Origin of the sequence: Amycolatopsis lurida (genome assembly GCF_900105055.1) — a bacterium.
GTDB lineage: Bacteria > Actinomycetota > Actinomycetes > Mycobacteriales > Pseudonocardiaceae > Amycolatopsis > Amycolatopsis lurida.
The window spans coordinates 346,030-457,792 of record NZ_FNTA01000002.1; the positions used below are offsets into that span (position 1 = coordinate 346,030).

General features: G+C 68.4%; 107 protein-coding genes (2 of these 107 running past the window's edge). 57 read left to right on the plus strand and 50 right to left on the minus strand.

Features of this window, described 5'->3' with window-relative positions; translation table 11 throughout:
- From secF to BLW75_RS01740, 3 genes are all read left to right on the plus strand, one after another.
- Nucleotides 1–321 carry the end of a protein translocase subunit SecF gene (gene secF / locus BLW75_RS01730; RefSeq protein ID WP_241783413.1) on the plus strand. Its footprint begins 822 nt before the window's first position, so only the last 321 of its 1,143 coding nucleotides appear in the window; its start codon lies beyond the left edge, outside the window; the stop codon is at nt 319–321.
- Between the two features lie 86 nt (nt 322–407).
- On the plus strand, nt 408–926 hold the full coding sequence (locus BLW75_RS01735) for an adenine phosphoribosyltransferase (RefSeq protein WP_034307775.1): 519 nt from the start codon (nt 408–410) through the stop codon (nt 924–926).
- A 78-nt stretch (nt 927–1,004) separates the two neighbouring features.
- On the plus strand, nt 1,005–3,335 hold the full coding sequence (locus BLW75_RS01740; RefSeq protein ID WP_034307772.1) for a RelA/SpoT family protein: 2,331 nt from the start codon (nt 1,005–1,007) through the stop codon (nt 3,333–3,335).
- On the opposite strand, the gene BLW75_RS01745 is transcribed toward BLW75_RS01740, so the two are convergent.
- Nucleotides 3,332–5,185: a PPC domain-containing protein gene (locus BLW75_RS01745; RefSeq protein WP_034307771.1), complete on the minus strand. Its 1,854-nt coding sequence runs from the start codon at nt 5,183–5,185 to the stop codon at nt 3,332–3,334. The genes BLW75_RS01740 and BLW75_RS01745 overlap by 4 nt on opposite strands.
- A gap of 334 nt (nt 5,186–5,519) precedes the next feature.
- Here BLW75_RS01745 and BLW75_RS01750 point away from each other — a divergent pair, with 334 nt between their 5' ends.
- Nucleotides 5,520–6,299, plus strand: coding sequence for an enoyl-CoA hydratase-related protein (locus BLW75_RS01750; RefSeq protein ID WP_034307768.1), 780 nt, complete (start codon nt 5,520–5,522; stop codon nt 6,297–6,299).
- Between the two features lies 1 nt (nt 6,300).
- Here BLW75_RS01750 and BLW75_RS01755 read toward each other — a convergent pair whose 3' ends face one another.
- Both BLW75_RS01755 and BLW75_RS01760 read right to left on the minus strand, forming a co-directional pair.
- Complete coding sequence (locus BLW75_RS01755; RefSeq protein WP_034307766.1) at nt 6,301–7,086, minus strand: aminotransferase class IV family protein; 786 nt, start codon at nt 7,084–7,086, stop codon at nt 6,301–6,303.
- Nucleotide 7,087: 1 nt separating this feature from the next.
- A complete protein-coding gene (locus BLW75_RS01760; protein ID WP_034307764.1) occupies nt 7,088–7,945 on the minus strand; it encodes a peptidylprolyl isomerase in 858 nt (285 codons plus the stop codon).
- Nucleotides 7,946–8,101: 156 nt separating this feature from the next.
- Between BLW75_RS01760 and BLW75_RS01765 the strand changes: the two genes are divergently transcribed.
- Nucleotides 8,102–8,710: an MBL fold metallo-hydrolase gene (locus BLW75_RS01765; RefSeq protein ID WP_034307762.1), complete on the plus strand. Its 609-nt coding sequence runs from the start codon at nt 8,102–8,104 to the stop codon at nt 8,708–8,710.
- Nucleotides 8,710–9,366: a hypothetical protein gene (locus BLW75_RS01770; RefSeq protein ID WP_034307760.1), complete on the plus strand. Its 657-nt coding sequence runs from the start codon at nt 8,710–8,712 to the stop codon at nt 9,364–9,366. The genes BLW75_RS01765 and BLW75_RS01770 overlap by 1 nt, the downstream gene beginning before the upstream one ends.
- A gap of 60 nt (nt 9,367–9,426) precedes the next feature.
- Here BLW75_RS01770 and BLW75_RS42660 read toward each other — a convergent pair whose 3' ends face one another.
- The 3 genes from BLW75_RS42660 to BLW75_RS01780 form a co-directional block, all read right to left on the minus strand.
- The gene (locus BLW75_RS42660; protein ID WP_158005365.1) at nt 9,427–9,597 is read right to left on the minus strand and encodes a hypothetical protein; all 171 of its coding nucleotides are present in this window, start codon (nt 9,595–9,597) and stop codon (nt 9,427–9,429) included.
- Nucleotides 9,598–9,695: 98 nt separating this feature from the next.
- Nucleotides 9,696–11,105 (minus strand): YibE/F family protein, encoded by a 1,410-nt coding sequence (locus BLW75_RS01775; protein ID WP_034308038.1) that lies wholly within the window; start codon nt 11,103–11,105, stop codon nt 9,696–9,698.
- A gap of 41 nt (nt 11,106–11,146) precedes the next feature.
- The gene (locus BLW75_RS01780) at nt 11,147–12,124 is read right to left on the minus strand and encodes a GlxA family transcriptional regulator (RefSeq protein WP_034307757.1); all 978 of its coding nucleotides are present in this window, start codon (nt 12,122–12,124) and stop codon (nt 11,147–11,149) included.
- Between the two features lie 98 nt (nt 12,125–12,222).
- Between BLW75_RS01780 and BLW75_RS01785 the strand changes: the two genes are divergently transcribed.
- A complete protein-coding gene (locus BLW75_RS01785) occupies nt 12,223–12,933 on the plus strand; it encodes a DJ-1/PfpI family protein (protein ID WP_034307754.1) in 711 nt (236 codons plus the stop codon).
- Nucleotides 12,934–13,019: 86 nt separating this feature from the next.
- Nucleotides 13,020–15,986, plus strand: coding sequence for an AfsR/SARP family transcriptional regulator (locus BLW75_RS01790; protein ID WP_034307752.1), 2,967 nt, complete (start codon nt 13,020–13,022; stop codon nt 15,984–15,986).
- Between the two features lie 250 nt (nt 15,987–16,236).
- On the opposite strand, the gene BLW75_RS01795 is transcribed toward BLW75_RS01790, so the two are convergent.
- Nucleotides 16,237–17,355 carry an erythromycin esterase family protein gene (locus BLW75_RS01795; protein WP_034307749.1) on the minus strand — a complete coding sequence of 373 codons (1,119 nt, stop codon included), beginning with the start codon at nt 17,353–17,355 and terminating at the stop codon, nt 16,237–16,239.
- A 444-nt stretch (nt 17,356–17,799) separates the two neighbouring features.
- Between BLW75_RS01795 and BLW75_RS01800 the strand changes: the two genes are divergently transcribed.
- The 3 genes from BLW75_RS01800 to BLW75_RS01810 all read left to right on the plus strand — a co-directional run bounded on the left by BLW75_RS01800 (nt 17,800) and on the right by BLW75_RS01810 (nt 20,665).
- Complete coding sequence (locus BLW75_RS01800; RefSeq protein ID WP_034307747.1) at nt 17,800–18,657, plus strand: helix-turn-helix domain-containing protein; 858 nt, start codon at nt 17,800–17,802, stop codon at nt 18,655–18,657.
- Between the two features lie 70 nt (nt 18,658–18,727).
- Nucleotides 18,728–20,236, plus strand: coding sequence for a CYTH and CHAD domain-containing protein (locus BLW75_RS01805; RefSeq protein ID WP_241783381.1), 1,509 nt, complete (start codon nt 18,728–18,730; stop codon nt 20,234–20,236).
- Between the two features lie 75 nt (nt 20,237–20,311).
- Nucleotides 20,312–20,665 (plus strand): STAS domain-containing protein, encoded by a 354-nt coding sequence (locus tag BLW75_RS01810; RefSeq protein WP_034307742.1) that lies wholly within the window; start codon nt 20,312–20,314, stop codon nt 20,663–20,665.
- On the opposite strand, the gene BLW75_RS01815 is transcribed toward BLW75_RS01810, so the two are convergent.
- The 4 genes from BLW75_RS01815 to BLW75_RS01830 all read right to left on the minus strand — a co-directional run bounded on the left by BLW75_RS01815 (nt 20,662) and on the right by BLW75_RS01830 (nt 26,666).
- Nucleotides 20,662–22,104, minus strand: coding sequence for a DNA polymerase ligase N-terminal domain-containing protein (locus tag BLW75_RS01815; protein WP_241783379.1), 1,443 nt, complete (start codon nt 22,102–22,104; stop codon nt 20,662–20,664). The genes BLW75_RS01810 and BLW75_RS01815 overlap by 4 nt on opposite strands.
- A 126-nt stretch (nt 22,105–22,230) precedes the next feature.
- Nucleotides 22,231–24,255, minus strand: coding sequence for an ABC transporter ATP-binding protein (locus tag BLW75_RS01820; protein WP_034307738.1), 2,025 nt, complete (start codon nt 24,253–24,255; stop codon nt 22,231–22,233).
- Entirely contained in the window at nt 24,255–25,988 is a 1,734-nt protein-coding gene (locus BLW75_RS01825; RefSeq protein WP_034307736.1) for an ABC transporter ATP-binding protein, read from the minus strand. Before BLW75_RS01825 ends, BLW75_RS01820 begins: the two co-directional genes overlap by 1 nt.
- A gap of 30 nt (nt 25,989–26,018) precedes the next feature.
- Nucleotides 26,019–26,666 (minus strand): TetR/AcrR family transcriptional regulator, encoded by a 648-nt coding sequence (locus BLW75_RS01830; protein WP_034307733.1) that lies wholly within the window; start codon nt 26,664–26,666, stop codon nt 26,019–26,021.
- Between the two features lie 271 nt (nt 26,667–26,937).
- On the opposite strand from BLW75_RS01830, the gene BLW75_RS01835 reads away from it, so the two are divergent.
- The 7 genes from BLW75_RS01835 (at nt 26,938) to BLW75_RS01865 (ending at nt 32,177) form a co-directional block, all read left to right on the plus strand.
- A complete protein-coding gene (locus tag BLW75_RS01835; protein WP_034307731.1) occupies nt 26,938–28,164 on the plus strand; it encodes a sensor histidine kinase in 1,227 nt (408 codons plus the stop codon).
- Entirely contained in the window at nt 28,161–28,595 is a 435-nt protein-coding gene (locus BLW75_RS01840) for a roadblock/LC7 domain-containing protein (RefSeq protein WP_005159022.1), read from the plus strand. Before BLW75_RS01835 ends, BLW75_RS01840 begins: the two co-directional genes overlap by 4 nt.
- Nucleotides 28,596–28,614: 19 nt before the next feature.
- Nucleotides 28,615–28,998, plus strand: coding sequence for a DUF742 domain-containing protein (locus tag BLW75_RS01845; RefSeq protein WP_034307728.1), 384 nt, complete (start codon nt 28,615–28,617; stop codon nt 28,996–28,998).
- Nucleotides 28,973–29,590: a GTP-binding protein gene (locus tag BLW75_RS01850; protein ID WP_034307725.1), complete on the plus strand. Its 618-nt coding sequence runs from the start codon at nt 28,973–28,975 to the stop codon at nt 29,588–29,590. The genes BLW75_RS01845 and BLW75_RS01850 overlap by 26 nt, the downstream gene beginning before the upstream one ends.
- Nucleotides 29,591–29,614: 24 nt before the next feature.
- Entirely contained in the window at nt 29,615–30,841 is a 1,227-nt protein-coding gene (locus tag BLW75_RS01855; protein ID WP_034307723.1) for a styrene monooxygenase/indole monooxygenase family protein, read from the plus strand.
- 118 nt (nt 30,842–30,959) lie between these two features.
- On the plus strand, nt 30,960–31,814 hold the full coding sequence (gene ku, locus BLW75_RS01860) for a non-homologous end joining protein Ku (protein ID WP_034307720.1): 855 nt from the start codon (nt 30,960–30,962) through the stop codon (nt 31,812–31,814).
- Between the two features lie 150 nt (nt 31,815–31,964).
- Nucleotides 31,965–32,177, plus strand: coding sequence for a hypothetical protein (locus tag BLW75_RS01865; RefSeq protein ID WP_091596517.1), 213 nt, complete (start codon nt 31,965–31,967; stop codon nt 32,175–32,177).
- 157 nt (nt 32,178–32,334) lie between these two features.
- Here BLW75_RS01865 and BLW75_RS01870 read toward each other — a convergent pair whose 3' ends face one another.
- The 6 genes from BLW75_RS01870 to BLW75_RS01895 form a co-directional block, all read right to left on the minus strand.
- Nucleotides 32,335–32,556, minus strand: a complete 222-nt coding sequence (locus BLW75_RS01870; protein WP_034307719.1) for a DUF2795 domain-containing protein — start codon at nt 32,554–32,556, stop codon at nt 32,335–32,337.
- A 148-nt stretch (nt 32,557–32,704) separates the two neighbouring features.
- Complete coding sequence (locus BLW75_RS42665) at nt 32,705–32,860, minus strand: DUF6131 family protein (RefSeq protein WP_007034891.1); 156 nt, start codon at nt 32,858–32,860, stop codon at nt 32,705–32,707.
- 195 nt (nt 32,861–33,055) lie between these two features.
- Nucleotides 33,056–34,531, minus strand: coding sequence for an adenosylhomocysteinase (ahcY, locus tag BLW75_RS01880; RefSeq protein ID WP_034307717.1), 1,476 nt, complete (start codon nt 34,529–34,531; stop codon nt 33,056–33,058).
- A gap of 245 nt (nt 34,532–34,776) precedes the next feature.
- A complete protein-coding gene (locus tag BLW75_RS01885; RefSeq protein WP_034307714.1) occupies nt 34,777–35,829 on the minus strand; it encodes a DNA polymerase IV in 1,053 nt (350 codons plus the stop codon).
- A gap of 10 nt (nt 35,830–35,839) precedes the next feature.
- Nucleotides 35,840–36,265, minus strand: coding sequence for a YciI family protein (locus BLW75_RS01890; protein WP_034307712.1), 426 nt, complete (start codon nt 36,263–36,265; stop codon nt 35,840–35,842).
- 61 nt (nt 36,266–36,326) lie between these two features.
- Nucleotides 36,327–36,593, minus strand: a complete 267-nt coding sequence (locus BLW75_RS01895; protein WP_034308033.1) for a DUF3040 domain-containing protein — start codon at nt 36,591–36,593, stop codon at nt 36,327–36,329.
- Between the two features lie 255 nt (nt 36,594–36,848).
- On the opposite strand from BLW75_RS01895, the gene BLW75_RS01900 reads away from it, so the two are divergent.
- On the plus strand, nt 36,849–37,907 hold the full coding sequence (locus BLW75_RS01900) for a cobalamin-independent methionine synthase II family protein (protein ID WP_034307709.1): 1,059 nt from the start codon (nt 36,849–36,851) through the stop codon (nt 37,905–37,907).
- Nucleotides 37,908–37,931: 24 nt separating this feature from the next.
- Here BLW75_RS01900 and BLW75_RS01905 read toward each other — a convergent pair whose 3' ends face one another.
- Both BLW75_RS01905 and BLW75_RS01910 read right to left on the minus strand, forming a co-directional pair.
- Nucleotides 37,932–38,558, minus strand: coding sequence for a LysE family translocator (locus BLW75_RS01905; protein ID WP_034307705.1), 627 nt, complete (start codon nt 38,556–38,558; stop codon nt 37,932–37,934).
- Nucleotides 38,555–39,121: a GNAT family N-acetyltransferase gene (locus BLW75_RS01910; RefSeq protein ID WP_034307702.1), complete on the minus strand. Its 567-nt coding sequence runs from the start codon at nt 39,119–39,121 to the stop codon at nt 38,555–38,557. Before BLW75_RS01910 ends, BLW75_RS01905 begins: the two co-directional genes overlap by 4 nt.
- Nucleotides 39,122–39,172: 51 nt before the next feature.
- Here BLW75_RS01910 and BLW75_RS01915 point away from each other — a divergent pair, with 51 nt between their 5' ends.
- Complete coding sequence (locus tag BLW75_RS01915; protein WP_034307699.1) at nt 39,173–39,958, plus strand: alpha/beta fold hydrolase; 786 nt, start codon at nt 39,173–39,175, stop codon at nt 39,956–39,958.
- 209 nt (nt 39,959–40,167) lie between these two features.
- Here BLW75_RS01915 and BLW75_RS01920 read toward each other — a convergent pair whose 3' ends face one another.
- On the minus strand, nt 40,168–40,983 hold the full coding sequence (locus BLW75_RS01920) for a MerR family transcriptional regulator (RefSeq protein WP_034307697.1): 816 nt from the start codon (nt 40,981–40,983) through the stop codon (nt 40,168–40,170).
- 45 nt (nt 40,984–41,028) lie between these two features.
- Nucleotides 41,029–42,183: an epoxide hydrolase family protein gene (locus BLW75_RS01925; protein WP_034307695.1), complete on the minus strand. Its 1,155-nt coding sequence runs from the start codon at nt 42,181–42,183 to the stop codon at nt 41,029–41,031.
- 134 nt (nt 42,184–42,317) lie between these two features.
- On the opposite strand from BLW75_RS01925, the gene BLW75_RS01930 reads away from it, so the two are divergent.
- The 3 genes from BLW75_RS01930 to gcl are packed head-to-tail and all read left to right on the plus strand — an operon-like array spanning nt 42,318 to nt 45,724.
- On the plus strand, nt 42,318–43,145 hold the full coding sequence (locus tag BLW75_RS01930) for a hydroxypyruvate isomerase family protein (RefSeq protein ID WP_034308031.1): 828 nt from the start codon (nt 42,318–42,320) through the stop codon (nt 43,143–43,145).
- Nucleotides 43,142–44,026 carry a 2-hydroxy-3-oxopropionate reductase gene (locus BLW75_RS01935; RefSeq protein ID WP_034307692.1) on the plus strand — a complete coding sequence of 295 codons (885 nt, stop codon included), beginning with the start codon at nt 43,142–43,144 and terminating at the stop codon, nt 44,024–44,026. Before BLW75_RS01930 ends, BLW75_RS01935 begins: the two co-directional genes overlap by 4 nt.
- Before the next feature lie 3 nt (nt 44,027–44,029).
- The gene (gene gcl / locus BLW75_RS01940; protein WP_091596520.1) at nt 44,030–45,724 is read left to right on the plus strand and encodes a glyoxylate carboligase; all 1,695 of its coding nucleotides are present in this window, start codon (nt 44,030–44,032) and stop codon (nt 45,722–45,724) included.
- A 44-nt stretch (nt 45,725–45,768) separates the two neighbouring features.
- Here gcl and BLW75_RS01945 read toward each other — a convergent pair whose 3' ends face one another.
- Nucleotides 45,769–46,197 carry a pyridoxamine 5'-phosphate oxidase family protein gene (locus BLW75_RS01945; RefSeq protein WP_034307686.1) on the minus strand — a complete coding sequence of 143 codons (429 nt, stop codon included), beginning with the start codon at nt 46,195–46,197 and terminating at the stop codon, nt 45,769–45,771.
- 128 nt (nt 46,198–46,325) lie between these two features.
- Nucleotides 46,326–47,519 carry a lytic transglycosylase domain-containing protein gene (locus BLW75_RS01950; RefSeq protein ID WP_034307684.1) on the minus strand — a complete coding sequence of 398 codons (1,194 nt, stop codon included), beginning with the start codon at nt 47,517–47,519 and terminating at the stop codon, nt 46,326–46,328.
- A gap of 250 nt (nt 47,520–47,769) precedes the next feature.
- On the opposite strand from BLW75_RS01950, the gene BLW75_RS01955 reads away from it, so the two are divergent.
- The 3 genes from BLW75_RS01955 (at nt 47,770) to BLW75_RS01965 (ending at nt 52,089) form a co-directional block, all read left to right on the plus strand.
- On the plus strand, nt 47,770–48,348 hold the full coding sequence (locus tag BLW75_RS01955) for an ArsR/SmtB family transcription factor (protein WP_034307682.1): 579 nt from the start codon (nt 47,770–47,772) through the stop codon (nt 48,346–48,348).
- A 97-nt stretch (nt 48,349–48,445) separates the two neighbouring features.
- Nucleotides 48,446–50,767, plus strand: a complete 2,322-nt coding sequence (locus BLW75_RS01960) for a penicillin acylase family protein (RefSeq protein ID WP_034307680.1) — start codon at nt 48,446–48,448, stop codon at nt 50,765–50,767.
- Entirely contained in the window at nt 50,764–52,089 is a 1,326-nt protein-coding gene (locus BLW75_RS01965; protein WP_091596524.1) for an alpha/beta hydrolase family protein, read from the plus strand. The genes BLW75_RS01960 and BLW75_RS01965 overlap by 4 nt, the downstream gene beginning before the upstream one ends.
- Before the next feature lie 106 nt (nt 52,090–52,195).
- On the opposite strand, the gene BLW75_RS01970 is transcribed toward BLW75_RS01965, so the two are convergent.
- Entirely contained in the window at nt 52,196–52,996 is an 801-nt protein-coding gene (locus tag BLW75_RS01970; protein ID WP_034307677.1) for a carbon-nitrogen hydrolase family protein, read from the minus strand.
- A 103-nt stretch (nt 52,997–53,099) separates the two neighbouring features.
- Between BLW75_RS01970 and BLW75_RS01975 the strand changes: the two genes are divergently transcribed.
- Nucleotides 53,100–53,759 carry a GntR family transcriptional regulator gene (locus BLW75_RS01975; protein WP_198935684.1) on the plus strand — a complete coding sequence of 220 codons (660 nt, stop codon included), beginning with the start codon at nt 53,100–53,102 and terminating at the stop codon, nt 53,757–53,759.
- On the opposite strand, the gene BLW75_RS01980 is transcribed toward BLW75_RS01975, so the two are convergent.
- Nucleotides 53,747–54,865, minus strand: a complete 1,119-nt coding sequence (locus tag BLW75_RS01980; protein WP_034307671.1) for an agmatine deiminase family protein — start codon at nt 54,863–54,865, stop codon at nt 53,747–53,749. The two genes, BLW75_RS01975 and BLW75_RS01980, sit on opposite strands and share 13 nt — an antisense overlap.
- A gap of 86 nt (nt 54,866–54,951) precedes the next feature.
- Between BLW75_RS01980 and BLW75_RS01985 the strand changes: the two genes are divergently transcribed.
- On the plus strand, nt 54,952–55,518 hold the full coding sequence (locus BLW75_RS01985; RefSeq protein ID WP_034307668.1) for a TetR/AcrR family transcriptional regulator: 567 nt from the start codon (nt 54,952–54,954) through the stop codon (nt 55,516–55,518).
- Complete coding sequence (locus tag BLW75_RS01990; protein ID WP_034307666.1) at nt 55,518–55,853, plus strand: sporulation protein; 336 nt, start codon at nt 55,518–55,520, stop codon at nt 55,851–55,853. Before BLW75_RS01985 ends, BLW75_RS01990 begins: the two co-directional genes overlap by 1 nt.
- Here BLW75_RS01990 and BLW75_RS01995 read toward each other — a convergent pair.
- Nucleotides 55,792–56,472: a TetR/AcrR family transcriptional regulator gene (locus BLW75_RS01995; protein ID WP_034307664.1), complete on the minus strand. Its 681-nt coding sequence runs from the start codon at nt 56,470–56,472 to the stop codon at nt 55,792–55,794. The two genes, BLW75_RS01990 and BLW75_RS01995, sit on opposite strands and share 62 nt — an antisense overlap.
- A 74-nt stretch (nt 56,473–56,546) precedes the next feature.
- Here BLW75_RS01995 and ligD point away from each other — a divergent pair, with 74 nt between their 5' ends.
- Nucleotides 56,547–57,497: a non-homologous end-joining DNA ligase gene (gene ligD / locus BLW75_RS02000; protein ID WP_198935683.1), complete on the plus strand. Its 951-nt coding sequence runs from the start codon at nt 56,547–56,549 to the stop codon at nt 57,495–57,497.
- Nucleotides 57,498–57,675: 178 nt separating this feature from the next.
- Here the strand turns inward: ligD and BLW75_RS02005 are convergent, their stop codons facing one another.
- A complete protein-coding gene (locus tag BLW75_RS02005) occupies nt 57,676–60,060 on the minus strand; it encodes an ATP-binding cassette domain-containing protein (protein WP_034307662.1) in 2,385 nt (794 codons plus the stop codon).
- 147 nt (nt 60,061–60,207) lie between these two features.
- A complete protein-coding gene (locus tag BLW75_RS02010) occupies nt 60,208–60,711 on the minus strand; it encodes an Lrp/AsnC family transcriptional regulator (RefSeq protein WP_034307659.1) in 504 nt (167 codons plus the stop codon).
- Between the two features lie 93 nt (nt 60,712–60,804).
- On the opposite strand from BLW75_RS02010, the gene BLW75_RS02015 reads away from it, so the two are divergent.
- From BLW75_RS02015 to pspAB, 7 genes are all read left to right on the plus strand, one after another.
- On the plus strand, nt 60,805–61,935 hold the full coding sequence (locus BLW75_RS02015) for an MFS transporter (RefSeq protein WP_241783377.1): 1,131 nt from the start codon (nt 60,805–60,807) through the stop codon (nt 61,933–61,935).
- A gap of 190 nt (nt 61,936–62,125) precedes the next feature.
- A complete protein-coding gene (locus BLW75_RS02020) occupies nt 62,126–62,314 on the plus strand; it encodes a hypothetical protein (protein WP_034307657.1) in 189 nt (62 codons plus the stop codon).
- A gap of 44 nt (nt 62,315–62,358) precedes the next feature.
- Nucleotides 62,359–63,501, plus strand: coding sequence for a type III PLP-dependent enzyme (locus BLW75_RS02025; protein WP_034307654.1), 1,143 nt, complete (start codon nt 62,359–62,361; stop codon nt 63,499–63,501).
- Nucleotides 63,491–63,862, plus strand: a complete 372-nt coding sequence (gene speD / locus BLW75_RS02030) for an adenosylmethionine decarboxylase (RefSeq protein WP_034307652.1) — start codon at nt 63,491–63,493, stop codon at nt 63,860–63,862. Before BLW75_RS02025 ends, speD begins: the two co-directional genes overlap by 11 nt.
- On the plus strand, nt 63,862–64,722 hold the full coding sequence (locus BLW75_RS02035; RefSeq protein ID WP_034307649.1) for a spermidine synthase: 861 nt from the start codon (nt 63,862–63,864) through the stop codon (nt 64,720–64,722). Before speD ends, BLW75_RS02035 begins: the two co-directional genes overlap by 1 nt.
- A gap of 118 nt (nt 64,723–64,840) precedes the next feature.
- Nucleotides 64,841–65,539 carry a GAF and ANTAR domain-containing protein gene (locus BLW75_RS02040; RefSeq protein ID WP_241783375.1) on the plus strand — a complete coding sequence of 233 codons (699 nt, stop codon included), beginning with the start codon at nt 64,841–64,843 and terminating at the stop codon, nt 65,537–65,539.
- 146 nt (nt 65,540–65,685) lie between these two features.
- Nucleotides 65,686–66,243 carry a PspA-associated protein PspAB gene (pspAB, locus tag BLW75_RS02045; protein ID WP_034307643.1) on the plus strand — a complete coding sequence of 186 codons (558 nt, stop codon included), beginning with the start codon at nt 65,686–65,688 and terminating at the stop codon, nt 66,241–66,243.
- A gap of 15 nt (nt 66,244–66,258) precedes the next feature.
- On the opposite strand, the gene BLW75_RS02050 is transcribed toward pspAB, so the two are convergent.
- The gene (locus BLW75_RS02050; protein ID WP_034307640.1) at nt 66,259–66,528 is read right to left on the minus strand and encodes a hypothetical protein; all 270 of its coding nucleotides are present in this window, start codon (nt 66,526–66,528) and stop codon (nt 66,259–66,261) included.
- A gap of 442 nt (nt 66,529–66,970) precedes the next feature.
- Between BLW75_RS02050 and BLW75_RS02055 the strand changes: the two genes are divergently transcribed.
- From BLW75_RS02055 to BLW75_RS02065, 3 genes are read left to right on the plus strand one after another with little or no spacing between them, the layout of a single operon-like run.
- Complete coding sequence (locus BLW75_RS02055) at nt 66,971–67,639, plus strand: response regulator (protein ID WP_034307638.1); 669 nt, start codon at nt 66,971–66,973, stop codon at nt 67,637–67,639.
- A gap of 32 nt (nt 67,640–67,671) precedes the next feature.
- On the plus strand, nt 67,672–68,742 hold the full coding sequence (locus BLW75_RS02060; protein WP_395766706.1) for a PAS domain-containing sensor histidine kinase: 1,071 nt from the start codon (nt 67,672–67,674) through the stop codon (nt 68,740–68,742).
- A 21-nt stretch (nt 68,743–68,763) separates the two neighbouring features.
- Nucleotides 68,764–73,269, plus strand: coding sequence for a HAMP domain-containing protein (locus BLW75_RS02065; RefSeq protein WP_034307636.1), 4,506 nt, complete (start codon nt 68,764–68,766; stop codon nt 73,267–73,269).
- Nucleotides 73,270–73,277: 8 nt separating this feature from the next.
- On the opposite strand, the gene BLW75_RS02070 is transcribed toward BLW75_RS02065, so the two are convergent.
- Nucleotides 73,278–73,682 carry a response regulator gene (locus BLW75_RS02070; RefSeq protein ID WP_241783371.1) on the minus strand — a complete coding sequence of 135 codons (405 nt, stop codon included), beginning with the start codon at nt 73,680–73,682 and terminating at the stop codon, nt 73,278–73,280.
- A 71-nt stretch (nt 73,683–73,753) separates the two neighbouring features.
- Nucleotides 73,754–74,059 (minus strand): ANTAR domain-containing protein, encoded by a 306-nt coding sequence (locus BLW75_RS02075; RefSeq protein WP_034307631.1) that lies wholly within the window; start codon nt 74,057–74,059, stop codon nt 73,754–73,756.
- A 189-nt stretch (nt 74,060–74,248) separates the two neighbouring features.
- On the opposite strand from BLW75_RS02075, the gene BLW75_RS02080 reads away from it, so the two are divergent.
- Nucleotides 74,249–74,881, plus strand: a complete 633-nt coding sequence (locus BLW75_RS02080) for a response regulator (RefSeq protein ID WP_034308019.1) — start codon at nt 74,249–74,251, stop codon at nt 74,879–74,881.
- Between the two features lie 15 nt (nt 74,882–74,896).
- On the opposite strand, the gene BLW75_RS02085 is transcribed toward BLW75_RS02080, so the two are convergent.
- Nucleotides 74,897–75,871, minus strand: a complete 975-nt coding sequence (locus BLW75_RS02085) for an Acg family FMN-binding oxidoreductase (RefSeq protein ID WP_091596533.1) — start codon at nt 75,869–75,871, stop codon at nt 74,897–74,899.
- Nucleotides 75,872–76,001: 130 nt separating this feature from the next.
- Here BLW75_RS02085 and BLW75_RS02090 point away from each other — a divergent pair, with 130 nt between their 5' ends.
- Complete coding sequence (locus BLW75_RS02090; protein WP_034307626.1) at nt 76,002–77,744, plus strand: GAF domain-containing sensor histidine kinase; 1,743 nt, start codon at nt 76,002–76,004, stop codon at nt 77,742–77,744.
- A gap of 6 nt (nt 77,745–77,750) precedes the next feature.
- Here the strand turns inward: BLW75_RS02090 and BLW75_RS02095 are convergent, their stop codons facing one another.
- Nucleotides 77,751–78,047, minus strand: a complete 297-nt coding sequence (locus BLW75_RS02095; RefSeq protein WP_034308013.1) for a dsRBD fold-containing protein — start codon at nt 78,045–78,047, stop codon at nt 77,751–77,753.
- Nucleotides 78,048–78,216: 169 nt separating this feature from the next.
- Between BLW75_RS02095 and BLW75_RS02100 the strand changes: the two genes are divergently transcribed.
- Entirely contained in the window at nt 78,217–79,161 is a 945-nt protein-coding gene (locus tag BLW75_RS02100) for an Acg family FMN-binding oxidoreductase (RefSeq protein WP_395766703.1), read from the plus strand.
- A gap of 78 nt (nt 79,162–79,239) precedes the next feature.
- Entirely contained in the window at nt 79,240–80,199 is a 960-nt protein-coding gene (locus BLW75_RS02105; RefSeq protein WP_034307620.1) for a DUF6528 family protein, read from the plus strand.
- 168 nt (nt 80,200–80,367) lie between these two features.
- Here the strand turns inward: BLW75_RS02105 and BLW75_RS02110 are convergent, their stop codons facing one another.
- Together BLW75_RS02110 and BLW75_RS02115 are read right to left on the minus strand one after the other, a co-directional pair.
- Nucleotides 80,368–81,357, minus strand: a complete 990-nt coding sequence (locus BLW75_RS02110) for an alpha/beta fold hydrolase (RefSeq protein WP_034307618.1) — start codon at nt 81,355–81,357, stop codon at nt 80,368–80,370.
- A 64-nt stretch (nt 81,358–81,421) separates the two neighbouring features.
- Nucleotides 81,422–82,399: a GlxA family transcriptional regulator gene (locus tag BLW75_RS02115; RefSeq protein WP_034307616.1), complete on the minus strand. Its 978-nt coding sequence runs from the start codon at nt 82,397–82,399 to the stop codon at nt 81,422–81,424.
- Nucleotides 82,400–82,740: 341 nt separating this feature from the next.
- On the opposite strand from BLW75_RS02115, the gene BLW75_RS02120 reads away from it, so the two are divergent.
- On the plus strand, nt 82,741–83,346 hold the full coding sequence (locus BLW75_RS02120; protein ID WP_034307614.1) for a hypothetical protein: 606 nt from the start codon (nt 82,741–82,743) through the stop codon (nt 83,344–83,346).
- A 1-nt stretch (nt 83,347) separates the two neighbouring features.
- Here the strand turns inward: BLW75_RS02120 and BLW75_RS02125 are convergent, their stop codons facing one another.
- Nucleotides 83,348–84,163 (minus strand): helix-turn-helix transcriptional regulator, encoded by an 816-nt coding sequence (locus BLW75_RS02125; protein WP_034307611.1) that lies wholly within the window; start codon nt 84,161–84,163, stop codon nt 83,348–83,350.
- 108 nt (nt 84,164–84,271) lie between these two features.
- Here BLW75_RS02125 and BLW75_RS02130 point away from each other — a divergent pair, with 108 nt between their 5' ends.
- Entirely contained in the window at nt 84,272–85,921 is a 1,650-nt protein-coding gene (locus BLW75_RS02130) for an AMP-binding protein (RefSeq protein WP_034308011.1), read from the plus strand.
- Here BLW75_RS02130 and BLW75_RS02135 read toward each other — a convergent pair.
- Entirely contained in the window at nt 85,878–87,947 is a 2,070-nt protein-coding gene (locus BLW75_RS02135) for an AMP-binding protein (RefSeq protein ID WP_034307609.1), read from the minus strand. The genes BLW75_RS02130 and BLW75_RS02135 overlap by 44 nt on opposite strands.
- A 244-nt stretch (nt 87,948–88,191) precedes the next feature.
- Between BLW75_RS02135 and BLW75_RS02140 the strand changes: the two genes are divergently transcribed.
- Entirely contained in the window at nt 88,192–88,932 is a 741-nt protein-coding gene (locus BLW75_RS02140) for a flavin reductase family protein (RefSeq protein ID WP_198935682.1), read from the plus strand.
- On the opposite strand, the gene BLW75_RS02145 is transcribed toward BLW75_RS02140, so the two are convergent.
- On the minus strand, nt 88,881–89,813 hold the full coding sequence (locus BLW75_RS02145; RefSeq protein ID WP_241783369.1) for a P-loop NTPase fold protein: 933 nt from the start codon (nt 89,811–89,813) through the stop codon (nt 88,881–88,883). The genes BLW75_RS02140 and BLW75_RS02145 overlap by 52 nt on opposite strands.
- A gap of 6 nt (nt 89,814–89,819) precedes the next feature.
- Here BLW75_RS02145 and BLW75_RS43360 point away from each other — a divergent pair, with 6 nt between their 5' ends.
- Nucleotides 89,820–90,044, plus strand: coding sequence for a hypothetical protein (locus BLW75_RS43360; protein WP_241783367.1), 225 nt, complete (start codon nt 89,820–89,822; stop codon nt 90,042–90,044).
- A 165-nt stretch (nt 90,045–90,209) separates the two neighbouring features.
- Nucleotides 90,210–91,460, plus strand: coding sequence for an MFS transporter (locus BLW75_RS02150; protein WP_034308002.1), 1,251 nt, complete (start codon nt 90,210–90,212; stop codon nt 91,458–91,460).
- Here BLW75_RS02150 and folE read toward each other — a convergent pair.
- Nucleotides 91,450–92,046: a GTP cyclohydrolase I FolE gene (gene folE, locus BLW75_RS02155; protein ID WP_034307606.1), complete on the minus strand. Its 597-nt coding sequence runs from the start codon at nt 92,044–92,046 to the stop codon at nt 91,450–91,452. The genes BLW75_RS02150 and folE overlap by 11 nt on opposite strands.
- Nucleotides 92,047–92,180: 134 nt before the next feature.
- Between folE and BLW75_RS02160 the strand changes: the two genes are divergently transcribed.
- Nucleotides 92,181–92,906: a helix-turn-helix transcriptional regulator gene (locus BLW75_RS02160; RefSeq protein ID WP_241783411.1), complete on the plus strand. Its 726-nt coding sequence runs from the start codon at nt 92,181–92,183 to the stop codon at nt 92,904–92,906.
- A 5-nt stretch (nt 92,907–92,911) separates the two neighbouring features.
- Here BLW75_RS02160 and BLW75_RS02165 read toward each other — a convergent pair whose 3' ends face one another.
- A complete protein-coding gene (locus BLW75_RS02165; protein ID WP_034307604.1) occupies nt 92,912–93,364 on the minus strand; it encodes a carboxymuconolactone decarboxylase family protein in 453 nt (150 codons plus the stop codon).
- Nucleotides 93,365–93,461: 97 nt separating this feature from the next.
- Nucleotides 93,462–93,881: a DUF1761 domain-containing protein gene (locus tag BLW75_RS02170; protein ID WP_091596539.1), complete on the minus strand. Its 420-nt coding sequence runs from the start codon at nt 93,879–93,881 to the stop codon at nt 93,462–93,464.
- A gap of 48 nt (nt 93,882–93,929) precedes the next feature.
- On the opposite strand from BLW75_RS02170, the gene BLW75_RS02175 reads away from it, so the two are divergent.
- A complete protein-coding gene (locus BLW75_RS02175; protein WP_034307602.1) occupies nt 93,930–94,604 on the plus strand; it encodes a winged helix-turn-helix transcriptional regulator in 675 nt (224 codons plus the stop codon).
- Between the two features lie 29 nt (nt 94,605–94,633).
- Here the strand turns inward: BLW75_RS02175 and BLW75_RS02180 are convergent, their stop codons facing one another.
- Nucleotides 94,634–96,010 (minus strand): cytochrome P450, encoded by a 1,377-nt coding sequence (locus BLW75_RS02180; protein WP_091596541.1) that lies wholly within the window; start codon nt 96,008–96,010, stop codon nt 94,634–94,636.
- A gap of 99 nt (nt 96,011–96,109) precedes the next feature.
- On the opposite strand from BLW75_RS02180, the gene BLW75_RS02185 reads away from it, so the two are divergent.
- Nucleotides 96,110–96,706: a TetR/AcrR family transcriptional regulator gene (locus BLW75_RS02185; RefSeq protein WP_034307599.1), complete on the plus strand. Its 597-nt coding sequence runs from the start codon at nt 96,110–96,112 to the stop codon at nt 96,704–96,706.
- Here BLW75_RS02185 and BLW75_RS02190 read toward each other — a convergent pair.
- Nucleotides 96,624–97,418, minus strand: a complete 795-nt coding sequence (locus BLW75_RS02190; protein WP_034307597.1) for a glycosyltransferase — start codon at nt 97,416–97,418, stop codon at nt 96,624–96,626. The genes BLW75_RS02185 and BLW75_RS02190 overlap by 83 nt on opposite strands.
- Before the next feature lie 2 nt (nt 97,419–97,420).
- A complete protein-coding gene (locus tag BLW75_RS02195; protein ID WP_034307595.1) occupies nt 97,421–98,050 on the minus strand; it encodes a class I SAM-dependent DNA methyltransferase in 630 nt (209 codons plus the stop codon).
- A gap of 124 nt (nt 98,051–98,174) precedes the next feature.
- Here BLW75_RS02195 and BLW75_RS02200 point away from each other — a divergent pair, with 124 nt between their 5' ends.
- Nucleotides 98,175–98,519, plus strand: coding sequence for an MmcQ/YjbR family DNA-binding protein (locus BLW75_RS02200; RefSeq protein ID WP_034307991.1), 345 nt, complete (start codon nt 98,175–98,177; stop codon nt 98,517–98,519).
- Between the two features lie 1,037 nt (nt 98,520–99,556).
- Here BLW75_RS02200 and BLW75_RS02205 read toward each other — a convergent pair.
- Nucleotides 99,557–100,807: an HNH endonuclease signature motif containing protein gene (locus BLW75_RS02205; RefSeq protein ID WP_091596544.1), complete on the minus strand. Its 1,251-nt coding sequence runs from the start codon at nt 100,805–100,807 to the stop codon at nt 99,557–99,559.
- A gap of 276 nt (nt 100,808–101,083) precedes the next feature.
- Nucleotides 101,084–102,703, minus strand: coding sequence for a ribosomal protection-like ABC-F family protein (gene abc-f / locus BLW75_RS02210; RefSeq protein WP_034323755.1), 1,620 nt, complete (start codon nt 102,701–102,703; stop codon nt 101,084–101,086).
- A 395-nt stretch (nt 102,704–103,098) separates the two neighbouring features.
- Between abc-f and BLW75_RS02215 the strand changes: the two genes are divergently transcribed.
- Nucleotides 103,099–104,400, plus strand: a complete 1,302-nt coding sequence (locus BLW75_RS02215; protein WP_091596548.1) for a hypothetical protein — start codon at nt 103,099–103,101, stop codon at nt 104,398–104,400.
- A gap of 50 nt (nt 104,401–104,450) precedes the next feature.
- On the opposite strand, the gene BLW75_RS02220 is transcribed toward BLW75_RS02215, so the two are convergent.
- From BLW75_RS02220 to BLW75_RS02235, 4 genes are read right to left on the minus strand one after another with little or no spacing between them, the layout of a single operon-like run.
- Nucleotides 104,451–105,854 carry a GH1 family beta-glucosidase gene (locus tag BLW75_RS02220; RefSeq protein ID WP_091596551.1) on the minus strand — a complete coding sequence of 468 codons (1,404 nt, stop codon included), beginning with the start codon at nt 105,852–105,854 and terminating at the stop codon, nt 104,451–104,453.
- A 2-nt stretch (nt 105,855–105,856) separates the two neighbouring features.
- Entirely contained in the window at nt 105,857–106,714 is an 858-nt protein-coding gene (locus BLW75_RS02225) for a carbohydrate ABC transporter permease (RefSeq protein WP_034323760.1), read from the minus strand.
- Nucleotides 106,711–107,691, minus strand: coding sequence for a carbohydrate ABC transporter permease (locus tag BLW75_RS02230; RefSeq protein WP_034323763.1), 981 nt, complete (start codon nt 107,689–107,691; stop codon nt 106,711–106,713). Before BLW75_RS02230 ends, BLW75_RS02225 begins: the two co-directional genes overlap by 4 nt.
- 3 nt (nt 107,692–107,694) lie before the next feature.
- A complete protein-coding gene (locus BLW75_RS02235) occupies nt 107,695–108,996 on the minus strand; it encodes an ABC transporter substrate-binding protein (protein ID WP_034323766.1) in 1,302 nt (433 codons plus the stop codon).
- A 182-nt stretch (nt 108,997–109,178) separates the two neighbouring features.
- On the opposite strand from BLW75_RS02235, the gene BLW75_RS02240 reads away from it, so the two are divergent.
- The 3 genes from BLW75_RS02240 to BLW75_RS02250 all read left to right on the plus strand — a co-directional run.
- The gene (locus tag BLW75_RS02240; RefSeq protein ID WP_034323768.1) at nt 109,179–110,225 is read left to right on the plus strand and encodes a LacI family DNA-binding transcriptional regulator; all 1,047 of its coding nucleotides are present in this window, start codon (nt 109,179–109,181) and stop codon (nt 110,223–110,225) included.
- Between the two features lie 108 nt (nt 110,226–110,333).
- Entirely contained in the window at nt 110,334–111,347 is a 1,014-nt protein-coding gene (locus BLW75_RS02245; protein WP_034323770.1) for a LacI family DNA-binding transcriptional regulator, read from the plus strand.
- Between the two features lie 77 nt (nt 111,348–111,424).
- Nucleotides 111,425–111,763 carry the 5' portion of an ABC transporter substrate-binding protein gene (locus BLW75_RS02250; RefSeq protein WP_034323773.1) on the plus strand. Its footprint extends 633 nt past the window's final position, so the window shows 339 of its 972 coding nt (coding positions 1–339); its start codon is at nt 111,425–111,427; its stop codon lies beyond the right edge, outside the window.

Here is a 111,763-nt window from a genome sequence, read left to right on the forward strand (position 1 = left end):
GGCACCCTGCAGGAACTCGCGCTGGTGCAGCTCACCGGCACCGTCGTCGGTGTGCTGTCGTCGGTCGCGCTGGCGACTCCGCTGCTGGTCGACTTCAAGATGCGTGACCCGAAGTTCCGCCAGCAGGCCGATCGGGTCGCTTCGCGGCGCGCGAACCAGGCCCGCAAGGCCGCCGAGCGCGACGACGACTTCGACCCGAACGACGAGGACGCCTTGGCCGCCGAACTCCGCAAGGAGAAGGCGTACGCCGCCGCGGCGAGCGTTCCCGCCCGGAACCAGAAGGCCCACAAGGGCCGTCCGTCGGGCAAGCGCAAGAGGTAGTCGAGTTCAAACCCCCGGAAAGGTCCTCTCCTTGCGAACTCCGTGAGGGAAGGACCTTTCCTGGTGTTCAGGAGAGCAGGAAGCACATGGAGCTGGACAAGGCACTCGACCTGATCGCCGACGTGCCGGACTTCCCGGAACCCGGCGTGCTGTTCCGGGACTTGAGCCCGTTGTTCGCTGACGCGGCGGGCTTCAAGGCCGTGACCGACGCACTGGCCGCCACCGTCGATCCCGACGTGGACCTGCTGGCGGGCGTGGAGGCACGCGGATTCCTGCTGGCCGCCGCGGTCGGCTACGCCCGTGGCCTCGGTGTCGCGCTGATCCGCAAGCCGGGCAAACTGCCCCGCGTCGCGGGCAGGGTCGGTTACACGCTGGAGTACGGCACCGCGACCGTCGAACTCCCCGAAGGTGTCGTCGAGCCCGGCCAGCGTGTCGCGGTCCTGGACGACGTGCTCGCGACCGGTGGCACGGTCGCGGCGACCTGCAAACTGCTGGAAGACGCGAAGGCGCAGGTCACCGGCGTTTCGGTGGTGATGGAACTCGGCGCGCTCGGTGGTCGTTCCGTGCTTGAAGGGCGCCGTGTGGAGGCCCTCCGGGTGTGTTGACCGGGCGTACCAAGTGAGCCGCGAGGGGGAGCGGTTACCCTTGATGTCCGAAGGCCGCACGAAGCGCAGGAGGTGCGGGTGAGCCAAGAGCTCGATGCCGCGGTGTCCTCGAAGGACGGCACCGAGCAGAACGGTGCGGCGCGACAGGGGGCAGCGCCGACGCCGTCCGCGACACGCCGTGTGCGTGCCCGCCTCGCCCGCCGGATCACCGCGCAGCGCGCCGCGCCGGTCAAGCAGGTTCTCGAACCGCTCGCCGTCATTCACCGCGAGCTGCATCCCAACGCGGATCTCGCGCAGCTCCAGCGCGCCTACGACGTCGCCGAAGAACTCCACCGGGAGCAGCGGCGCAAGTCCGGCGACCCGTACATCACACATCCGCTCGCGGTCGCGACCATCCTCGCCGAACTCGGCATGGACACCACGACGCTGGTGGCGGCGCTGCTGCACGACACCGTCGAAGACACCGGCTACTCGCTGGAGAGCCTGAAGGCCGACTTCGGCGAGAAGGTCGGCGAGCTCGTCGACGGCGTCACCAAACTGGACAAGGTCAAGCTCGGCACGGCCGCCGAGGCCGAGACCATCCGCAAGATGGTCATCGCGATGGCGCGCGACCCGCGCGTGCTGGTCATCAAGCTCGCCGACCGGTTGCACAACATGCGCACGATGCGCTTTCTGCCGCCGGAGAAGCAGGCCAGGAAGGCCCGCGAGACCCTGGAGGTCCTCGCCCCGCTGGCGCACCGGCTCGGCATGGCGACGGTCAAATGGGAGCTGGAGGACTTGGCCTTCGCCATCCTGCAGCCGAAGAAGTACGACGAGATCGTCCGCCTGGTCGCCGATCGCGCGCCTTCGCGCGACACGTACCTGCGCTCGGTGATCACCGAGCTGACCGGCAACCTCGAAGGCTCGCGGATCACCGCCAAGGTCGAGGGCAGGCCGAAGCACTACTACTCGATCCACCAGAAGATGATCGTCCGCGGCCGCGACCTCGACGACATCCACGATCTGGTGGGCGTGCGGATCCTGGTCGAGGATGTCCGAGACTGCTACGCCGCGATGGGCGTCGTCCACGCGCTGTGGCAGCCGGTCCCCGGCCGGTTCAAGGACTACATCGCGCAGCCTCGTTTCGGTGTGTACCAGTCGTTGCACACCACCGTGATCGGGCCGGACGGCAAACCGCTGGAAGTCCAGATCCGGACCTACGAGATGCACCGCACCGCCGAATACGGCATCGCCGCGCACTGGCGGTACAAGGAGACCAAGGGCACCCACAACGGGAACGCCGTGGACGTCGACGAGATGGCGTGGATGCGCCAGCTCCTCGACTGGCAGCGTGAAGCGGCGGACCCGGGAGACTTCCTCGAGTCACTGCGCTACGAACTCGCTTCGCGCGAGATCTTCGTGTTCACGCCCAAGGGTGACGTGATCACGCTGCCGGTCGATTCGACGCCGGTCGACTTCGCCTACGCCGTGCACACCGAGGTCGGGCATCGCTGCATCGGCGCCCGCGTCAACGGCAGGCTCGTCGCGCTCGAGCGCAAGCTGGAGAACGGCGAGGTCATCGAGATCTTCACCTCGAAGGCCGAGACGGCCGGGCCGAGCCGCGACTGGCTGCAGTTCGCCGGTTCGCCGAAGGCCCGCGCGAAGATCCGGCAGTGGTTCGCCAAGGAACGCCGCGACGAGGCGATCGAAGGCGGCAAGGAGGCCATCACCAAGGAGGTCCGCAAGGTCGGCCTCCCGATCCAGCGGCTGGTCTCCGCCGAGTCGATGGGCGCGGTCGCCACCGAACTGCGGCATCCCGACATCAGTTCGCTGTACGCGGCCGTCGGTGAGGGCCACACCAGCGCGAAGCACGTCGTACAGCGGCTGGTCGCGCTCATCGGCGGGGTCGACGAGGCGGAAGAAGAGCTCGCCGAGCGCGCGACACCGTCCACGGTCACTCGCCGGCGCGGCTCGAACGACGTCGGTGTCGTGGTGAAGGGCGCCAGCGACATCTGGGCCAAGCTCGCCCGCTGCTGCACGCCGGTGCCCGGCGACGAGATCCTCGGTTTCGTCACGCGAGGCGGCGGCGTCAGCGTGCACCGGACCGACTGCACCAACGCCGACGACCTGCGGGCCCAGCCCGAACGGCTGGTCGAGGTCGAATGGGCGCCGTCGGCGTCCTCGGTGTTCCTCGTCGCGATCCAGGTCGAAGCGCTGGACCGGCATCGTCTGCTCTCGGACGTCACGAAGGTGCTCGCGGACGAGAAGGTCAACATCCTGTCCGCGTCGGTCACGACGTCGCGCGACAGGGTGGCGGTCAGCCGGTTCTCGTTCGAGATGGGCGACCCGAAGCACCTCGGACACGTGCTGAAGGTGGTCCGTGGTGTGGAGGGCGTTTACGACGTCTATCGGGTGACCTCGGCGTCCTAGCCGGTTCCGCGGACGAAGGCCCACGCACTGCGGTTGAGGGTGTCCTCGATCCCGGTGAAGCCTTCGGCCGGGCTGATCCCCTCCTCGACCAGGTCGAGGTCCGGATCGTCGGCCGTGCCTCCGCGTCCGTCGGGGCCGACGGCGAATATCACCGCCGGATCACCGCCGGGGTCCATGATCCCGGGGACGGCGTTGGACAGGTCGGTGTGCCAGCTGCCCGACATGTGCCCGGCTTCGTGGCTGGTGATGTTGCCGACCGCACGGCCGACGAACGCGATCCTGTCGCCGCCGGTGCCGAGGTAGGTGTTGAGCGACCAGGCCGGTCCGGCGGGCGAGCTGATCTCGTCGAGCAGCACCAGTGCGGTCTCTTCCTTGCCGAAGTTGCCCGCGTCGATCGACTGCGCGATCCCGATGGTGTGGATGCCGGATTCGACCGTGGTGCCGCCGACGACGATCCGGCTCACGTTCGGCTGTCCCCAGGGATCCGCGTGATCCCGGCTGTTGAGGACGCGCAGGGCGAACCTCGGGTTCGTGCCTTTGGCGATGAGGTCGCGTTCGAGGTTCTCCTTGACGGCGGCGATGATCGCGTCGGTCAGCGCGCGTTCGTCTCCGGCGGTGAGACCCCAGCGCGGCAGAAAGGCCGAGAGCGGTGAGAGATCGCGGATACCGCCGCCGGTGCCGAAGATCGAGGTGTTGACCCTGGCGCCGTCGAAGTCCAGGAAGATCGTGTGGACGTTGCCGCGCGGCGCGGTTTCCGTGCCGGGACGGAACGCTTCGAGCTTGATGTCGTACGCGTTTTCGCCCGTCTCGACACCGAGCCGGTAGCGGCCTGCCTTCGGCGCCACGAAGTCCACGACGGCGTTGCCGCCGCCGGGCATCGGTGAGGCCGTCGAGAAGATCGCCGTGGCATCCTGCGAGGAGCCGAAGACCTCGCGCCCGGCGGGGTCGTACACCGCGAGCCGCGTCCCGCCCCCGGCCACCGACGCGCCGAGCACGTCTCCGGCTCGCAGGTCGACCGAGTAGTAGTCGAGGTCGCCACCGCTCTTGCCGCTCGTGATCGCCAGTTCGTACGGCCCCTCGGTCCCGGCGCCGCCGCCGGTGCCGGGCTTCGTGGGATCCGACGGCAGACCGAACGGGCCGGAGCCCACCACGAGGAAGAACTCGCGGCCGGGCGGGATGGTGAACGTGAGCGTCGAGTCGGTGGACCCGCCGACGTTGTTGTTGATCGCCCACAGACCATTTCTGTCGTACAACGCGAGAAGCGTGTCGAGATCGCCGGCCGGGGTCAGGGTCCGCGCGGAGAACGTCACCGGGGTGGCCCCCGCGCTCAAGCGGTAGAAGTCGAAGTCGCCCGTGCCGTCACCCGCACGGCCGTAAGGCCCGTCGCCGATGGTGCCGCTCGTGCGGATTGCCCGGCGCTCGGCGCCGACGCCGGTTTCGGTCGCGAGACCGAAGGCGTCATCGGGCTCGGCGGCCGGGGGAACGGTGGGAACCGAGGAGTCCGGTTTCAGATTGCCGGTCAGGCGGGCCTTGGAGTTTTCGCCGCGCCGGGTGCCGAAGCCGGTGATGTGCTCGGCGTCGGCGGGGGAATCGTTGGCGCCGGATTTCCCTGTCGGTTCCTTTTCCTTGTAGGGCAAGGGGTTCTGGGGCACAGCTCGGCCTCGTGCCGTACTTTTCGCCGCCCGGTCTCGAAGCACGGCCGCCCAGTCCGTCGTCGCCGGACGGTGGGGGAACATCAGCAGGGGATCGGGCTGGATCCGCGCGGGCGCCGCCGTGGCCGTGGACGGCCCGCTCAGCAGGGCGGAGGTGAGCATAGCGATCGTGAGAAGTCCGAGCGCGCGTTTCGCCATCGAGTTCCCCCTTGCTCGTTGGACGACCAGAAAACCACAGAGGGAACGCGCTGCAAGCCGCCTTTCGGAGGCTATGTCGCGGAGGCGGAGCTGGGCCGCGGCGCCTGCCAGGCGTAGAAGACCCGGACGGGTGCCGGGCGGCGAGTTCGTGCCGGAGGCGGGGTGTGGGGCCTCCGGCGAGGTAGAGCACGAGACCTGCCGGGTCGTCACCCACGCCGAGCAGCCACGAGGTGAGCCAGAGCACCGCGGTCGTCCCGGCGACGAGCCACAGCATCGGACCATCTTGCCCACATTCGGCTGGTTGCGGTGGAGGCACGCACTTAGGGTGCGGAACATGACTGACGGGTTCGAATTCACTCGCGACGGCGAAGTCGCGCGGCTGACGTTCACCAGGCCGGAGAAGATGAACGCGATCACCTACGGGATGTGGTCGGCGATCCCGGACGTGGTGGCGCGGGTGGAGGCGGATCCGGCGATCAAGGTCCTCGTGCTGACCGGCGCGGGCGCGCACTTTTCGGCGGGCGCGGACATCAGCGAGTTCCGGGAGCTGCGGTCCACCGCCGACGCGGCCGAGACCTACGACAAGGCCGTCGACGGGGCCGTGGCGGCGCTGACTTCCTCCCGGAAGCCGACGGTCGCGATGATCCAGGGGAACTGCATCGGCGGCGGATGCCAGATCTCGGTCGCGTGCGATTTCCGCTTCGCCGCGGAGGGCTCACGCTTCGGGATCACTCCGGCGAAGCTCGGGATCGTCTACCACTTCGACTCCACCCGGCAGCTGGTCTCACTGGTCGGCCCCGCGAACGCGAAGTACTTCCTGCTCTCGGGTGAACTCGTCGACGCGCGGCGGGCGCGGGAGATCGGGTTGCTGAACGACGTCTTCCCGGCCGATGAGCTGGAGGCAGCGACCGCGAAGTTCGTCGACACGCTGGCTTCGCGTTCGCAGGCATCGGTGCGCGGGATGAACCGGATCATCGAGAAGATCGTGGCGGGACAGCGGGAATCCGATGCCGAGGTCGACGAGATCCGGCTCGGCGCCCTGCACGGCGAGGACTACGCCGAGGGGGTGGCCGCGTTCCTGGCGCGGCGGCCGCCGAAGTTCACCCACCGCTGAGCTAGATCTCGTCCCAGGGATTGCTTTCGTACGCCTCGGTGAGGATCTGGCTCGTCTCCGGAGCGAACGGCAGCACGACGTCGTCGACCGACGCCACCGGCCAGCCGACCGACTCCGAATTGGTCAGGAAAACGGCGTCGTACCCGGGGAGATCGGCGGGGTGGACGTCGCGGATCTCCTGTGGGATCCCGTTGCGTTCGAGGCCGCGTCGCACCAGTTGCTGACTGATGCCATCGAGCACTGGCGCCTGCGGCCAGACCACCGTGCCGCCGTCGAGGAAACCGACGTTCCAGATCGACGCCTCGCTGATCCGGCCCTGGTGGTCGACGAACAGCGCGTCGTCGTATCCCGCCAGCTTCGCCTCGCGCGTGTGGTGGAGCAGGCCGAACGTACCGACGTGCTTGACCTCCGGGAGCACCCGTTCGTAGTGCACGGACCGCAGGCGCAACGGTGTCATCACGGGCTCCCGGGGCGGCCCGGTCCGGACGAGGACGTCCGGTGCCGCCGGTGCGCCGGGGTCGGACCAGTCCAGCGCCCGGGAGAAGATCAGCACTCGCACGGACAGCGCGTCCTCGCCCCGGATGGCCTGCCGTACGTACCCGCGCACCGCCTCGGTGTCGAGGTCGTGGGCGAACATGCGCCGCGTGCTCGTCGCGAGACGGCGGAGGTGGACGTCCAGGCCGCGGACCTTGCCGTCGCGGACCTGCATCGCGGTGAAGTGGCCATAGCCGAACGCGCCCGCCAGGTCTTCCGACCGGGCGGGCGCGCCGTTGACTTCCAGCTTCACGTCAGGCGTTGACCGTGACGCCGGTGAACTTGACCTCGGTGTTGGGCGGGCCGGTGCCGTCGCCGTTGCCGGCCTGCGCGTTCGCGCCGGCCTTGGCGACCTTGTCGAGCACCTTCAGGCCTTCGTCGGAGATGCTGCCGAAGACCGAGTAGTCCGGGGACAGTTCGGCCTCGCCGTAGACCATGAAGAACTGGCTGCCACCGGAGTTCGGCTGCTGCGTCTTCGCCATCGCGAGGATGCCGCGGCCGTACTTGATCTCCTTGAACGCCTCGTCCGGCATCGTGTAGCCGGGGCCGCCCATGCCACTGGCCTCGGGGTCACCGCACTGCAGCATCTGCAGGCCGGTGGTGCCGAGCCGGTGGCACTTGGTGTCGTTGAAGTAGCCCTGCTGCGAAAGGCTGATGAAGCTCTGCACGGCGCACGGCGCGAGCGCCCGGTCGAGCGTCAGCGGGATGTCGCCCGCCGTGCTCTTCAGTACGACGTTCACCGTGCCGTTCGAAGAGACGTCCTTGCCTTCCGGCTTGTTCACCTTCTTCGAAGCCGGCTTGCTGGCGTCGTCCTTGTAGTCACAGGCCACCGGGTTCGCCAGCGGCGTCGGCCGCTTCGGCATCGGAGCGCGCTCCGTGGGGATGGTGACCTCGGGGGTCGGAGGAGCCGAGCTCGGGGAAGCGTCGGAGGCGGCATCGTCACCACTGTTGCTGCTGACGATCCACCACACCGCGCCCGCCACGATGGCGACGACGCCGACGACCGCTACCGAGCCGACGATCCTGCGCCGCTTGGCCTGTTCGGCCCGTCGCACGATCTGTCGCTCGAGCTTGCGCTTCGCGGCTTCGCGGCGCTGCTGGTTGGTCGGCACCCGCCCTCCCGGTTTCCACTCGATGTCACACGTCTGAGGTAGCGGGAGTCTATTGGCACAGCCTGTGAGGCCCCCGTACAGGGGCCGCTAGGCTTACTTGATCGTGATCAGGGCCATCCTGTCACCTGTTCGGCGGAAGAATTGAGGAGGCGTTTCGTGCTGGTTGTCGGTTTTCCGGCAGGCCCCCTCGAAGCCAACTGCTATCTGCTCGCCCCGGAGGGTGGCGGGGAGTGCGTGATCGTCGATCCCGGGGAGGACGTCGTCGAACCGCTCGAGGCCGCGCTTTCCACGCACGGCCTGATGCCGGTCGCGATGCTCGCCACCCACGGCCACCCCGATCACGTCGCTTCGGCGGACGAGATCGGCGCGCGCCACGGAATACCTCTCTATCTGCACGAGGCGGACCGGCCACTCCTCGGCCGGGACGCCGGAGAACGGAAGGACGGGATCGTGCCACTCGCCGATGGCCCGCTCGGGCTGGCCGGACTGGAGATCACGGTGTCCGGTACACCGGGGCACACCGCCGGTTCGGTGGTCTTCGGGCTGACCTCCGCCGAGGGTGGCCGGATCGTGCTCACCGGGGACAGCCTGTTCGCCGGTTCGATCGGCCGGTCCGCCGGGGACGGTGACGAGCTCGTGCGGTCCCTCGGTGCCAAGGTGATGACGATGCCCGACGACACCGTCGTCCTCCCGGGCCACGGCCCGGCCACCACGATCGGGCAGGAGCGGGCGGGAAACCCGTTCCTGGCCGGGACGGGCGCCTGATGACCGAGCCGACCGGAACCCCGGAGACCCCTGAACGTCTCCCGCTGTTCCACGACGACCCCAAGCTGCGCCGCAGGCGTGGCTGCTCCAGCATCGCCGGAGTCGTGATCTTCGCGGCCGCGTTCGGCGGGATCGCCGGACTGATCGGTGGGGAGATCGCCGGGCTGGTGGTCGCCGGCGTGATCGCGGTACCGCTGCTCTACGTCATGTTCTACAACCTGCGCCGCCGCGTCTGGCTCGAAGGCGACACGCTCATCGTGCGGACCTGGGGTGTGCGGCGGATCGACCTGACCGCGGCCGAGCGCATCGACCTGGTGATCAGCGACGTCCGTGGCACCCGGACGGTCAGCCTGCTGGTCAACGCGGGCAAGCGCCGCAAGGTCGCGAAGGTCGATCTGGCCGTCTATTCCGGTGCGGGCGGCCGGGAGCTGGGCATCCTGCAGCTGCGCAAGCTGGCGAACGCGCTGCTGAACAACACCGAGGCGAACGGCCTGGTGTTCTCGGAACTACTGGTGGCCCAGCTGAAATCGGAGGCACGCGGGGACGCGGCGGCGGAGCGGCCGCTCTACCGCCTGGCCTCGGCGGCGCCCGCCGGGAAGTACATCCAGCGGTTCACGATGGAGGCGGTCAGCCGGTTCGTGGCGACCCTGGACTGAGCCGCGCGGACGGCGCTCGGCCTCGTGAGTGGTAAGGACGGTTAGAACCGTCCTTACCACTCACGAGGTTTCGGTCCGGGTCTCCAACTTCTCCAGCCGCTCCGAGTGCTTGAGCGTCGCCCGGACGTCGTCGAGCGCGGCGGCGATCCTGGGTACCGCCTCGACGGCTTCCCATGTCGAGACGAGCACGCGCCGCGCGACGGCGAACGCTGCGTCGAAAACGTCGAACATGGCCCCTCCGATCACGCGGCGAATCTCGGGTGCGGCCTCTTCGTACCCGACTCCGGCGCGTGATCGCGCGGTGGGCTCGCGCTTTGGGGCGCTTGTGGTCACAGGGTCTGTTGGGGCTCCCGCGAGGCGATCAGCGCGGCGAGCACGGTGGTGACCGGGACCGCCGCGACGATGCCGACGCTGCCGGCCAGCGTCCGGACGATCTCCTGCGCGATGTCCTCCGCGCCGAGGATCGAGCCGAGCCCGACTCCGGAAAGCGAGGTGTACAGCAGCACCGGCAGCGCCGCCCCCGCGTACGCCATCACGAGCGTGTTGACGGCCGAGCCGACGTGGTCCCGGCCGATCCGCAGGCCCGCGCCGTACAGCTCACGCCAGCCGAGCGACGGGTTCGCCCGCCGGAGCTCCCACACCGCGCTCGTCTGCGTCACCGTGACGTCGTCCAGCACACCGAGCGCGCCGATCACGACGCCCGCCAGCAGCAGACCGCGCGCGTCGATCCCGTGCCCGAGCGACCCGATCAGCTGGGACGTGCTGTCGTCGAGCCCGGTCAGTGACGCCGCCGCCGAGAAGATCGCGGACAGGATTCCGATCAGGACCAGGCTCACCAAGGTGCCCAGCACCGCCACCGAAGTTCTCGCGGACAACCCGTGTGTCAGGTACAGCGCGACGAACATGATCGCGCCCGCGGCCGCGATCGCCACCAGCAGCGGGTTTTCCCCGGCGAGGATCGACGGCAGCACGAAGAACGCCAGCACCAGGAAGCTCAGCCCCAGCGCGGCCAGCGCGGCGAGCCCCCGCCAGCGGCCCAGGACGATCACCGCGAGCGCGAACAACCCGGCGAGCAGCAGCAACGGCGTACCGCGCTGGAAGTCGACGATCTGGAACGACGCGGGGTTCGCGACATCGCCGCCGTTGTAGGACAGCACCACCTCGTCACCCGCGGCGAACCGCGGCGTGCTCGGCTCGATGGGAAGCGTCAGCTTCAGCGGCTTCCCGGCTCCAGGGCCGTCGGTCATCGTCAGGTCGCTGGTGAGGCACGGCTTCGCGCCCGGCGGCGGCTCGCCGACCTGCACCTGGCCTTCGGCGAGACACGGACCGGTGATCGTCCCGGTGACCGTCGCGTTCACCGGGGTTCCCTGTGGGAAGACGCTTTTCGCCGGATCCTCGCCCCACGGGTAGAGCACGATCATGCCGGCGACGGTGGCGACGGCGAGCGGGATCAGCAGCCACATCAGCAGGAGCCGGACCCGGCGCGACGCGGGTGCCGCCGGTCCGTGGCCGTGCGAGTGCCCGTGACCGACCGGTGGTTCGGGCTTCGGTTCCGGGGCGCGACGTCTCCCCGGTTCGGCCTGCCGTGGCCGCTGGGCCGGGGGACGGGGGCGCCGCGCCCCCTCTGGCTGCGGAGTCCGGCGCGGCGAACGGGACGTTCCGGGCGAACGATCGGACGGGGTGTCCGTTACCCGGCGAATCGGGCCGGTGTCGTCGTCGGAGAGGTCGCGGCGGTTCACCCGCATATCCTCCACAGTCCTCGCCGCGTGGCGCACACGGCCTAGCCGAACGCCTGCCGAAGGTGGACACGGCGATAGGCCGAAGGCGGGGTGTCGAAGTGATCGAGGAAGGCTTGGCGCAGTGTCTCGGTCGAGCCGAAACCGCACCGTCTCGCGATCGAGGTCAGCGGAAGTTCGGTGCCGCACAACAGTTTCGCGGCGTTCTCGGTCCTCGCCGCCCGGACGTACCTGCTGGGCGTGGTGCTCAGGTGCGCGTCGAAGAGCCTGGTCAGCTGCCGGGTGCTGATTCCGGCCCGTTCGGCGAGGACGGCGGTGCCGAGATCGCCTGCCAGGTGCTCCGCCACGTACGCGGTGATGTCGCGGACGAGCCGGTTCTCCGGCGGCGGGCCGGACAGGAACATGCTCACCTGCGCCTGGTTGCCCGGCCGCTGCAGGTAGGTCACCAGCATCCGGGCGACCTCCCTGGCCACACTCGGGCCGTGGTCGGCCTCGACGAACGCGAGGGTCAGGTCGATTCCGCTGGTGACACCCGCCGCCGTGTAGACGTTGCCGTCACGCACGTACAGCGGCACCGGGTCCACGTTCACCTGCGGGTAGCTCGTCGCGAGCCGGTTCGCGAACCGCCAGTGCGTGGTGGCGCGCCGCCCGTTGAGCAACCCGCACGCGGCGAGCACCGTCGCGCCGGTGCACACCGAAGCGACGCGGCGGCTCTGCTGCGCGAGCCTGCGGACGTGGGTGACGACCCTCGGATCGGCGGCGGCCGCCTCGTGCCCGGTGCCGCCCGCGACGATCAGCGTGTCCAGTTCGCCGGTCACCTGGTCGAGCCGGTGCTGTGCCTGCAACGTCAACCCGGACTCGCAGCGGATTCCGCGTCCGTCGACGCTCGCGAGCATGATCTCGTACCCCGGCTTGCCGCCGAGTTTGGTCGCGGCGTCCAGGACGTCCGACGGACCGGCGATGTCGAGCAACTCGGCGTTGCTGTAGCCGACGATCAACACTCGTCTGGGTGAACCCGGCATGATCGAACGCTACCAGTAGTGCCCGGCCGTCGGACGTTGTTCGCAGGAATCCGGACATCCGGACCACCACGGTCGGGCGCCTGCGACACCGTTGTCCTATGACAGACGACAAGAAGACGATCGCGTTCGTGGTGTATCCGGGGATGACCCCGCTGGACATGGTCGGGCCGCTGACCGTGCTGGACGGGATGGCGAGCACGGCGCAGGAGTACCGGACGGTCGTGGTCGGCGAGACGAAGGACCCGGTCACCACCGACAACCCGCTCAAGCTCGTGGCGACCCACACCTACGACGAAGTCCCGTCGCCGTACGCGCTGCTCGTGCCGGGTGGCGCCGCGCCGACGCTGAAGGCGCTCGCCGACGAGAAACTGGTGGGATACCTGCGAACCGCCGGCGCGAACGCGGAACTCGTGACCTCGGTGTGCACGGGTTCGCTGCTGCTGGGGCAGGCCGGACTGCTGAAGGGCCGCAAAGCCGCGACGCACTGGATGTTCCGTGAACTGCTGGGCGCGTTCGGCGCGGAGCCGGTCGCCGAACGGTGGGTGGAGGACGGGAACGTGATCACCGCCGCCGGGGTGTCGGCGGGGATCGACCTCGCGCTGCACCTGGTCGAGCGGCTCGTCGGCGCCGAGATCGCCCGGACGATCCAGTTCGTCATCGAATACGACCCGGAGCCGCCGCAGGGCCCGCTCGATTGGTCGAAGCGGCCGTATGGGGATCTCAAGCCCCTGCTGGAGCACACACTGAACGAGGCACTCGCGGACGAACCCGCGCTGCGGGACAGGTTGCTCGCGCACACCGGGAAGTAAGAGGCGGCCATCCGGGTGAGAAACCGCTGTCACGGGGACGGCACCGGGTTACATTCTGGGTCATCCGTCCAGGTGATAGGTGGTTCGTGGAGTTCAAGGTGCTCGGCCCGCTCGCGGCCTCGGTCCCGCTGCCGTCGGCGGCTCAGCCCCGCCGGGTGCTCGCGGTGCTCCTGGCCCGGCCGAACGAGTACGTCCACCGGGACACCCTCGTGGACGAACTCTGGCCGCAGGGACCGCCGTCGAGTGCGGCCGCGGTCGTGCAGATGACGGTTTCCAAGCTGCGCAAGGCGTTGTCGCCCGGCGTGCCGGTGGACGATGTCCGGCAGCGGCTGCGGTCCGGCCGGAACGGCTACCGGCTGACCGTCTCGGCGGGGGAGCTGGACGTCACGGCCTTCTCCGAACTGACCGCCGCGGCCGCGAAGGCGACCGGTGCCGAGCGCGGGACGTTGCTCGACCAGGCGCTGGGATTGTGGCGTGGCCGGGCGTTCGCCGACGTTCCGGTCGGTCCGCTGGTGGAGGCGCACCGGCTCTGGCTCGAGGACCAGCGGAGTTCGGTACTGGGCAAGCTCGTGGAGCTGGAACTGGCGGCCGGTGACCACCGGGCGGTCGCCGACCGGCTGGGACCCGAACTGGCCGCCCGGCCGGGTGACGAACGCCTGGCCGGGTGGCTGGCCGAGGCGCTGCACGGCATCGGGCGCCGGGACGCGGCACTGGCCGTTCTCGACCGGTGCCGTCAGGCGTTGTGGGAGCACGCAGGTGTCTCGCCGGGGGAGGATCTGCTCGCGGTCCATCGCCGGATCGCGGGCACCGGCTGGTCAGCGGGCGGCGCGCCGTGCCGTCTGCCTCCGGCGACGCCGGATTTCACCGGCAGGGCCGGGGAACTGGCGGAGGTGGGACGCGCGCTGCGCGGTCCGGCCCCGGTCGTGCTCCACGGGGCGGCGGGGTCCGGGAAGAGCGCGCTGGCCGTCCAGGCCGCGTGGCGGGTGCGCAAGCGGTTCCCGGACGGGCAGCTCGTCGCCGATCTGCGGGACAACGGCGACGTACTCGTCGGATTCCTCCGCGCACTCGGCCTGGCGGAAGCGGAGATCCCAGCCGACCGGACCGGGCGGATCTCGTTGTGGCAGAGCCACACCGCGGACCGGCGGGTGCTGGTGATCCTCGAGAACGGCCGGTCCGAGGCCGAGGTACGGCCGTTGCTGCCGAGCGGTCCCGGCTGCGCGGCGATCGTCACGACGCGGCGGCGGCTGGCCGGGCTCGTCGGCGCCAGACCCGTCGAAGTCGGTGCGTTGTCCGACGCGGAGTCACGGGACCTGCTCGGCGCGATCGCCGGAGAGACCCGGTTGGCCGCCGAACCCGATGCCGTCCGCCGGGTGCTGGCCTGTTGCGACGGGCTCGCGCTGGCGGTGCGGGCGGCGGGAATGAAGCTGCTGCAGCGGCCGAGGCTGAGCGTCGCCGAGTTCGCGGCGCGCCTGGAGAACGAGCGCCTGCGTCTCGACGAACTCGCCGCCGGCGACCTCCGCGTCCGACCGGTACTCGCCGATGCCCTCGCCGAGCTGTCGCCACTGCGGCGGAAGTCCCTGAGATTGCTCGGTTTCCCCGGCGTCAGCGAGTTCGCCGGCTGGTTCGCGACGGCCATGCTCGGCCGTGCGCCCGGTGAAGCGACCGAACTGCTCGACGAACTGGTCGACGACCACCTGCTCCACGCCGAGCCGGACCGAACGGGCTTCGTCCGGTACCGATTATCGGGTCTGACCCGGCTCGCGCTCCGGGAACCACCGGATCCCGGAGCCCTTCGACGCGCGCTGACGGCCATGGCGGCGTTGGCCGAACACGCCTCCGCCGCCCTCGGCGCCGAGTATCCGCCGTCTCGGCGAGCAGACGTCCCGGCAGTGGTTTCGGACCGCGTCGCGGCCGACCCGATCGGCTGGCGTGACGTGGAAACCGCGAACCTCGCGCTCGCCGTCCGAACCGCGAAGAACCACGGCTGGACCGAGCTGGCCATGCGGCTGGCCGACGCTTACAGCGATCTCGTCGGCCCGAGGAAGGGCGGATCCCCGGCGTGGCTCGGGTTCGACATCGTGCGTGATCGCGTCGATCTCCCGGCGGAAGCGGGGAAACTGCTCAAGCTCGGGCATGCCCACGCCGACGCGGGGGATCTGGCGCGGGCGCGGACCTGTTTCTCGCTGGCGGAGGGCAGGTTCCGCTCCGTGGGTGACCATCCGGGCACCGGGGCCGCGCTCGTCGCGCTCGCCGACGTCGACGCGGACTCCGGGCGGACCGACGCGGCGGTCCAGGCGCTGAGAGAGGCACTGGACCTGTTGCGGGACTGCGGTGATCTCGGTGGGCAGGCGATGGCGTCGGCCCAGTTCGGCTCGCTGTGGGACGACCTCGGCGACTTCCGCCGGGCGAAGGAATGCTTCGACGCGAGCCTGCTGCTTTCGCTCCATTGCGAGGATGGACGGCAGCACGACAGGTCCGCCAAACGGTATGCCGACGTCCTGCGCCGCAACGGCCGCATGGACGAGGCAGGAGAGCTGCTGACGAGCGCGCTGATCGGCACGCGCGGCTCGCGTGAACGCCATTGGGAGGCGCACGTACTCCGGAGTCTCGGCGATCTCCACGCGAAGACCGGTGACGCGGGGGAGAGCGAACGATGCCTCTCGCGGTCGCTGGAGCTGTTCGAATACGTCGGGCACCGGCATGCCGCCGCCTACACGCACCGGAGCTTCGGCGAATCACTACGCCTGGCGGGTGAACACGGCCGCGCCGCCGAGCACCTGAGCCTGGCGATGAGCACCTTCCGTGACCTCGGAGATCGCCGAGGCGGCGGGTACGCCCTGCTCAGCTTCGGGCGTCTGCGGGCTGACGAAGGCGTCGCGACCGAAGCCGCCGAAGGGCTCCGGACCGCGGCGGGGCTCTTTCGTGAGCTGGGTTTCCCGGTGTGGGAATTGCGCGCGCTCAAGGACCTTTCCGCGGTGGACCAGAGCGGACGCCAGCGGGACCGGGCTCGTGAAGCCTTGACGAAGATCCGCTTCGGAGCGACTCCGGCATAGCCCGGTGGACGACCGCCGGCCGCGGCGTTTGGCGAAGTTATGGCAGCGGCGTGTTGACTCCTGCTCACGTGAGCGGACTTCGCGCCGCCCCGGATCGCGGCACTGGGGGTGGCGGCGCGTACTCGTGGCCGGGTGACGCCTTCCGAGGGCAGGAGGCGTCACCCGGTTCGACGACCAGGCGGTGTCCTGTGAGTCTGTTCGATGGGCTTCGTGGGCGCGAAGACCGCGGACCTGACTCGCAGGACAGTGCCTAGGACCGGACGTGCAGAATCGCGTCCGCGTCGTTCAGGATCCCTTGGTCGAGCGGGAAGTAGCCCTGCCGCGGGATGGGGTCGGTCCGGACGCTCGCGGGTGGGACTTCGGCTGTGGTGAGCAGGCCCCAGTCCGTGGTGACGTGTTTTTGAAGGAACCCTTCGTAGGTATCGGGCTCAGGCTCCTCGAGCGCTATGGCCTCGCTTCGGCCGAGGCTGGTGGCGATGAAGACGTAGCGGTCGCCGAGCAGCGGAGCCACCAGCGCCCCGGCCGGGAACCAGGTGATCTCCGTCCCCGCCACCTGCATCGTGCCCGCCTGGCGGCGCAGGTGGAGATTGTGCGAGAAGACCAGTGTCCTGCCCCGGCAGGCTTCGGCGGCGCGGATGTCCAGCAGATTCCGCGCCATGATGGCGTCCCTGGTCGCGACGAGGGGCGCGTAACGCTCGTGCGGCTCCAGCGGTTCGGCGCATTGCCGGTGATAGCGCAGCAGATCGATGCCCGCCATGAGGTGGATCTCCGCCCGCGACCAGTCCTCCGTGACCGGTTCCGGTTTCCGGGAGCGAAGCGCGGCGAGCAGGTCGGCCGCGATCGCGCGCAGCCGGTAGGCGTCGGCCGTGGCACCAGGCGACGAAGCCGCGTCCAGGACGGCTTCCGTGCGGCCCCAGCGCTCGTCGTCGCCCGCCGGGCCCGCGATGTCCACGTCGGCGCCCAGGAAGTCGCGGGCGTACTCGAGATAAGGCCGCGGGCTGGGCGCGGAGGTGTTCTCGGTCTGGGTGTCGAAGCCGTGGAACGAGAGCCGCTCCTCGGGAGGCCGGTTTTCGTTGAACTCGCGCATCCAGGCGATCAGTCGCCTGTTCGCCTCCACGGTGCCGAAGACGTGTGAGAAGCCTTCGCTCATCGCGAGGTCGAGGGTTCCGATGCCGTCTCGGACGAAGTCGTTCGCGACGAGCGCGGCCACGCGATCCGTTTCGAGGGCGATCGAGCGGAAGCCGCGGTCGACCAGTTGGGCGAACAGGGTGTTGCGGACCTCCGCGAAGACCGGGGTCGCGTGCGTCGGCTCACCCAGGGCGAGCAGGTCGCAGGAGGGGGTCACGAAGTCTCGGATGTCTTGACTCATGAGGTTCAAGCGTATCGTTGATGCCTCGGTTGAAACTTTACTCGGCGCTCTCCTGATAATATCGACGAAAGTCTCAAACCAGGTGTCAGGGTCACGTATGCGACGATCGTCATGATCGCCCCCACCTGTCACACCAGTGGCGAGTGAAGGGTGGCCAGGACGTCGGAACGGCCCGTGAAGGCCTCCTTGAGGGACTCTGGGTCCCTCAAGGAGGCCTTCACGGAAACCGGCGGCGGTCTGCCGTGCCGCAAGAAAAGCACTTCTGGATAACTCGCTCCAATTCCTTTCGTCCGCTATAAAGTTTAAGAACGCTTCGCGCGCGAAGGTGCTTCGCGTGCGAAGTGGCCCTTCGCGGAAATGCGCGAGCGCAAGTTATCAGCAGTTGAGGTGAATCACCGCGTGGCAATCACCGCGCGGCCGGAGTTCGGCCCTAGTTTTGCCCGCATGGTTGAGAAGGATTCGACGGCGCGGACCCGGGAACTGGGCCACCGCATGAAGGCGTTCCGGCAGCGCAGGCACTTCAGCGGAGCCGACGTCAGCCGCCGTAACGGCTGGTTGCAGAGCAAGGTCACGAGGTGGGAACAAGGGCTGCGTGAGCTGTCCGTGGTGGACGCGGCACTGTATCTCGCGACCTGCGGCGAGGCGGAGCCCGAACGTGACCTGCTGCTGGAACTGACCCAGCCCGGCGGAGATCTGTACTGGGTTCGGCCGTACTTCGACGAACTCGTCGACCCGATGAAATCCCTTGCTATCCAAGAGAATCTCGCGCACACGCTGGTGCGCTACGAGTCGTTGACCCTCCCCGGGCTGCTCCAGACCGAACCGTACGCCCGCACCGCCTTCGAGCTGATCGGCAACCGTGACCAAGCTCAGCTGGACCAGGTCGTGAACGCCAGGATGGAGCGGCAGCGGTTGCTGCAGCGCGATCGTCCGCCGCGGTGCCGGTTCTACGTCCACGAGCGCGCGCTGCGGTCCGTCGTCGGTGGTCCCCGGATCATGCACGAGCAACTGCTCCACCTCGTCCTGTCGGCGAACCTGCCGTATTGCTCCATTCGTATCGTCCCGGAAAGCGACGGGGTGGGCACGGTGCTCGAGAATTCGTTCACCATCATGGAATTCACGGAACATCCGGCGGTGGTGTACACCGATTCCTATGCGGCCGGTGTGTTCATCGACGATCGGGTCGCGGTCGAGGCCTATTATTCCCTTGTCGCGAGACTGGAAAGCGATACTCTGACCGAGGAGAGGTCCCGACAAATGCTCGCCGCATGGGCGGACCGGTACGACCGGATGGAGGAATGAGCCGTCCGGGGTTTCCCGCGGTCACCTCCTGGGGTAATCCTTCCTGGTAGCCGAGAAGAAGGAGTTCGTGGTGACGAAGACGCAGGGTGGTGCCCCGGTCGCCGAGACGGAGATCGAGCGGAAGTACGACTTGGCGGCCGACAGGCCCATCCCGCCGCTGGTCCCGGCCGGTCCCGTGACGAACCAGGCCGATCCGAGGGTCGACGTCCTCGACGCCACGTACTTCGACACCGCCGACTTCCGGCTCGCGCAGGCAGGTATCACGCTGCGGCGGAGGCTGGGCGGAAGCGACGAGGGCTGGCACCTCAAACTCCCAGTCGGCGAAGACCGGCGCGAGGAACTCCGGCTCCCGCTCGCGGGCAGGCCGGACAAGGTGCCGGGCGCGCTGGCGAAGCTGGTCCGGGCGCATACTCTCGGCGCCAAACTCGTCCAGGCCGCTCACCTGCGTACCGAGCGCACCTCGTACGCCTTGCTCGACGCCGAAGGCCGTGAGCTCGCGACGCTGACCGACGACGTCGTCACCGGCGAAGCGGGTGGGGAGAAGGCGCACCTCGACCGGTGGCGGGAGATCGAGATCGAACTCTCGCCCGGCGCCGACCCCGAAGTGCTCGACAGTCTGGATCAGGCGGTCGTGTCAGCGGGGGCCGAGCGGTCGAGGTGGCCGTCGAAGCTCCGGCGCTTGACCGACGAGCTCGTGCCTTCCCCGAGGGAGAAGTCGGGTTCGGTGCTGGCGGACTACTTCGCCGCGGAGCTGGACGCGCTGCGACGCAACGACATCGGGGTCCGCCGAGACGCCGAGGACGCGGTGCACCAGATGCGGGTTTCGAGCAGGCGGTTGCGCGGTGCGCTGCGGACGTTCCGGCGGTCTCTCGATCCGGACGTCGCGGAGGGGTTGGCCGCCGAGCTTCGGTGGCTGGGGGGTGAACTCGGTCCGGCGAGGGATACTGAGGTGATGTCGGCGCGCCTGCACGACGAGGTCAAGGCGCTGCCGGCCGAGCTGGTGCTGGGCAACGTCGAGCAACTGATGACCCGGCATTTCGCGCGCGAGGCCGAAGAGGCCAAGGCGCGGGCGATCCGGGCACTCGACAGCAAGCGATACACGGAGCTGTTGCGTGCGCTGGAAAAGCTCGTCCGCAAACCCCGGAAGATCAAGGATGGCAAGAAGGAACTACGCAAGGCGGTCGCGCGGTCGAGCCGGAAGCTGGACGAGGCCGTCGCCGCGGTGCGCGAGCTGGAGCCAGGCGCGGAGCAGGACGCCGCGCTGCACGAAGTGCGCAAGAAGGCCAAACGAGCCCGGTACGCCGCGGATACGGTCCGGCCGGTGACCGGCAAGAAACTTCGAAAATGGCGAAAGAACGTCAAGGCGGTGCAGTCCACGCTCGGCACGCATCACGACATCGTGGTCACCAGGGAAGTCCTGCGGCTCCTCGGTCTGCGTGCGTACGCCGAGAACGAAAACGCTTTCACCTATGGGGTCCTGCACGGACGGTCGATCGCCGCCGCCGAGTCCGAGCACCGGCGCTTCACCGGGCAATGGCAAGACTTGGGTAAAGGTTCTCGCCCGAAATGGCTCAAATGAGGTAGCCCGGGTTGACCTCTCGCCGTCGCCGAGTACCGTCGAGGGAACTTGGTGGTCTGGAGAGAGGCGCCCCCAATGTTGCCTGGCCAGCGCGTTCCCGGCGAAGCGCCGCCCCTGGCCGTGACCAGCAGCCGCCCCAAGGACGGCGTCCTCGTCCTCACCGCGGTGGGGGAGATCGACGCGGCCACGGTCGGGCGGTTCCGCACCGAACTCACCGGTGCGTGTGTCAGGGGACGGCACGTGATCCTCGACCTCTCCGGCGTCCGCTTCCTCAGCTGTGCCGGCTTGCAGGCGCTCGAGGAGGCCAACGCGGTGTCCCCGCGGTTCTCGGTGATCGTGAAGACACCTCTGGTGTCACGGATTCTGGACGTCAGCGGGGTCGGAGCCGATCTCGACGTCCGACGTGACGTGGAGGATCTGCGGCTCTAGTCCCCGTCGAGCTCGACCTCGTCGGCGGTGACGTCCGGCAGCAGACCGCGCCAGCGTGGGTTGCGCAGGCAGCCCGCGTCGGTCCAGCCGCCGAAGACGACCTCGCCGACGATGGTCGGCCGCGACCAGCGCGCGTCGCGCGCCTGTTTCTCCGGAACGGAGTGGAACGGGGATGTCTTGCGCTCCAAGCGGAAAAGCCGCCGGGAAAGCTCGGCGAGCTCGCTGCCCGCGAAGCCGACTCCCACGTTTCCGATGTACCGCAGGCCATCCTCGTGCGGGACGCCGAGCAGCAGTGAGCTGAACGTGTCCGCACGGCTGCCGCCGCCCGGTCGCCAGCCGCCCAGTACCACTTGCTGCACCAGGGTTCCGGTGATGGAAAGCCAGTCACCCGTGCGCCTGCCCGGGTGGTACGCGGAGCCGGCCCGTTTGGCGACGATACCGGCTAGCCCGTGTTCGCGAGCCGCCCGCGCGACCGCGCCACCGTCGCCGGGGTAGTACCGCGAGACTTGCCAATGCGGTCCGCTCAACCCGAGTTCGTCGAGGAGTTCTCGTCGGTCGACGTAAGACGTGCCGAGGCAGGAGCGGCCGTCGAGATGCAGGAGGTCGTTCACCAGGTAGAAGGCCGGATACCGGGGCATGAGCCGTTTGGCGGAGTTCTTCGTCGCCCGCACGCGGTGCCCGAGCCCTTCCGGACTCGGCTTCCCGCCGTCGAAGACGACGATCTCCCCGTCCAGAAACACCTCTGTGGCACCGAGTTGTTCCCCGAGGCCGCGGAACTCGGGATACAGCCCGGTGACGTCGTCACCCGAATCGTCGTAAGCGGTGATCCGTCCCCCGGACACCCGGATCAGGGTGCGGCGCCCGGACCAATCGAATTCGTAGGCCCATTCCGCGTCTTCGCCCGTGGACGGAAGCCGCCCCGGTTTGGTCAGCATCGGAGCGAGGAAAGAGGGGAGTTCCGCGCGGCCGGGATCGGCCGGGTCGAGTCTTTTGAGCAACCAGCCGTTGTCCCTGCCGTCCTTCTTCACGTTGAGGAACAGGTATTTCCCGCGGGCTCGCTCGCCATGGAAGACCACCTCGACCTTGTGGTCGTTGAAGTGCAGCGTTTCGTACCGGCCGGTGTCCCAGATCGTCATGGTGCCGCCGCCGTATTCGCCCGCGGGTATCTCGCCTTCGAAGGTGAGGTATTCCATCGGGTGGTCTTCGGTGTGCACGGCGAGACGGTCGAGATCCGGTGACATCGGCAGGCCTTTGGGCACCGCCCAGGAGACGAGCACTCCGTCCCGTTCGAGGCGGATGTCCCAGTGCAGGCTGCTCGCGTGGTGTTCCTGGATGACGAACAGATCGTCGGCACCGGTTTTACCATCGCGATCCGGAAGGGGCTCGGGAGTCCGCCCTGGTCTGCGTTTACGGCGGTATTCGCCGAGTTTCTCCGCCATGGTCGGCCGGCGCACCCCTCTCCGGATCGGGTCACGCAAGCCTAGCGCCGTTCCCGCACCTTCCGTACGTCGAAGGCCCCTTTTCCCGCGGTAAAAGCAGGAAAAGAGGCCTTCTCGCGATCCTGTTCAGTCGGTTTCGGCCAGTGCCTCTGCGAACTGGGCGGCATAGAGCCGGGAGTACGCACCACCGGTGAGCAGCAGCGTTTCGTGGTCGCCCTGTTCGACGATCGATCCGTTCTCCATCACCAGGATGACGTCCGCGTCGCGGATGGTGGAAAGCCGGTGCGCGATGACGAAACTCGTCCGGCCTTCGCGCAGCGAGTTCATCGCCCGCTGGATCAGCACCTCGGTCCGTGTGTCGACGGAGCTGGTGGCCTCGTCGAGGATGAGGATCGCGGGCTTCGCCAGGAACGCCCGCGCGACGGTGATCAGCTGTTTCTCACCGGCGCTGACCGTGCCGCCCTCGTCGTCGATCACCGTGTCGTACCCGTCCGGAAGGGTGCGGACGAACCGGTCGACGTGGGTCGCCTTGGCCGCGGCCACGACCTCGTCGTGCGTGGCGCCCTCGGAACCGTAGGCGATGTTCTCCGCGATGGTGCCGCCGAACAGCCACGCGTCCTGCAGCACCATGCCGGTCTTGGCCCGCAGGTCCTCGCGGTCCATCCCGGCGATGTCGACGCCGTCGAGAGTGATCCTGCCGCTGTCGAGTTCGTAGAACCGCATGAGCAGGTTGACCAGCGTGGTCTTCCCGGCGCCGGTCGGGCCGACGATGGCGACGGTGTGTCCCGGTTCGACGGTGAGCGACAGGTCTTCGATGAGCGGGGTGTCCTCGGTGTACCGGAACGACACGTGCTCGAACTCGACCTGCCCCCGCACGTCCTCGACCCGAGCGGGCTCGGCGGGCTCGGGTTCCTGCTCGTCCGCGTCGAGCAGTGCGAAGACCCGCTCCGCGGACGCGATCCCGGACTGCAGCAGGTTCGCCATGCTGGCGATCTGCGTGACCGGCTGGCTGAACTGCCGTGAATACTGGATGAACGCTTGGACGTCGCCGAGTGACAGGGTTCCGGACGCGACCCGCAGCGCGCCGATCACGGCGACCAGCACGTAGCTCAGGTTGCCGATGAACATCATCGCGGGCTGGATGGTGCCCGAGATGAACTGCGCCTTGAAGCTCGCGCCGTAGAGCGTGTCGTTGTGCTCACGGAAGACCTCTTCGGCCTCCTCCCGGCGGCCGAACACCTTGACCAGCGAGTGCCCGGTGTACATCTCCTCGATATGCGCGTTGAGCCGCCCGGTGGTGGACCACTGCTTGATGAACTGCGGCTGCGCCTTCTTGCCGATCTTGGCCGCGACGATCACCGACGCCGGCACCGAGAGGAGCGCGACGAGCGCCAGCAGGGGCGAGATGACGAACATCATCACGAGCACACCGACGACCATCAGCAGCGACGACACGATCTGCGCGAGCGTCTGCTGAAGGGACAGCGCGAGATTGTCGATGTCGTTGGTCGCCCGGCTCAGCACTTCGCCGCGCGGCTGGCGGTCGAAGTAGCTCAACGGGAGCTTGGCGAACTTCTCTTCGATCCGCTCACGCAGGTCGAACACCGCCCGCTGCACCAGGTTCGTGGTCAGCCTGGCCTGCAGCAGCGAGAAGAACGACGCCACGATGTAGAGCAGCAGGACCCACAACAGGACCTGGCCGACGGCGTCGAGGTCGATACGCTGGCCGGGGACGAAATCGATCCCCGAGTACAGGTCGGCGACGGTGTTGTCGCCCGCGGCCCGCAGCCCGGCGATGACCTGTTCCTTGCTCACGCCCGCGGGCATGTCCTTCGCGACGACGCCCGCGAAGATGAGGTCCGTGGCCATTCCGAGGATCTTCGGGCCGATGACGCTCAGCGTGACACTGGCGATGCCGAAGATCAGGATGCCGTACAGCATGGCGCGCTGTGGTTGCAGCAGGCGCAGCAGCCGTTTCAGGGATCCCTTGAAGTCCAGGGCCTTCTCGGCGGGCTGTCCGCCCATGAAGCCGGCTGGGCCGCGGCCGAAACCGCCTCCGCCAGGGCCGGGGCCCCGTGCCGCGCTCGCGCGCTCGCCCACCGGTTTGGCGGTGGTGTCCGAAGAAGACTGTGTGGATTCGGGCGCGCTCATCAGGCGGCCTCCTGCTCGGTCAGCTGGGACAGCACGATCTCCCGATAGGTTTCGTTGCCGTCCATGAGTTCGGTGTGCGTGCCGCTCCCGACGACGCGGCCTTCGTCGAGCACGACGATGCGGTCGGCGTTGCGGATCGTGCTGACCCGCTGCGCGACGATGACCACGGTCGCCTCGGCGGTTTCGGCCGCGAGCGCCCGCCGCAGCGCGGCGTCGGTCGCGTAGTCGAGCGCGGAGAAGGAATCGTCGAAGAGGTAGATCTCGGGGCGCCGCACCAGCATCCGCGCGATCGCGAGCCGCTGCCGCTGCCCGCCGGAGACGTTGGTCCCGCCCTGGGCGATGGAGGAGTTCAGGCCCTCGGGCATCCGTTCGACGAAGTCCTTGCCCTGGGCCACCTCCAGCGCGTGCCAGAGCTCCTCGTCGGTGGCGTCGGACTTGCCGTAGCGAAGATTGCTCGCGACCGTACCGGCGAACAGGTACGGCTTCTGCGGCACCAGCCCGACGGCGTCGGACAGCACGGTCTGATCCAGTTCCCGGACGTCGACGCCGTCGACCCGCACGGAGCCGCCGGTGACGTCCATCAGCCGGGGGATCAGGTTGAGCAGCGTGGTCTTGCCGCTGCCCGTGCTGCCGATGATCGCGGTGGTCTCACCGGGCAGGGCCAGCAGCGAGATCTCCCGCAGCACCGGCTTCTCCGCGCCGGGGAAACGGAATTCCACATCGGACAGTTCGAGCCGTCCGTGCACCTCGCCGGGGCTGATCGGGTTCTCCGGGAGGACGACGCTGGTGTGCGTGTCGAGCACCTCGGTGATGCGCTCGGCGCTGACCTCGGCGCGCGGCACCATCATGAACATGAAGGTGGCCATCATGACCGCCATCAGGATCTGCATCAGGTACGAGAGGAACGCGGTGAGCGCGCCGATCTGCATGCTGCCGTCGTCGATCCGCAGCCCGCCGAACCACAGCACGGCGACACTGGAGGCGTTCATCACGAGCATGACGATGGGGAACATGAGGGCCATCAGCCTGCCGACGACGAGCGAGACGTCCAGGAGTTCGGTGTTGGCCTTGGTGAACCGCCGCCGTTCGTGCGTGTCCTTGACGAACGCCCGGATCACGCGGATGCCCATGATCTGCTCGCGCAGGATCTGGTTGATCTTGTCGATGCGCTCCTGCATCAGCCGGAACGCCGGGCGCATCTTCGCGATGATGACCCCGACCGAGACACCGAGGATCGGCACCGCGAGCACGAGCAGCCACGAAAGGGTGACGTCCTGGTTCAGCGCCATGATGATGCCGCCGAAGCACATGATAGGCGCGGACACCATCAGGGTGAAGGCCATCAACGTCAGCATCTGCACCTGCTGGACGTCGTTGGTGGTGCGGGTGATCAGCGACGGCGTCCCGAAGTGGCCGACTTCGCGGGCCGAGAAGTCCTGGACCCGGTGGAAGATCGCGCCGCGGACGTCCCGGCCGACCGCCATCGCGGTCCGGGCGCCGTAGTAGACGGCGCCGATCGAACAGGCGATCTGCACCAGCGACACGAGCAGCATGACGCCGCCGACACCGAGGATGTAGTCGATGTCGCCCTTGACCACACCGCCGTCGATGATGTCGGCGTTCAGCGTGGGGAGGTAGAGCCCGGCGAGGGTCTGGACGAACTGCAGCAGCACGATGAGCCACAGGTCTCGCCGGTACGGGCGCAGGTGAATGCGCAACAGCTTGGTCAGCACAACGGTTTCTCCCCAGTGGTGGGTCGGGTGTTACTGCTTCTTCGTTTTCTTCGCCGGTTCGGGTCCGGTGAGCGAGGGGATGCCGGCGGCGGCCTCGCGCAGAAGGGCGGCGGCCGTCTCGAGGAACGGCTCGGCACCCTCGTTCATCAGCCAGTGGAAGAACGCCGTCTTCACCGCGGACTCCACGATGGCCGCCATCAGCCGGGCGTTCAACGCGTTTTCCAGGCCCGCCCCCGCCCGTTCGAGGATCCCCTCCGCCAGTACTCGTTCGACGGTGGCGTGCGCCTTCAGGAACTCACCGTGCACCGACGGGTGCAGGATCATCGAGCGCGCGACCTTCACCGAGTCGCGGTTCGGCTCTCCGTCACGGCCGTAGGTCTCCAGCGTCGCGGCGCTGACGGCTTCCCACAGCGGCTCCTCCGGCGGCCTTTCCCGCAGCGCCTCCAGCACCCGTTCCTGCCGTTCGACGATGAACGAGCAGATAGCCTCCTCCTTGCTGGAGAAGTAGTTGTTGAACGTGCGCGGGGAGACCCCCACGGCGTTGGCGATGTCCTCGACGCGGACCTGCTCGACGCCTTTCTCGGCGGCGAGTTTGAGCGCTGCCTCGCTCATGGCACGACGGGCCGCGCGCTTCTTGCGTTCGCGCAGCCCCAGGGGCGCGGTCGGGTCGGAGGCCATGTGCTCAGCCTAGGGAAAAGTTGCGGGGCGCGCAAATTTATGCGCGGCGCGCACTTTTTGCGCATCCCCCGTGGCGCGAAACACTCAGATGCAGCCGAATGGCCTAGCGCGCCCCGCTCACCAGCCGTAACGCGTTCGTGACCACGTCACTGCCAGCTGTTGAACGGAAACCGACTGTGGACACGGATAGTGACTTCTGCTTGCATGGCCGTCGTTGTGCTGGGGAGTGCGACACGGGTCCGGGTATGCGAAGAGAAAGAAGTGGAAGCACATGGTGACGCGGGCTCGAGGCTTGCTTGACCGCTCACGGGTTCTTCTGGACCGTTCCAGGGTCGCCGCGGCGCAGTTCCTCGCCGCACCGCCCCGGCACGCTCCGTCGGCTCCGCCGGTCGAACCGGCGGTGGAACAACGGCCTGCCGTGGAGGCACCGGACGCCGGTGCGCTCGCCGGGGTCTGCTCGAATGTCGCGCTGCGCGACCTCAACCTGCTCGACCAGTTGCTCGCGCAGTTGGAGACGATGGAAGCGGGGGAGGAGAACTCCGACCGCCTCGCCGAGCTCTACCGGCTCGACCACCTGGCGACCCGGTTGCGGCGCAACGCCGAGAACCTGCGCGTCCTCGCCGGCCGCGACGCCGACGACACGACCGCCGGGATCTCGTCCGTGCTCGACGTGATGCGGGCCGCGATGTCGTCGATCGACCACTACTCGCGGATCACGATCGGGCGCGTCGTTTCGCTCGGTGTCGTCGGCTTCGCCGCCGAAGACGTCAGCCGGATCCTCGCGGAGCTGTTCGACAACGCGGCGAACCAGTCTTCGCCGAGTTCGCCGGTCAGCGTCAGCGCGCATCTCACCGAACAGGGAAGCGTGCTGATCCGCATCGAGGACGAGGGCATCGGCATGCCGCCCGAACGCCTCGCGGCGCTGAACGAGCGGCTGGCGGCCGGTCCGGTGCTCGACGACGATTCCGTGCGGCATATGGGACTCGCGGTCGTCGGCAGGCTCGCCGACCGGCACGAGATCACCGTCAAGCTCGACCGCCGTACCCCGCACGGCACGGTCGCGACCGTGCTGCTGCCGGTCCCGGTGGTGTCGGAACTGGCCGAGAAGCAGTGGTCCGGTTCGCAGACCGTCGTGCTGCCGCAGGCCAGGATCACCAACGGCGCGCCCGTGGGAACCCCGGTCGCCACCCCGTCCGGGCTGCCGCGCCGCCGCCCGGCTCCTTCCGCGGCACCGGAACCGGAACGGAAGCCCAGCCCGCGTCCGCGCACGGCCTTCCAGCCGCCCGCCGACGGCGGCACCACGGCCAGCGGCCTTCCGCGCCGGGTTTCCCGCAGTATCAGGACCTTGCCCGACGAACCGGCCCCGCCGACCACCCCGTCCGCCGACGCGGCGGACGGGCACGAGGCGCTGCTGGCCGACCTCGATGCCTTCACCGACGGCGAGCGTGCCGCCCTCGACGACCGGCACGAGCGTGAGACCGGAGGAAACACCCAGTGACCGCCCAGGACGCGACCACGGATTTCACGTGGTTGCTCGACGACTTCGTGCGCAAGGTGCACGGTGCCAGCCACGCGCTGATCATGTCCGTCGACGGTTTCCCTTTGACCGCTTCGGAATCGGTGTCGAGCGACGACGCCGAGCAGCTCGCGGCCATCGCGAGCGGCCTGCTCAGCCTCGCGGGCAACAGCGCGGCGCTGTTCGGCAAGGGCAACTGCGAGCAGATCATCATCCGGCTCACCCGCGGGTACTTCCTGTTCATGGGGATCGGTGCCGAGGCGGGGCTCGCGGTGCTCACCGAACCGGACTGCGACATGAAGGTCGTCGCCTACGAGATGACCCAGTTCATCACCAACGCCGGTCACGCCCTCACCCCCGAGGTGCGAGCGGGACTCCGGCAGGTCCTGACCGCCCGACGGCCGCAGGCCTGAGAATCCGGAGAAGGAAGGGATGACCGTGTCCAGCGACCAATCTCCGGACCGGCCCGTCAAGATGCGCAGCCGCAGAATCCGGCCGTACGCGCTGACCGGCGGCCGGACCAAGAGCAGCCAGCTGCTGCTGGTGGAGACCCTGATCTCGGTCCCGCGTTACGACCCGTCACTGGCCGAGGCGCTGATGCCCGAATCGCGCTCGCTGTACGAGCGCGCCCGGGATCGCTCGTCGATCGCCGAGCTTTCGGTGGGACTGGATCTGCCACTGGGTGTGGTCCGGGTGCTCATCGGCGACCTCGCCACCCAGGGCGCCGTGTTCGTGCACCCGACGGCCCACGCCTACAACCACGATACGAACGTGCTCGAGAGGATCCTCGATGGACTCAAGCGCCTCCCGGTCTGACGCGGATCTGCTGGCGATCTCCGCCAAGATCGTGGTCGCCGGTGGATTCGGCGTTGGCAAGACGACGTTCGTCGGCTCCGTCTCCGAGGTCCCGCCGCTGAGCAACGAAGCCTGGATGACCGAGGCGGGGGCCGGCGTCGACGAGCTGGTGCCGCCCGGAACCAAATCCACCACCACGGTCGCGATGGACTTCGGCCGGATCACCCTGCGTGAAGACCTGCTCCTGTACCTGTTCGGCACCCCCGGCCAGGCCCGGTTCTGGTTCCTCTGGGACGACCTCTCGCGCGGCGCGCTCGGCGCCGTCGTGCTGGTCGACACCAGCCGGATCGACCAGTCGTTCGCCGCGATCAACTACTTCGAGAACGACTCCGAGCTGCCGTTCATCGTCGCGGTCAACCAGTTCGAGGGCATGCCGGTGCACGACCTCGAAGAGGTGCGCGACGCGCTGGCGCTGTCCCCGGACATCCCGCTGGTCACCTGCGACGCCCGCGACCCGAAGTCGGCGGTCGCGACGTTGCAGGAACTGGTGTCGCACACGCTGTCTCTCGCGGTGGTCTCCGGGCCGGGCCGCGAGTTCGCTTCACTCAGCTGAACGGTTCTGGGAGGAACGTCGAGGATGCGCAAGGTTCTGATCGTCGGTGCCGGGCAGTCGGGGTTGCAGCTGGCCTTGAGCCTGCTGGCCCACGACTACGACGTCACGGTGATGTCGGCGCGGACGCCGGACGAGATCCGGTCCGGCAAGGTGATGTCGACCCAGTGCATGTTCCACTCCGCTCTGCAACACGAGCGGGACCACAAGCTGAACCTGTGGGAGGAAGAGACCGTCAAGGTCGAAGGGCTCGGCGTTTCGATCGCGGGACCGGACTCCAGCCGCGTCCTGGACTGGTTCGGGCCGTTGGAGCACTACGCGCAGTCGGTGGATCAGCGGGTGAAAATGGCCGCCTGGCTCGAACTGGTGGAGGACCGCGGCGGCAAGGTCGTCATCCACGGCGTCACCACGTCGGATCTGGCGCCGCTGGCGAAGCTGTACGACCTGGTCGTCATCGCGGCGGGCAAGGGTGAGCTGGTCCAGCTGTTCGACCGGATCCCGGAGCGTTCGCCGTACACCGAACCCCAGCGCGCGCTTTCGCTGGCGTACGTGCACGGGCTCGAGCGACGGCCCGAGCATCCGGACAAGGCGGCGGTGCGGTTCAACATCATCCCCGGCGTGGGTGAGCTGTTCATGATCCCCGCGTACACGCTGAGCGGGAACTGCGACATCTTGTTCTTCGAGGGCGTCCCCGGCGGCCCGCTCGACTGCTGGGACGACCGGCCGTCGCCGCAGCAGCATCTCGACCGGATCCTCTCGCTGATGAAGCAGTTCCTCCCGTGGGAGTACGAGCGGTCCCGGAACGCCGTGCTGACCGACGACAAGGCGACGCTGGCGGGCGGATACACGCCCGTGGTGCGGAACGCGGTCGGCAAGCTGGATTCGGGGACCGCGGTGCTCGGCATGGCCGACGTCGTGGTGGCCAACGACCCGATCACCGGGCAGGGTTCCAACAACGCGAGCCACTGCGCGGCGTCCTATCTGGACTCGATCCTCGAACGCGGTGACAAGCCGTTCGACGAGGAGTGGATGTCCGCGTCGTTCGAGAAGTACTGGGAGTACGCCCAGCACGTGACGACCTGGACCAACGCGATGCTGCAGCCGCCGCCCCCGCACGTGCTCCAGATCATCGGCGCGGCGGGGGAGAAGCCCGCCGTGGCGAAGCGGTTCGCGAACGGGTTCTCCGATCCGACCGATTTCCAGCACTGGTTCCTGGACCCCGCGAAAGCCGAGAAATACCTGGCCGAGGTCTGATTCCGGCATCACGACAGTCCCGCGATCGGGTTCGCGGGACTGTCGCGGTGCGCCGTTTCGGGCTACCGTGGTCACCGTGTGTGAGTACGGTCGGTGACGGCAGCGGAGGTGCGGCTCGATGCGTTCGATGTGGAAGGGCTCGGTGTCCTTCGGGCTGGTGAGCATCCCGATCCAGCTGTACGCGGCCACCGAGAACAAGAACGTCTCGCTGCGCCAGGTGCACGAGGCCGACGGCGGCCGGATCCAGTACAAGCGGTTCTGCACGATCGACGGCGAGGAAGTGCCCTACGCCGAGATCGCCAAGGGCTACGAACTGCCCGACGGCGAGATGGTCGTGCTCACCGACGAGGACATGTCCGAGCTGCCGCTGGCGTCGTCGCGGGCCATCGACGTGCTCGAGTTCGTGCCGCTGGAGTCCATCGACCCGATCCAGTTCGACAAGACCTACTACCTCGAACCACAGAAGAACGCCGTCAAACCGTACGTGGTCCTGCGTGACGCGCTGCAGAAGGCGAGCCACGTGGCGGTCGCGAAGGTCGCCATCCGGCAGCGGGAGACGCTCGCGATCCTGCGGGTCCACAGCGACGTCCTGACGATGACGACGATGCTGTGGCCCGACGAGGTCCGCGTCCCGGATTTCGGGTTCCTGCACGAGGATCCGCCGCAGGTGCGGCCGCAGGAGCTGACGATGGCGGGGTCGCTGATCGACTCGCTCTCGGAGCCGGTGTTCGAGCAGGAGAAGTACAGCGATTCCTACCGTGAGGCCCTGGAAGCCATGATCGAGGCCAAGGCCGCGGGAAACCAGACGACGAAACCGAAGGTCGTCGGCGCGAAGGCCGACGTCGTCGACCTCATGGAGGCTTTGCAGGCCAGCGTGAGCGAGGCGAAGAAGAGCCGCAAGCCCGCAGCGGCCAAGAAGGCCACCGCGGCCAAGAAACCCGCGTCGGGCAAGCGAACCCCGAAGAGCGCCTGACTCTCCTTTGTGGACTGTTGTGCCCGGTGTCACCACGCCGGGTGTCACGACACGCCGCGCGTATGCCAGGATCTGTCGTCCCTCGGTGGTAGTAAGGCAATCGAGGAGAACTTTTCCGAAGCGATCTTCGATTCGATCGCGGGAGGCGGCATGAACATGGAGTGCGCGTTCTGCGCCGGCGGACTCGATCACTGCCACGGCACCCTGGTGGTCCACGTCGACGGTGGTTTCAGTGAATGCAGCGAAGACGGCTGTGTCGATCTCGACTTTCTCCGGCACACGCTGACCATCGACTGTTTCGACGTCGATGGAGGCTGCTCGTGTGCGGAGGTGTCGGCCCAGCTGCTGCTACGGGCTTCTTGACCGGCGGCCAATACACCAGTCCGGCCCGATTCGGGAGTTCGTGCCCGATTGCCACTCGAAGGTGTATGCGTTCGTGTACATCGCGGCCGGGAATGTGTTAACTATGACGGGGTCCTCCGGCTCTCCCTCCCCCTCGGAGCCGGGGGGCCCCTTCATGTCACGGTGCTTCCTTCGCGGTGTCGTGGATCGGCGCCCCGTTGCAGGAGCAGACGGCCTCCCACACGCCGTCCCCGTCCGCGTAGTCGTCGGCGGGCAGCGTGCCCAAGGGGCCCAGGACGTCGTCGCCCGCCCCGGCCGCCGCGGCGGCCCGCAGGAGTTCGCCGCGTCCACACGGGTACTTCGCGTCCGTCAGGTACGGGCGAGGGTCCATTCCTGCCATCGGCTCTCCCTCCTTCTCCTCTTCCTGGTCGGGTACCCGGCGGGTGGCGCACGAAAACGGCCTGGGCACCCGGCGTGAGGGGAACGCCGGGTGCCCAGGCCGTTTTCAGCGCCGGTACCGGGGGCTCGGTACCGATTCGGTCCGGTGCTCAGTACCAGTGGGCGCGACCGCCGATGGCCTTCCCGGTGTTCCCGAGAACGGCCAGGATGATGCCGATGACCGCCAGCGCGATCCCGATCGAGTACAGGACGGGGATGCTGGCGATGACACCGACGACAATCAGGATGACGCCGAGAATGATCACGGGAACACCTTCTCCTTCGTAGTCGCCCGGCTCACGTGCTGCCGGGGTGTGGCTACTTGAGGAATTCCCGCCCCTCACCTGAGGGAAACAGGGCCATCCGGCCGAAGTTTTCACGCATTCGGCCTAATGGATGTCTGGCTCGTGAGTGGTAAAGGCGGTTCTAACCGTCCTTGCCGCTCACGAGCCGGTCGAGCCTCAGTACCGGTAGTGGTCCAGCTTGTACGGACCCTCGACGTCCACGCCGATGTACTCGGCCTGACGCTTGGTCAGCTTCGTCAGCCGGACGCCCAGCGCGTCGAGGTGCAGGCGGGCCACCTTCTCGTCCAGGTGCTTCGGCAGCACGTGGACGTCGGTGGTGTACTCGCCCTGCTTCGTGAACAGCTCGATCTGCGCGATCGTCTGGTTGGTGAAGGAGTTCGACATCACGAAGCTCGGGTGGCCGGTCGCGTTCCCGAGGTTCATCAGCCTGCCCTCGGACAGCACGATGATCGAGTGCGCCTCGCGGTCCGCCGTGGCGGGGAAGACCCACTCGTGCACCTGCGGCTTGATCTCGATCTTCTGGATGCCCGGGATCTTCGCGAGGCCCGCCATGTCGATCTCGTTGTCGAAGTGCCCGACGTTGGCGACGATCGCGTTGTGCTTCATCTTGGCCATCTGGTCGGCCATGATGATGTCGAAGTTGCCGGTGGTGGTGATGAAGATGTCGCCGCGCTCGACGACGTCGTCGAGCTCCACGACGTCGAGACCTTCCATCGCCGCCTGCAGCGCGCAGATCGGGTCGATCTCGGTGACGACCACGCGGGCACCCTGGCCGCGCAGCGATTCCACGGCGCCCTTGCCGACGTCGCCGTAGCCGCAGACGACCGCGACCTTGCCCGCGATCATCACGTCGGTGCCGCGGTTGAGACCGTCGATGAGCGAGTGGCGGATGCCGTACTTGTTGTCGAACTTCGACTTCGTCACCGAGTCGTTCACGTTCATCGCCGGGAAGAGCAGCTCGCCTTCCTTGGCGAGCTTGTAGAGCCGCTTGACGCCGTTGGTGGTCTCCTCGGTGACCCCGCGGACCTCCTTGGCGATGCGGGTGAACCGGCTGGTGTCGCGGCCGAGGCTCTCGCGCAGGGTTTCCAGCACGAGGTGGTACTCCTCCGGGTCTTCCTCGGTCGCCTGCGGAACGGCGCCGGCGGCCTCGAACTCGACCCCCTTGTGGATCAGCAGGGTCGCGTCACCGCCGTCGTCCAGGATCATGTTCGGGAGGCGGCCGTCGCCGAAGTCGAAGAGCTGGTCGGTGCACCACCAGTACTCGGCGAGCGTCTCGCCCTTCCACGCGAACACCGGAGAACCCGACGGCTGCTCCACGGTGCCGTTCGGGCCGACGACGACGGCCGCGGCCGCCTCGTCCTGCGTGGAGAAGATGTTGCAGGACACCCAGCGCACCTCGGCGCCCAGCGCGACGAGCGTCTCGATCAGCACGGCGGTCTGCACGGTCATGTGCAGCGAACCCGCGACCCGCGCGCCCTTCAGCGGCTGGGAGTCGGCGTATTCGCGGCGCAGCGCCATCAAACCGGGCATCTCGACCTCGGCGAGACGCAGCTGCTTACGGCCGGCCTCGGCGAGGGAAAGGTCGGCGACGGCGAATTCGATCCCGTTGACCTTGGACAGGGTCGGGCTCATGGGTGCTCCAATCATCAAGGAAGGCAGGGCAAAGCGGTCCTTTTCGCCGGTGGCGGGAAGGACTGTGTCAGTGCGGGGGTTTCAGTGCTCGGCCTCGACGGCCGGAAAAGGGTTCAGACGCAACAAAGGCACCTCCACAGTGGGAGGCGCCCTTACGTCTGTCGCAGCGGGCCGAGCGTGGCGGAAGAATTCCGTCGCAGCGCCTCTCGACCCGCAACCAGAATGGCAAAACGCCGCGAGCGCTGTCAAGGCGACACGGATCGCTCCGCAGGCGAGAGGAATTCGGCGCGGACGCCCAGTAGGCGGACCGGTCTGCCGAGGTCGAACATGCCGAGCACGGCCAGCGCCGCCTTCTCGATTTCGGCCGGGTCCGAGGTCCGGGCGGGCAGGGTCACGCTGTGGGTATGGGTCTGGAAGGGGGCGAACCGGACCTTGACCGCGACCCGCGCGGCGGGCCTGCCCTCCTCGGCGACGTCCTGTGAGACGCGTTTCGCCAGTGCGACGACCTCCGCGGCCATGGCCTCGGGATCGGCGATGTTCTGCTGAAAGGTCGTCTCGCGGCTACGGGATCGCGCGACGTACGGCGTCGCGGTGACCTCGGCGTCGCCGATTCCGCCGGCGAGGATCCGGTACCAAGGGCCGAGCTTCGGGCCGAACCGGGCCGCGAGGTCCGCCGGATCGGCGCCCGCCAGCTCCAGCACGGTGTGGTAGCCGGCCTCGGCGAGCTTCTTCGTCGTCTTGGTGCCGATGCCCCACAGGGCGTCCGTCGGCCGCTTGGCCATGACGTCCCACCAGTTGTCCTGGACGAGCCGGAAGATCCCCGCCGGTTTCGCGAATCCGGTGGCGAGTTTGGCGCGCAGCTTGTTGTCCCCGATACCGACGGAGCAGGAGAGCCCGGTTTCCTCGGCCACTGCCCGCCGGATGTCGGCGGCGAGTGCTTCGGGATCGTCGGTGGTGACGCCGAGGAATGCTTCGTCCCAGCCGAGCACTTCGACGATCACGGGGAATTCCCGCAGTGTCGCCATCACCCGGTCGGAGACCTCTTGGTACGCGGGGGCGTCCGTGGCGAGGAAGATCGCGTCAGGGCAGCGTTTCGCGGCGGTTCGCAGGGGCATTCCGGACCGGATGCCGAACTCCCGCGCCTCGTACGACGCCGTCGCCACCACTGCCCGTTCCGCGGGATCGCCCGTGCCGCCGACGATGACGGGCTTACCGCGCAGCTCAGGCCGCCGGGCGACCTCGACCGCCGCGATGAACTGGTCGAGGTCGACGTGAAGTATCCACTCCCCGACGGCCATGAAACCGAGCTTAGGACCGTTCGGCGATCTCGTCGCGCATTCGCTGCTCGTTCTCCTGCAGTTCCGGGGTGAAGTTCTCGCCGAAGTCCTCGGCTTCGAGGATCTTGCGGATCTCGAGCACGGTGTCGCCGGTCGGGGGAGTGGGGCAGCGCTTGGCCCACTCGATCGCTTCGGCGCGCGAGGGGACGTCGACGATCCAGAAGCCGCCGACGAGTTCCTTGGCTTCGGTGAAGGGGCCATCGGTGACGGTGGCCCCGGCCGGGGTGAGCGTGACCCGTGCGCCCTTCGAGCTTTCCTGCAGGCCTTCGCCGCCGACCAGCACCCCGGCGTCGAGCATCTCCTGGTTGAACTTCGCCATGGCGGTCAAAGCCTCCATCGGAGGCGGCTTCCCGGCTTCGGAGTCCTCGTCCGCCTTGATGATGATCATGAAACGCATGCGTCTTCCTCCCAGTGAACCGGACGTATCGCCCGGACTCTACCGGCGCAGAGGAAGACGATCAGGGACGCCCGAACCGGGACAGGTGCGCGATCACCGCCGCGGTCACGGTGATCATCCCGGTCAGCAGCAGGGACGGGCTGCTCACCACGATGCCCAGCAGCATCAACATCCCCGCGGTGATGTCGAGGCTGAGGAGGAGGGCCAGGCGGAGCAGAGGGGGCTGGGCGGGCCTGCCGGACCGCAGCCGGGCGGCCAAAGCCGGCTCGGTGAGCTCGAACCAACGCTCGATCTTCTCCAGCTCTTGCCGATCGTGATGGCTCAGCATCGGTTTCTCCTTCGGCGCGCCCCGGCCGTCGACATCCACGGAATACCCAGGAGCAGGGCCGGATAAGCATCGAATTTCGCCGAGCGTTGTATAACGACCTATACGGTACGGCGTCGGAGATCCTTTGAGGAGCTAACCATTGCGCCATTAGGGGTTTCGGCACGCCGAAAGATCGTCAAGGAGGGAAGGGCTCGGTAGTTTCCACGCTTGTGGCCATGGGGGCCGCGGGCTGTGCCATCTGGGAGGACGCGAGCGATGACCATACCCACCGAACCGATCGGCAGTATTCCCCGTCCCGGCTATCTCATCGAAGCACTCGGTGAGCACGCCGCAGGGCGGCTCGACGCCGACGGACTCGGCGAGTCGCAGGAAAAAGCTCTCGTGGAGACCATCAAACGGCTGGAGGAGACCGGCTCGCCGGTCATCACCGACGGCGAGCAGGGCAAACCGAGTTTCGCCACATATCCCTTGGCGGGCCTCACTTCGCTGGCATCGGACGGCGTTGTCATCCCGTTCGCCGACGGGCACACCCGGCAGCTTCCGAGGCTGACCGCCGGGCCGTTCCGCTATCAGACCTACGCCGACAGCTATCTGCGTGAGGCCAAGAAGTACGCGACCCGGCCGGTGAAGCAGGCGGTGATCGCGGCCTCGGCGGTCAGTCTCGTCTATCCAGGTGAAGAATTGGCTGGATATGACAAAGAACAGTTCATCGCCGACCTGGTGAACGAGGCCGAGGCGGATATCCGCCGCAGTCTCGACGCGGGTGCGGACAGTGTCCAGATCGACTTCACCGAAGGCCGGTTGTCGCTGAAGCTCGATCCGTCCGGCGGACTGCTGCAGTCCTTTGTGGACCTGAACAACGCCGTGCTCGACCGGTTCTCCGAGGAGGAGCGGGCGAAGATCGGTGTGCACACCTGCCCCGGTGGGGACCAGGACTCCGTGCACAGCCTGGACGTCGACTACGCCGGGCTGCTGCCGACGTTGTTCCGGTTGAAGGTGGGCAATGTCTACGTCCAGCTGGCCAGTGAGCCGGATCCCGAGCGGGCATTGCGGGTGATCGCCGAGCATGCTCGTCCGGAGCAGCGGGTCTTCGTCGGCGTGACCGATCCGATCGACCCGCGCGTCGAAACCGCCGAAGAGGTCCGGGACAGGGTTCTCCAGGCGGCGCGGTTCATCTCGCCGGACCGGCTGGGCACCTGTGACGACTGCGGTTTCTCGCCGTTCGCCGACGACACCTCGACGTCGCGGGACACCGCGTTCGCCAAGATCGCCGCCCGCGTCGAAGGGACGCGCCTCGCCGCCGAAGCCCTCTGACGTCGTGTGATGGGCGCCTTCGGGTCAGTTCTGCACCGCGACCCGGATGCCGAGTCCGACCAGGAAGGTGCCCATCACCGCGTCCATCGTCCGCCGCACCCTGCCGGAGCTGAAGAACCTTCGCAGCGAACCGACCAGCGTCGCCAGGACGAAGGTCCAGACGACGGCCACCGTGGTGGCCAGCACGGCCAGCTGCAGGGTTTGCGCGGTCGAGGCCGAATGCGGGAGGAACTGGGGGATCAGCGCGAGAAAGAACATCGCGACCTTCGGATTGAACAGGTTCGTGAGCAGCCCCTGCCGGAACGCCTCCTTGGGTGCGACGACGGGCGCCACCCTGTCCTTGAGTTCGCTGTAGTCGCCGCGGCGCACCGCCAGCCACGCCTTGACTCCGAGGAAGATCAGGTAGCCGGCGCCGATCAGTTTCACCACGGTGAAGGCGATCGCCGACGCGGTGAGGATCGCCGCGACCCCGAGCGCGATCGCGACCACCCAGACGAAGACGCCGAGCGCGATGCCGAGTCCGGCGGCGATCCCGGCCTTGCGCCCGCCGAGGATCGCGCTGCGGGTCACGATCAGGAAATCCGGGCCCGGTGCCATGGCGCCGAGCAGGCAGATCAAGACGAATGAAAGCGCGGTGGGCCCGGAGATCATCGTTCGATGCTATCCGGCTCGTCGATGTCCCTGGCCATGACGGCGCCCGGTACGTCGACGCCGTCGGGCGTCGTGACGGTCACCCGTTCGACTTCGGTGAAGCCGAACGACAGGTACAGCGGGACACCGGGCAGGGTCGCGGTCAGTGTCAGCGACGTGAACCCTTCGGCCTTCGCGGCGAGACGACAGGACTCGAGGATCGCGCGCCCGAGCCCACGGCGTGTCCAGTCGCCGCGGACGAACATGGCGCGCACGCGCGCGGGCTCGGTGGCCGGATCGAGCGGACGGTCGTCGTCCGACGCGTCGCCGGCGCCCGCATGGGTCTTGTTGCGCCTGCTCCAACCTCCGCAGGCGACGATCTCGCCGTCCGTCTCGTGCACGAAGTAGGTGCCGTCTTCGATCAACCGCAGGTCGAGACGCGCGACGTGGTCCGCCGCGCTCGCGGTCTGCCGTTCGTCGTAGAACCGGGGGAACAACTCCAGCACCGAGGCGCGCATCAGCGCCGCGATGGCGGGCGCGTCGGCGAGGGTGGCCGTTCGCTGCGGCGGCCTGTACGTCGTCATGTCGCGGAAGATAGTCAACGACCGCCGCCCGGACCATCGGATAATCACGTGATGATCACCGACGACGGTTGTGAGCTGTGGACCTCGGCGACCGGCCGGGACGAACCGATCCTGTGCTGCCACGGCGGTCCCGGTCTGTGGGACATGTTCGGCACCCTCGATCTCGGTCCGCGGTTCCGGTTGATCCGGTGGGATCAGCGCGGTGCCGGGCGTTCGGAAGCGCGTGGCCCGTACACGCTCGAACGGATGGTCGCCGACGTCGACGCCGTCCGCGAGTGGCACGGCATCGACCGTGTCCCGGTGCTCGGGCATTCGTGGGGTGCGCATCTCGGCCTTCTCTACGCGCTCGCGTGGCCGGAACGAGTGAGCGCGCTCGTTTACGTTTCGGGCGTCGGCCTCGGTCACGAATGGCACGCGGAATTCAAGCGGAACTTCGAGCGATTGGTGGGCGAGCAGCCTCGCGGCGAGGGCCGCGAACGCGCGATATGGCAGTGGACGGCCGATTTCGTGACCGACGGCGCGCGCCACGCCGAAGCGATGGCGACGCCTTGGTTCCCGGTCAACTACGAAGCGAACACGGCGCTCAGCGAGGAGATGCGGACCGTGCCGGAGTCGGAACTCGTCTCGGCCTGCGAGTCGCTGAGGGTGCCGACGCTGATCGTGGACGGCATGGCCGACAACCGGCCCCGGTGGGCCGTCGACTCCTTGGAACAGGCCCTGCCGTCGGTGAGGCGGGTGCGGTTCGAGAACGTCGGGCACGTGCCGTGGCTGGAGGCGCCGGACGGGTTCCGTTCTGTCGTGACCGAGTTCCTGACCGCTCTGCATTGTTCGGGGTGAGGGGACTTCCCCCGCCACGGAGGCGGGCGAACGGGTTGCGAAAGCCACTTTCGCAACCTTCAACGTTGCGAAAGTGGCTTTCGCAACGTCAGACCGGCCCGACGTGATGCGACCTCCGGTACTGCCGGAGGCGTGTCGCGAAAGCCACTTTCGGGACGTGTGGTGTCCCGAAAGTGGCTTTCGCGACGCCGCTCATCGACTCATGACGGTCAGGCCTTGGTGATCGGCTGCTGCAGCTCGGTGACCCACTTGTCCCCGTCCTCCGGGCACTCGAGGTAGAACTCCCGCGCCGGGCCGCTCGCGCGGTACCCGTGGGCGTCGACCCACTTCGCCAGGGCCTGGTAGCTGGGCAGCACGGTCTCCATCGAACCTCGGTGCAGGATCGTGGCAGCGGCCGGGACTTCGGCGAGGCGGACCGTCGAGAATCCTTCCGTGCCATCGGTTTCGGCCGAGATCGGGACCGCGGCGTGGATCCGCACTCGTTCGCCGTCGGTGTCGTCTTCGTAGTAGGCGATGAGCGGACCGGACGGCGTGATCGGGCCGAGCGCGCCGAACAGCTCCTTGTAGAGCCCTTGCACGACGGGCCCGATCTCGTCGTTCACGTAACCGCCCGCCGTCCCCGTCAGCTCGGCGACGCGCACCGCGGGCAGGCTTTTGATCACGACGTCTTCGGAAGGCATGGTTCCCTCGCTTTCGATCGACCGGAGCCTCGCCTCGACGGCCTTGAGCCGCGCCTCGTCGGCCTCGATGGCCGCTTCGAGTTCGGCACGGCGGAGCCGCAGCATTCCGCGCAGTTCGTCCGCGCCGATTTCCGCGTCGAGGATCTCCTGCACCTGGGTGAGGGTGAACCCGAGATCCTTGAGCACGATCACCCGGTTGAGCCGCGCCAGCTGCTCGCCGGCGTAGGACCGGTAGCCGCTGAACGGGTCGACGTGGGCGGGGCGCAGCAGCCCGATGGCGTCGTAGTGACGCAGCATGCGGACCGACACCCGGCCGTGTTTGGCGAAATCTCCGATACTGAACATGACGCCTCCCAGCGCACAGCCTGACACGGTGTCACGGTCAAGCGGTCAGCGCACGAGCCGGAAGAACGACCGCACCTCCTCGGTGAACAACTCAGGCTGTTCGAAGGCAGCGAAGTGGCCGCCCCGATCGAGCTCGTTCCAGTACCGGATGTCGGTGAAGCGGCGCTCCGCCCAGCGGCGGGACGGGCGCGGGGTCTCGCGCGGGAAGATCGAACAGCCGGTCGGCACGGTGATCGTGTCCACAGTGGATTCGGCGAACCAGCTCGACACCTCGGCGAAACTCTCCCAGTACAGCCGGGCGGACGAGGCGCCGGTGCCCGTCAGCCAGTAGAGCGTGATGTCGTCGAGCATCGCGTCGCGGCTCAGCGCGTTCTCCGGATGGCCGCCGCAATCGGTCCAGGCTTGGAACTTCTCGACGATCCACGCGCACAGCGCGACCGGCGAGTCGGCCAGCGCGTAACCGATCGTTTGCGGCCTCGTCGCCTGCTGGATCGCATACCCGGAACCGTCGGCCTTGGCCGTTTCGAGGTCGGCGAGTGATTTCCGCTCGGATTCGGTCAAATCATCGAAGGTCGCCGGGTCCGGCGCCGCCAGCGGTGGGTTGAGGTGGATCCCGGCCAGCCGCTCGGGTGCCGTCCGGCCCATGAGCGTGGTGATGCTGGTGCCCCAATCGCCGCCTTGGGCGCCATAACGCTCGTATCCCAGGTCCTCCATGAGGCGGATCCACGTGTCGGCGATGCGCTGGATCGACCAGCCGGCCCGCGTGGGCTTGTCGCTGAAGCCGTACCCGGGCAGGGACGGGACGACGACGTGGAAGGCGTCCGCCGCGTCCCCGCCGTGAGCGACCGGATCGGTGAGCGGGCCGAGCACGTCGAGGAACTCGAAGACCGAGCCCGGCCAGCCGTGGGTGAGGACCAGTGGCAGCGCGTCAGGATGCGGGGAGCGGACGTGCAGGTAGTGGATACCGAGCCCGTCGATCTCGGACCGGAACTGGGGGAACGCGTTGAGCCGCGACTCGGCTGCCCGCCAGTCGTAGGTCTCCGCCCAATAGGCGCACAGTTCACGCAGGTAGGCGGCGGGTACGCCCTGCGACCAGTCGTCGACGGTCTCGTCTTCGGGCCAGCGGGCACGGCGGAGCCGATCACGGAGGTCTTCGAGATCGGCCTCCGGGATCCGGGCTTGGAAGGGCGTGCTGTCCATGCCGGCTGACGCTAACGAAGGGGTCCGACAATTCCCGGTTTGGCGGTCCGTTGCCCGTTGACCGAGAACAGGTCAGCGGGCTATTCTCGATATACGAAAGAAAGTTTCCGCATAGCGAAATGACAGAGGTTTCGATGGCTGATCTTGCCGGTTCGCGTCATGCGCTGCCGTACGTGCTGAACCTGTCGCTGGTCTTCACCGAGTTGCCGCTGCTCGATCGTGCGGAAGCGGCGCGCGCCGCGGGCTTCACCGCGGTGGAGTACTGGTGGCCGTTCGAAGCGCCGGTTCCGGACGACGCCGAGGTCGACGCCTTCGTGGCGTCGGTCGAGCGGGCGGGTGTCGCGGTGACCGGGCTGAACTTCTTCCCCGGTGACATGGCGGGTGGCGATCGCGGCCTCGTCACCTGGCCCGGTCGTGAAGACGAGTTCGCCCGCGGCATCGCCTCGGCGATCGACCTCGGCGAGCGGCTCGGCTGCCGCCGGTTCAACGCGCTCTACGGCAACCGGATCGACGGCGCCGATCCGGCCGGGCAGGACAAGCTCGGCCTGTCGAATCTGGCGCTCGCGTCGGACGCGGCCGCGCGCATCGGCGCGGAGATCGTGCTGGAACCGTTGTCGGGGGCGGAGAAGTACCCGCTCAAGACCGCGGACGACGTACTGAAGGTGCTCGACGAACTCGGGCGGGACAACGTGAAGCTGCTGGCCGACCTGTACCACCTGGCGGTCAACGGTGACGACCTCGACACGGTCACCACCGTCCACACCGGACGGATCGGCCACGTGCAGATCGCCGATGCCCCAGGGCGCCACCAGCCGGGGACCGGAACGCTGGACATCGAGGGATACCTGGAAAAGCTGCAGACGGCGGGCTACCGCGGACAGGTCGGCGTGGAGTACAAACCCGACGGGCCGAGCGCGGAATCGCTGTCGTGGCTGCCTTTCGAACGAAGGGGACTGGCATGACCAAGCTGGGATTCATCGGCCTGGGGATCATGGGCGGGCCGATGGCGGGACATCTCGTCGCGGCCGGCCACGAGGTGAGCGGATTCGACACGAACGCCGACGCGCTCGCGAGGCTGGAAGCCGCGGGCGGCCGGGCCGCGAACGGGGTGACGGACGCCGTGGCGGACGCGGAGGTCGTCATCACCATGCTGCCGAACCACCCGCAGGTCGAGGCCGTCGTGCTCGCGGGAGGCGGGGTGCTGGAGTCGGCGAAACCGGGCACTCTGCTGATCGACATGAGCACCATCCGGCCGGAGACCTCCATCGAGGTGGCCGAGCGAGCGGCCGAACGGGAGATCCGGGTGCTGGACGCTCCCGTTTCCGGTGGACAGGCCGGGGCCGAGCAGGCTTCACTGTCCATTATGGCCGGTGGCGATGCCGAAGACTTCGCCGCGGCGCTCCCGATCCTGGAGTCGGTCGGCAAGACGATCGTCCACGTCGGGCCGCACGGTGCCGGCCAGGTCGTCAAGGCCGCGAACCAGCTGGTGGTCGGCGGAACCTATGCGCTGATCGCCGAGGCCATCGTGCTGCTCGAAGCCTCCGGCGTGGACGCCGGGGTCGGGCTGGACGTTCTCGCGGGCGGCCTCGCGGGCAGCCGGATCCTCGAACTGAAGCGGAAGTCCATGGTGGCGCGGGAATTCGCGCCGGGCTTCCGGATCGACCTGCACCACAAGGACATGGGTATCGCGCTCGCCGCCGCCAGGCAGGCCGAGGTCGCGCTGCCGCTCACCGGGCTGGTCGCCCAGCTCGTCGCCGCCGGACGGGCGATGGGCCACGGCTCGCTCGATCACTCGGCGCTGCTGAAGGTCGTCGAAACGCTGTCCGGCGCCGGAAAGGAGTGAGGAATGCCCAGAATCCCCGCCATGCAGGCCGTCGTCGACGTCCTGGTCAGTGAGGGCGTCGACACCGCGTTCGGCTGCCCCGGTGCCGCGATCCTCCCGCTGTATCACGCGATGCAGGACAGCGGCATCGAGCATCTGATCGTGCGCCATGAAGAGGGCGCAACCCATATGGCCGACGGCTGGGCGAGGACCACCGGCAACGTCGGCGTCGCGATCGGCACCTCCGGGCCCGCCGGGACGAACATGATCACCGGCCTCTACACCGCGCAGGCGGACTCGATCCCGATCCTGTGCATCACCGGGCAGGCCGACTCGCGGAAGCTGCACACCGAGGCGTTCCAGGCCGTCGACATCGTCGAGATCGCCAAGCCGGTGACGAAATGGGCCGTGCAGGTCAAGGAGGCGGCCCAGCTGCCGTGGGTGTTCCGGGAGGCGTTCCGGATCGCGCGGTCCGGCCGTCCGGGGCCGGTGCTGATCGACCTGCCGATCGACGTCCAGCGGCAGGAGATCGAGTGGGACTCCAGCATCGACTCGCCGCTGCCGGTCACCAGGGCGACGCCGTCACCGGCCAGGGTCGAACGAGCGCTGGACCTGCTGCTGGCCGCCGAACGGCCGCTGATCCTCGCCGGTGGCGGCGTGGTGCTCGGCGACGCGAGCGACCGGCTGCGCACCGCGGCCGAACTGCTCGGCGTCCCGGTCGGCGTGACGTTGATGGGCAAGGGGACCTTCCCCGAGGACCACGAACTGTTCGCCGGCATGGCGGGTATCCAGACCTCGCAGCGCTGGGCGAACGCGGCCTTTCTCGAAGCGGATCTGGTGCTGGCGCTGGGCGCGCGGTTCGGCGACCGGCACACCGGTGACCTCGACGTCTACCGCGGGAACCGGAAGTTCATCCACGTCGACATCGAGCCGACGCAACTGGGGAAGGTCTTCGGTCCGGACCTCGGCATCGTGTCGGACACGGGCGCCTTCCTGGACGCGCTGATCGAGGCGGCCTCGAAGCGTGCCCCGGCGCGGGATCGCGCGTGGCCGCGGCGGATCGGCGAGCTCAAGGAGAGCCTGCCGCGCCGCGAGGACTTCGAGGACACGCCGATCAAGGCACCCCGGGTCTTCAAGGAGATCAACGAGTTCTACGGCGAGGACGTCTACTTCGTCACCGCGATCGGGCTCTACCAGATCTGGTCCGGGCAGTTCCAGCGCGCGCACAAGCCGCGGCACTATCAGGTGTGCGGCCAGGCCGGACCCCTCGGCTGGGAGATCCCGGCGGCGATCGGGGTCAAGAAGGCGAAACCGGACGCCGAGGTCGTCGGCGTCGTCGGGGACTACTCGTTCCAGTTCCTGGTCGAGGAGCTGGCGGTCGCCGCGCAGTACGACGTCGGGTTCGTGCTGATCATGCTGAACAACGAATACCTCGGGCTCATCCGGCAGGCCGAGACCGGCTACGAGATGAACTTCGAGGTCGACATCCACTACGACAAGATCGGCACGGACAACGTGAAGGTCATGGAGGCCTACGGCTGCTCCGGCACCCGCGTCACCGAGCCGGGTGAGATCCGGACGTCGCTGGAGTGGGCGCGCAAGGAGGCCGAGCGGACGTCGCGGCCGGTGCTGGTGGAGATCATGATCGAACGCGAAGGGAACGCCGCGATGGGCAAGGCACTCGACAGCGTCGTCGAGTTCGAACCGATCGCGGGCTGACGACGGTGTCCCGGCGGCCCGACCGCCGGGACACCGTCATCCGGTCAGGCCTTGCTCTGGTCGTTGCTCAGCCACTTCTCCGGCCGGACGCGGACCAGCACGGAGTTGTCGCTGAGCGCGCCGTCGACGTACTTCGTGCCCTCGTCGCCGGGCAGGTAGCGCTGCGCGATCTTCAGCGCCTGCTCCCTGGTCGGCGGCGCGTCGTTGGCGACGACCGGACCCTCGGCCGTCACGTACTTGTAGGGGAAGGTCTCCGTCTGCGCGACCAGGCTGAGCCTGCCGGCCTTCTTGATCGCCTTGTCCTTGACCGAGCCGCGATCCATCCAGATCAGCAGCTCGCCACCGGGCTCGTAGTCGTACCAGACCGGCACGGCCAGCGGGGCCCGGCCTTCCCGCTCCACGGCCAAGACCCCGATGTGGACCTCGCTCAGGAAGGCTTCCCGTTCTTCGGCGGTCATGACGAAAGACGACATCCGTGTCTCGCTTCTCTCGGTTGGTGAGCTACGAGAAGCGATAACGCGGCCGGTCTTCGGGACATTCCGGGCGCTCGGCCTCGTGAGTGGTAAGGACGGTTAGAACCGTCCTTACCACTCACGAGGCGTTACGGGGTCGGGGAAGCGGTCGTGCTGGTCGGGCTCGTCTCACCGGTGTTCTCGGCCGGGGTCGAGGCCGGCGGCGCGGAAGACGTGCTGGATGGAGGGGGCGTCGTCGAGGACGGAGGCGTGCTCGAAGGCGGCGTCGACGAGGGAGGCGTCGACGAAGGCGGGGTGCTGGTCGGCTTCGAGGGCGACGTGCTGCTCGGCGGTGTGGTGCTGCTCGGCGGGAGCGACGTGCCGGGCTGCGAGGTCGGCGGCGGCGTGGTCGTGCCGGGCGGGGGAGCGCCGGGCAGGGTCGGCACCGGCACTTCGCCGCCGGGCGTACCCGCGGCGACGTCCGGGGAGTCGGGAGCGCCGACGGGCACCTGGCTGTCCGGCGTGGTCGCGACGCCGCCACGGTAGGCGACCGCCCATCGGATCACCGTGTCCACATAGGACAGTGAGTGGTTGTAGCGGTACACGGCAACGCGCTGGGTCTGCTCCGACGTCAGGTCGACGCCTCCAGAGCAGAGGTACCGGCCCGAGGCCAGCGTCGCGTCGTAGATGTTGTTCGGGTTCGACTCGCCGTCGCCATTGCCGTCGGAGGCGTAGCCCTTCCACGTCGACGGGATGAACTGCGTCGGGCCGACGGCGCGATCCCAGACCGTATCGCCGTCGTACTTGCCGCCGTCGGTATCGGAGATCGCGGCGAACGGCCCGGCGCCGTTGAGCTGCGGGCCGAGGATCGGTTCGAGCGTGTTGCCCTTCGCGTCGACGTAGCCGCCGCGCGCGTGGTTGGACTCGATGCGGCCGATGCTGGCGATGAGCGCCCAGTCGATGTGGCAGCCGGGCAGTTCCTTCGCGAGGATGTCGGCCGCGTTCTTGTAGGCCTTCATCATGCTGGCGGGGATGCCGAGCGCGCCCGACGGCGCGAACGCGCCGCCGACGTTGCCGCTGTGACCGGGGACGGTCAGCGGGTCCGGCGTGGGCGGCTGGGGGAGGCTGCCGTCGACGGCGATCTCCGGGACCGTTCCCGCAGGCGGTTGCCAGGCCGCGGCCTGGTTCTGCGGTGCGGCCGGTTTCGGCGCGGCGACCGGGGCGTCCGGGCCCGCCGACGCGGTCACCGCGGGCAGGACGGCGAGTGCGCCACCGGCGAGCGCGAAGGCCGTCCGGTGCCGGGCGGACAACTTGTCCGTCTGTCGAGGGCGGTGCTTCGGCATGTTCTCTCCCGCTAGGTCGACTCCGGGCAAAACTATCCGATACAACCGAATTTGGGGGACGACGCAACGAAAAACCCGCGAACCTGTCGAGTTTTCGTCCGCCCGGCACAAGACCTTCGTAGTGAAGTTGTCAATTTCACGCTGAGTTCACCGAAACGTCAGCAGAATCCTCGACCGCTCCGCGGGGGTGGTCTGAACCGCGTGCAAAGATACCTTTGCACAATCTCCTTTGCACGGCTAGCTTGGTGTCATGACCGGTCCGCCTCCACCCGAAGAGATCGCCGACGCCGCCGTGCTGAAGGCGGTGATGCACCCGCTGCGCCGCCGGATCATGGAGGCGCTGGGCCGCGGACCCGCGACGGCGACGAAGCTGGCCAAGGAACTGGGGGAGAGTTCGGGTGCGACCAGCTACCACCTGCGGGAACTGGCGAAGTACGACTTCGTCGACGAGGCGCCGGAACTCGCCCACGGCAAGGAGCGCTGGTGGCGGGCCCGGCCGCGCGACATCCGCTGGCCCCGGCACAGCGAGCAGAACGACGAGATGCGCGCCGTGTTCGACGAGGCCCAGCGCGCCGCGTTCACCGAGGACCTCGAACAGTTGGCGCGTTTCCTCGAGCGGCGCGGTGAGCTGGGCGAATGGGGTGACGCGCTGGTGTTCTCCCGCGGCTCGGTCCATCTGAACCTTGAAGAGCTCAAGGAGTTCTTCGACGAGTACCTGGACTTGTTGCGCCGCTATTGGCGGCCGGAACCCGGTCCGGACGCGCGGAAGGTGCTCGTGCGCTGGACGGCGTTCCCGGACGCCGACGGGGAGGTGGGGGAAGGGAAGTGAAAGACCGGTGGGAGAGCGGCCACTCGACCACCGGTAACGCGTCACCACGCCGGACGGCGTGTCTTCACGAACGACTCCACGGACAAGGGGGAGCAGCATGCTGCTCTGGAAGAGAATCGCGGCCGTCTGCGCCGCGGCGAGCCTGCTCGCGGCGGGGACCGCGGCGGCCGCGCAACCGCCGGACGGGGCATCCCGGCCGGACGCCACCATCCGCTACACCGAATACGGTATCCCGCACATCGTCGCGAACAACTGGGTGAACCTGGGCTTCGGGCAGGGGTTCGCCGCGGCCAAGGACAACATCTGCGCGATCGCGGACGTCGCGGTCACGACGCGGGCCGAGCGTTCCCGCTGGCTGGGCCCCGACGCGCCGCCGACGAGCGGGGTGAGCCAGGCGAGCACGAACCTCGCGAGCGACCTGTACTTCCAAGGCCTGAACGAAAGCGGGGTGATCGAGCGGCTCCTTTCGGCGCCCGCGCCGCGCGGGCCGTACCGGGAGGTCCGCGAACTGATCCGCGGGTACGTCGAGGGGGTCAACAAGTACCTGCGCACCGGTGAGGTCACCGATCCGGCCTGCCGGGGCGCCGGCTGGCTGAAGCCGATCACCGAACTCGACGTCCACCGGCACGCCCACGCGGTCGGCATGATCTTCGGACAGGGCGGTGTCGCGGACTCGATCACCGCGTCACTGCCGGGTGCCCCGCCGGCGGGCGGCGGTACCGAACAGATGCTCGGGGAGACCGGGATCGGCAGCAACGCGATCGCGATCGGCTCGGCCGCGTCGGCGAACGGACGTGGCGTCTCACTGGCCAACCCGCACCTGCCGTGGCAGCTGAGCGGGACCAGGCTGTGGCAGTCGCAGATGACGCTGCCGGGCAAGCTCGACGTCAGCGGGGCCGGTATCCCCGGCATTCCGCTCATGTGGCTGGGACACAACGAAACCGCCGCCTGGAGCGGGACCGCGACCGACACCACGCGTACGTACACGCTGTTCGAGCTGAAGCTCGTGCCCGGCTCGCCGACGACGTACCTGGTCGACGGAAAGCCCGAGCGGATGCGCCGCCACGACGTAAGTGTCTTGTCGCGCAAGGCCGACGGCACTCTGGAGCGGATCGTACGTCCACAGTGGACGACACGGTACGGCCCGGTGACGACCCGGCTCGGGCAGCGGGAACTGCCGTGGACGGCGTCGGCCGCGTTCGCCGTCGCGGACGCCAACGCCACGAACCTCGGGATGACGAACTCGATGTTCGCGATCGCCCGCGGCCGGACGGCGCGGGAGATGATCGGCGCGGTCCGCGAGACCCAGGGGCTGCCGTGGATGAACATCCTCGCCACCGACGACCGCGGCCGGGTGGAGTTCAGCCAGATCCACGGGGTCCCGCACGTCACCGACGAGAAGGCGGCGCGCTGCAATACCCCGCTGGGCAAGGAAATGTTCGAGGCCGACGGCGTCGCGGTGCTCGACGGCGCCACGACGGCCTGCGCGTGGGGCCGGGATCGCGACGCGCTGCGGCCTGGCGTCTTCGGGCCGTCCAGCCTGCCGAGCCTGAGCCGCACCGACTACGTGGCGAACTCGAACGACAGCTACTGGCTGCCCAATCCCGCGGTGCCGAAGACCGGTTTCCCTCGGATCGTGGGCCCGGTCCGCTACGAACAGAACATGCGGACGCGGGGCGGTTTCGTCGAGATCGCCGATCAGCTGAAGAAGGGCGGATTCACGGGGCAAGCGATGCGGGACCTGATGTTCTCGCACCGGGACCACGCCGCCGAACTCGTCCGGGCCGACGTCGTCACGATGTGCCGCACGATGCCGGGAATGGAGGCCGCGTGCGCCGCGCTGGCGGGCTGGGACGCCCGTTCGGACGCGGACAGCCGGGGCGCGCTGCTGTTCGACCGGTTCTGGGCACTCGTCGATCGCAGGGGACCGTCGATCTGGAAGGTCCCGTTCGACGTCAAGAATCCGGTCCACACGCCGAACACCCTCGACACGGGGAACGCGGCGATCCGCAAGGCGTTTTCCGATGCCGTCGCGGAGTTGCGAACGGCGAAGATCCCGCTCGACGCGCCGTACGGCGACAACCACCACGTCGTCCGTGACGGCCGGAAGATCCCGCTGGGCGGCGGAACCGCCGGACGTGGTGTCTACGACTCGCTGGGCGGGCCGTGGGATCCGGCCCGTGGCTACACCGAGTTCACGCACGGCGGGACGTACCTGCACGTCGTGGCGTTCAACGGGACCGGCTGTCCGGACACGACGACGCTGACGACCTACTCGCAGTCCGCGAACCCGAAGTCGGCGCACCACAGCGACCAGACGGAGCTGTACTCGCGCAAGCAGTGGGTCACCGAACGGTACTGCGAGAAGGACATCCTCGCGTCGCCGTCGCTGGAGGTCGTCCGGGTGAGCAGGCGATGATCGCCGCGTTGCTCGCGGCCGTCGTGGCGGTCTCGTCACCGCTGCCCGCCGCGGCTCCGGACGGCGAAGTCTCGTTCACCAGCCACGGGGTCACCTTGCGGGGAACGGTGGTCGCGCCGGAGGGCGGCGGCCCGGCGCCGGGCATCGTCATGGTGCACGGATCCGGCGAACACGACCGGGACGATTACCGGGCCGAGGCGGAATCCTTCGCGAAGGCGGGGATCGCGACCCTGATCTACGACAAGCGGACCGAGGGTTATTCGCTGTTCGAGCGGGACTACTCGGTCCTGGCCGACGACGCTCTCGCCGCCGTCCAGGCGCTGCGGTCACGTCCGGGGGTGGATCCGGCCCGCGTCGGCGTGTGGGGTCTGAGCGAAGGAGGCTGGGTTGCGCCGCTGGCCGCGTCGAAATCGAAGGACGTCGCCTTCGTGGTCACGGTCGGAGCCAACGGGGTTTCGCCCGACCGCCAGCAGTCGTGGGCCTTCGAGACCTACCTGCGCCGCGGCGGGGTCACCGGTTCGATGGTGGACATGGTGTCGTCGACGAACATGCGCACCCTCGCGGGGGCGGGCGTGTTCCCCGAGGCCGGATACGACCCGGTCCCGGTGCTGGAGAAGGTGCGTCAGCCGGTGCTCGGTCTGTGGGGTGAACTGGATCGGCTCACCCCACCAGGCGAGGCCGTCCGGATCTTCCGGGAGACGCTGGACCGAGGCGGAAACCGGCAGTACACGCTGAAGGTGTTCCCGCAGGCCCAGCACGGGCTCCGGCGGACGACCGATGGTTTCGACAAGCTCGACGGGTTCGCTCCCGGCTACCTCGATCTCGTCGCGAACTGGGTGAACGGAGCGAAAGGAGGGCCGTCGGCCGACCCGCCACCGGTCCAGGCGAGCCAAAGCGCCGCGCTGGCACCGCTCGCCTGGTACGAGGCGCCTTGGGTGCAGATCGGGGTCTGGGCGTTGGCGTTGCTGGCGTTCGCGGCCTACCCGGTGACGGCGTTGTTCCGCCGTCGCAAGGAGGTTCCGCTCGCCAGGCCCGCACGCTGGCTGGCGGCGGCCGGCCTGCTCGGCACGGTGGGATTTCTCGTCTACTACGTCGTGCTGACGACGGGGGCGGCGATGGCGCCGGGTCCGGTCCTTTTCGGACGGACGTTGCCGTGGCTCGCGTTGCAGCTGATCGCGGTCGGAGTTGTCGTCGCCGGCGCGGTGACCGCGGTTTCGTGGTGGCGGAAGAAGGAACGCGGGGGAGTACGGGTCGGCCTGCTGCTGGCCGGGACCGTGCTGTTCGTCCCGTGGGCCGTCCACTGGGGACTGCTGCTGCCGTGAAATGAGCCTGGGTGCCGGGCGGCCACCCGGCACCCAGGCGAGCGGAAGCCGCGTCACCACGCCCGAGGGCGTGTCTTCACGAACGGACCTCCGGGTCAGAAGATACTCAGGACTTCGGGGTGACGGCGAACCGGCGCAGCTGCAGCGCCGGGTTCTTGGCGCGCACCTCGGAGATCCGCTCGGCGGAGACCTCGCCGGTCGCGGTGCCCGTGCGCTCGCCGAGCGAGGCGACGACGACGCCCATCGGGTCGACGATCATGCTGTGCCCCGAACCCGCCGGCGCGGCCTGCCCGGCCGCGACGAGGTAGATCGTGTTCTCGATGGCCCTGGCGCGGACCAGGGTGGTCCAGTGGTCCTCCTTGAGCGGACCGGGCATCCACTCCGCGGGCAGCAGCACCGCGTCCGCGCCCGCGTCGACCAGGCGACGGGTGACTTCCGGGAACCGCAGGTCGTAGCAGGTCTGGAGACCGAAGGTGATCCCGTCGACCTCGAACGTCTCCGGGGCTTCGATGTCGCCGGGCCGGACCAGTTCCGATTCGCGGAAACCGAAGGCGTCGTACAAGTGCAGCTTGCGATAGAGCGCGGCGATCGCGCCGTCGGGGCCGGCCGCGACCAGCGTGTTCGAGATCCGCTCGCCGCCGGGGAGCGCTTCGTTGATGCCCGCGACGACGGTGATCTGCCGGTCCTTCGCGAGGCCGCGCAGTTCGGTGACGAACGGCCCGTCGAGTTCTTCGGCCGAGGTCACGAATTCCCGGCTCATCGTCGGTACGGTGAACAGCGAGTACTCGGGCAGGGCGACCACCCGCGCACCGCGGTCGGCCGCTTCGCCGACGAGGGAGGCGACTCGGGCGAGGTTGGCCTCTTTGTCGTTGCCGGGCGCGAACTGCGCCACCGCGACGTGCACCATGGAACCCCTTCCAATCAGTGGAACTCTTGTATACATGATGGATACTTGGCAGGTCCAGGTGTAGGCTCTGTCGCGGAAAGTGACGGAATAGAGGGGGAAAGAGATGACTGTGACCGCCGAAGGGGGCGGCCCGGCGCGCGAGCGGGTCTACACGTGGCTGCGCGACGGAATCATCTCGGGCGAGCTGGAAGGCGGCCGCTTCCTCGACGAGATGTGGGTTTCCGGTGTCGTCGGCGTCTCGAGGACCCCGGTGCGCGAGGCGTTCCACCGCCTGGCCGCCGAGCGGTTCATCAGCCTCCTGCCCCGCAAGGGCGCCCAGGTGCGCACGGTGACCTCCAGGGAACTGGAAGAGGTCTACCAGAGCAGGCGGCTGATCGAAGGGCACGCCATCGCCACGCTCTGCGCGAACCGGGCGGGCGCTCCCGCCGAACTACCGGAACTCATCGAAGCGATGGTGACTTCCGGCGCCGAACGCGACTGGTTCGCCGTATCCGGGTTCGACCGCCGGTTCCACCGCGCCATCGTGAACGCCGCGGGCAACACCGTCCTGACCGAGCTGTACGACACGCTCCGTTCACGGCAGCAGCGGGTCACGGTCCGCGCGCTGGAAGCCCGCCCGGAGCGGCTGACGGTGATCAACGCGGAACACCGGGCGCTGGTCGCGGCCCTGAACGACCACGACGCGAAAGAGGCGTCGCGGTTGCTGGAGGAGCATCTGCGCCCGGTGTCCGAAGTGATGTCGGTGTTGCCTCAGGAAGGCTGACCCGGCTGGTCGCGCGTCGAGCAGTGGATCCCGCCTCCTCCCGCGGCGATGGCCGAGATCTCCACTGGCACGATCTCGCGGCCGGGGAACTGTTCCCCCAGGATCCGCTGGGCGCGCTCGTCCGCCGTCGCGTCACCGAACTTCGGCACGAAGACCGACTTGTTCGCGACGTAGAAGTTGGCGTACGAGATCACGCTGTCCTCGCCGTAGCCGTCGACCTTGTCCGGATCCGGCTGGACGAGGTCGATCACCTCGAAGGGTTTGCCATCGGCGCCGGCGGAGTTCGCGAGCACCGACCTCGCCTGATCGGCCGCACGAGACCAGGAATCGGCCGGAGTTCCGGGCGCGGCCTTGTCCAGGAGTACGACGCCGGGCGCGGTGAACCGGGCCAGGCAGTCGACATGGCCGTCGGTGATGTCCTCGCCGCGGACGCCCGCGAACCAGATGACCTTCCGGACGCCGAGCACCTTCTTCAATTCGTCTTCGATCTCCTGGCGGCTTCTGCCCTTGTTGCGGTTGTCGTTGACAAGTGAGCTTTCGGTGACCATCAGGGTGCCCGCGCCGTCCGTCTCGAACGAGCCGCCCTCGGCGGTGATCCAGGTTTCGGTGCGGGCCAGGCCGTACTCGCTCAGTACCGACCTCGCGACGGCGTTGTCCTTGTCGTGCGGGTTCTGTTTCCCGCCCCAGCCGCTGAAGTTGAAGTCGACGCCCGCGACCTTGCCCGCCTCTTCGGCGAACACCGGAACGGTGTCGCGCGCCCAAAGGTCGTCGACCGGGATCGGGACGACCTCGACGGTGTCCCCGCAAGCCTGCTGGGCGGCGTCGGCCTGCTCGGGCCGGGCGAGGAGCACCACCGGTTCGAAGTCGGCGATCGCCTTGGCCAGACTCGCGATCTCCTCGCGGACGGCGGGCAGATCCTCCGCCCAGATGGACTTCGACGCGGGCCAGGACAGATAGGTGCGGGCGTGACTTTCCCATTCGGCGCCCAGCCTGCGAGCCGCCGCGGCAGCGGGTACGGGTGAGCATCCCGCGCTCCCGACGGCGGCGGCGCCGACCGCTGTCGCCGCGCGCAGGACCGTGCGGCGAGGAAGGGACGAATCGAACACTGCGTACTCCTTGGTCGGACCTGTGGAGCCACGATAGCATCCTGACTGAAAATTCAGTCAGGAGTAGACGGCTAGGGTGAGCACCTGTGTTCGAACGTCAGCAGAAGATCTTGGAAGCGGCCGTGCGGGTGATCGCGCGCAGCGGGGTGCGGGGCCTGCGGGTGGAGAAGATCGCGGCCGAGGCCGGGATCTCGACTTCGCTGATCTACTACCACTTCACCAACCGCGCCGGGCTGCTCCGGAAGACGCTGGAGTTCGTCAGTGATCGCGCCGCGGCGTACACCGGGGAAGCCGCGGCCGAGGCGGCGGATCCCCGTGCCGAGCTGGAACTCCTGCTGTTCGGGGAACTTCAGGACACCCAGGCCGTGCGGGAGAACAGCACCGCCTGGGGCGAACTGCGGGCCAGTGCCGTCTTCACCGCGGAACTACGCGAACCGCTGGCCGAGTCGACGCGGATCTGGGTGCACGAGGTCGCCGAGGTGATCCGGCGCGTCGACGGTGTCGGGGCCGAGGCCGAAGACGCCGCGGAGCGGCTCACCAGCCTCGTCGAAGGACTCAGCGAGCGGTGGCTTTCTGGTTCGATGGAGCTGGAGAGGGCGCGGGGCCTCCTGCGGGACGCGATCGCGCTGGAACTGGACAGGCTGGGGGCCTGATGGGACTCGAAAAGGTCGTCGGCGTCATGCGTGACAACCTCACCGTCCGGCGCGTCTATGGCGAACCCGTCGAGAAGGACGGCGTCGTGGTCATCCCGGCCGCGAGCGTGATCGGCGGCGGAGGTGGCGGGCACGGCGCGGAGCAGGACAAGGAAGGCGAGGGTGGCGGTTTCATCCTCGCCGCGCGGCCTGTCGGCGCGTACGTCCTCAAAGGCGGCGAGGTGCGCTGGGTCCCGGCCGTGGACTTGACCTTCCTCGGCGCGGTGTTCGCGGTCATGGTCGCCGCGATCCACCGGCACCGGTCATCCCGGCGAGGATCAGAGCGATCCCGGTGAGGAACTGCGCCCGGTCGTCGTGCTCGCGGGCCTCGGCGGCGACGGCCCGGAGAAAGGGGAACTCGCCGGGATCGAGTTCTTCCCAGGCGTTCGCCGCCGCGTGGAGGAATTCGGTGCGGTCCACCCCGGCGCCGACCACCCGGGAATTCGCCGCGTTCTGGCCCGCGGCGCCGAAGATGTAGTGCACCAGCGCCGAAGTCGCCGTGAACCAGGTGGTTTCGGGGATGCCCAGCGCGCTGACCCGCTGTCCGATGCCTTCGAAGATGCGCGGGGTCACCGAGCCCCGAGGGCTACGGGAAAGCTGGAGGGCGAGCTGCGGGGAAAGCCACGGGTGTCGCTCGATCGCTTCGAACAGACCGAGTCCGATGGCCCGGATCTCGTCCTCGGGTGAGCCGCCGGCCTCGACGCTCAGCGCGGTGGCGATGACGGACGCGGTCGCGGCGTCCAGTAGCGCGCCCTTGTTCGGCACATGCCAGTAGATCGCGCCGGGGCCGGTGGAGAGGCGTTCGGTCAGCGTCTTGAAGGTCAGCCCGCGCTCGCCCGCCGCGTCGAGCAGTTCGACGGCGGCCTCGACGATGCGCTCGCGTGACAGGGCCTCCGCGCGTGTCCGTGGTGCCATGCCGGTCATCCTGGCAGAGCGAGGATGACCATCGAGCGGACGCGGACCGGCGGCTTTCGGGTTAGTTTCCCTGTATGGCGAAAAGCTCGGCGGTGGAGATCGAGGTCGGCGACCGGACGGTGCGCGTCTCGAACCCGGATCGCGTCTACTTCCCGGCACGGGGCGAGACCAAACTCGACCTGGTCCAGTACTACCTCGCCGTCGGCGACGGGATCGTGCGTGCGCTGCGGGAACGGCCGTGCATGCTGCACCGGTTCCCGTCCGGGGTTTCGGGGGAGAAGGTCCATCAGAAGCGGGTGCCGAACGGCGCTCCCGACTGGTTGCAGACCGTCCGCGTCGACTTCCCCTCCGGCAGGCACGCCTACGAACTGTGCGTCACCCATCCCGCGGACGTGATCTGGGCGGTGCAGATGTCGACCGTCGAGTTCCACCCGTGGAACTCCCGCCGCGCCGACACCGAACGCCCCGACGAATGGCGGATCGACCTCGACCCGATGCCCGACTGCCCGTTCTCCACCGTGCGGAAGGTAGCCCACACGGTCCGCGAGATCCTGGACGAACTCGGGATCACCGGCTGGCCGAAGACCTCCGGCGGGCACGGCCTGCACGTCTACGTCCGGATCGAGGCACGCTGGGGTTTCCAGGAGGTCCGCCGGGCGGCGCTCGCCTTCGCGCACGAGGTCGAGCGCCGGATGCCCGGCGAGGTCACCACCACCTGGTGGCGCAAGGACCGCGCCCCTTCGAAGCTGTTCGTGGACTACAACCAGAACGCGCGCGACCACACCATCGCGAGCGCGTACTCGGTTCGCGGTGTGCCCGAAGCCGTCGTCTCGACCCCGATCCGGTGGGACGAGATCGACGACGTCGAACCGCGTGAGTTCACCATCGCCACCGTGCCCGCGCGCTTCGCCGAACTCGGCGACCTGCACGCGGGCATCGACGACACGGCGTACTCGCTCGACACCCTGCTGGAGTGGGCGGACCGCGAAGGCCTCGACGCCGACGGGGAGGCTGGGGCCGAGTGAGGGGTTGTGAAAGCCACTTTCACAACGTTGAAGGTTGCGAAAGTGGCTTTCGCAACGTGCCCTGTCGCTGCCACCCGTGGAGCCCGCCCTCTCACCTCGGTGCCGGCTTCGGCTTTCGCGCCGCGCGCGAACCCGCGCCCCTACCGCATTTAGACGACTAAATGCGCGTCGCCTGGAGTCACTTGCCCACGTAGGCCGCCAGGTGTTCGCCGGTGAGCGTCGAAGCGCTCGCGACGAGGTCGGAAGGGGTGCCTTCGAAGACGATCTTGCCGCCGTCGTGGCCGGCGCCCGGGCCCAGGTCGATGATCCAGTCGGCGTGCGCCATGACCGCCTGGTGGTGCTCGATCACGATCACGGACTTGCCCGCGTCGACGAGCCGGTCCAGCAGGCCGAGCAGATTCTCGACGTCGGCGAGGTGCAGACCGGTGGTCGGCTCGTCGAGGACGTAGACGCCGCCCTTGTCGCCCATGTGCGTCGCGAGCTTCAGCCGCTGCCGTTCACCGCCGGAAAGCGTGGTGAGCGGCTGGCCGAGGCTGAGGTAGCCGAGCCCGACATCGTCGAGCCTGCTGAGGATGGCGTGTGCGGCCGGGATGCGCCCGTCGCCCTCACCGAAGAACTTCACGGCCTCGGACACCGGCATTTCGAGCGCTTCGCTGATGTTCTTGCCGCCGAAGGTGTACTCCAGCACCGACGCCTGGAACCGCTTGCCGTCGCATTCCTCGCACGTGGTCGCGGTGCCCGCCATGATGCCGAGGTCGGTGTAGATGACGCCCGCGCCGTTGCAGTTCGGGCAGGCGCCCTCGGAGTTGGCGCTGAACAGCGCCGGCTTCACCCCGTTGGCCTTGGCGAAGGCCTTGCGGATCGGTTCGAGCAGGCCGGTGTAGGTGGCCGGGTTGCTCCGTCGCGAGCCGCGGATGGGGGTCTGGTCGACCGAGACCACGCTTTCGGCGGCGGGGATCGAGCCGTGGATCAGCGAACTCTTGCCGGAACCCGCGACGCCGGTGACCACGCAGAGGACGCCGAGCGGGACGTCGACGTCCACGTTCCGGAGGTTGTGGCGGTCCGCGCCGCGGATCTCCAGTTTGCCGGTCGGCTTGCGGACGCTGTCCTTGAGCGACGCCCGGTCGTCGAGGTGCCTGCCGGTGATGGTGTCGCTGGCACGCAGGCCTTCGACGGTGCCCTCGAAGCAGATCGTCCCGCCCGCGGTACCCGCCCCGGGCCCGAGGTCGACGACGTGGTCGGCGATGGCGATGGTCTCCGGCTTGTGCTCGACGACTAGCACCGTGTTGCCCTTGTCGCGCAACTGCTGGAGCAGGTTGTTCATCCGCTGGATGTCGTGCGGGTGCAGCCCGATGGTGGGCTCGTCGAAGACGTAGGTGACGTCGGTGAGCGAGGAGCCCAGGTGGCGGATCATCTTCGTGCGCTGCGCCTCGCCGCCCGAAAGCGTGCCGGACGGCCGGTCGAGGGAGAGGTAGCCGAGCCCGATGTCGACGAAGGAGTCGAGAGTGTGCTGAAGCTTCTCCAGCAGCGGCGCGACCGACGGCTCCTTGAGCCCGCGGACCCAGTCGGCGAGGTCGCTGATCTGCATTTTGCAGGCGTCGGCGATGTTGATCCGCTTGATCTTCGACGATCGCGCGAGCTCACTGAGCCTGCTGCCGTCGCATTCGGGGCAGGTGGCGAAGGTGACCGCGCGGTCGACGAACGCGCGGATATGCGGCTGCATCGCCTCGCGGTCCTTGGACAGGAACGACTTCTGGATCGTGGGGATCAAACCCGAGTAGGTCAGGTTGATGCCCTCGATCTTGAGCTTGACCGGCTCCTTGTAGAGCAGATCGTCCATCTGCCGCTTGGTGTACTTCTTGATCGGCTTGTCGGGGTCGAAGAAGCCGCAGCCGCGCAGGATGCGGCCGTACCAGCCGTCCATGGAGAAGCCGGGGATCGTCAGCGCGTGCTCGTTGAGGGACTTGGTGTCGTCATACAGCGCGGTGAGGTCGATGTCGTTGACCTGCCCCCGGCCTTCGCAGCGGGCGCACATACCACCGGTGATGCTGAATTCGCGGCGTTCCTTCGTGGTCCGCCCGCCCTTCTCGACGGTCACCGCGCCCGCGCCGGAGATCGACGCGACGTTGAAGGAGAAGGCCTGCGGTGAGCCGATATGCGGCTTCCCGAGCCGGCTGAAGAGGATGCGCAGCATGGCGTGGGCGTCGGTGGCGGTGCCGACCGTGGAACGCGGGTCGGAGCCCATCCGCTGCTGGTCGACGATGATCGCCGTGGTCAGGCCGTCGAGCACGTCGACCTCGGGCCGGGCCAGCGTCGGCATGAAGCCCTGCACGAAGGTGCTGTACGTCTCGTTGATCAGCCGCTGTGACTCGGCGGCGATCGTGTCGAAGACCAGGGAGCTCTTGCCCGAACCGGAAACCCCGGTGAACACCGTCAGCCGTCGCTTCGGCAGCTCGACGGCGACGTTCTTGAGGTTGTTCTCGTTCGCGCCCAGCACGCGGATCAGGTCATGGCTGTCGGCGGGGTGCTGCTCGGGCGGCTGCGGCCGGGTGGTCTTGCGCATCTTCTCTCCATCCTCATGGGGGCCGCGTGCACTGTCCGTCAGCCTCACCGGGCTCGATCTAACCAGGTTCGAGCCGTTCGTCCTCGTCGATGGTCACGCTAGGTGAGTGCGGGGGCCGCCCGCTTCTCGATTCCTGACCGGTGCCGTTCAGACGCTCCAGCCCTCGCTCTTCGTCGCCTTCAGGTAGTCCTCGACCGGCGGGCCGACCGGCCTGCCCTCGTACTGGGTCGACAGCACCACCGACGACCGGATCTCGCCGTGTTTGCCCAGCCGTTCGAAGAGGCCTTCGAGGTGTTCGAGGGACACGGCCCGCACCTTCAGCATGGTGCAGCGGTCGCCGCTGAGCCGGTGCAGCTCGACCACCTCGGGATAGTCCTCCGACTTGCTGGTGCGCAGCAGGCAGCTGCCGAGCGAGCAGCGCATCTCGACGAACGCCTGCAGGCCGTACCCGGCGCGATTGGCGTCGACCTGGGCGCGATACCCGGTGATGACACCCGCCTCCTCCAGCCGCCGGACCCGTTCGGCGACGGCGGGGGCGGAGAGGTTCACGCGGCGGCCGAGTTCCTTGAACGAGAGCCGCCCGTCGCTCTGGAGCGTTTCGAGGAGCCGCCAGTCGAGGTCGTCCAGCGCCCTTTCCGATCGTAAGGTCATCGCGCCCGGATTCCTTCCATGATGCGCCTCGCACCCCGGCGAGGCCTTCGTCAGCCTATTCGCCGCGGCAGCAGGAATCCTTAGATTTGAATCATGAAACCGATGTTCGCGCTCTTCATGGGCGTCGCCTGTCTCAGTACCGCGGTCGTCGGCCTGTCCACCACGGCGGCGCTGATCGTGGTCGAGCACGCCGGCGCGGCGTGGAGCGGGCTGCCGAACGCCGTGCTGGTACTCGGTTCCGCGGCGGGTTCGCTGTGGTCGGGGGCGCTGGCCGCCCGCTACGGCAGGCGGCTCGTCCTGGTGCTGATGTACGGCGCCGCGGTGGCGGGCGCGCTGATCTCGTTCGCCGGCGTGCTCGGCGGGTCCGTGCTCGCGCTGGTGGCGGGGATGCCGTTGATCGGCTTCGGCAACAGCGGTGCGCAGCTGTCCAGGTACACGGCCGCCGACCTGTCACCCGAGCACCGCAAGGGGTTCGCACTGTCCACAATGGTCTGGGCGGGGACCGTCGGCGCGGTCGCCGGGCCCGCCCTGATCGCGCCGGCCGCGGCGAGGGCGGAAGCCGCCGACCTGCCCGCCCTGTCCGGCCCGATCGCGGCAGGCGCGATGGTCGTGGTCATCGCCGTGATCGCCGTCGCCACCCTGCCGCGCGGCCTCAGCGCCCCGGCGGAGGGGGTGCCGAGGCGGGAGCGGATGTCCGTGCGGAACCCGGTGATCCTCGGGCCGCTCGTGGCGATGGTCGGCGCGCAGCTGGCGATGGTGGCGGTGATGACGATGACGCCGGTCCAGTTGCACCAGCACGGTCAGGGACTGGACGTCGTCGGCTGGGTGCTGAGCGCCCACCTGGTCGGCATGTTCGCCCTGGCGCCGCTGTCCGGCTGGATCGCCGACCGCTGGGGCGGCCGCGCGGCCATCTTCGGCGGGATCGGCACGCTCACGTCGCGGCGGTCACCGCGATCGGCGCCCCGGATTCGCATCACGTGGGAATCCCGGTCGCGATGTTCCTGCTTGGCTACGGCTGGAACCTGGTGTTCGTCGGCGGCAGCAGCATGCTCAGCCGCGATCTCCCGCCCGCTCAGCGGACGAGGGCGCAGGGCACCGTCGACGCCTTCGTCTGGGGGACCTCGGCCGCGGCCAGCCTGCTCGCCGGGCAGCTGTTCGGCCTGGGCGGATACGTTCTGGTCGCCGTCGCGGGCGGACTGTGCGCGCTCGTCCCGCTCGCGGTGATCGGCCGCCGCACGGCCGTGCCGGAACCCGTCGAAAAGGCCGGGCTCCGCTGATCTGCGAAACCTGGGACCTGCCGTCATACTGCTTCACTCCGACACGAACGAACCGTGATGACGCAGATCACGTGGGTGACCGATTCGGAGGGTCCTAGGGTGAGAGCAGACAAGGTGCGGGAGATCGGGGGTGCACGATGAGCGAGTTCGCGGTGAATCTGCGGGACCGGGTACGGCAGGCGAGGGAAGACGTCCAGATCGCCAAGCAGGCCTCGGACGAGGACAGGGCTTCGGCCGTCGGCGCCGATCTGGCCAACCTGGAGCGGCTGGCCGCCGAGCACGGCGTGGAACTGCCGGAGCAGTCTTCGGATGACGTCCGGGCGTGACCCGGGTTCCGGGGCGGTGATCGGGCTTTGACACCCTGGGGCGTGTGACCGCAAGCCTGAACCGGATCCGCGCCTTCCTGGCGGACCGTGAGCCGCCGACACCGTGCCTGGTCGTCGACACCGACCTGGTCGCGGAGCGTGCGGCCGCGGTCTCGGCGGCCTTCCCGGACGCGCTGATCCGTTACGCGGTCAAGGCCAATCCGGCTCCCGAGGTACTCGACGCCGTCGCGTCGACCGGCGCGGGATTCGACGTGGCGGGTACGGGCGAGATCGAGCTGTGCCTGTCCCGGGGCGCGCGGGCGGCGGACCTGGCCTACGGCAACACGATCAAGAAACCGGCGGACATCGCCTTCGCTCACGAGCGCGGGGTCCGTGAATTCACCACGGATTCCGATGGCGATCTGGCGAACCTTGCCGAGCACGCGCCCGGTTCGCTCGTCTCGGTCCGCCTGCTGACCGGCGGCCCGGACTCGGTCACGCCGTTCGGCCACAAGTTCGGCTGCGAGCCCGCGGTGGCCGCGACCCTGCTCCGCCAGGCCGTGGAAGCCGGACTGCGGCCGGGAATCGCGTTCCACGTCGGCTCGCAGCAGCCGGATCCGGCCGCCTGGGAGATCGGGATCGCGACCGCGGCCAAGGTCGCCGCGGACGCGGGCGTCGTACTGGAGCGGCTCAACATCGGTGGCGGGTTCGCCACCGAGCACCGGGAACCCGTGCCGTCGCTGACGGACTACGCGAGGGTGATCCACGCCGCCCGCCGGGAGCATCTGCCGGAGCCGGAGCTGCTGCTGGAACCCGGTCGCGTGATCGTCGGTGACGCCGGGCTCATCAGGACCGAGGTCGTCCTGGTGACGACCCGCGCCGCCGCCGACGAACGCCGCTGGGTCTACCTCGACGTCGGCAGGTACAACGGGATGGCGGAGTGCGAGAACGAGGCCGTCGCGTATCGGCTGGAGGCCGTCGGCGTCAAGGGACCGCAAGGACCGGTGGTCCTCGCCGGGCCGACCTGCGATGGTGACGACGTGCTGTACCAGCGGACGCCGTGCGCGCTGCCGATGTCGTTGAAGGCGGGCGACCGGCTGGACATCCCGGGCACCGGGGCGTACACCGCGAGCTATTCGTCCGTCGCCTTCAACGGAATCGAGCCGTTGCGTACTCATTGTGTGGGGAGGTTCGCCGATGCCGGGTGAAATGCCACTCGTCGGCCGGTTCGCCGGCCGCCACGTACTCGCGGAGTTCGAGGGGATCGAGCCGTCGTTGCTCGACGACGCCGTGCTCCTCAAAAAGACCCTCGCCGAGGCGGTGACCGAAGCAGGCGCGACGGTCTGCGAAGTCGTGTCCCATTCTTTCGCCCCGCAAGGGGTCACCGTGCTCGCGCTGCTGGCGGAATCGCACGCGTCGGTGCACACCTATCCGGAGATCGGCTCGGTGTTCGTGGACGTGTTCACCTGCGGGGACCGGGCGGATCCCGAACGCGCGGTCACCCTGCTGGCGAAGATGCTGGGCGCCGGTACCGTCCGGATGTCCGCCGTGGAACGAGGAGAGAACTGATGGCGCAGCGAGTGATCGTCGAGCCGATGGGCGCGGGGCTCACCCGGAACTGGGACGTCGAGGAGGTCCTGTTCGAGGGCCGCACCGCGTTCCAGAACGTCCTCATCGGACGGACCGCGCAAGGGATCTCCCTGTTCTGCGACGACGAACGGCAGAGCACCGAACTGAGTCAGCTCGTCTACCACGAGGCGCTGATGGTTCCCTCGCTGCTGCTCGCCGAGCGCGTCGAACGGGTGCTGATCATCGGCTCCAGCGAAGGGGTCGCCTCCGAGCTCGCGGTCGCCGCCGGTGCCGAGGTGGTCGATCATGTCGACATCGACGCCGAGGCGGTGCGGGCCTGCGCCGAGCATCTTCCCTACGGCTACACACTCGACGATCTGGCCCGTGCCGAGCGTGGCGAGGGGAAGATCCGGATCCACTACCGCGACGGCTGGGAGTTCCTCGCCGAAGCACGCGAGCGCGGGGACTCCTACGACGTGGTCGTGATCGACCTGCCGGACGAGAACGACGATCCGGAGGCGCAGCACAACCGGTTGTACGGTACCGATTTCCTGGCCCGGTGCACGGCATTGCTCACCGACGGCGGGGTAGTCGGGTGCCAGGCGGGCTGCCCGACGCTGTGGCGCAATCAGACGTTGATCACGTCTTGGCGCCGGTTCACCGAGTCGTTCGGGACCGTTCTCTACTACGGCTCGGACGAGCACGAGTGGGCATTCCTGAGCGGCAGGGCCGACGCGCTCGACGAGCCCGGCGCGTTCGTCGCGGAGAAGATCGGCAAGGCGGGAATCGGTGAGTCCACAATGGACGAAGACGCGGTGAGGGCGAACACGGTCCCGCCGTTTTCCCTGCGGCGGCACTGAGAACCCGGCGACCGTTATCCCGTCGAGATCAACGACCGTCGCCGTACGTGACGCCGTCGATACAGGATCCTCCATCTGGTCGTTGCCGCTGGTCGCGGTGGGGGCCAGAATCGCTCGGGTGAACAGCTGGCGAGCAGACCGGGAGCCCGCGGTCTGTGCCGCCTTCGCGAGCTTGACCGCGAGTGTCACGGAAGATCTCGAGCCGGATCGGGTCGTGGACACTTTGTCCGGCGAATGCGCACGGCTGCTGCCGATCGATTCCACCGAGGTCTTCCTGCCGGGCCTCGAACTCGAACGCCATCCCGCGGTGGTCGACGAAGGCCCCGCGCGCGAATCGTACGAAACCGGGAACGACATCGCCGTCCACGACCTTTCCGCGGAGGTTTCGCGCTGGCCGGGCTACGTCGCCAAAAGGGTGGGGAAGGGTTTTGCCGCGGTTTCCGCGCTTCCCTTGCGCACGATGGACGAAACCGTCGGCGCGATCGCCTTCCTCAGCGCCGGGACCGTGGTCTTGAGTGCCGAAGACCGCCGCCTTGGCCGGGCGCTCGCCGACGTCGCGACGTTGTGTCTTCTGCAGCAGCGGGAGTTACGCCACTATCGAAGGCTTTCCGAGCAGTTGCAGACCGCGCTCGACAGCCGGATCGTCATCGAACAGGCGAAAGGCATGCTCGCCGAACGCGTCGGTGTCGACGTCGGCGCCGCCTTCCATCGCTTGCGTTCCTTCGCCCGCAGTACCAACAGGAAGCTGTCCGAGGTCGCGCGCGGCGTCGTCGAAGGCACACTGGACGCCAGGGAACTCCGGCGGCGGCACCGGTGACGACCGCCGGAAAGGCGGACAAGGCCTGGTAGGGCCGTTCGTCACCGGAACAGGGGACTTGTCCCGGACAATGCGCGACCGTGCGGCACTAGGACGCGAGGATGGAATCGGAAAGGCTTCACGCAGCTGAAGGGTGCGGTGAAGTCATGGCATTGTTGGCAAATCTGCGGGTGCGGAGCCGGTCGGTGCGGCCGAGCCTGCTTCCGTTGCTGGAGTTGAGGTCCGCGGCATTGACCCTGCGGTCCGGGCATGGGCTGGCGCCCACCGGGTCGGGGACGGTCTGCTTCGTCGCGGAAGGCCGTCCGGGTGAGGGGACGGAGGCGGAGTTCGTCGCCGGGCTCGCCGGGGACTCCGTCCGTCGCAACGTGGTCAACCACGACGGGCTCGGCCGGACGATCGTGCGCTGCTGGCGGGAGAACGGCGACCTCGGCTGGCTGCTCGACGACCTCGCCGACGTCAACGAGCGGCTGGCCCAGGCCGGGTTCGCGTCCTGGTTGCTGCACACGACGGTCGACTTCGCCGAGCTGCGCGACATGCGCCATCCCAAGCTGACCATGGTCTATCGCCGGGAGCGCGGCACTTTCTACCCGTACGCGCCTCGCGGGACCCGGGGCCGGGACAGGGCGATGGAGCTGAAGATCCGCTCGTCGCTGACCCGGATCGTGCCGATGGAGTCCGACATCGGCCGGTGGCGCCCGGTGTGACGGGCACCCGCCCGGTCAGCCGGGCGCGCCGCTGAGCCAGCCGCGCAGTCGCTGGACGCGGCGGTCCCGCGGGTTCCACCCCGGGAACCGGTGCCGCGACCGTGTGGCCAAAGCCGCGCCGTCGAGATGCCGGATCGCGGTCAGGACGTCGTCGAGCAGCGAAGCGTGCGTTTCGGGTTGCGCCACGACCTCCGGCAGCCGCTCGAGCTCGGCCGCGACCCGTGCCCGGCGGGCGACGGCAGGTGAGCCGGGACGGCGGTGGGTCTCGCAGATCCTCGTGGTCACGTCCCGGTCACCCTTCCCGTGTTCTCGGTCCGGCAGTCGTCACGTACGACGATGGGCCACCGGAGGCCGTTCCGGTCACCGCCGAAGGTTGTGCCATCGAGGGCACAAAGACCCCACTCGGTCGCCAGGCGGGTACGGCGGGTCACGGGTTGGCCTCGAAACGACGGGCGGGGCGGAGACGGTGGGAGAATGCGCCGGCCTCCGGCCGTAACTCGCGTGCTTGAAGCCGTAACTCGCGTGCGTCAAGCCGGATCATGCGTGCTTGAAGCCGTAACACACGGTGCGATCCGGCCGCGGGCGTGTTCCGTCTCCAGGCACGCGAGTTCGCCGCGCGTGCCCGCCCGTGAATTCGCACCAGGGTGAATGCGGTCGTCGGCGGGATCGAATTCCGGGAATCTGCCGGACAATGGCACGGCGAGACCACGATCGACGGAGAAGGTGCATGCCGAACCCGACCTCCCCGCAGCCCGTGCCCCCGATCCGGGTGCTGCTCGTCGAGGACCACAAGATGGTGGCCGAAGCGCTGGGCGCGGCCTTCGAGGAATTCCCGGAGATAGACCTGGTGGCGTCGGTGGAGTCCTTGGCGCACGGGCTGATCGCGGCGGAGGAGCACCTTCCCGACATCGTGCTGCTCGATCGGCGGCTGCCGGACGGCGACGGGATCGAAGCCATCGCCGGGTTCCGCGCGATCTCGCCGTCGAGCAGGGTGCTGGTGCTGACCGGCGACGCGAACAGTGCCATCGCCGCAAGGATCCTGGAGGTCGGCGGGGCCGGGCTGCTGCTGAAATCCGGTCTCCTCGACGAACTGGTCACGGCGATCCGGACCATCGCGGCGGGCGATGTGGTGATCGACCCCGAACTGCTCAGCGGCGCGCTGGCCATGCTGGCCGGCAGCCCGGGCAGGCTCGGTCCGGTACTCACCCTGAGGGAACGTCAGGTGCTCGGGCTGATCGCCGAAGGCGCGGGAACCGACCGGATCGCCGACGAACTGCGGCTGGCGCGGAATACCGTGCGGAATCACGTGCAGCGGATCCTGGTGAAGACCGGGACCCATTCGAAACTCGAAGCCGTGGCGCACGCACGCAAGAATGGCCTCCTCGAACGGCCGTAGCGGGGAGACGTATCCGAGTGCCAAGCTGCACTATGGCCATGCTGCCATCGGAACAGACGCCTGACCACCGCAGCGCTGTGCTCTTCGAGTTGTTCATGCGCAGCGTCGTCGACTACGCCATTTACCTGCTGGACGTCGAGGGTCGCGTGATCAGCTGGAATCCGGGGGCGGAGCGGATCAAGGGCTATTCCGAGGACGAGATCCTCGGCCGTCATTTCTCCGTTTTCTACACCGAGAAAGACGTCGCGGACGGCAAGCCCACCTCGGAGCTGCTGGTCGCCGCCGAGATGGGGAGTCACGAGGACGAGGGCTGGCGAGTCCGGCGCGGCGGCGAACGGTTCTGGGCCAACACCGTGATCACGGCGTTGCGGGACGAACAAGGCGACCTCGTCGGTTTCGGCAAAGTCACCCGTGATCTCACCGAACGCCGGAAAACCCTGGAGGAAAGAACCGAACGCCGGCTGGCTTTCGCGCATTTGGTCCGGGCACAGGAAACCGAACGTCGCCGTATCGCGTGGGATGTTCACGACGATTCCATTCAGTCGATGATAGCGGTGAGCATGCGGTTGCAGATGCTCGCCGCACAACGGCGGGATCCCGCTTTGACGCACCTCGACGAAGCGATCCAAGGGGCGATCCGGCGATTGCGGATCCTCGTCGCCCAATTGCGGCCGCCCGCGCTGAACGACGAGGATCTGATCGCTTCCGTCCGCGACTACCTCGACGAGGTGGTCGCGGGCTGGGGGCTCGACTGCGCACTGCGGCACGATCTCGGCGTCAAGCCGCCGCCCGACCTCGTGGTCACCGCCTTCCGGATCCTGCAGGAGGCGTTGGTGAACGTGCGTAAACACGCGAACGCCACCTCCGTCGTGGTCTCCCTGACCGCGCAGGACGGAGGTCTGCTGGTGACGGTCGCCGACGACGGCGACGGGATGAAGGCGGACGGCGAGAGCGCGCACGAATCGTTGTCGGGCGAGCACATCGGCATGGCGTCGATGCGTGAACGTGCTGAAGCGGCGCAAGGCTGGTTCCGGATTTCCAGCAGACCCGGCGAAGGTACGTCGGTGACCTTCTGGATTCCGCTGGGCCCTCCCCACGGGTAGTCAGGACAAGGAGGCATTTCGATGCCGGAACCGGGAAGCAAGCGTGGATCGAGAGAGACGGTCCGGGTGGGCGGGGCGATCGACGACCAAGGTCTGCAGCGGCTGCTGGAGGGACTGAAAGCCGTTCGCGACGGCGATTTCAGCACCCGGTTGCCCCAGGTGGACGACGTCCTGATGGACGAGATGGCGCTCGTCTTCAACGGGATGGTCGATCAGCTGGCGCTGTTCACCTCCGAGGTCACCCGGGTCGCGCGCGAGGTGGGGACCGACGGGAAACTCGGCGGCCAGGCGGCGGTGCCCTCGGTTTCGGGGACCTGGAAGGACCTCACCGATTCGGTGAACGCGATGGCCGGCAACCTCACCGGGCAGGTCCGCGACATCGCCGAGGTCGCGACCGCCGTGGCGAAGGGCGATCTGTCCCAGAAGATCACCGTCGACGTCAAGGGCGAGATGCTCGAGTTGAAGAACACGATCAACACGATGGTGGATCAGTTGTCGTCGTTCGCCGACGAGGTCACGCGGGTGGCGCGGGAGGTCGGCAGCGAAGGACGGCTGGGCGGGCAGGCGGAAGTCCCCGGGGTGGCGGGGACTTGGCGGGATTTGACGACGTCGGTGAACTTCATGGCGGGCAACCTGACCGATCAGGTGCGGTCGATCGCCGAGGTCACCACGGCGGTGGCGAAAGGCGATCTGTCGCAGAAGATCACGGTGGATGCGCGGGGCGAGATCCTGGAGTTGAAGAACACGATCAACACGATGGTGGATCAGTTGTCGTCGTTCGCCGACGAGGTCACGCGGGTGGCGCGGGAGGTCGGCACCGAAGGAGCGCTCGGCGGACAGGCCCAGGTGCCCGGGGTTGCCGGCACTTGGCGGGATCTGACGACGTCGGTGAACTTCATGGCGGGCAACCTCACCGCGCAGGTCCGCTCCATCGCCCAGGTGGCCACGGCGGTGGCGAAAGGTGACCTGTCGCAGAAGATCACGGTGGATGCGCGGGGCGAGATCCTGGAGTTGAAGAACACGATCAACACGATGGTGGATCAGTTGTCGTCGTTCGCCGACGAGGTCACGCGGGTGGCGCGGGAGGTCGGGACCGAGGGGCGGTTGGGTGGTCAGGCGGATGTCAAGGGTGTGTCGGGTACCTGGAAGGGGTTGACCGAGTCGGTCAATGTCATGGCCGACAACCTGACCGACCAGGTGCGGTCCATCGCCGAGGTCACCACGGCGGTGGCGAAGGGTGATCTGTCGCAGAAGATCCGCGTCGACGCCCGCGGCGAGATCCTGGAGCTCAAGGACACCATCAACACGATGGTCGGCCAGTTGTCGTCGTTCGCCGATGAAGTGACGCGGGTGGCGCGGGAGGTCGGGACCGAGGGGCGGTTGGGTGGTCAGGCGGATGTCAAGGGTGTGTCGGGTACCTGGAAGGGGTTGACCGAGTCGGTCAATGTCATGGCCGACAACCTGACCGACCAGGTGCGTTCCATCGCCCAGGTGGCGACCGCGGTCGCCAGGGGTGACCTGTCGCAGAAGATCACCGTCGAGGCCAAGGGCGAGGTCGCCGCGCTCGCGCAGACGATCAACACGATGGTCGACACGCTGTCGGCGTTCGCGGACGAGGTCACGCGCGTGGCGCGCGAGGTCGGCACCGAGGGCATCCTCGGCGGGCAGGCCAGGGTGCCGAACGTCGCCGGGACCTGGAAGGACCTCACCGACAACGTCAACTCGATGGCGAACAACCTCACCGGCCAGGTCCGCAACATCGCCCAGGTGACCACCGCGGTCGCGCAGGGCGACCTGTCCCGCAAGATCGACGTCGACGCCCGCGGTGAGATCCTGGAACTCAAGACCACCATCAACACGATGGTCGACCAGCTTTCGGCGTTCGCCGCGGAGGTCACGCGCGTGGCGCGCGAGGTCGGCAGCGAGGGACGGCTCGGCGGCCAGGCCGAGGTCGAAGGCGTTTCGGGCACCTGGAAGCGGCTGACGGAGAACGTCAACGAGCTGGCCGGGAATCTGACCCGCCAGGTCCGGGCGATCGCCGAGGTCACCAGCGCGGTGGCCACCGGCGACCTCACCCGGTCGATCTCCGTCGAGGCACAGGGCGAGGTCGCGGAGCTGAAGGACAACATCAACGCGATGGTCCAGTCGCTGCGCGAGACCACGCGGGCGAACGAAGAGCAGGACTGGCTCAACACCAACCTGGCGCGGATCTCCGGCCTCATGCAGGGACACCGGGACCTGCGGGTGGTGGCCACGCTCATCATGAACGAGCTGACCCCGCTGGTCGGCGCCCAGCACGGGACGCTGTTCCTCACCGAATCCGGTGACCAGGGCACCCGGCTGCGGCTGATCACCAGCTACGGGCACAGCGAGGACCCGGGCACACCCGTGGATTTCGCCATGGGGCAGTCGCTGATAGGCCAGGCCGCGCAGACCAAGAAACCGATCGTGGTCGACCGGACGCCGCCGGGTTTCGTGAAGATCTCGTCGAGCCTCGGCTCCGCCCCGCCGGTCACCCTGATCGTCTTGCCGATCGTGTTCGAGGACCAGGTGCTCGGGGTCATCGAACTGGCGTCGTTCGGTGGATTCACCGCCGTCCGCAAGGATTTCCTCGAACAGCTGATGGAGACCATCGGGGTCAACGTCAACACGATCATCGCCAACGCGCGGACCGACTCGCTGCTGGAGGAGTCCCAGCGGCTCGCCGAGGAGCTCCAGGCCCGCTCGGAGGAACTCCAAGCGCAGCAGGCGAAACTCCAGGTGTCGAACGCGGAACTGGAGGAGAAGGCCGAACTCCTCGCGCGGCAGAACCGGGACATCGAGGTGAAGAACTTCGAAATCGAGCAGGCGCGCCAGGAGATCGAGGAACGCGCGCAGCAGCTCGCGCTGGCTTCGAAGTACAAGTCGGAGTTCCTGGCGAACATGTCGCACGAACTCCGTACCCCGTTGACCAGCCTGCTGATCCTCGCCGGGGTCCTGTCGCAGAATTCGACCCAGAACCTGACGCCCAAACAGGTCGAGTTCGCCAAGGTGATCCAGTCCGCGGGCACCGACCTGCTGCAACTGATCAACGACATCCTCGACCTTTCGAAGGTCGAGGCCGGCAAGATGGACATCCACCACGAGCCGTTCCCGCTACGCCAGCTGCTCGACTACGTCGGCACGACCTTCCGTCCGCTGACCGCGGAGAAGGGGCTCGACTTCCAGGTCACGGTCGAACCGAACGTGCCGGAACTGCTCTTCACCGACGAGCAGCGGCTCCGGCAGGTGCTGCGGAACCTGCTGTCGAACGCGGTCAAGTTCACCGAAGACGGCAGCGTGGAACTGCGGGTCGAACTGGTCGACACCGTCGTTTCGCCGTCGGGGGCGCTCCCGCACGAATCACTGGTGGCCTTCAGCGTCATCGACACCGGGATCGGGATCGCCGAGGAGAATCTCGAATCGATCTTCGGGGCCTTCCAGCAGGCCGACGGCACCACCAGCCGCAAGTACGGCGGGACCGGCCTCGGCCTGTCGATCAGCCGGGAGGTCGCGTACCTGCTCGGCGGTGAGATCCGGGCGGACAGTGTGCTGGGGACGGGCAGCACCTTCACGCTCTATCTGCCGGTGGCCAGGTTCGCCGGGCCCGTGAGCATGGACGAGTCCACTGTGGACAAGGTGGGCGCGGAGCGGCGGGTCCTGGTCGTGGAGGGCGAGCGGAACAGCCTGCTGACCTTGCTCGCCCGCGGTGTCGCGGCCGACGTCGCGGACAGCCACGGCTCGGTCCGGGTCCGCGCGGTGGCCGATCCGGCGGAAGCGTTCGAGGAGGTGAAGCGGGAGAGCTACCGCTGCGTCGTCCTCGACACCAGCATCCCCGGGACCAGCGCGTTGAGCTTCCTCAAACGGCTCGCCGAGGGGCCGGACCCCGTCGAGGTCCCGGTGCTGGCATACGCGACGCGCAAGCTCAGTGCGGCGCAGGACCGGTTGCTGCACGGGCACGCGAAGGTGCATCCGGTCGAATTGCTGCCGTCGCTGGACATGCTGCGGGAACGCATCATGCTGCACATCTCGGCCAGCGAACTCGAAGGCATCCTGCCACTGATGCAGCAGCCGGAGGTGACGGTGCCGTCGCCGGACGACCAGCCGTCCGGTCCGCCCGCCGGCCCGCCGCGCCTGCGGGGGCGCAAGGTCTTGCTCGTCGACGACGACCCCCGCAACGTGTACGCGATCTCGGGGATGCTCGAACTGCACGGACTGTCGGTCGTACACGCGCCCAACGGCCGCAAGGGCATCGAGGAACTGCTGGCCGACGACGACATCGACCTGATCCTGATGGACGTGATGATGCCGGAGATGGACGGCCACGCGACGACCGCCGCGATCCGCGAGATGCCGAAGTTCGCCGGCCTGCCGATCATCACGGTGACCGCGAAAGCGATGGAAGGGGACCGGGAGAAGAGTTTCGCCGCCGGGGCGAGCGATTACGTCACCAAACCCGTGAACGCGGAGGAACTGCTGGCGTGCATGGAACGCTGGCTCGCGGATTGAGCGGCGGGCTACTCGGTCCCGTTGGCGCTGTTCGCGCAGACGCGGCGGATGGCCGCGACGATCTCCGTGTTGGGGCTGCCCTTCACGAGGTATTCGGTGACGCCCGCGGACGCCATTTGGGCGATGGACCGCGTGTCGCTGTGCGCGGAGAACGCCATCAGCCGCGTATGAGGCACCCGGCGCCGGATCTCGCGCGCCATCCACGCGCCGCCTCCGCCGGGGATCCGCACGTCCAGCAGGGCGACCTCCGGGGCCAGCAGTTCCGCGAGCGCGACCGCTTCACCGGCGTCGAGCGCGACGGCGACCACCTCGATATCCGGTTCGGATTCCAGGAGGGCGCGCAGGGCGTCGCCGATGACCGGGTTGTCGTCCGCGACGAGCACCCGGAGTCTGGGGGGCGGCGTTCGATTCATCACCCGGTCCGAGCCCGCGCGGTCTGCGGCTCCGGTGGTGGTCGCGGGCCCCCCGCCGAACTTGGCGTGACTCAGCAAGAGATCCGGCGGTCGCCTTCGCTGGGCTGCTCGATGAGTGTCCTGGCGACGTCGTGGATCTTCATGTTGTTGTTGCGGCAGAACGAACGAAGCAGTTCGAACGCTGCGTCGATGTCGATCTGGTAACGCTCGGCGAGGATACCCTTCGCCTGTTCGATGGGCAGCCGGTGGTCGAGCGCGTACTGGAGTTGCTCGGCGCGGGCCCGGTAGAAGCGGATGCGGTCGCGCATGGCCACGAGGTCGTCGGCCGGGTCGGAAGATCCGGCCGAGGGGGCCGGCGAAAGCGTGGTCTCGGACATGAGGTGATCGTCGCAGCGGCCGGGCTGCTCCGGAAGAACAGAACGTCCTGACTCGAATGATGCAAATGAACCTGGTCCGGTCGGCGGCAGCCACTCGAACGGGCGCGGAACAGGGCCCTTTGGCCTGTCGCAGTGACCGGCCGTGCGCCGTACGCTACTCATCCGAGGGGGGAAACCGTGGAGGTCGGAATGCTCCGGGTGTTTCTGGTCGACGATCACGAGGTGGTCCGTCGAGGGGTCGCGGACATGCTCGAGGAGGACGCCGACCTGTGCGTCGTCGGGCAGGCCGCCACGTTTTCCCAGGCGCTGGCGAGGATTCCGGCTCTGCGGCCGGATGTCGCCGTGCTCGACGTGCGGCTGCCGGACGGCAACGGCGTCGAACTCGCCAGGGAACTGCGCTCCAAGGTGCCCGAGCTGAAATGCCTGATGCTCACCTCCTACACCGACGAGCAGGCGATGCTGGACGCGATCATGGCGGGGGCGAGCGGATACGTCATCAAGGACATCCGGGGGATGGACCTGGTGGCGGCGGTCAAGGACGTCGGCCTCGGCCGATCGTTGCTGGACACGCGGGCCGCCGCGACGCTGATGGCGAAGTTCCGCGACGACACCGCCAAGAAAGGGCCGCTCGCCGGGCTTTCCGACCAGGAACGCACCCTGCTCGAACTGATCGGCGAGGGACTGACCAACCGGCAGATCGCCGAGCGGATGTTCCTCGCGGAGAAGACCGTGAAGAACTACGTGTCCCGGCTGCTGACGAAACTCGGGATGCAGCGGCGGACGCAGGCGGCCGTGCTGGCCACGGAACTGCGGCGGCAGTGAAGGATTCGGCCCGGCTCAAGCGGAAATGAGCGTGTCGAGCAGCATGTCCTCCAGCGGGCGCCGGGGAGTCCACGGCAGCGACGACCCGTAACCGACCCGCAGCAGCACCTGCGGCCACACCCCGCAGCCGAGGAGACGCCGGAGCTCGGCACGTGCCTTGCGCACCATGATCGGCGGCGAGATGAACGACGCGTCCAGGCCCGCGCAGGTCGCGGTCAGCAGGGCCCGTTGCAGCGCCTGGCCGGCTTGCAGTCGGTCGAGCCGTTCGTCGGTCAGCGATCCGATCACCACCACGAGCGGGGACGCCGTGCTGCTGTGAGGTTCGCCGAATTCGTCGAGGAGCCAGCTTTCGTCGGCGGGGGAGCCCTCCATCGCGTAGGACGGCACCCCGTCGCGAGTGCTCGCGTCCAGACCGGTCCAGCGGCCGAGTTCGGCGATGAACGCGGGATCGGCGAGTTGCTCGCGGCGGGCACGGGCGGTGAGATCCCGTAGCAGCCGGCACTGTTCGGCGTCGAGGCGCGACATCCACGCGTGCTCGAGTTCGGTCGCGTGACGGAGCGCGGTGAGCGTGGTCTTCGGGACGACGTCGGACACGAACGGCCGCCGGTTGGTCCGACGGCGAGGGATCGCGCGGGCCAACCCGACGACCTTCGGATCCGGGGTGCGCTCGGCAAGCGGCCGGACGACGGCCAGCAGATCGGGATCGGCGCGGCTCGGCATCAGGGTCGTCGCCGGATGGAAGCCGAGTGCGTGAATCGCCGTCCGGAGCGTGAACAGGGCGGCACCGCACGAGAGAACGATTTCCCGGCCGTCCGGATCCGTGGCGGGCAGGATCCGGCGCGGATCGGCGTGGACTTCGATCCCGGAGCCGGTACATCGGAAGAGCCACGGCTGGGTGTTGTGCGTCGATGGGGCCAGCGTTGCCGACCGGAGCACGGAATTCACCTGTTCGGAGTTCAAGCGTCCGACCCTGGTGACTTGTATGGTCATGATTTCCCCCGCCGCCGCGCCACGGGCAATAAGGTTGTCTCGTGAGACGGTCCCCGCCCGCGGTACGGGGCCGAAAGAGGAGAAAGTCACCACGGCCGCGACTCGTCCCGATCTTCGGAGGCGCAGCAGGATGTCGGCTCATGACCGGCTGGGCGGGAACGACGACCGGATCACCGGTGCCCTTTCCCAGCTGCGGGTTCGTGAGGTCCTGCGGGACCTCCAGGACCGCATCGAACGGCTCATCGGCACCCGCGACAAGATGGACGGCCTGCTCGAAGCGGTGCTCGCGGTCGCGTCGGGGCTGGAGTTGGACGCGACGCTGCGCCGGATAGTGCAGGCGGCGATCGAACTCGGCGAAGCCACTTACGGCGCGCTCGGGGTGATCGCGGACGACGGATCGCTCGCCGAATTCGTCTATCTCGGCATCGACGGCGAGACGAAGGAACAGATCGGGCATCTCCCGAAGGGGCACGGGCTGCTGGGTTTCGTCATCGACGAGGCGAAACCGGTGCGGCTGGCCGACATTTCGCGACATCCCGCGTCGGTCGGATTCCCGCCTTGTCATCCGCCGATGCGTTCGTTCCTCGGGGTGCCGATCCGGGTGCGCGACGAAGTGTTCGGAAATCTCTACCTCACCGAGAAACGCGGGGAGAGTTTCACCGACGACGACGAGGTGGTCGTCCAGGCACTCGCCGCCGCGGCCGGGATCGCGATCGAGAACGCCCACCTCTACGAGCAGACGCGGATCCGCCAGCGGTGGCAGGCCGCGACCAGTGAGGTGACCACGGAACTGCTGGGCGGAACCGATCCCGTCGACGCGCTCAACCTGATCGCGGGCCGGGCGCTGGAACTCACCGGGTCGGATCTCACCCTGCTGGCGCTACCCGGTCCCGGACGGCTCGACGTCAGCCCGGACGGGGAGGACGAGGCCGACGAACTCACCATCGCCGTCTGCGCGGGCGCACGGGCGGCGGACCTGACCGGTGTGCGGATCACCGTCGCCACTTCGTTGCCGGGGGCGGTCTACCGTGACCGGACCCCGCGCAGTGTGCCCGAACTCGTGCTCGGCGACGAAGGGGAGTTGTGCCTCGGCCCGACGCTCGTCGTGCCGCTCCGGGCGCGGGAGCGGACGTCCGGCGTGCTGATGGCGGTGCGGAACCCGGGCGCCGTCCCGTTCGAGCTCGCCCAGTTGCCGGTGGTGGCCTCCTTCGCCGACCAAGCCGCGCTCGCGCTGCAACTGGCGGCGCGGCAGCGCACGGCCAGGGAACTCGACGTACTCGCCGACCGCGACCGGATCGCCAGGGATCTGCACGACCACGTGATCCAGCGGTTGTTCGCGGTCGGCCTCGCGATGCAGAGCACCCACCGCCGTGCGGACTCGCCGGAACTACGGCGGCGGATCGGCGAAAGCATCGACCAGATGCACGAGATCGTGCACGAGATCCGCACGGCGATCTTCGATCTCCACGGCGGCGAGGCGGGCCAGCGGGGAGTGCGGCTGCGGCACCGGCTGTACGACTCGATCGCCGAACTCACCGACGACACCCCCACCCATCCGACGGTCAGTCTGTCCGGGCCGCTCGACTCCATTCCGCTCGCCTTCGCCGAACACGCCGAAGCGGTGGTGCGGGAATCGGTCGGCAACGTGGTCCGGCACGCGCGGGCGAGCGCGGTTTCGGTGAGCGTCGCGGTGAAGGACGACGTCCTGCGGATCGTCGTCACCGACGACGGTACCGGGATCTCCGGTGAGCCGGGCGGGCCCGGCGGGTTGCGGAATCTGCGCGATCGCGCGGAAAGAGCGGGTGGGACCTTCCGGGCGGAGACGAAGGAAGGGGGCGGAACCAAGGCCGAGTGGTCCGCCCCCTTGCGCTGACCGCGGTCAGTTCGTCGACTGGGCGGTGAGGATCCCGTCCACTTCGACCGAGCGGGCGACGTCGGAGGCGACGGTCTCCAGCAGTTCGGCGGTGAGGTCGGAAAGCGCCCGGGTCACCGCGAGATAGGAGCCGATCTGGGAGGCCGAACCGTTTCTCAGCCCGGCCTCCGCGATTCCGACACCGACGAACTCGCCACCGTCTTCGAGCCGGAGCAACGCTTCCGCGCGCACCCGGTACGGCTCGTGCTGCAGGGAAACGTCGATCGTCCACTTGTCCGTCATCGTCGGCTCCGTTCCGGTCATCGAGACTCCCATCACCGCCGTTCGTGGCACAGGGTCCTTGGTCCTCGCTCCCGGAATCGGGGGCGAAAGTCCTCGGAATTCGTGACCGGCGGCCGTTGCGGTCGCCGGGTACCCCGGCCGAAGGTGGACCAACCCTCGTCTTCGGAGAGAGACCACGATGAGAATCCCGTTGCCGACTCACGTAGATCAGGCGGTGGCGGCCGCCGTCCGCGCGCCGTCCCCGCTCAACACCCAGCCGTGGCGGTTCGTCGTCGACCGGGACCGGATCGAGGTGTGGCTCGACCGCGGCAGGGTGCTCCGGATCGCCGACCCGGACGGCCGAGAGGCGCGGCTGTCGTGCGGCGCGGCGATGTTCAACCTGATGATTTCGTTGCGGGCCAACGGCAAGACCCTTTCGCTGCGGGTGGTGCCGAAACCGGACGAACCCGATCTGCTCGCCGAACTCGAGATCGATGGCGACCGGTTCTCCTCGCCGGAGGAGCGAAGGCTGGCCGAAGTCGTCTTCCGGCGGCACACGAACCGCCGTCCTTTCCTGGACCGGCCGGTGCCCGTGTGGGCGCGGACGACGTTGCGGGCGGCCGCGCTCGTGGAGGGCGGGCTGCTGGAGCTGTTCGGGCGTGGTGACCGGGCGAACGCGATCGCGCGCGTGCTGCACCGGGCCGAGGCCGCGCAGGCGCGCAACGGCGCGTTCCAGGCGGAGGTCGCGTTGTGGACCAGGCGGACGGCGAACGCGCCGGACGGCGTGCAGGCACCGACCGGACCACCGCCCGCGCACCGTATTCCCGCGCAGGAGTCCTTCGTCACCGCCGAGCCCGAGGGCGGTGAGCCGGTGCTCGGCGCGGTGCTGACCGCGGACGGCGGGCCCGCCGCGGATCTCCGGGCGGGCATGGTGCTGCAGCGGGTCCTGCTGACGGCGACGGCCGCCGGCCTCGCGACGTCGTTCGTCGGCAGGCCGTTCGAAACCCCGGAGACCCGGGCCGCGATGGACCGGATCTTCGCCGATCTCGGCCGGCCGCACACGGTGTTGCGCTTCGGGTACGGCCGCCCGGTGCCGATGACGGCCCGCCGCCAGGTCGGCGAAGTGCTGCTCCGGCGGTCCGAGGCGAGCCTCTGACCTGGGATCATCTCGTCGACATCCACGTTTCGGGCCGCCGCCATCTGTCCGTCACCCTGGACGGGTTCGGTTCTCCCCATGAAGATCATGCGAAAATCCTTGGCGGCGCTGGCCGTCGTGGGCCTGTCGGTCGCGGCGTCCGCGCCGGCGGTGGCGGACACGGGCGCACGCGATCGCGGGTCGATCGTCATCACCGAGCAGGCGTCCAAGCGGATCCTGGTCCTGCCCGCCGACCGGGCCTCTTGGCAGAACCGGAACGTGAGCTGGGCGTGGGCGCCGAACGCCGCCAACGGGCTGGCGGACCTGGTGGGTTCGTGGAGCAACCCGAGCGACGCGAAGCTCGCCGAGCGAGGTGGCGAGAAGTACCTGCTGACGTCGGCGTCGGGCGGTTTCGCCGCCGTCGTGCCGTATCCGGCGGGCGACCGGGCGTACTGGGCCGCGAACGTGGGCGGGCCCGCCAACCCGCACAGCATCGAACTGCTGCCGGACGGGAACGTCGCGGTGGCGGCCAGCACCGGTGGCTGGGTGCGGGTCTACACCGCTTCGCAAGGGCAGCGTTCGACGACGTACACGGAGTACCGGCTGGTGGGGGCGCACGGCGTGGTGTGGGACGGCGGGCGGAACGTGTTGTGGGCGCTGGGCACCGACGCGCTCGTCGCGTTGAACGTCGGCGGCTCGCCCGCCGCGCCGGTGCTCACCGAGCAGCGGTCCGTGGCGGTGCCGAGCAAGGGCGGGCACGACCTTCAGCCGGTCCCGGGTCGGCCGGATCTGCTGTGGGTGACCACGGAAGCGGGGGTGTACCGGTTCTCGAAGACGAGTGGCGGGTTCAGCCGGCGCTACGCGGGCGCGCGGGAGATCGACCGGCCGCATGTGAAGAGTGTGTCGACGAACCCGCGGACCGGGCAGATCCTGACCGCCTCGGTGCAGGAAGGTCACCTGTGCACGTGGTGCACGGACACCGTCCGGCTGGCCTTTCCACGCGCCGAGCTGGCGCTGCACGGCGCGTGGATCTACAAGGCCCGCTGGTGGATCGGTTGAGCTGAACTTCCGTGTCGGTACCGGCCGTTCGGGGGGCTGCCCGGCCGGTACCGACACACCAGAGAAGAGGGGAACCCGGCGCGAGAATGACGCGCGACCGCGTCTTTCACCTGACCGAGTGAATCGGTCCGTTCGTCGGGCGGTGTTGACCCATTCGGGGTATACGCCTCACCCGAGAAAGGTCCGTAGCTCGTCGATGACCGTCCGCGGCTGCTCCTCCGCGACGAAGTGCCCGGAACCGGAGACCTTCCGCACCCGGACGTCGACCGCCTTCGACGGAAGGACCGCGGCGAGATAGTCGTAGTTGAACTCCGAGCCCAGCCCCAGCATCGGGGCGGTGATCTTCGCGTAGGCCTTCTGATCCTCGATGTCCGTGCCGAACGCCTGGTACCAGCCGTTCCCCGCGCGGATCGCGTCCGGGCGGTCGTACGCGGCGGCGTAGATCGCCCGGTCCCTGGCCCCGATCGAGGCCGGATCGGCCGCGAGATGGTCGAACATCCAGTCGACGAGAAAGCGCGACCGGCCGGTCAGCAGCTGTTCGGGCAGGGCCGCGACCTGGTTGAAGGCGAACCACCAGACGTTCACCGGTTGCCCGGGCGGAGCCAGCATGGGGAGCTGGTACAGGCTTTCGTCCGGGTGTGAGACGTCCATGAGCGTGACGGTCTTCGTGGCTTCGGGGTGGTTGGCGGCGAAGGCGAACGCGACCATGGCGCCGATGTCGTGCCCGGCGATATGCGCCTGCCGGAGGCCCAGCGTGCGCAGGAGTTCGAAGATGTCGCGGGCCATCGTCTTCTTGTCGTATCCGCCTTGCGGTTTGCCCGAGCCGCCCATGCCCCGCAGGTCGACGGCGATGACGCGGTACCGCTTCGCCAGCTCCGGCATGACCTTGCGGTACTGCCACCACGTCTCCGGCCAGCCCGGCAGCAGGATCAGCGGCTCGCCCCGGCCACCGGCGACGTAGTGCAGCCGGGTCCCGTTGACGTGGGCGTATTCGCTGCGGAAACCGCCGGAGAGGGACCGGGCGAGTGCCGCGTCGTCGGGAGCGCCGGACTGGGCGGCCTCGGCGATGCCACCCGAGGCCACCAGCGCGGCCGCGGCCCCCGCCCCGAGGGTGAGCATGGACCGGCGGTTGAGGAAGGAACGGCTGTCTTCGGTCATGTCCTCATCGTTGCCGGACCGAGGTGCCGGCCGTGAGCGGTGTTTTCGCCAACCGAGGTTCGTTTCAGGACAGGATGGGTTCGGGCACGCCCAGCCTGGTCCCGAACGTCTCCCGGTAGGACACCGGCGTGACCCCGACCTGCCGCCGGAAATGCGGGCGGAGCGCGGCGGACGAGGAGAACCCGCAATACCTGGCGATCTCGTCGACCGGGAGATCGGTCGATTCGAGCAGTTGCTGCGCGCGGATGACGCGCTGGTGGGTCAGCCAGGTGCCGGGCGCGGCACCGGTGATCTCGCGGAACCGGCGATCGTAGTTGCGCCTGCTCATATGCGCCCGCCTGGCGAGTTCGTCGACCGGGAGCGCCGTGTCCAGCCGGGTCAGCGCCCAGGCCATCGTCTCCGACACCGGGTCGCCGTCGTCGAGGTCCGGCATCGGCGACTCGATGTACTGAGCCTGCCCGCCGGGCCGGTGCGGCGGGACGACCATGCCCTTCGCCAGCCGGTTCGCCACCTCCGCGCCGCACCACGAGCGGATCAGATGCAGGCCGAGATCCATGCCCGCCGCGCCGCCGCCCGAGGTCAGGATGTCGCCGTCGTCGATGTAGAGCACCGATTCGTCGAGACGTACGGCCGGGAACCGGGCCGCGAGCAGCGGTGCCATCGCCCAGTGCGTGGTCGCGGGGCGCCCGTCGAGCAGCCCGGCGGCGGCCAGGACGAAGGCGCCGCTGCACAGTCCGGCCACCCGGGCTCCCCGGTCGTGGGCCGCGCGGAGCGCCTCCAGAGCGGCTTCCGGCGGATCCTCCATCGGCGACCGCCAGTTCGGTACCAGCACCAGATCCGCGTCCCGGACCGCGCCGAGGTCTTCGGGGACCGGCACGGTCAGCCCGCCGCCTCGCAGCGCGGTCCCCGGTTCGCCGCCGACGACCCTGAGGTCGAGGTCGGGCAGCTCCCCGAAGGCCGAAGCCATCTCGAACACGCCGAACGCGAAGGACATCGCGCCGAGCGACGCCCCGTTGAAGACCACCACGGCCAGCCGTCTCATGGGCGGATTGTAGGGATTCTTGAGCGGTGAAGAGTGTCCATGAGGGATTTTGGACGTTCAATGTCCTAATCCTTCATGGACACCCCTGCGCCGTCCCCACCACTTTCGAGACTGACCGGCTTCTCAGGTGACTAAACGGACGACACGCGTGATCAGACGGACGACACGCGTGATCAGACGGACGACACGCCCGTGGCCAGGGCTCCGCCGTGAGCCGTCCATCCAATCACGCGTGTCGTCCGTCCAATCACGCGTGTCGTCCATCCAGACACGCGTGATCGACTGTCCGAAGGGGACGGTAGATTCCTCGCGCACAGGTTGCTCGGGGGAAGGAAGCGTCGATGTCGTACCCACAAGGGCCGCAGTGGCAGCAGGCCCAGCCCCAGCACCAATACCCGCAACAGCAGTATCCCCAGCAGCAGTACTCGCAGCAGGGCTACCCTCCGCCGGGTTACGGCGGGCCTCAGTACCCGGGACCGCAGCCGCCGAAAAAGGGCAACGGCCTGCTGATCGGGATGATCGCCGGCGGTGGCGCGCTCGTGGTGGTCGTCTTCGTGATCCTCGCGTTCGTCGCGCCCGGTTTCCTGCTGAGCGACAGCAAGTCCTCGAACTCGGCGAGCGGGTCGGAGGCTCCGCTGCACCTCAATTGGGGCTCGGTGCTGGCGGGCAAGTTCATCCTCGCGGTGTTCGGTGACGAGCCCGAGAAGGCCGCCGAGTCGGCCTGCGCGGACGCCAAGGACAAGGTCCGCAAGGCGGTGAAGGAATACGGCGCCCGCAACGCGTCGCTCACCGCGCAAGAACCGCGCGCGGCGGGTCCGGATCTGATCGTGGTGACGATGACCGGCACCCTGGACTCCAGCGAGAGCTTCACCGGGACGATGGAGGTGCGGCGGGAGGCAGGCGACAAGTACTGCATCTCGTCGATCTCGCCCGTGCCCGCGGGCTGAGTCAGGGAAGCAGGCCCATCCGCCGCGCGTGCGTGACCGCCTGCAACCGGGACGTCGCGTCGAGCTTGCGCATCGCGTCCCGCAGGTAACTCTTGACCGTCTCCGCGGTCAGCCCGAGCCGGTGCGCGATCTCGGCGTTCGTCAGGCCGAGTGCGACGAGCGCGACGGTGTCCAGTTCCCTGGGCGCCAGGCGCACCACCGGGGAAGCGGTGCCGGTGAGGTTGTCGCACACCGCGTCGAGGCGGTCACGGAGAACGTTGTCGGTGATCTGGCCGGAGAGCGCCCGGAGCTCGCCGTAGACCTCTCGCAGCCGTTCGCGCGGCGCGGCCTCCTCGCGGTGTTCCGCCAGGGGCTGGGCCTCCGCCAGCCGCTTCTCGATCTCGTCCTCGACGGCCAACGTCTGTTCGAGATCGCGCGCGGCGTGCAGGGCGGCGGTGATCGTCCGGTCGGAGAGAGTGGCCTCGTCGCGCAGGCCGCCGTAGAGGACGGCGCGGACACGGCGGCGCACGACGACGGGGATCGCGACCACCGAGTGGATGCCCTCGTCGCGGACCGGCTCGTCGTAGTCGTGACTGATCGTGGTGGCGCTGTGATAGTCGTTGGCGACCACCGGCCGGGTCAGCGCGAGCGCCTTGCCGCCGAGTCCGCGGCCCGCGCGGACGGACAGGCCGTTCAACGCGGTGCCGCGGTTGCCCAGGAACGCGGTCAGCCGCATCCGCGGTGACGTGCCGGCGACCCCGGCGAACCCGACCGGCAGGCCGGTGTCGCGGCGCAGGTCCGAGACCGCGCCGAGGAGCTGGGCGTCGTCGACCGGCATCGGCTCACCCTCCTTGGTGATCCCCCTGGATCGGGGGTGGTGGACGGATCGGGTCCGCCCGCACGATTTCCGGAACTGTACGCCTTCGCCAACGTCCCGGGAGAAACGATGACCGAAGCTCACGTCCGGCGGCTGCTCGAGGTCTACGACGACGAGGGGGCCTGCGCGGCGACGCTGTTGTGCGGCCGGCATCCGGCGGAGGCGGTCGCGTTCACCGTGGTCGAAGCGGACCTGACCAGCCACGAGCTCACCTACGGAGAGCTGCGCGAGCAGTCGGAACGCTTCGCCGGGGCACTGCTCGGCCTCGGGGTCGGGCCGGGGGACCGGGTCGCGACGTTGATGGGCAAGTCGGCGGAGCTGGTCGTGGCGCTGCTGGCGATCTGGCGGCTGGGCGCGGTGCACGTCCCGCTGTTCACGGCGTTCGCGCCGCCCGCCATCGCGCTGCGCGTCACCGGCAACGACACGAAGGTCGTCATCGTCGACGCCGGTCAGCGCTCGAAACTGACGCCGTCCGCCGATCTGCCGGACGACCCCGCGCGGCGGATCGTGGTCGTCGGGGACGGCGAGGCGGGCGATCTGTCGTTCCGAGAGATGCTGGCCGACGCCGCGCCGCTGCCGGGAGCCGCGGCGACCGGCGGGTCCGGCGTCCTGGTCGAGCTGTTCACCTCCGGGACAACGGGAACGCCCAAGGCCGTCCCGATTCCTCTCCGTGCGCTCGCGGGTTTCCAGGCGTACCAGGACTTCGCGCTCGACGTCCGCGCCGACGACGTCTTCTGGAACGCCGCCGACCCGGGCTGGGCCTACGGTCTGTACTACGCGATCATGACACCGATGGCGACCGGCAGGCGGAGTCTGTTGCTGCACGCGGGTTTCTCCGCCGAACTGACGTGGGCGGTACTGGAGCGGTTCGGCGTCACCAACTTCGCCGCCGCTCCGACGGTGTATCGCGCGCTCCGGAACTCGGCCGCCCCGGTGCCGGACGGCCTCCGCCTGCGGCACTGCTCTTCGGCGGGGGAACCGCTGACCCCGGACGTCCTGGAGTGGGCGTCGGCGAAGCTCGGCGTCGGCGTTTACGACCACTATGGACAGACGGAACTCGGCATGGTGGTGGGCAACGCGTGGCATCCGGACCTCCGCTCGGAGGTCAAGCCCGGCTCGATGGGACGGGTCCTGCCGGGCTTCGCGGTCGAGGTCCTCCGCGAGGACGCCGATGTGGTTGCCGAGCCGGGGGAACGCGGACGCGTCGCCGTGGATCTCCTGGCGAGCCCGCTGGTGTGGTTCCGGGGCTACCGCGACGCGCCCGAGCGCACCGCCGCGCGCTTCAGCCCCGACGGCCGCTGGTACTACACCGGCGACGTGGCCGCCAAGGACACCGACGGTTACTTGACCTTCGCCTCGCGGGACGACGACGTCATCCTGATGGCGGGCTACCGCATCGGCCCGTTCGACGTGGAAAGCGTTCTGCAGCAGCATTCCGCCGTGGCCGAATGCGCCGTCGTCGGTGTCCCGGACGCGTTGCGCGGCGAGGTGGTCGTGGCGTACGTGGTGGCGCGGGACGGCGTCTCAGCCGACACGGAGCTGGTGGCGGAGTTGCAGCAGCTGGTGAAGACCCGGTTCGCCGCACACGCCTACCCGCGTGAGGTCCACTTCGTACCGGAGCTGCCCAAGACGCCCAGCGGGAAGATCCAGCGGTTCCTGCTGCGGGAGCGGCATGCTACTGATCGATCGGCCAGGTCTCGTCCCGCAGCAACCGCTTGAGCACCTTGCCGGTCGCGTTCCGGGGCAGCTCCTCGACGAAGTACACGTCCCGCGGAACCGCGAAGCGGGCCAGCCGGTGGTGGATGTAGGCGCGGACGTCGTCCGCGCTCATGCGGGCACCGCGTTTCGGCACGATGTAGGCGGCGAACCGTTGCCCGAATTCGCGATCCGGCACGCCGATCACCGCGGCTTCGTGGACGCCGGGCAGGGCGACGATGGCCTCCTCGACCGGGCGGGGGGACACGTTCTCCCCACCGGACACGATCATCTCGTCCGCCCGGCCGGTGACGAACAGCCGTCCGGCCGCGTCCTGATAGCCGACGTCGCCGGTCGCCATCATGTTCTCCGCGCGGGGCACGCTGGCGCCGTCGGTGTAGCCGTCGAAAAGCATGTCGTTGCCGACGAAGATCTGTCCCTCCCAGCCCGGCGGGACACGGTTGTGGTCGTCGTCGAGGATGGCGACGCGGGTGCCGGGCGGGCAGCGGCCGGCGGTGGTCGGCGCGGCGCGCAGGTCCTCGGGCGTGGCGATGCTGGCCCAAGAAACCTCGGTGGAGCCGTAGAAGTTGTAGAGCACGTCGCCGAAGGTGTCCATGAACTCGGTGACGATCGTGCCAGGCAGCGCGGATCCGCTGCTGGCGACGATCCGCAGCGACGACAGGTCGTAGCGGGCGCGGATCCGTTCCGGCAGATCGAGGATGCGCTGCAACATGATGGGAACGGCGAACAGCACTCCGCAGCGGTGTTCGGCGATGGTCCGCAGTATCTCTTCGGCGTCGAACCGGCGGATCAGCGACAAGGACGCGCGTACGGCCATCCCGATCTGCAGGCCGGCGAGCCCCCAGCTGTGGAACAGCGGTGCGGCCACCACGAACCGGTCGCCGGAGTGGAGCGGGATGCGGTCGAGCATGGCGGCCGACGTCGACAATCCCTTCGGGGTGGGACGGCGCGCGCCTTTGGGGGTTCCCGTGGTGCCCGACGTGAGGACGACCAGCCTCCCGATCCGGTCCACCGGTTTGAGTTTCGTCGCGGGCACCCCGGCGATCAGCTGATCGATGGTCGGGTAACCGTTCTCGGTCTCCGGCCAGGTGGACAGCCGCAAGAAATCACCGGGGATGCCGGCGATGATCCGCGAGAACTCGTCGTCGGCGAGCACCGCGACCGGTTTGTGCAACCCGATCACGTCCGCGACCGCGCCGGCGGAAAGCCCGGTGTTGAGCAGGATCGCGTCCACCCCGAGTTTGCTGCACGCGATCAGTGACTCGACCATCGCGGCGTGGTTGCGGCACAACAAGGCGATCCGGTCGCGGGCGCGGACTCCGCGGGCCGCGAGCGCGTTCGCGAGCTGGTTGCTGCGATCGGCCGTCTCCTTGAACGTCCGGACGTTGCGTTCGTCGTGCAACGCGACGTCATCGGGTACGCGGGCGGCGTTGGCCGAGTAGCCACCGGCGACGGTGGCTCCCCATTGCGACAACGAGGTGAGCTGCCGGGCGATCTTGTCCGGGCGGGCGGCGGCGAGCACCCCGGCCTTGATCAGCGTGCTCGCGGTGTGCAGGGTGGTGGCCTTGGTATGCGCCGGTTCCTCCTGGGGCGACGCCGCCCGGCCCGAAAGGTGCAGATCGATCCGGCGGGCCGTCGCGCGGACGGCGCGTTTGAAGGACGCGGCGGACACCGGATTGGCGTGCGGTGCCGGAAGCATCAGCTGGGCGGCGAGTTCCGTGCCACCGCCCGAATCCTGCCGCAGCTCGACCGAGACCCAGATTCCGTCGTTCTCGACGCCGCACCACACGACGTGCTCACCCGGCCGCCAGACTCGGGCCTCGATGTCACCGACGACGAGTGTTCCCGGCCGCGGCTCCAACCGGACGAGGCATTTCGGACCGCGCCCGCGTTCGGCGGGGCGCTGGATCTCGCACCAGCTGATCTCGGCGACGAACCTCGAGTAGGACTCGGGATCGCCGATCACTTCCCAAACCTGGCCGGGGGAGTGCCCGAGAATCGAGCTCGCCTGGACCACATCGTCTCGCATGCGATTCGCCTCACCACGCGCGTTCGGGTGTTGACCGGGCCCTGCCGGCGCCTCCTTCGTCGTTCAAGTTCGGCGAACCTACCAGCAATCGGCCGTACGCAATACTCCGAACGATCGCCTGCCAAGGAGGGGCGCCTCGGAAAGGGTAAGTGCTCCGGCGGTGCGAAGCCGTCCGCCGACGGTGTTGATCGCGACGTCCGATTTACGCCAGTCTCCGGCGCGCCAGGCGGCGAAGCTGGCGAACGTGACAGTTTCCACGACGGCGGCCGAGGCCGCGCATACCCGTATCGAGCCGGGAATCCTCTACTTCGGCACCCCGGTGGTGCTCCTTTCGACGGTCGACCAGGCGGGCGCCCCGAATCTGGCCCCGATGTCCTCGGCGTTCTGGCTCGGCTGGCGGGGGATGCTCGGGCTGGGCGCGAAAGCGAAGACGGCGCAGAATCTCATGCGTAACGGTGAATGTGTTCTGAATCTCCCTTCCGACGCGCTGGCGGCCGCCGTCGACCGGCTGGCGCTGACCACCGGATCGGATCCCGTGCCGGCCCGTAAGTACGAACGCGGCTACCGGCACGAACCGGACAAGTTCGCCCGCGCCGGTCTCACTCCGGTCCTCTCGGAGACGGTCCGGCCGCCGCGTGTCGCGGAATGCCCGGTGACGATGGAGGCCGTCGTCGAGGCCGTCCACCCGCTCGCGGAGGACGACCCGGAACAACGCGGTGGCGTGCTCGTGTTCGAGGTCCGCGTGCAGCGCGTCCACGTCCACGACGACGTGCGGATGCCGGGTACCGAAGACCGGATCGACCCCGACCGGTGGCGGCCACTGATCATGAGCTTCCAGAAGCTCTACGGCCTCGGCCCGCAGGTCCATCCGTCGACACTGGCGCGGATCCCGGAGCGGCTCTACCGGGGGCCCGACATCGAACGGTCGCGGGATCAGTCGTCACGGGCGAACGAGAACCGGTTCACCAGCGGCAGCCAGCGCTGAGAGGACGCCGCCAGCAGTGGCCACCCCTCGCCGGACAGGCCGCGTTCGAGCTTCGGCCGCAGTTCGTGGTCGTTCAGCGACGACACGATTTCGAGGGCGCTGTCGTCGGGGCCCGTTCCGTCGAGGTTCGCGAACCAAGCGACGGCCTCCGGGTGGCCGACGTGGATCGCGAGCAGGACGAGAACCGCGCGGAACGGCGCCTCGCGGTCACCGTCGGCGAGGAATCCGGCCAGTTCCTCACCGGCGAAACGCGCTCGGAGCAGGCGATACAGGTTCAGCAGTCGCTTCGCGGCCCGCGGGGACCGGATGAGCGGGGCCAGCGTCGGCAGGAAGTCCAGTTCCGCCTGTGAGATCACCAGTCGAGGAGGTCGGACGTCTATTGTGGACTGTTCGGACGACGGTTTCGGTACTTCCGTCCGAGGAGACGAAGCGACCGCGGCGAGGGGAGGACGGTCTCCGGTGGCCCGATCCGGGCCGGCGGGCGCCGTCGCCGGAGTGGTATCGGGGGCCTCGGTGTCGGCGAGCCCGCGCACGAGCCCCACGAACCCTGGATCGTCCATGGGGGACAACGTGAACGGCACCTGGAAGATCTTCTCGAGGTAGCTCTCGGCGAAGGATTCGGGCTCATCGCCGAGCATCTCCTCGTAGTGTTGCTCGACGGCCTTCTTGAGCCAGCGGGAGTCGACACCCACCACGACGACGAACACCGGCAGCGCCAGGAGGAGATGGATGGCCTCGAGGACCTGGACGACGACCCTTGGCGGACAGCGGTCGAGGTCGTCGATGTACAGCACGGTCCGTTCGATCTTCCCCGAACCGTGCGGTACCTCGGCGAGCATGGTCGCGAACGTTTCGAGATCCTTGCGCAGCAAGGAGACCACGCCCAGATGCTCGACGTAGTCGGCGACCCGGGACTCGGCGAACGACACGAGGTCCAGCCCGGGCGCGAGTTCGGCGACCGCCTTTTCGAGCCGGTCGGATTCGGCGTCCAGCTCGGCAAGGCGCCGCTCGGTTTCTTCGTCCTCTTCGGACAGATCTCGTGGACGAGGAGGGTGAACGGTGTGGTCTCGAGCGCGGACCTGAGCGGGGCGTCGATGTCCCTGGGCAGATAGGGCCCTGGCTTCTCGCCCGGCGCCTTGTTCATCAGCAGAATCGACGGATCGACGTCGCGCACCAGCACCATCCGTGCTCCCCTCCCAAGGCCGAACGGAAGGGCAGGCGCTCAGCTGTGGGTGAAACTCCGCATCCGTTCGGTCACCGGTCGCTACGTTGTTCTCATGACGGGGGAGCGGCTCGACGGCAGGTACGCGAAGCTCTGGGCGGCGAGTACGACGTCCGCGCTGGGCAGTGGTCTCGCGACGGTGGCGGCGCCGTTGCTGATCGCTTCCCGCACCGACGAACCGCTCGTGGTCTCGGGCGGGTTCGCCGTGGCGTGGCTGCCTTGGCTGCTCTTCTCACTGCCGGGCGGAGTGCTCGTCGACCGGGTGGACCGGCGCAAGCTGATGATCACCCTCGATTGGATCCGCGTACCCGTCGTCGCGCTGCTGGCCGTCGCGATCTCGATGGGGAACGTCAGCATCGCCTTGCTCTACGCCGTCCTCTTCGTGATCAACGCGAGCGAAGTCGTGTTCCGGACGGCGAGTGGGGCGATGCTGCCTTCGATCGTCCCGAAAGCGTTGCTGGAGCGGGCGAACGGGCGGCTGTACGCCGGGACGACGCTGACCCACGGCATGCTCTCGGGCCCGCTGAGCGGATTCCTGTTCGGCGTCGCGGCGAGCATCCCGTTCTACGTCAACGCCGGCACCTACGCGGTCAGCGCCCTGCTGCTCGGGTTGATCGCGGGCGCCTACCGATCGCGGCCCGGCGACGGCACCGGCGAGCCGGTCGTGCGCCGGTCGATGCGGTCGGAGGTGGCCGAGGGGTTCCGCTGGCTCGCCGGTCAGCGTCTGCTGCGGACCATGATCGGGTTGATCGGGATGCTGAACCTGACGCTCGTCGCGGCCACCTCGGTACTGGTGCTGCTCGCGAAGGAACGGCTCCAGCTGGGTTCGGTCGGCTACGGCCTGCTTTTCACCTGCATGGCGGTGGGCGGGCTGCTCGGCTCGGTCATGGGCGACCGGCTGATCGCCTGGTGCACGCCGACCTGGACGTTGCGGATCGGGCTGCTGATCGAGGCCGCGACCCACCTGGTGCTCGCGACGAGCACGAGCGCGGCGGTGGTCGGGGTGATCCTGTTCCTCTTCGGAGTGCACGGGGCCCTGTGGGGAATCGTCGGCAGTTCCCTGCGTCAGCGGCTCACCCCGCCCGACATGCTGGGCCGGGTCGGCAGCACCAGCCTGTTCATCATCGCGGGCGGCAACTGCGTCGGTGCGGTTCTCGGCGGGGCGGTGGCGTCGAAGTTCGGGCTGACGACGCCGTACTGGGCCGGTTTCGTGGTCGCGGTGGTCGTTTCAGCGCTCACCTGGCGGGTGTTCGACCGCGCGGTCGTCTCCGCGGCCTACGCGCAAGAGCCCGCTGTCAGCCGTTGATCCTCGTGAGCGCGAAGAACTCCTGGCGCGAACGAGCGTCTTCGCGCAGTGTGCCGAGCAGGGTCGAGGTGACGGTGCTCGACCCGACGGCCTGGACCCCGCGCAACGTCATGCACGAGTGCTCGGCTTCGATCACCACGCCGACGCCACGCGGTTCGAGCTGTTCTTCGAGCCAGTCGGCGACCTGCTTCGTGAGCCGTTCCTGAACCTGTGGACGGCAGGCGAAGTGCTCGACGATCCTGGCCAGCTTGGACAGGCCGAGGATCCGCTCGCCCGGCAGATATCCGACGTGCGCGACCCCGACGAACGGCAGCAGGTGGTGTTCGCAGACCGACCGGACCGGGATCCCCCTGGCGAGGACGAGTTCGTCGTAGCCCTCGTCGTTGGGGAAGGTCGTGAGGTCGAACGGCCGAGGGGTGAAGAGCTCGGCGTACGCGCGCGCCATCCGGCCCGGCGTGCCGCGGAGGCTCTCGGAGTCCAGCGAAATGCCCAGTGCGGTGAGGAGATCGGCGGCCGCGGCCTCGGCCGCCACCAGGTCCGGCCCCGGCCCGGATTCGTGCACGACGCGCAAGGCGGGAGTGGACATTGGGCCTCCTAGGCTGAACGCGATCCCCAGTGTATTAAACCAAGACTTTTGGGTGTTTTGGCACCCAGTGGCTCATCTTACATGGTAGATCGGCAGTCCAGAATGTTCCGCCGGTTGAGATAGGCGATATCGTGGTGAACGTGACAGTGCCCGACCTGCCCGACCCGGACGGCCTCGACGTCCCCGCCATCGCCGCGGTGGCGGCGCTCGACGACGACCTTCGTCGCGGCATGTACGCCTACGCCCGGCGTGCGAGGCGTCCTGTCACGCGGGACGAGGCGGCCGCGGCGGTCGGGATCTCCCGCAAGCTCGCCGCCTTCCATCTCGACAAGCTCGTCGCGGCCGGGCTGCTCAGATTCGGTTTCGCGGCCGGTCCGGTGGTGAAGGTGGGGCGCAGGCCGAAGGTCTACGAACCCGTCGACGAGGCCATCCAGGTGCAGCTTCCCGCCCGGCGCCACGAAATCCTGGCGGGCATTCTCGCCGAGGCCGTGCTGGCCGAGGGTAGCGGTGAGACCGCGCGAGAGGCCGTGCTGCGGGTCGCGACGGAGCGCGGTTTGGCGGTGGGCGAAGAGGAACGAGCGCGAACACGTCCCGGCAGGCTCGGCACGGAACGAGCGCTCACGGTGGCCGAAGGGGTACTTCGCCGCTACGGTTTCGAGCCCAGCCGGGACAGCAGGACCTGCGTCCGGCTGCGGAACTGCCCGTTCCATCCGCTGGCCGCGGAAGCCCCGGAGCTGGTCTGCGGGATCAATCAGGCCTTCCTCGCCGGTTTCCTGAACGGCGTGCGCGCCGGGAACGTGGAGGCGGCCCTCGTTCCCGGCGCGGCCGAGTGCTGTGTGGAGTTACGGCAGGCCGAGTAGGTCGCTCAGGCGGCGCCGGCGATCTGCCGGGTGGCGACGTTGAGCCGGTTCCAGGTGTTGATGGCGGCGATGGACAGGACCAGGCTCGAGAGCTGCTTTTCGTCGTAGTGGCGAGCCGCTTCGTTCCAGACCTCGTCGTCGACCGGGTCGGCCCGGTCCGCGATGCGGGTGATGGCCTCGGCGAGCGCGAGCGCCGCCCGTTCGGCGTCGGTGAAGTAGGCCGTGTCCCGCCACGCCGCCACGGTGAAGATCCGCTCGTCGGATTCGCCCGCCTTGCGCAGTTCCTTGGTGTGCATCTCCAAACAGCCGCTGCACCCGTTGATCTGGCTCGCGCGGACGTGCATGAGGTAGTGCGTGGTGTTCGGGACACCGGTGTCGCCGGTCGACTCAGCCAGCGCGATCAAGGCCTTCAGGGTAGCCGGGTTCGCGAGGGCGGGGTTCGGGATGCGGGTTTCCATACTGTTCTCCTTCAGGGTTTCCGTCTTGCTTCCACCGCACTGACGGACCCCGGAGCGGAGATGTGACGACCGTGCCCTGGCGCTTCGCTGCACGCTGCTACTGAAGCAACCCGATCGGAACCGCCATGCCCACGAACAGCACGAGCTGGTAAGCGCTGTTGATCACGGTCAGCCGAGCGGGCTTCTGCTCGAAGCCGTTGTGCTGCGCCAGGGTGGACAGCGAAAAACCCAGCCACGCCACGAATCCGACCGCCGGAGCGACCCAGAAGGAGTTCGTGGCGAAGAAGCCGGATGCGATGGAGCTGGCGGCCGCGAGTGCCAGAGCGGTGACGACGATCGACGCCACGAGGACGACGAACGGCTGCTTGCCGCCTCTCGCGGAGTCCTCCTTGGTCACGCCGGTCAGCTTCCGCCAGGTGCCGCCGACGAGGCCCCAGTCGCTGTACCAGATCCACGCGATCGCCATCCCGGCCACGATCGCGACCACGACGGGCGGCCAGGTGATGCTCAGCTCCACGGAAGCCCTCCTTTGCCCTGATCAGTGCAGTGGATATAATCAACCGCGATGGATAAAGTCAACCGACACTCGAAGAGTCCTCGAACCTACGGGCAGTTCTGCGCACTCGCGCGCTCCCTGGACGTCGTGGGTGACCGCTGGACCCTCCTCATCGTGCGCGAACTCCTCGCCGGCCCGATGCGGTTCACGGAGCTGAAGACCTCACTCAGGGGTATCGCGACGAATCTCCTGTCCGAGCGGCTGAAGACCATGGAGGCGAACGGGATCGTCGAACGTCGCCTCCAAGCCGCTGCCGTCGCCTACGCCCTCACGCCGTGGGGGGCGGGGCTTCGAGAGGCGATGGAGGCGCTCGGCCGGTGGGGCGCGCCGCTGCTGGCGACCGGCCAGGGCGACGATGCCTTTCAGCCGCGCTGGCTGACCCTGGCCCTGCCTGCGCTTCTCCGCGGCGCGACCAGTTCTCCGCCCGTCGAGCTCGGCATCGAGACGGACGGCTTCCTCATGGTCCTTCGGATCGACGACGACGGTCCGAGCGCATTCGTGCCCGATCGGGTACCGGCGTCGGTATTCACTGCCGCTCCCGACGTGATCGTCGCTCTGGTGGCTGGAACGATCGGCATCGAGCAGGCCGTCGCCGCCGGCGAATTCCGGGGCGACTTCACGGTCCTCCGAACCGCGTTCGTCACCGGTCGTGGGAAGGTGAGCCCGCCGACCGACGGCGACTGACCTCACGGGGAAGAGCCGAGTTCACCGGCTCAGGCGGACACCGTCGCTCGGTCGCGGAGCGAGACCTGCAGTTTGAAGCCCTCCGGCTTGAGGGTCAGCAGCTCCTGCACCTTCAGCCGATAGGACGGGTCGCCGCGCAGCTCGTACCGGCTCAGCACCATGCCGAGCACCAGGGTCGCCTCGTGCAGGGCGAACTGCCGCCCGATACAGGCCCGCTCGCCGGTGCCGAAGGGTTTGTAGACGTGCGCCGGGCGGGCACGGTTGCGTTCGGGGGAGAAGCGGTCCGGGTCGAACGACTCGGGATCGTCTCCCCACACGGGGTCACGGTGCAGTGCCGGAATGAGGACGAGCGCCCACTGCCCCTTCCGCATCGGGTACTCGCCGCCGACGACCGTGTCCACCTGCGCCTGGCGCGCGAACGCGGGCGCCGTCGGCCAGAGCCGGAGCGCTTCGTCGAGCACTCGCCGGACGTAGCGGAGCTTCGCGACTTCCTCGTAGGACGGGTCCGGGTTGTCACCCCAGACTTTGTCCACTTCGGACTGGGCGCGGGCCAGGACGTCCGGATTCCCGGCGAGGTAGTACAGCGCGAACGACAGCGCGCCCGACGTGGTTTCGTGCCCGGCGACGAGGAAGGTGATGATCTGATGCCGGATGTTGTCCTCGTCCAGCGCCTCGCCGGTGCTCGGCTGCGTGGTGTTCAGCATGAGGCCGAGGAGGTCTTCGGTGCTCGAATCGTTCCGGCGCGCCTCGATGACGTCGGCGACGACCGAGTGGAGGAATGCCAGGTTGGCTTCGTTGCGCCCGTTCGCCTTGCGGCTGAGGAGCGGGCCGATGACCGGCGGCTGGATCGCCCTTCGCTGGGCGTGCCGCAGCGTGCGGACCATCGCGGCGACGAACGGATGCGGCTCGGCGCGTGCGAACGAAGAGAAGCTGTAACCGAATCCCGTCCGGCCGATGGTCTCCAGGGTCAGCTTGGTCATGTCGTCCGCGACGTCGACCTCGCCGCCCCTGTCCCACGTGTCCAGCAGTTCGCGGGTGATCGCCAGCATCGTCGGGTGGTAGCGCTGCATGGCGTTGCGGCTGAACGCGGGCGCGAGGATCTCGTGTGCGCGCCGCCAGTTCGGCTCTTCGTTGTGTGCGGTGAACAGCCCGTCACCCCCGAGCGGGCGCAGGTTCGAGATCGCGGGCGTGATGTGCTTCGCGAAGCGCTTCTCGTCGGAGAGGTCGGCGACCATGTCGGCGCCGTTGACGAAGACGATGCTCCGGCCGAACACCTTGCGCTCGAAGACCGGGCCCAGCTCGGCGGCGTGCCGCATCGAGTCCTGGACCGGCGTTTTCGGCGACACGCCGAGCACGTCGCCGATGAGCGGAATCCGTCGCGGGGGATGGGGGAGAGCGGTGGCCATCGAGCCCCTCCTGATGAGCGCACTGTGCACTGTTGAACCGGCATCCAATAGCGAGCGTGGCCTGTTACTGAACTCGTGTCAAGTAAGTACGATGCGCGGATGGCGCCGAGTACTTCCGGGAAGCCCCGCAGCAGGCTGAGCACCGCCGAGCGGCGGGAACAGCTGCTGCGGATCGGCGCCCGCCTGTTCGCGGAGCGGCCGTACGACGACGTGTGGATCGAGCAGGTCGCGGATATCGCCGAGGTGTCCCGAGGGCTGCTGTACCACTACTTCCCGACGAAACGGGACTTCGTCACCGAGGTCATCAGGGCGGAGGGTGAACGGCTGCTCGAGATGACCAAGTCCGATCCCACGCTCCCCGTGGCGGAGCAGTTGACGGCCGGACTCGACGCGTATCTGCGCTACGTCGAAGCCAACGAGGACGGCTACCGGGCACTGCACTCGGGCACGTCGATCGCCGTCGACGGCGTCCGCGAAGTCCTGGACAACAACTTCGCCGAGCAGGGACGCCGGATCCTCGAGGTGCTGTGCCCGGACGACGAGCCGCCGGAGGCCCTGCGAGTGCTCGTCCGCGGCTGGCTGGCCTTCGTCGTCGCGGTCTGCCTCGACTGGCTCAAGTACCGGAAACTGACCCGGGACCAGATCCGGGATCTGTGCGCGAAGGCGCTGCTCGACATCGTCGACGTGCCAACATGACCTCGGCGCGTTCCTCGATCAGCTTCATCCGCGCGAGCCGCTCGCCGTCGTCGTTGTGCGCCGCGGACCGGGTGACCTGACCGGCCCACTTCCGGTAGAACATGCCGCACGCGGAGACAAAGTAGCCGTCTGAACAGGCGTTGGCGGCGAGGATCAGCCCGGTGTCCTCCGACGCGGGCAGCGCCATCCAACCGCCCAGTTCCAGCAACAGGTCGCGGCGGATGCACAACGTCCCGGCCACCACCGACGACACGTAGCCGTTGCGCTGCCAGTGGCGCAGGATCGCGCCGCGTTCGATCCGGCCCTCCTCGGGATCGCTGTCGACGCCAGCCGTGGTCCCGTCGGGAAGGAGGTCGAGGACCCGGCAGGTCGTCCAGCCGATCTCGGGATCCTCCAGCGCCGCGATGTCGCGTGCGAGCGCGCCGGACGCCAGGAGGTCGTCCGCGTCGAGTGCCTTGATCAGCTCGCCGGAGGCGCGGGACAACGCCATCATCCGCGCGACTCCGGGGCCGCCCCGGCGCCCCGAGCCGGGCAGTACCCGCTCGTCCGCGGGGACGACGCCGTCGAGCAGACCCGTCTCGCCGTCCTCCTGCACCAGCCATTCCCAGGCCCAGCCCGGCGGGAGTTCCTGTGCGGCGAGGGATTCGTACGCCTCGGTCAAGTACCGCAGGCTCGGCGGGTGGACCGGGGTGATCACGCTGACGACCGGCATGCTCACTCCGGGCGGCGGGCGAGGATCAGCAGGTGCTCCTCCGGCGGTGTCCCCGGCTCGTCCGCGGTGAAGAGCTCCGAATGGGTTCCGGTGACCTCCAGCCCGGCCGCCTCGACCCGACGCACGAGGTCGTCCGGGGCGAAACTGGTCTCGAGGAAGGTGCGGCCGAAGAACTCCGCCGGCACGTCTTCGGCGTCACGCGGAACGGTGACCAGCGCGAAAAGCCCACCCGGCACCAGCCAGCCCGCGATGTCCGCGAGCACGGCTTCGGTGTCCTTGCGCGGCATCTGGAGGAACGGGAAGAAGGCGCAGACGGCCTCCCACGACTCGGACGGCGAGGCCCACTCACGTACGTCGGCGTGGACGAAGGTGGCGGCTGGAACCTGCTCGCGAGCGAGCCCGATCATCACCGGCGACACATCGAGCCCCGTCACCCGATGACCGGCGGAGGAGAGGTCCTCGGCGACCGGCCTGCCGGTCCCGCTGCCGATGTCGAGCACTCTCGACGACGGCGGCAAGGTGTCCAGCAGATGCCGCACCGCCCTGTCGACCGCTGGCGCCCGCCCGAAGACGTCTTCGTAGGCGGAACCGATGGCGTCGAACAACTCTGCCGCCGTGACCGGTCGGTCCATCGCACAGCTCCCCGGATCGAGTGGATCTCCCTCCGGCGAGGCTACCGATCGACGTCCTCAAAGGACGGGCCCACCCGGGCCCTTAGACTGGAGCCGACGGAGTTACTGGGGTTTGGGGTTCAAGATGAGCGTGTCGAGTGACGAGTTCCACCGGATGCTGAAGTCGCTCGCCGACGTCGAGCGATCCGACGCGAAGGAGTGGGAGTCGTTCAGCGTGCGCGGGAAGCGGTTCGGCTACTACTGGCCGCGGACCCAGACCGTCGGACTGAAGCAGACGCTCTCGGAACAGGAAGCCCTCGTGGCCGAGCGGCCAGACGTCTTCGAGGTGCAGTTCACGGCCGGAGGATTCGGCTGGGTGGTGGTGTACCTCGATGGTATCGAATCCGACGAGCTGAACGAATTGGTCTACGAGGCATGGCGGCTGTCCGCTCCCGAAGAACTGATCGATCAGGTTCCGCCGCCTTGCTGAGCGATCCCGCATTCGTGTGTTGACGCGCGTCACTTTTTTCGGGGGGAACATTTTCCGGGTCGTGGCGTTGTAGAGAGTGTCGGTACGGATGGTGCCCCCGGGCCTCACCCTTCGCCTTCATGGAATACCGGTTCGGCCGGAGCCATGTCGTGCCTTTCGCCGAGAGGCGGCCCACCGTATCGGCCTTTGCTCCCGCTTCCGCTCGCAGGTGACCCCCAGACCTTCGCTGAGCGGGAGCGGGTCTTTTTCGTCCGACCGGCAGTCGGGTTGACGCACGTCACCTGCTCGTCGGGAACATTTTCGCGTGTCGGCGCGTTATATCAATTGTTGGCTCCCGCTTCCGCTCGCAGGTAACCCCCAGACCTTCGCAGAGCGGGGGCGGGTCTTTTTCGTACATTCGAGTGTAGACGCGGGTCACACCGATTCGGGATCGGTGCCGGGGAACATTTCGAACGGCCGTGCGTTGTAGAGAGTGTCGGTACGGATGGTGCCCCCGGGCCTCACCCTTCGCCTTCACGGAATACCGGTTCGGCCGGAGCCGTGTTGAGCTTTTCGCCGAGAGGCGGCCCCCGTACCGGCCACAAACTCCCGCTTCCTGCTCGCAGGAACCCCCAGCCTTCGCTGAGCGGAAGCGGGACCTTTTCCTTCAGCCGATCGCCGGTTCGACGGCTTTTGTTTGGGTTCCGAATCGTCTCGAGCGTGATCGGGATGCACGGTCGGTGGTCCGTGAAGGCTTCCTCCTACCTTGAGGGTAGTGAAGGGGCTCTTCGCTACGTGCTCGCGTGGTCGGAGGGCGATCTCACGTGGTTGGAAGCCGACCTCGCGTCATCTGGTGGAGATCCTGGTCCGGACACAAAAGTGCCGCCAACTTGCCTGCGGGACCACGTCGCGCTTGTAGGTGTGTGCGTCAAGTGCGGGTCTGGCAAGGTCGCGATCAGGACGTTGACAGGGCGCCTTTGAGTCGTTAGTCGGGTTCGCCGGATCTGTGGGCATGGCGAGGGGCCCGTCGCCGGTGTGGCTGGCGGGCTCCTCGGGGCTCAGCGGTGGAGGGTGTTGCGGCGGGGATGTCGGAGCGGGTCTCGGTATTGGGGTGGGATGAATTCCGGTAACCCGTCGGCCGCCATGCGGACTTCCCAGTCACCGTGATGGATCAACCGGTGATGGAAACCGCAGAGGAGCACGAGATTCCGAAGATCGGTAGGTCCGCCGTCTGCCCAGTGATGGATGTGGTGAGCGTGGCAATTCTTCGGTTTCCGATGACAGCCCGGGAACGCGCAGCCCCCGTCGCGGATGTTCAACGCCCGGCGCTGGCCCGGTGTGACGAAGCGTCTGAGTCGCCCCACATCGAGGGGCTCTCCGGCGGCGCTCAGCACGACCGGCAGCATCAGGCAGTCACAGGCAGCCAGCCGGGCTTCGCGGGCGGTCATCGTCCCGACGAAATCCAGGCACGCGGTCCCGAGACCGGATTTGAGTTCATCGAGGCCGATGGTGACGTTCACGAGGGTGCGGTAGCCGCTGGTGCCGGGCTGGTCCGGGCAGGCGATCGCCAGGTCGAGGAGATCGACCCAGGCGTCACCCATGCGCTCGCATTTCATCCGCAGGTCCGCCTGGCCGAACTCGTCGACGGGTCGTGGCTGGGCGTAGGCCTCGAGTGCGGCGGCGGTGCGGGCACCGGTCTCGTCATCGAGCAACCCGGTCAGCTTCCAGAACCCGTCCTTGCGGCGCTCCAGGGTGATCTCCCGGCGCGGCTCAGCAGGTTCCGGGTCTTTGGGTTCGTTGCCGTCGGGGTCGAGCAAGGCGAGGAGGTTCGCTTCGGCGTCCGCCAACTGCCGACGACCAGCGTCGCGAGCGAGGGTAGCGAGAATCTTCTCCGCGTTCGCCCGGTCCTCGGCCGAGATCTCGGCCGGAAGTCTCTTCAGAATCTCCAGGATCTGGTCGATCCGCTCATCACCGACCAAGCCCTCGGCCGCAACCGCAGCGGTCGTGGGCAGCGCGGCGGGAACCTCGGTGCCGTCCAACGCGCGGGTCGGGTTTAACGCGATGGCCCGCTTCACCACCGCACCCGCCTCACCGACCGACAACCCCGCGACATCGGCGAACCATGCAGCCGTGCGGCCATACCCGTACAAGTCTTTGACACCCCGAGACTCGATCTCCGCCAGGAATTTCCCCAGTCCGGCGGTGGCCATCCTGATCACCTGCAGAGACTGCTGCACGCCATGGGCAAGCTCCAGCTTGCCAGCGCGCCACAACTCCTGCGGCAGTTCGGGAAGGATGGTCTCGGACACCCCTCAATAATACCCGAACAAATAGAACATGTGTTCGTAATTTTAAGCGACGAGTGAAACGTGCGGGCAACACTGCAGGGTGAAACATTCAGGCCGTCGGAGTCGCTTTACGTAGACAGAAGTACGCAAAGGACTCTTCGTGTACTTCCGGTTCTCGCAGGAGGGACGAGCGCCCCGGTTCGAATGTTTCCGAGGCGCTCGTATCACAACACTCAAGAGTGAAGCCGCCATTCCCGCATTCGTGACGGTGCCACTCACGAACCGACCGAAGGGAGCTCAGGACTCCACGAGCGTCCCATCGGTCAACCGCACCCGCCGCTCCACCTTGATCTCCCGAAGGAACCGTTCGTCATGGCTGACGACCACGAAAGCCCCCTGATACGCCCCCATCGCGCTCTCCAACTGCCCGACGCTGACCAGGTCGAGGTTGTTGGTCGGCTCGTCGAGCAACAGGAGTTGCGGCGCGGGCTCGGCGAACAGGACGCAGGCCAGGGTGGCTCGCAGGCGTTCGCCCCCGGAGAGCACGCCGACAGGCAGCTGGCTTCGCGCGCCTCGGAACAGGAAGCGGGCGAGCAGGGTCATCCGTTGCGACTCGGGAAGGCTCGGGGCGAACGCGGCGAAGTTCTCGGCGATGGATCGGTCGAGGTCCAGGAGATCCAGTCGTTGGGAGAGGTACGCGATCCGGCCCTCGGCTCGCTTGACCACGCCACTGTCCGGAGTAAGGTCTCCGTTGAGCACCCGCAGGAGGGTCGACTTGCCGGTGCCGTTTCCGCCGGTCAGCGCGATCCGTTCGGGGCCGCGGATCGTCAGGTCGACTCCGTTGCCCGCGAAGACGTTCCGGTCGCCGTAGCGGACCTGGATTTGCTCGCCGTGGAACATCGTGCGCCCGGCGGGGACGTTGGTGCCCGGCAGGATCAGTGCGATCTTCTGGTCGTCGCGGAGGGAACGTTCGGCCTCGTCGAGGCGGTTCTTCGCGTCGCTGACCCGGGCGGCGTGCGTCTCGTTCGCCTTGCCCGCGGACTCCTGGGCGTTGCGTTTCATGGTGCCGGCGAAGATCTTCGGCAGGCCGGCGTTGCCGAGGTTCCTGGCGGCGTTGCCCGCGCGGCGCGCCGCCCGCTCGCGGGCCTGCTGCATCTCCCGCTTCTCGCGTTTGACCTCCTGTTCGGCGCTGCGGACGTTGCGTTCGGCGACCTCTTGCTCCGCCTTGGCGGCCGCTTCGTACAGGGTGAAGTTCCCGCCGTGATACCGGAGATCGCCGCGGTCGAGTTCGGCGATTCGATCCATCCGGTCGAGCAGTTCCCGGTCGTGACTCACCAGCAGCAGGCAGCCGGACCAGTCTTCGAGCACCCCGTAGAGCTTGCGGCGGGCGTCGAGGTCGAGATTGTTGGTCGGTTCGTCCAGGAGCAGGATGTCGGGCCGCTTCAGCAGTTGCGCGGCCAGGCCGAGGGAGATGATCTGCCCGCCGCTCAACGTGCGCAGGCTCCGGCCCAGCGAAATGCCGTCGAGGCCGAGCCGGTCGAGCTGGGCGCGGGTGCGCTCCTCGATGTCCCAGTCGTTCCCGATGGTCGTGAAGTGCTCTTCGCTCGCGTCGCCGGACTCGATCGCGCTCAGTGCGGCGAGCTGCGGTGCGATGCCCAGCACTTCGGCGACGTTCAGGTCGGCGGTGAGCGGCAGCGACTGCGGCAGATAGCCGAGGACTCCCTGGGTGGAGACCGACCCGGACACCGGCCGCAGCTCACCCGCGATCAGTTTGAGGAGCGTGCTCTTGCCCGCCCCGTTCGGCGCGACCAGACCGGTGCGGCCACCGGGCACGGTGAAGGACAGGTCTTCGAAGACCGGAGTGTCGTCCGGCCAGGAAAAGGAGAGGGCGGACACGACGACGAAGGCGTCTGACATGGAAATGACCTCGTGAAAGACAGCGGGCGCCTTGAGGCTGCACCGCGGTGGACGTGGCTTGAGGGGACGACAAAGAGGCCACGTCGGCGTCGACGCCGGTGGCCTGCCTGCTCCGGCTCACCCGGAGATGTCGTCTTCACCTGCCACGTCTGGTCTCCACTGCTCGTCGATCAGGTCCGCATCTACGATAACAAGACCTGCCGGAGTGTGGCCACCGCGATCCCGCGGCGCGGCGGCGGCAAGGCGCGAATTCCGATGTTTCTCCGTTTGTTCACGACGATTCCCGATGATCGGTAAGCGTGTGGTCGGAATCATATTCATTGAGGGTGAAGGCGAGGACTTCTAATGTTCTCGATGGCCATCACCCGATTCCTTGCCTGGGAGGTTTTCCGCTGATGTCGAATACCGGAACCCGAAGACGAATCGCGACCACGGTAACCGCGCTGGGGGCGTTCGCCCTGGTCGCTCCGCCGGCACAAGCCGCCGAAACCGCTGTTCCCTGCGACTCCGCCGCGTTGGTCCAGGCCATCGCCGAGGCCAACGCCGACCCCGCGCCGGACACGCTGTCCTTGGCGGCGAAGTGTGTCTACACGCTCACCGCGGTCGCCGATTCCTACTGGAAAGCCGGGCTGCCCTCCATCGAGGGGAAGCTCACCGTCAACGGTAATCACGCCACCATCGAACGCGCCAAGGACGCGCCCCGATTCCGGATCATCAACAATTGGGGCGACCTGACCCTCAACGAAGTCACGATCGCGGGCGGGCACGCTCCCGACGGAGTCGGGACCAACTCCTCCGGAGACGGGAACTCGGGCGGGTCCGGCGGCGGTATCCAGAACTGGGGCCCACTGACCATCACCGACAGCGTCATCAGCGGCAACACCGCCGGTTCGGGTGGTCCTGGCGCGGACGCGACCGCCACCACCTACGCGGGGAGCGGGGGCAGCGGCGGTTTCGGCGGTGGCGTCTCGTCGTACTCTTCCTCGCGCGTAACTCTGACGATCACCCGTACCTCGATCATCGGTAACGCCGGCGGCTCCGGCGGCCTGGGCGGAAACGGTGTGGCGGCCAAGCCGGGTGGCCGGGGCGGGTCCGCCGGTTACGGTGGGGGTATCGAGGCCCTCGGTGGCACCGTCCTGCGCATCACCGGTGGCGGTGTGTCCGACAACAGCGCCGGGAGTGGCGGCAAGGGCGGTACGGGCGGCGCCGAGGGCGGCCGCGCCGGGAACGGCGGCAGCGGCGGCGTCGCAGGCGGTGCGTTCGTGTCGTCCAGCAGGGGTGTGCTGCTGAATCCCGCCATCGTCGGCGCCACGGTCACGGGCAACCAGGCGGGCCGAGGGGGTGACGCCGGTGTCGCGGGGCCGGGCGGGTACTCCGGGTTCTCCGGCTACGGAGGTCGAGGCGGCGGACTCGCAGTGTTCGACGACAACCTCACCCTCGACGAGGTGAAGGTCAGCGACAACGCCGCGGGCGAGCCCGGGGCAGGCTCGTACCCGCAGCCGGCATCCGGTGGCGGCCTCCACACGCTGGGCGCACGCGTCACGCTGGTGAACGGGGCAGTGGTGAGCGGCAACCGGCCCGACAACTGTGTCTCCCCGGCGGACGTACCCGGCTGCGTCAACGATTTCCGGACCGCCGAGGTCCACGGCCATGACCGGAGGGCCGACGCCGAACGGGCCGCGGTCATCCGCCGGTAGCCGTCAGGACAGGGCCGTTCAGGACGAATGTGTCCTGAACGGCCCTGTCCTCAGCTCAGCCCGTTGAGACTGATGGCCCTGGCATACCAGAGCGCGCTCTGTTTCGGCGTCCGCCGCTGCGTCGTGTAGTCGACGTGGACGAGACCGAACCGTTTGCCGTACCCCTCGGCCCACTCGAAGTTGTCGAGCAGTGACCAATAGAAGTAACCGCGCAGGTCGACGCCGGCCTCGATCGCCTCGTACGCGGCGCGCAGATGCGAGTCGAGGAAGGCTATCCGGTCGGTGTCCGCGATGTCCCCGCCGATCACCGCGTCCGGATAGGAAGCGCCGTTCTCGGTGATGTACAACGGAATCGCCCGATAGTCGCGATGGACCTGGAGGAGGCACTCGGTGAGCCGCGAGGGCTGGACCTCCCAGCCGGAGTCGGTGCGGGGCGCCGCTTCGTCGGGCACGAAATGGACGTCGGGGGAGCCGAGCCAGTCGGCGCCCGCCGGTTCGCTGCCGGGAAGCGGGGTTCCCGCGACCTGGTAGCCGCGGTAGTAGTTGATGCCCAGCCAGTCGATCGGAGCGGCGATGGTCGCGAGGTCGCCGTCCCGCACCAGCTCTCCGATGCCGAGCGGCGCCAGGTCGGTCAGCAGATCCTCGGGGTAGGAGCCACGCAGCACCGGATCCAGGAACAACCGGTTCTGCAGACCGTCGATCCGGCGCGCGGCCTCGGAGTCCACAGTGGACGACGGATCGACCGCCGACACCGGGTACAGGTTCAGTGTGATCCCCGACGACGCGGCCGGCGCGTGCCGCCGCAGGACGTCCATCGCCAGTCCGTGGCCCAGCAGCAGATGGTGCGCGGCCGCGACGGCGGCGCGGGGTTCCCGCCTGCCGGGCGCGTGGATCCCGCGCGCGTAACCCAGCATCGCGGCACACCACGGCTCGTTCAAGGTGGACCAGCGCGGCACCCGGTCGCCCAGGCGCGCCACGACCGTTTCGGCGTATTCGGCGAACCGGAACGCGGTCTCGCGTGCCGTCCAGCCGCCCTCGTCTTCCAGCGACTGGGGGAGATCCCAGTGATACAGCGTCGCCCACGGCTCCACTCCGGCTTCGAGCAGCTTGTCGACGAGCCGGTCGTAGAACGCGAGGCCGCGCGGGTTCGGCGCGCCGCCGTCGGGCCGGATCCGCGGCCACGACAGCGAGAAGCGGTACGCGCCGAGCCCGAGCCGTCGCATCAGATCGACGTCTTCGGCATAACGCCGGTAGTGATCGGCGCCCGGCTCTCCGGTGTCGCCACCGACGACGGCGCCGGGGCGGCGGGCGAAGACGTCCCAGATCGAGTCGGTCCGGCCGTCGGCGGCCGTCGCCCCTTCGACCTGGAAGGCCGCGGTGGCGGCGCCCCACACGAATCCGGGCGGGAACAGGAGCGCGGTCTTCGCCCGGACACTGTCGGGATGAGCGGACATGGTCACCCTTTCACGGCACCTTGCATGATCCCGGCCACGATCTGGCGGCCGAGGAGGAGGAAGACGATGAGGATCGGGATGGTGGCCAGGGTGGTCCCGGCCAGCACCAGCGAATAGTCGACGTAATAGCCGCTCTGCAGCTTCTCCAGCGCCAGCTGGACGGTGGGATTGCCGGCGTCCAGCACCACGAGCGGCCACAGGAAGTCGTTCCATGACGTCATGAACGTGAACATCGCCAGGATCGCCGCCGCAGGCCGGACCGCGGGCAGGCAGACGTTCCAGAAGATCCGGATCATGCTGCAGCCGTCGACGCGCGCCGCCTCGATCAGTTCGTAGGGTACGGCGTCCACTGTGTACTGACGCATCCAGAAGACGCCGAACGCGGTCACCAGGTTGGGCACGATCACCGACTGCAAACCGCCTGCCCAGCCGAACTCCGACATCGCCATGAACAGCGGGATGATGCCGAGCTGGGTCGGTACGGCGAGGGTGATCACGATGAACACGAACAAGCCGTTCCGCCCGCGGAACCGCAGTTTGGCGAAGGCGAACCCGGCCAGCGACGAGAACAGCACCGTGGTGAGGGTGACCGTGCCGGACACGATCAGGCTGTTCGCGAGCGCCTTCCAGAACGGCACGGTGTCGAACACCCTCGCCGCGTTGGCGAAGAAGTTCCCGCCGGGCAGGAAGGGCGGGACCCGTTCGGTGAGCATCCCGCTGTCCCGGCTGGCGACCAGGAACGACCAGTAGAACGGGAAGAGCGAGCCCAGCACGAAGATCGTGAGCACGACATAGGTCGCCCTGCGTGGTTTGCCCAGCGCCGAAACGCCGCGCTTGAGTCCACTATGGATAACCGTCATTTCTTCTTCACCGCCGTGAGCCTGCCGGTGAGGAAGAAGTTCACCAGCGCGATCAGCACGATGATCACGAACAGCACCCACGCGATCGCCGAGGCATAGCCGAGTTCGTAGTTCTCGAAGGCCGTTTGGTACAGGTACAGCGTCACGGTCTGGAACTGGTTGGACGAGCCGCCGTTGTTCGACCCCGGCATGGCGTCGAACAGCTTGGGCTCGGTGAAGATCTGCAGGCCGCCGATCGTCGAGGTGATCGTGACGAAGATCAGCGTCGGCTTCAGCAAGGGGAGCGTGATGCTGAAGAAACGGCGTGCGGCGCCCGCGCCGTCGATCAGGGCGGCCTCGTGCAGTTCCTTCGGGATGGCCTGCATCGCCGCGAGCACGATCAGCGCGTTGTACCCGGTCCAGCGCCAGTTCACCATGATCGCGATCGCGGCGTGACTGCTGAACCGGCCGGCCTGCCAGTCGACCGGATCCAGCCCGATCGTCTGCAGCAGCCCGTTGACCAGCCCGTACTTCGGCCCGAACAGGTTCGCGAAGATGATCCCGAGCGCCACCAGGCTGGCGGCGTAGGGGAGCAGGACGCCGACGCGCCAGCCGGTCGCCCCGCGGAGCGTGGCGCTCAGCAGCGCCGCCAGGAGCACCGCGATGATCAGCTGCGGAACGCTGGAGAGCAGGAAGATGCTGACCGTGTTCTCGAGCGCGTTCCAGAACTGGGTGTCAGCGAACAACTCCTTGAAGTTGTCCAGCCCGATGAAAACGGGGTTGTCGTCACCCGCCTCCCAGCTGAACAGGGACACGTACGCCGTGTAGAGCAGCGGGAACAATCCGACGATCCCGAACACGACGAAGAACGGGGCGATGTAGAGGTACGGCGAGACCTTGACGTCCCACCGGCTCAGCCGATGGCGGAGGGTGGGCCGGGGCGACGTGCGCACCCCGGCCTTCTCCTCGTCCGGCGCGATCTTGTCGACGACGGTCATCGGTCAGCGCGTGATCTTCTTCGCGGCGTCGAGCAGTTGCGTCCAGCCCTCGTCCGCGGACTTGCCCTGTTCGACGGCCTGCAGCGCCGGGCTCGACGCGTTCTCCTGGATCTGGCCGTCACCGGGGCCCTTGTACTGCGGCTTCGCGACCTTCTTCGCCTGCTCGGCGAACAACTGGCCGATCTTGGCACCACCGAAGTAGGCGTCGGTCTCGCTCAGCAGTGCCTGGTCCTCCAGTGCCTTGACCTGGCTGGGGAAGGTGCCCTTGGCCTTGAACGCCTTGATCTGCTGCTCGGGCGCGGTGAGCCAGGCGGCGAGTTCGGCCGCCTCCTTCGGGTGCTTCGACTGCGTGGGCACGGTCAGGTACGAGCCGCCCCAGTTCCCGCCGCCACCGGGGAAGGCCGCGGTGACCGCCCATTTGCCGGCGTTCTCGGGGCCGGAGTGCTCCTCGATCACGCCGAGCATCCACGCGGGGCACACCTTCGTGGCGAAGGCGCCCTGCTTGAAACCGGAGTTCCACTCGTTGCTGAACGCGGTCAGCTTGGCCGACTGTCCTTTCGCTACGGCGCCTGTCACCTTGGTCCAAGCGTCCTTGATGCCCTGGTTCGATTCCAGCGTCGGCTTGTCGTCGTTGCCGATGTAGCCGGTGGGAAGCTGGTTGACCATGGCGTTGAAGTTCTGCGCGGCCGAGTCGAACCACGCCTTCCCGCCGGTCTTGGAGACGTACTGGTCACCGGCGGCGAAGTAACTGTCCCAGGTCGCGAACAGTGGCTTGACCGCTTCGGGGTCGGACGGCAGCCCCGCCGCTTCGAGCATGTCCTTGCGGTAGCACATGGCCAGCGGGCCGATGTCCGTCCCGTAGCCGATGACCTTGCCGTCCTTGGTCTTCGCCGCGTCGTACTTCCAGCCGAGCCAGCGGTCGGAGGACGCGTCCGCCGGGCCGATCTTGGGCAGGTCGTTGAACTTCGAGCCCTTGTCGAGGACGTTCGACAGATGCCCTTCCTCGACGGCGGTGACGTCGGCGAGGCCGGACCCCGCGGCCAGTTTCGTGATCAGATCCTGGTGGTACGGCCCGCCCTGGCCGGTCTTGCGGTGGGTGATCTCGATGTTCGGGTGCAGTCGTTCGTACTCGGGGATGAGCTCCTCGTAGCCGAACTCGGTGAACGTCGCCAGCGACAGCTCGACCTTCGCGTTCGGGTCCGACGCGGCGGGGGACCCGCCGTCGTCACCGCCGCACGCCGCCAGGCCGAACGTCGTCATCGTGATACCCAGTGCCAGCACCAGGCCGTTCCGGATGCTTCTCACGTCATTGTGTCCCTTGCTGATGGGGTGAGGAGAAAATGGGAGCGCTCCCAGGATGCGCAGAGTCTGTCGCCCAGGTATGGCGGTGTCAAGGGCTTGTAATGAGAGTGTTTCCATCAGGGGAGCGCTCTCAGTGTCGCCGCCCGCCGAGCATTAAGCTGTCGGTGTCCGGATGGAGCTGATGAGTGAAGGTGGCGCGGGTGGGGCCTCGACCAGAGGAAGACGGCAGGCCGACGTTGGAGGACGTCGCCGCGTCCGCCGGGGTCAGCCGGTCGACGGCGTCCCGTGCGCTGAACGACGACGGCTACGTCAGCGCGCGCTCCCGCGAGAAGGTCCAGGCCGCGGCTCGCGAACTCGGCTATTCCCCGAACCAGGCGGCCAGGTCGCTGGTCACCAGGCGGACCGGCGCGGTCGCGGTCGTGCTGTCGGAGCCGGAGGCGCGGCTGCTCGACGACCCGTACCGCACCGCGGTCATGCGTGCGGGCTATCGCGAACTCGCCGACGTCGGCTGCCAGATGGTCTTGATCTTCAGTGACACCCGCGAGGATCTCGACCGCACGGTCCGGTTCCTGGACGGCGGGCACGTCGACGGCGTATTGGTCTTCGCGCCGCACCGGACCGATCCACTGCCCAAGGCGTTGCGGCAGCTGAGGATCCCAGTGGTGTACGGCGGGCAGGCGGCCGGGCTGAAACGCGGTGTCCACGTCGTCGACTTCGACAACGAGGGCGGCGCGAAGCTCGCGGTCGCGCATCTGGTGGAGGCGGGCCATCGCCGGATCGCCACGATCGCGGGCCCGCAGGACCAGAGCGCGGCGATCGACCGGCTCTCCGGATGGCGCAAGACCCTCCTCGACGCCGGACTCGACCCGGCGGACCTGGTGGAGGAAGGCGACTTCACCCTGACCGGCGGCGCGAAGGCGATGGCGAACCTGCTCGCGCGGCGCCCCGACCTCGACGCCGTCTTCGTGGCCAGCGACATGATGGCCCTCGGCGCGCTCCGCACTCTCCATTCCGCCGGACGGCGGATCCCGTCGGACGTCGCCGTCGTCAGCTTCGACGACAACGCGACCCTCGCGCCGGAGATGGACCCGCCGCTGACGTCCGTCCACCAGGACCCTCGCGAGCAGGTGCGCGTGATGGTCGAGACCCTGCTCGCGGTGATGGACGACCGGGATCTCAAGCCCCGCCAGCGGATCTTGCCGGTCTCGCTCACACATCGCGCCTCCAGCTGACCCTGGGCTCCGTGACCCGACTGTGACTCGGGGAGCGCTTGACCAGGCTCGTGTTATCGCTAACACTTGCGGCACTCGTCACACGGTACCGGGATTGGGAGACAGGCGATGGCGCGCGAAACCACCGAGAGCAAGCAGGCCAGTCTCACCGACGTGGCCGCGCTCGCGGGTGTCTCGCATATGACGGTCTCGCGGGTCATCAACGGCACCGGACCGGTCCGCGCCGAGACGCGTGTCCGCGTCAACGCCGCCATCGAGCAACTGGACTATCGGCCGAACTCGGTCGCCCGCGCGCTGGTCACCGGCCGTTCGGGCACACTCGGCGTGGTCGCGCTGGAGGCCAACCTCTACGGTCCGGCCAGCACCTTGAGCGGGATCGAGCACGCCGCCCGCGAAGCCGGCTACGCGACGACCATAACCAGCATCAGCCGTCCGGGCCGGTCGTCCATCGCGGACGCGGTGGAGCGCCTGCGCCGCCAGGCCGTCGAGGGCATCGTCGTGATCGCACCGCATGTCACCGCCGCACGCGCGCTGGAGGCGGCGCCCAGCGACGTGCCGCTCGTCGCGGTCGGCGGCGGGGAGAAGGCGCCGGTCCCGGTGATCACGGTCGACCAGTACGACGGCGCGCGGCGCGCCACCGAGCACCTCCTCGGCCTCGGTCACGAGACCGTCTGGCACGTGGCCGGACCCGAAGACTGGCTGGAGGCGCTCGACCGCGAACGTGGCTGGCGCGAGACCCTGCAGCGGCACGGCGCACGGATCCCGCCCGTCATCCGCGGTGACTGGAGCGCGCGTTCCGGGTACGCGGCGGGGCGATCCCTCGTCGGCGAACGGGGACTGGGCGCGGTGTTCGTGGCGAACGACCAGATGGCCCTCGGTTTTCTCCGTGCCTGCACCGAAGCGGGGGTGAACGTGCCAGGCGAGATGCGGATCGTCGGCTTCGACGACGTTCCCGAGGCGGCGTACTACACGCCGCCGCTGACGACGGTGCGCCAGGACTTCGTCGAAGTCGGCAGGCGCACGTTCGACCTGCTCCGCCGCCGGATGAACGGCGGTGAGGAACGAGATCGCGACCTGGTGGTCCCCGAACTGATCGTGCGGGAGAGCACCGGTCTTTCGTAGCACCGGAAGCCGTTTCCAGGCTCAAGGTACGAGTGTTAACGCTAACTCAACTGATCAGTGCGGATCTAGGAGTCGATGTGGCAAGAAAACCGTGGACGGCGATCGTGGCCGGAGTGGCCGGGCTGCTCCTGCTCTCCGCGTGCGGCGGTGGCGGCGGGACAGGTGGCGGCGGCGCCCTCACCCTCGGCTTCGCCCAGGTGGGCGCGGAAAGCGGCTGGCGCACGGCGAACACGAAGTCGATCCAGGAGTCCGCGAAGGCGGCCGGGATCGAGCTGAAGTTCTCCGACGCGCAGCAGAAGCAGGAGAACCAGATCGCCGCGATCCGGTCCTACATCCAGCAGAAGGTGAAGGTGATCGCCTTCTCGCCGGTCGTGGAATCCGGCTGGGACACCGTGCTCAAGGAGGCGAAGACGGCG

Bases quoted from the DNA above. Each gene is read 5' to 3' on its own strand.
- BLW75_RS01735 (WP_034307775.1), top strand. From the start codon at position 408: ATGGAGCTGGACAAGGCACTCGACCTGATCGCCGACGTGCCGGACTTC.
- BLW75_RS01745 (WP_034307771.1), bottom strand. From the start codon at position 5,185: ATGGCGAAACGCGCGCTCGGACTTCTCACGATCGCTATGCTCACCTCC.
- BLW75_RS01750 (WP_034307768.1), top strand. From the start codon at position 5,520: ATGACTGACGGGTTCGAATTCACTCGCGACGGCGAAGTCGCGCGGCTG.
- BLW75_RS01770 (WP_034307760.1), top strand. From the start codon at position 8,710: ATGACCGAGCCGACCGGAACCCCGGAGACCCCTGAACGTCTCCCGCTG.
- BLW75_RS42660 (WP_158005365.1), bottom strand. From the start codon at position 9,597: ATGTTCGACGTTTTCGACGCAGCGTTCGCCGTCGCGCGGCGCGTGCTC.
- BLW75_RS01780 (WP_034307757.1), bottom strand. From the start codon at position 12,124: ATGCCGGGTTCACCCAGACGAGTGTTGATCGTCGGCTACAGCAACGCC.
- BLW75_RS01785 (WP_034307754.1), top strand. From the start codon at position 12,223: ATGACAGACGACAAGAAGACGATCGCGTTCGTGGTGTATCCGGGGATG.
- BLW75_RS01795 (WP_034307749.1), bottom strand. From the start codon at position 17,355: ATGAGTCAAGACATCCGAGACTTCGTGACCCCCTCCTGCGACCTGCTC.
- BLW75_RS01800 (WP_034307747.1), top strand. From the start codon at position 17,800: ATGGTTGAGAAGGATTCGACGGCGCGGACCCGGGAACTGGGCCACCGC.
- BLW75_RS01810 (WP_034307742.1), top strand. From the start codon at position 20,312: ATGTTGCCTGGCCAGCGCGTTCCCGGCGAAGCGCCGCCCCTGGCCGTG.
- BLW75_RS01815 (WP_241783379.1), bottom strand. From the start codon at position 22,104: ATGGCGGAGAAACTCGGCGAATACCGCCGTAAACGCAGACCAGGGCGG.
- BLW75_RS01820 (WP_034307738.1), bottom strand. From the start codon at position 24,255: ATGAGCGCGCCCGAATCCACACAGTCTTCTTCGGACACCACCGCCAAA.
- BLW75_RS01830 (WP_034307733.1), bottom strand. From the start codon at position 26,666: ATGGCCTCCGACCCGACCGCGCCCCTGGGGCTGCGCGAACGCAAGAAG.
- BLW75_RS01835 (WP_034307731.1), top strand. From the start codon at position 26,938: ATGGTGACGCGGGCTCGAGGCTTGCTTGACCGCTCACGGGTTCTTCTG.
- BLW75_RS01845 (WP_034307728.1), top strand. From the start codon at position 28,615: ATGACCGTGTCCAGCGACCAATCTCCGGACCGGCCCGTCAAGATGCGC.
- BLW75_RS01850 (WP_034307725.1), top strand. From the start codon at position 28,973: ATGGACTCAAGCGCCTCCCGGTCTGACGCGGATCTGCTGGCGATCTCC.
- BLW75_RS01855 (WP_034307723.1), top strand. From the start codon at position 29,615: ATGCGCAAGGTTCTGATCGTCGGTGCCGGGCAGTCGGGGTTGCAGCTG.
- ku (WP_034307720.1), top strand. From the start codon at position 30,960: ATGCGTTCGATGTGGAAGGGCTCGGTGTCCTTCGGGCTGGTGAGCATC.
- BLW75_RS01865 (WP_091596517.1), top strand. From the start codon at position 31,965: ATGAACATGGAGTGCGCGTTCTGCGCCGGCGGACTCGATCACTGCCAC.
- BLW75_RS01870 (WP_034307719.1), bottom strand. From the start codon at position 32,556: ATGGCAGGAATGGACCCTCGCCCGTACCTGACGGACGCGAAGTACCCG.
- ahcY (WP_034307717.1), bottom strand. From the start codon at position 34,531: ATGAGCCCGACCCTGTCCAAGGTCAACGGGATCGAATTCGCCGTCGCC.
- BLW75_RS01885 (WP_034307714.1), bottom strand. From the start codon at position 35,829: ATGGCCGTCGGGGAGTGGATACTTCACGTCGACCTCGACCAGTTCATC.
- BLW75_RS01890 (WP_034307712.1), bottom strand. From the start codon at position 36,265: ATGCGTTTCATGATCATCATCAAGGCGGACGAGGACTCCGAAGCCGGG.
- BLW75_RS01895 (WP_034308033.1), bottom strand. From the start codon at position 36,593: ATGCTGAGCCATCACGATCGGCAAGAGCTGGAGAAGATCGAGCGTTGG.
- BLW75_RS01900 (WP_034307709.1), top strand. From the start codon at position 36,849: ATGACCATACCCACCGAACCGATCGGCAGTATTCCCCGTCCCGGCTAT.
- BLW75_RS01905 (WP_034307705.1), bottom strand. From the start codon at position 38,558: ATGATCTCCGGGCCCACCGCGCTTTCATTCGTCTTGATCTGCCTGCTC.
- BLW75_RS01910 (WP_034307702.1), bottom strand. From the start codon at position 39,121: ATGACGACGTACAGGCCGCCGCAGCGAACGGCCACCCTCGCCGACGCG.
- BLW75_RS01915 (WP_034307699.1), top strand. From the start codon at position 39,173: ATGATCACCGACGACGGTTGTGAGCTGTGGACCTCGGCGACCGGCCGG.
- BLW75_RS01920 (WP_034307697.1), bottom strand. From the start codon at position 40,983: ATGTTCAGTATCGGAGATTTCGCCAAACACGGCCGGGTGTCGGTCCGC.
- BLW75_RS01925 (WP_034307695.1), bottom strand. From the start codon at position 42,183: ATGGACAGCACGCCCTTCCAAGCCCGGATCCCGGAGGCCGATCTCGAA.
- BLW75_RS01930 (WP_034308031.1), top strand. From the start codon at position 42,318: ATGGCTGATCTTGCCGGTTCGCGTCATGCGCTGCCGTACGTGCTGAAC.
- BLW75_RS01935 (WP_034307692.1), top strand. From the start codon at position 43,142: ATGACCAAGCTGGGATTCATCGGCCTGGGGATCATGGGCGGGCCGATG.
- gcl (WP_091596520.1), top strand. From the start codon at position 44,030: ATGCCCAGAATCCCCGCCATGCAGGCCGTCGTCGACGTCCTGGTCAGT.
- BLW75_RS01945 (WP_034307686.1), bottom strand. From the start codon at position 46,197: ATGTCGTCTTTCGTCATGACCGCCGAAGAACGGGAAGCCTTCCTGAGC.
- BLW75_RS01950 (WP_034307684.1), bottom strand. From the start codon at position 47,519: ATGCCGAAGCACCGCCCTCGACAGACGGACAAGTTGTCCGCCCGGCAC.
- BLW75_RS01955 (WP_034307682.1), top strand. From the start codon at position 47,770: ATGACCGGTCCGCCTCCACCCGAAGAGATCGCCGACGCCGCCGTGCTG.
- BLW75_RS01960 (WP_034307680.1), top strand. From the start codon at position 48,446: ATGCTGCTCTGGAAGAGAATCGCGGCCGTCTGCGCCGCGGCGAGCCTG.
- BLW75_RS01965 (WP_091596524.1), top strand. From the start codon at position 50,764: ATGATCGCCGCGTTGCTCGCGGCCGTCGTGGCGGTCTCGTCACCGCTG.
- BLW75_RS01970 (WP_034307677.1), bottom strand. From the start codon at position 52,996: ATGGTGCACGTCGCGGTGGCGCAGTTCGCGCCCGGCAACGACAAAGAG.
- BLW75_RS01975 (WP_198935684.1), top strand. From the start codon at position 53,100: ATGACTGTGACCGCCGAAGGGGGCGGCCCGGCGCGCGAGCGGGTCTAC.
- BLW75_RS01990 (WP_034307666.1), top strand. From the start codon at position 55,518: ATGGGACTCGAAAAGGTCGTCGGCGTCATGCGTGACAACCTCACCGTC.
- BLW75_RS01995 (WP_034307664.1), bottom strand. From the start codon at position 56,472: ATGGCACCACGGACACGCGCGGAGGCCCTGTCACGCGAGCGCATCGTC.
- ligD (WP_198935683.1), top strand. From the start codon at position 56,547: ATGGCGAAAAGCTCGGCGGTGGAGATCGAGGTCGGCGACCGGACGGTG.
- BLW75_RS02005 (WP_034307662.1), bottom strand. From the start codon at position 60,060: ATGCGCAAGACCACCCGGCCGCAGCCGCCCGAGCAGCACCCCGCCGAC.
- BLW75_RS02010 (WP_034307659.1), bottom strand. From the start codon at position 60,711: ATGACCTTACGATCGGAAAGGGCGCTGGACGACCTCGACTGGCGGCTC.
- BLW75_RS02015 (WP_241783377.1), top strand. From the start codon at position 60,805: ATGAAACCGATGTTCGCGCTCTTCATGGGCGTCGCCTGTCTCAGTACC.
- BLW75_RS02020 (WP_034307657.1), top strand. From the start codon at position 62,126: ATGAGCGAGTTCGCGGTGAATCTGCGGGACCGGGTACGGCAGGCGAGG.
- speD (WP_034307652.1), top strand. From the start codon at position 63,491: ATGCCGGGTGAAATGCCACTCGTCGGCCGGTTCGCCGGCCGCCACGTA.
- BLW75_RS02035 (WP_034307649.1), top strand. From the start codon at position 63,862: ATGGCGCAGCGAGTGATCGTCGAGCCGATGGGCGCGGGGCTCACCCGG.
- pspAB (WP_034307643.1), top strand. From the start codon at position 65,686: ATGGCATTGTTGGCAAATCTGCGGGTGCGGAGCCGGTCGGTGCGGCCG.
- BLW75_RS02055 (WP_034307638.1), top strand. From the start codon at position 66,971: ATGCCGAACCCGACCTCCCCGCAGCCCGTGCCCCCGATCCGGGTGCTG.
- BLW75_RS02060 (WP_395766706.1), top strand. From the start codon at position 67,672: ATGGCCATGCTGCCATCGGAACAGACGCCTGACCACCGCAGCGCTGTG.
- BLW75_RS02065 (WP_034307636.1), top strand. From the start codon at position 68,764: ATGCCGGAACCGGGAAGCAAGCGTGGATCGAGAGAGACGGTCCGGGTG.
- BLW75_RS02070 (WP_241783371.1), bottom strand. From the start codon at position 73,682: ATGAATCGAACGCCGCCCCCCAGACTCCGGGTGCTCGTCGCGGACGAC.
- BLW75_RS02075 (WP_034307631.1), bottom strand. From the start codon at position 74,059: ATGTCCGAGACCACGCTTTCGCCGGCCCCCTCGGCCGGATCTTCCGAC.
- BLW75_RS02080 (WP_034308019.1), top strand. From the start codon at position 74,249: ATGCTCCGGGTGTTTCTGGTCGACGATCACGAGGTGGTCCGTCGAGGG.
- BLW75_RS02085 (WP_091596533.1), bottom strand. From the start codon at position 75,871: ATGACCATACAAGTCACCAGGGTCGGACGCTTGAACTCCGAACAGGTG.
- BLW75_RS02090 (WP_034307626.1), top strand. From the start codon at position 76,002: ATGTCGGCTCATGACCGGCTGGGCGGGAACGACGACCGGATCACCGGT.
- BLW75_RS02095 (WP_034308013.1), bottom strand. From the start codon at position 78,047: ATGACCGGAACGGAGCCGACGATGACGGACAAGTGGACGATCGACGTT.
- BLW75_RS02105 (WP_034307620.1), top strand. From the start codon at position 79,240: ATGAAGATCATGCGAAAATCCTTGGCGGCGCTGGCCGTCGTGGGCCTG.
- BLW75_RS02110 (WP_034307618.1), bottom strand. From the start codon at position 81,357: ATGACCGAAGACAGCCGTTCCTTCCTCAACCGCCGGTCCATGCTCACC.
- BLW75_RS02115 (WP_034307616.1), bottom strand. From the start codon at position 82,399: ATGAGACGGCTGGCCGTGGTGGTCTTCAACGGGGCGTCGCTCGGCGCG.
- BLW75_RS02120 (WP_034307614.1), top strand. From the start codon at position 82,741: ATGTCGTACCCACAAGGGCCGCAGTGGCAGCAGGCCCAGCCCCAGCAC.
- BLW75_RS02125 (WP_034307611.1), bottom strand. From the start codon at position 84,163: ATGCCGGTCGACGACGCCCAGCTCCTCGGCGCGGTCTCGGACCTGCGC.
- BLW75_RS02130 (WP_034308011.1), top strand. From the start codon at position 84,272: ATGACCGAAGCTCACGTCCGGCGGCTGCTCGAGGTCTACGACGACGAG.
- BLW75_RS02135 (WP_034307609.1), bottom strand. From the start codon at position 87,947: ATGCGAGACGATGTGGTCCAGGCGAGCTCGATTCTCGGGCACTCCCCC.
- BLW75_RS43360 (WP_241783367.1), top strand. From the start codon at position 89,820: ATGCTCGACGTAGTCGGCGACCCGGGACTCGGCGAACGACACGAGGTC.
- BLW75_RS02150 (WP_034308002.1), top strand. From the start codon at position 90,210: ATGACGGGGGAGCGGCTCGACGGCAGGTACGCGAAGCTCTGGGCGGCG.
- folE (WP_034307606.1), bottom strand. From the start codon at position 92,046: ATGTCCACTCCCGCCTTGCGCGTCGTGCACGAATCCGGGCCGGGGCCG.
- BLW75_RS02165 (WP_034307604.1), bottom strand. From the start codon at position 93,364: ATGGAAACCCGCATCCCGAACCCCGCCCTCGCGAACCCGGCTACCCTG.
- BLW75_RS02175 (WP_034307602.1), top strand. From the start codon at position 93,930: ATGGATAAAGTCAACCGACACTCGAAGAGTCCTCGAACCTACGGGCAG.
- BLW75_RS02180 (WP_091596541.1), bottom strand. From the start codon at position 96,010: ATGGCCACCGCTCTCCCCCATCCCCCGCGACGGATTCCGCTCATCGGC.
- BLW75_RS02185 (WP_034307599.1), top strand. From the start codon at position 96,110: ATGGCGCCGAGTACTTCCGGGAAGCCCCGCAGCAGGCTGAGCACCGCC.
- BLW75_RS02190 (WP_034307597.1), bottom strand. From the start codon at position 97,418: ATGCCGGTCGTCAGCGTGATCACCCCGGTCCACCCGCCGAGCCTGCGG.
- BLW75_RS02195 (WP_034307595.1), bottom strand. From the start codon at position 98,050: ATGGACCGACCGGTCACGGCGGCAGAGTTGTTCGACGCCATCGGTTCC.
- BLW75_RS02200 (WP_034307991.1), top strand. From the start codon at position 98,175: ATGAGCGTGTCGAGTGACGAGTTCCACCGGATGCTGAAGTCGCTCGCC.
- abc-f (WP_034323755.1), bottom strand. From the start codon at position 102,703: ATGTCAGACGCCTTCGTCGTCGTGTCCGCCCTCTCCTTTTCCTGGCCG.
- BLW75_RS02215 (WP_091596548.1), top strand. From the start codon at position 103,099: ATGTCGAATACCGGAACCCGAAGACGAATCGCGACCACGGTAACCGCG.
- BLW75_RS02220 (WP_091596551.1), bottom strand. From the start codon at position 105,854: ATGTCCGCTCATCCCGACAGTGTCCGGGCGAAGACCGCGCTCCTGTTC.
- BLW75_RS02225 (WP_034323760.1), bottom strand. From the start codon at position 106,714: ATGACGGTTATCCATAGTGGACTCAAGCGCGGCGTTTCGGCGCTGGGC.
- BLW75_RS02230 (WP_034323763.1), bottom strand. From the start codon at position 107,691: ATGACCGTCGTCGACAAGATCGCGCCGGACGAGGAGAAGGCCGGGGTG.
- BLW75_RS02245 (WP_034323770.1), top strand. From the start codon at position 110,334: ATGGCGCGCGAAACCACCGAGAGCAAGCAGGCCAGTCTCACCGACGTG.